The organism is Actinomadura sp. ATCC 39365, from assembly GCF_054392275.1.
The window spans coordinates 3,264,901-3,360,000 of record NZ_CP184335.1 but is presented as its reverse complement, the minus strand read 5'-3'; the positions used below and the strand labels follow the sequence as shown (position 1 = coordinate 3,360,000).

The 95,100-nt window shown below is 71.4% G+C and carries 95 protein-coding genes, 2 tRNA genes, 1 pseudogene and 1 riboswitch (2 of these 99 cut by a window edge); of the genes and pseudogenes, 44 read left to right on the top strand and 54 right to left on the bottom strand.

Going from position 1 to position 95,100, the window contains the following annotated elements; genetic code table 11:
* The 6 genes from ACNF49_RS16760 to ACNF49_RS16735 form a co-directional block, all read right to left on the bottom strand.
* Positions 1-2,412 carry the 5' portion of a valine--tRNA ligase gene (locus ACNF49_RS16760; protein WP_482944274.1) on the bottom strand. Its footprint begins 162 nt before the window's first position, so only the first 2,412 of its 2,574 coding nucleotides appear in the window; its start codon is at positions 2,410-2,412; its stop codon lies beyond the left edge, outside the window.
* Positions 2,413-2,475: 63 nt separating this feature from the next.
* Entirely contained in the window at positions 2,476-3,759 is a 1,284-nt protein-coding gene (gene clpX, locus ACNF49_RS16755; RefSeq protein ID WP_185067261.1) for an ATP-dependent Clp protease ATP-binding subunit ClpX, read from the bottom strand.
* Between the two features lie 184 nt (positions 3,760-3,943).
* A complete protein-coding gene (locus tag ACNF49_RS16750) occupies positions 3,944-4,567 on the bottom strand; it encodes an ATP-dependent Clp protease proteolytic subunit (RefSeq protein WP_352323604.1) in 624 nt (207 codons plus the stop codon).
* Positions 4,568-4,578: 11 nt separating this feature from the next.
* Positions 4,579-5,211: a ClpP family protease gene (locus ACNF49_RS16745; RefSeq protein WP_352323605.1), complete on the bottom strand. Its 633-nt coding sequence runs from the start codon at positions 5,209-5,211 to the stop codon at positions 4,579-4,581.
* Between the two features lie 476 nt (positions 5,212-5,687).
* The gene (gene tig, locus ACNF49_RS16740; protein ID WP_357980449.1) at positions 5,688-7,073 is read right to left on the bottom strand and encodes a trigger factor; all 1,386 of its coding nucleotides are present in this window, start codon (positions 7,071-7,073) and stop codon (positions 5,688-5,690) included.
* A 166-nt stretch (positions 7,074-7,239) separates the two neighbouring features.
* Positions 7,240-8,106: a Sco1979 family transcriptional regulator gene (locus ACNF49_RS16735; RefSeq protein WP_352360394.1), complete on the bottom strand. Its 867-nt coding sequence runs from the start codon at positions 8,104-8,106 to the stop codon at positions 7,240-7,242.
* A gap of 232 nt (positions 8,107-8,338) precedes the next feature.
* Between ACNF49_RS16735 and ACNF49_RS16730 the strand changes: the two genes are divergently transcribed.
* Positions 8,339-8,830 carry an ATP-binding protein gene (locus ACNF49_RS16730; protein ID WP_357980452.1) on the top strand — a complete coding sequence of 164 codons (492 nt, stop codon included), beginning with the start codon at positions 8,339-8,341 and terminating at the stop codon, positions 8,828-8,830.
* A gap of 14 nt (positions 8,831-8,844) precedes the next feature.
* On the opposite strand, the gene ACNF49_RS16725 is transcribed toward ACNF49_RS16730, so the two are convergent.
* Both ACNF49_RS16725 and ACNF49_RS16720 read right to left on the bottom strand, forming a co-directional pair.
* The gene (locus tag ACNF49_RS16725; protein WP_357980455.1) at positions 8,845-9,345 is read right to left on the bottom strand and encodes a DinB family protein; all 501 of its coding nucleotides are present in this window, start codon (positions 9,343-9,345) and stop codon (positions 8,845-8,847) included.
* A gap of 90 nt (positions 9,346-9,435) precedes the next feature.
* Positions 9,436-9,512, bottom strand: a tRNA-Pro gene (locus ACNF49_RS16720).
* An 89-nt stretch (positions 9,513-9,601) separates the two neighbouring features.
* On the opposite strand from ACNF49_RS16720, the gene ACNF49_RS16715 reads away from it, so the two are divergent.
* A tRNA-Gly gene (locus ACNF49_RS16715) sits at positions 9,602-9,675 on the top strand.
* A 142-nt stretch (positions 9,676-9,817) separates the two neighbouring features.
* On the opposite strand, the gene ACNF49_RS16710 is transcribed toward ACNF49_RS16715, so the two are convergent.
* Complete coding sequence (locus ACNF49_RS16710; protein ID WP_482944273.1) at positions 9,818-10,201, bottom strand: hypothetical protein; 384 nt, start codon at positions 10,199-10,201, stop codon at positions 9,818-9,820.
* Between the two features lie 293 nt (positions 10,202-10,494).
* Here ACNF49_RS16710 and ACNF49_RS16705 point away from each other — a divergent pair, with 293 nt between their 5' ends.
* Positions 10,495-11,124, top strand: a complete 630-nt coding sequence (locus ACNF49_RS16705; protein ID WP_482944272.1) for a nucleoside/nucleotide kinase family protein — start codon at positions 10,495-10,497, stop codon at positions 11,122-11,124.
* On the opposite strand, the gene ACNF49_RS16700 is transcribed toward ACNF49_RS16705, so the two are convergent.
* The gene (locus tag ACNF49_RS16700) at positions 11,078-11,716 is read right to left on the bottom strand and encodes an HAD family hydrolase (RefSeq protein WP_482944271.1); all 639 of its coding nucleotides are present in this window, start codon (positions 11,714-11,716) and stop codon (positions 11,078-11,080) included. The two genes, ACNF49_RS16705 and ACNF49_RS16700, sit on opposite strands and share 47 nt — an antisense overlap.
* Positions 11,717-11,811: 95 nt before the next feature.
* Here ACNF49_RS16700 and ACNF49_RS16695 point away from each other — a divergent pair, with 95 nt between their 5' ends.
* Positions 11,812-13,122, top strand: a complete 1,311-nt coding sequence (locus ACNF49_RS16695; protein ID WP_357980464.1) for a TrpB-like pyridoxal phosphate-dependent enzyme — start codon at positions 11,812-11,814, stop codon at positions 13,120-13,122.
* 39 nt (positions 13,123-13,161) lie between these two features.
* On the opposite strand, the gene ACNF49_RS16690 is transcribed toward ACNF49_RS16695, so the two are convergent.
* On the bottom strand, positions 13,162-13,239 hold the full coding sequence (locus ACNF49_RS16690) for a 50S ribosomal protein bL37 (RefSeq protein WP_482945536.1): 78 nt from the start codon (positions 13,237-13,239) through the stop codon (positions 13,162-13,164).
* 137 nt (positions 13,240-13,376) lie between these two features.
* Here ACNF49_RS16690 and ACNF49_RS16685 point away from each other — a divergent pair, with 137 nt between their 5' ends.
* The 3 genes from ACNF49_RS16685 (at position 13,377) to ACNF49_RS16675 (ending at position 16,401) form a co-directional block, all read left to right on the top strand.
* Positions 13,377-14,156 (top strand): DeoR/GlpR family DNA-binding transcription regulator, encoded by a 780-nt coding sequence (locus ACNF49_RS16685; protein ID WP_357980467.1) that lies wholly within the window; start codon positions 13,377-13,379, stop codon positions 14,154-14,156.
* On the top strand, positions 14,153-15,223 hold the full coding sequence (galT, locus tag ACNF49_RS16680) for a galactose-1-phosphate uridylyltransferase (protein ID WP_482944270.1): 1,071 nt from the start codon (positions 14,153-14,155) through the stop codon (positions 15,221-15,223). The genes ACNF49_RS16685 and galT overlap by 4 nt, the downstream gene beginning before the upstream one ends.
* A gap of 68 nt (positions 15,224-15,291) precedes the next feature.
* A riboswitch (cyclic di-AMP (ydaO/yuaA leader) is annotated at positions 15,292-15,430 on the top strand.
* 5 nt (positions 15,431-15,435) lie between these two features.
* Positions 15,436-16,401 carry a coiled-coil domain-containing protein gene (locus tag ACNF49_RS16675; protein ID WP_358009124.1) on the top strand — a complete coding sequence of 322 codons (966 nt, stop codon included), beginning with the start codon at positions 15,436-15,438 and terminating at the stop codon, positions 16,399-16,401.
* Between the two features lie 14 nt (positions 16,402-16,415).
* On the opposite strand, the gene sigJ is transcribed toward ACNF49_RS16675, so the two are convergent.
* Positions 16,416-17,324, bottom strand: coding sequence for an RNA polymerase sigma factor SigJ (sigJ, locus tag ACNF49_RS16670; protein WP_482944269.1), 909 nt, complete (start codon positions 17,322-17,324; stop codon positions 16,416-16,418).
* 150 nt (positions 17,325-17,474) lie between these two features.
* Between sigJ and ACNF49_RS16665 the strand changes: the two genes are divergently transcribed.
* Positions 17,475-18,620 carry an amidohydrolase family protein gene (locus ACNF49_RS16665; RefSeq protein WP_482944268.1) on the top strand — a complete coding sequence of 382 codons (1,146 nt, stop codon included), beginning with the start codon at positions 17,475-17,477 and terminating at the stop codon, positions 18,618-18,620.
* Between the two features lie 19 nt (positions 18,621-18,639).
* On the opposite strand, the gene ACNF49_RS16660 is transcribed toward ACNF49_RS16665, so the two are convergent.
* Complete coding sequence (locus tag ACNF49_RS16660; RefSeq protein WP_357980480.1) at positions 18,640-19,941, bottom strand: M50 family metallopeptidase; 1,302 nt, start codon at positions 19,939-19,941, stop codon at positions 18,640-18,642.
* Positions 19,942-20,096: 155 nt separating this feature from the next.
* Here ACNF49_RS16660 and ACNF49_RS16655 point away from each other — a divergent pair, with 155 nt between their 5' ends.
* Complete coding sequence (locus tag ACNF49_RS16655; RefSeq protein WP_357980482.1) at positions 20,097-20,693, top strand: response regulator transcription factor; 597 nt, start codon at positions 20,097-20,099, stop codon at positions 20,691-20,693.
* Between the two features lie 129 nt (positions 20,694-20,822).
* Here the strand turns inward: ACNF49_RS16655 and ACNF49_RS16650 are convergent, their stop codons facing one another.
* Entirely contained in the window at positions 20,823-21,938 is a 1,116-nt protein-coding gene (locus ACNF49_RS16650) for a PP2C family protein-serine/threonine phosphatase (RefSeq protein ID WP_352323620.1), read from the bottom strand.
* A 118-nt stretch (positions 21,939-22,056) separates the two neighbouring features.
* Here ACNF49_RS16650 and ACNF49_RS16645 point away from each other — a divergent pair, with 118 nt between their 5' ends.
* On the top strand, positions 22,057-23,289 hold the full coding sequence (locus ACNF49_RS16645) for a GNAT family N-acetyltransferase (protein ID WP_357980485.1): 1,233 nt from the start codon (positions 22,057-22,059) through the stop codon (positions 23,287-23,289).
* Between the two features lie 23 nt (positions 23,290-23,312).
* Positions 23,313-23,459: a hypothetical protein gene (locus ACNF49_RS16640; protein ID WP_352323622.1), complete on the top strand. Its 147-nt coding sequence runs from the start codon at positions 23,313-23,315 to the stop codon at positions 23,457-23,459.
* Here the strand turns inward: ACNF49_RS16640 and ACNF49_RS16635 are convergent.
* On the bottom strand, positions 23,456-23,923 hold the full coding sequence (locus ACNF49_RS16635) for a ribose-5-phosphate isomerase (protein WP_352360446.1): 468 nt from the start codon (positions 23,921-23,923) through the stop codon (positions 23,456-23,458). The two genes, ACNF49_RS16640 and ACNF49_RS16635, sit on opposite strands and share 4 nt — an antisense overlap.
* A 90-nt stretch (positions 23,924-24,013) precedes the next feature.
* Here ACNF49_RS16635 and def point away from each other — a divergent pair, with 90 nt between their 5' ends.
* Positions 24,014-24,499 carry a peptide deformylase gene (gene def, locus ACNF49_RS16630; RefSeq protein WP_357980488.1) on the top strand — a complete coding sequence of 162 codons (486 nt, stop codon included), beginning with the start codon at positions 24,014-24,016 and terminating at the stop codon, positions 24,497-24,499.
* Positions 24,500-24,518: 19 nt separating this feature from the next.
* On the opposite strand, the gene ACNF49_RS16625 is transcribed toward def, so the two are convergent.
* Together ACNF49_RS16625 and ACNF49_RS16620 are read right to left on the bottom strand one after the other, a co-directional pair.
* On the bottom strand, positions 24,519-25,922 hold the full coding sequence (locus ACNF49_RS16625) for an aldehyde dehydrogenase family protein (RefSeq protein ID WP_357980491.1): 1,404 nt from the start codon (positions 25,920-25,922) through the stop codon (positions 24,519-24,521).
* A 130-nt stretch (positions 25,923-26,052) separates the two neighbouring features.
* Complete coding sequence (locus tag ACNF49_RS16620; RefSeq protein ID WP_357980494.1) at positions 26,053-26,673, bottom strand: mycothiol-dependent nitroreductase Rv2466c family protein; 621 nt, start codon at positions 26,671-26,673, stop codon at positions 26,053-26,055.
* 90 nt (positions 26,674-26,763) lie between these two features.
* Between ACNF49_RS16620 and pepN the strand changes: the two genes are divergently transcribed.
* From pepN to ACNF49_RS16605, 3 genes are all read left to right on the top strand, one after another.
* On the top strand, positions 26,764-29,328 hold the full coding sequence (pepN, locus tag ACNF49_RS16615; protein ID WP_482944267.1) for an aminopeptidase N: 2,565 nt from the start codon (positions 26,764-26,766) through the stop codon (positions 29,326-29,328).
* A gap of 94 nt (positions 29,329-29,422) precedes the next feature.
* Positions 29,423-30,877: a serine/threonine-protein kinase gene (locus tag ACNF49_RS16610; protein WP_482944266.1), complete on the top strand. Its 1,455-nt coding sequence runs from the start codon at positions 29,423-29,425 to the stop codon at positions 30,875-30,877.
* Positions 30,878-31,032: 155 nt separating this feature from the next.
* Positions 31,033-31,983, top strand: a complete 951-nt coding sequence (locus tag ACNF49_RS16605; RefSeq protein ID WP_357980504.1) for a hypothetical protein — start codon at positions 31,033-31,035, stop codon at positions 31,981-31,983.
* A gap of 594 nt (positions 31,984-32,577) precedes the next feature.
* On the opposite strand, the gene ACNF49_RS16600 is transcribed toward ACNF49_RS16605, so the two are convergent.
* From ACNF49_RS16600 to ACNF49_RS16590, 3 genes are all read right to left on the bottom strand, one after another.
* Positions 32,578-32,946, bottom strand: a complete 369-nt coding sequence (locus tag ACNF49_RS16600; RefSeq protein WP_482944265.1) for a DUF5130 family protein — start codon at positions 32,944-32,946, stop codon at positions 32,578-32,580.
* 217 nt (positions 32,947-33,163) lie between these two features.
* A complete protein-coding gene (locus tag ACNF49_RS16595) occupies positions 33,164-33,454 on the bottom strand; it encodes a hypothetical protein (RefSeq protein WP_482944264.1) in 291 nt (96 codons plus the stop codon).
* 54 nt (positions 33,455-33,508) lie between these two features.
* Complete coding sequence (locus ACNF49_RS16590; RefSeq protein ID WP_482944263.1) at positions 33,509-34,915, bottom strand: amidase; 1,407 nt, start codon at positions 34,913-34,915, stop codon at positions 33,509-33,511.
* Positions 34,916-35,054: 139 nt separating this feature from the next.
* On the opposite strand from ACNF49_RS16590, the gene ACNF49_RS16585 reads away from it, so the two are divergent.
* Complete coding sequence (locus tag ACNF49_RS16585) at positions 35,055-35,882, top strand: nuclease-related domain-containing protein (protein WP_357980516.1); 828 nt, start codon at positions 35,055-35,057, stop codon at positions 35,880-35,882.
* A 23-nt stretch (positions 35,883-35,905) separates the two neighbouring features.
* Here ACNF49_RS16585 and ACNF49_RS16580 read toward each other — a convergent pair whose 3' ends face one another.
* Positions 35,906-36,619: a TetR/AcrR family transcriptional regulator gene (locus tag ACNF49_RS16580; protein ID WP_482944262.1), complete on the bottom strand. Its 714-nt coding sequence runs from the start codon at positions 36,617-36,619 to the stop codon at positions 35,906-35,908.
* Positions 36,620-36,688: 69 nt separating this feature from the next.
* Here ACNF49_RS16580 and ACNF49_RS16575 point away from each other — a divergent pair, with 69 nt between their 5' ends.
* The 4 genes and pseudogenes from ACNF49_RS16575 to ACNF49_RS16560 all read left to right on the top strand — a co-directional run.
* Complete coding sequence (locus ACNF49_RS16575; RefSeq protein ID WP_482944261.1) at positions 36,689-37,498, top strand: thioesterase family protein; 810 nt, start codon at positions 36,689-36,691, stop codon at positions 37,496-37,498.
* An 85-nt stretch (positions 37,499-37,583) separates the two neighbouring features.
* The gene (gene ilvD / locus ACNF49_RS16570) at positions 37,584-39,422 is read left to right on the top strand and encodes a dihydroxy-acid dehydratase (protein ID WP_482944260.1); all 1,839 of its coding nucleotides are present in this window, start codon (positions 37,584-37,586) and stop codon (positions 39,420-39,422) included.
* Positions 39,423-39,496: 74 nt separating this feature from the next.
* A complete protein-coding gene (locus tag ACNF49_RS16565; protein ID WP_357980526.1) occupies positions 39,497-39,994 on the top strand; it encodes a helix-turn-helix transcriptional regulator in 498 nt (165 codons plus the stop codon).
* 115 nt (positions 39,995-40,109) lie between these two features.
* Positions 40,110-40,940: pseudogene (locus ACNF49_RS16560) on the top strand (serine hydrolase); the annotation flags it as partial.
* Between the two features lie 27 nt (positions 40,941-40,967).
* On the opposite strand, the gene ACNF49_RS16555 reads toward ACNF49_RS16560, so the two are convergent.
* The 4 genes from ACNF49_RS16555 to ACNF49_RS16540 are packed head-to-tail and all read right to left on the bottom strand — an operon-like array spanning position 40,968 to position 42,575.
* Positions 40,968-41,183, bottom strand: coding sequence for an FmdB family zinc ribbon protein (locus ACNF49_RS16555; RefSeq protein ID WP_357705207.1), 216 nt, complete (start codon positions 41,181-41,183; stop codon positions 40,968-40,970).
* Between the two features lie 9 nt (positions 41,184-41,192).
* The gene (locus ACNF49_RS16550) at positions 41,193-41,804 is read right to left on the bottom strand and encodes a GNAT family N-acetyltransferase (protein ID WP_482944259.1); all 612 of its coding nucleotides are present in this window, start codon (positions 41,802-41,804) and stop codon (positions 41,193-41,195) included.
* Positions 41,805-41,815: 11 nt separating this feature from the next.
* The gene (locus ACNF49_RS16545; RefSeq protein WP_482944258.1) at positions 41,816-42,019 is read right to left on the bottom strand and encodes a hypothetical protein; all 204 of its coding nucleotides are present in this window, start codon (positions 42,017-42,019) and stop codon (positions 41,816-41,818) included.
* Positions 42,020-42,065: 46 nt separating this feature from the next.
* A complete protein-coding gene (locus tag ACNF49_RS16540) occupies positions 42,066-42,575 on the bottom strand; it encodes an HNH endonuclease (RefSeq protein WP_352322827.1) in 510 nt (169 codons plus the stop codon).
* 280 nt (positions 42,576-42,855) lie between these two features.
* On the opposite strand from ACNF49_RS16540, the gene ACNF49_RS16535 reads away from it, so the two are divergent.
* From ACNF49_RS16535 to ACNF49_RS16525, 3 genes are read left to right on the top strand one after another with little or no spacing between them, the layout of a single operon-like run.
* Entirely contained in the window at positions 42,856-44,913 is a 2,058-nt protein-coding gene (locus ACNF49_RS16535; RefSeq protein ID WP_357980534.1) for a prolyl oligopeptidase family serine peptidase, read from the top strand.
* Positions 44,914-44,923: 10 nt separating this feature from the next.
* On the top strand, positions 44,924-45,724 hold the full coding sequence (locus ACNF49_RS16530; RefSeq protein WP_482944257.1) for a helix-turn-helix domain-containing protein: 801 nt from the start codon (positions 44,924-44,926) through the stop codon (positions 45,722-45,724).
* Complete coding sequence (locus ACNF49_RS16525; RefSeq protein ID WP_357980540.1) at positions 45,721-46,071, top strand: VOC family protein; 351 nt, start codon at positions 45,721-45,723, stop codon at positions 46,069-46,071. Before ACNF49_RS16530 ends, ACNF49_RS16525 begins: the two co-directional genes overlap by 4 nt.
* A 15-nt stretch (positions 46,072-46,086) precedes the next feature.
* Here the strand turns inward: ACNF49_RS16525 and purU are convergent, their stop codons facing one another.
* The 4 genes from purU to ACNF49_RS16505 are packed head-to-tail and all read right to left on the bottom strand — an operon-like array spanning position 46,087 to position 51,329.
* Positions 46,087-46,941 carry a formyltetrahydrofolate deformylase gene (gene purU / locus ACNF49_RS16520; protein WP_482944256.1) on the bottom strand — a complete coding sequence of 285 codons (855 nt, stop codon included), beginning with the start codon at positions 46,939-46,941 and terminating at the stop codon, positions 46,087-46,089.
* Positions 46,938-49,325: a GcvT family protein gene (locus ACNF49_RS16515; RefSeq protein ID WP_482944255.1), complete on the bottom strand. Its 2,388-nt coding sequence runs from the start codon at positions 49,323-49,325 to the stop codon at positions 46,938-46,940. The genes purU and ACNF49_RS16515 overlap by 4 nt, the downstream gene beginning before the upstream one ends.
* On the bottom strand, positions 49,322-50,245 hold the full coding sequence (locus ACNF49_RS16510) for a LysR family transcriptional regulator (RefSeq protein ID WP_357980549.1): 924 nt from the start codon (positions 50,243-50,245) through the stop codon (positions 49,322-49,324). Before ACNF49_RS16510 ends, ACNF49_RS16515 begins: the two co-directional genes overlap by 4 nt.
* 7 nt (positions 50,246-50,252) lie before the next feature.
* Entirely contained in the window at positions 50,253-51,329 is a 1,077-nt protein-coding gene (locus ACNF49_RS16505) for a pyridoxal-phosphate-dependent aminotransferase family protein (protein ID WP_498702525.1), read from the bottom strand.
* A gap of 164 nt (positions 51,330-51,493) precedes the next feature.
* Between ACNF49_RS16505 and ACNF49_RS16500 the strand changes: the two genes are divergently transcribed.
* Both ACNF49_RS16500 and ACNF49_RS16495 read left to right on the top strand, forming a co-directional pair.
* Complete coding sequence (locus ACNF49_RS16500) at positions 51,494-52,444, top strand: inorganic phosphate transporter (protein WP_357980555.1); 951 nt, start codon at positions 51,494-51,496, stop codon at positions 52,442-52,444.
* Positions 52,441-53,073 (top strand): DUF47 domain-containing protein, encoded by a 633-nt coding sequence (locus ACNF49_RS16495; protein ID WP_357980558.1) that lies wholly within the window; start codon positions 52,441-52,443, stop codon positions 53,071-53,073. The genes ACNF49_RS16500 and ACNF49_RS16495 overlap by 4 nt, the downstream gene beginning before the upstream one ends.
* 3 nt (positions 53,074-53,076) lie before the next feature.
* On the opposite strand, the gene ACNF49_RS16490 is transcribed toward ACNF49_RS16495, so the two are convergent.
* Both ACNF49_RS16490 and ACNF49_RS16485 read right to left on the bottom strand, forming a co-directional pair.
* A complete protein-coding gene (locus ACNF49_RS16490; RefSeq protein ID WP_357980561.1) occupies positions 53,077-54,039 on the bottom strand; it encodes an SDR family NAD(P)-dependent oxidoreductase in 963 nt (320 codons plus the stop codon).
* 66 nt (positions 54,040-54,105) lie between these two features.
* On the bottom strand, positions 54,106-54,987 hold the full coding sequence (locus ACNF49_RS16485; protein ID WP_482944253.1) for a TIGR03620 family F420-dependent LLM class oxidoreductase: 882 nt from the start codon (positions 54,985-54,987) through the stop codon (positions 54,106-54,108).
* A gap of 32 nt (positions 54,988-55,019) precedes the next feature.
* Here ACNF49_RS16485 and ACNF49_RS16480 point away from each other — a divergent pair, with 32 nt between their 5' ends.
* Together ACNF49_RS16480 and ACNF49_RS16475 are read left to right on the top strand one after the other, a co-directional pair.
* Positions 55,020-55,376 (top strand): ArsR/SmtB family transcription factor, encoded by a 357-nt coding sequence (locus ACNF49_RS16480; protein ID WP_357980568.1) that lies wholly within the window; start codon positions 55,020-55,022, stop codon positions 55,374-55,376.
* Positions 55,377-55,411: 35 nt separating this feature from the next.
* The gene (locus ACNF49_RS16475; protein WP_357980571.1) at positions 55,412-55,882 is read left to right on the top strand and encodes a TspO/MBR family protein; all 471 of its coding nucleotides are present in this window, start codon (positions 55,412-55,414) and stop codon (positions 55,880-55,882) included.
* A 40-nt stretch (positions 55,883-55,922) separates the two neighbouring features.
* Here the strand turns inward: ACNF49_RS16475 and ACNF49_RS16470 are convergent, their stop codons facing one another.
* Complete coding sequence (locus tag ACNF49_RS16470; protein WP_482944252.1) at positions 55,923-57,500, bottom strand: alkaline phosphatase family protein; 1,578 nt, start codon at positions 57,498-57,500, stop codon at positions 55,923-55,925.
* A 113-nt stretch (positions 57,501-57,613) separates the two neighbouring features.
* Here ACNF49_RS16470 and ACNF49_RS16465 point away from each other — a divergent pair, with 113 nt between their 5' ends.
* The gene (locus ACNF49_RS16465) at positions 57,614-58,051 is read left to right on the top strand and encodes an NUDIX domain-containing protein (protein ID WP_482944251.1); all 438 of its coding nucleotides are present in this window, start codon (positions 57,614-57,616) and stop codon (positions 58,049-58,051) included.
* Between the two features lie 42 nt (positions 58,052-58,093).
* On the opposite strand, the gene ACNF49_RS16460 is transcribed toward ACNF49_RS16465, so the two are convergent.
* Together ACNF49_RS16460 and ACNF49_RS16455 are read right to left on the bottom strand one after the other, a co-directional pair.
* Positions 58,094-58,873: a hypothetical protein gene (locus ACNF49_RS16460; RefSeq protein ID WP_482944250.1), complete on the bottom strand. Its 780-nt coding sequence runs from the start codon at positions 58,871-58,873 to the stop codon at positions 58,094-58,096.
* Between the two features lie 15 nt (positions 58,874-58,888).
* A complete protein-coding gene (locus ACNF49_RS16455) occupies positions 58,889-59,515 on the bottom strand; it encodes a TetR/AcrR family transcriptional regulator (protein WP_357980587.1) in 627 nt (208 codons plus the stop codon).
* Positions 59,516-59,596: 81 nt separating this feature from the next.
* On the opposite strand from ACNF49_RS16455, the gene ACNF49_RS16450 reads away from it, so the two are divergent.
* Together ACNF49_RS16450 and ACNF49_RS16445 are read left to right on the top strand one after the other, a co-directional pair.
* On the top strand, positions 59,597-60,343 hold the full coding sequence (locus ACNF49_RS16450; protein ID WP_482944249.1) for a zinc-binding dehydrogenase: 747 nt from the start codon (positions 59,597-59,599) through the stop codon (positions 60,341-60,343).
* A complete protein-coding gene (locus ACNF49_RS16445) occupies positions 60,340-61,341 on the top strand; it encodes an NmrA/HSCARG family protein (protein WP_482944248.1) in 1,002 nt (333 codons plus the stop codon). Before ACNF49_RS16450 ends, ACNF49_RS16445 begins: the two co-directional genes overlap by 4 nt.
* 16 nt (positions 61,342-61,357) lie before the next feature.
* Here ACNF49_RS16445 and ACNF49_RS16440 read toward each other — a convergent pair whose 3' ends face one another.
* From ACNF49_RS16440 to ACNF49_RS16420, 5 genes are all read right to left on the bottom strand, one after another.
* The gene (locus tag ACNF49_RS16440; RefSeq protein ID WP_482944247.1) at positions 61,358-62,509 is read right to left on the bottom strand and encodes a pyridoxal phosphate-dependent aminotransferase; all 1,152 of its coding nucleotides are present in this window, start codon (positions 62,507-62,509) and stop codon (positions 61,358-61,360) included.
* A gap of 115 nt (positions 62,510-62,624) precedes the next feature.
* On the bottom strand, positions 62,625-63,443 hold the full coding sequence (locus tag ACNF49_RS16435) for a citrate/2-methylcitrate synthase (protein WP_358009053.1): 819 nt from the start codon (positions 63,441-63,443) through the stop codon (positions 62,625-62,627).
* Positions 63,440-64,225, bottom strand: coding sequence for a CoA-transferase subunit beta (locus tag ACNF49_RS16430; RefSeq protein WP_357980599.1), 786 nt, complete (start codon positions 64,223-64,225; stop codon positions 63,440-63,442). The genes ACNF49_RS16435 and ACNF49_RS16430 overlap by 4 nt, the downstream gene beginning before the upstream one ends.
* The gene (locus ACNF49_RS16425; protein WP_482944246.1) at positions 64,222-65,118 is read right to left on the bottom strand and encodes a CoA transferase subunit A; all 897 of its coding nucleotides are present in this window, start codon (positions 65,116-65,118) and stop codon (positions 64,222-64,224) included. Before ACNF49_RS16425 ends, ACNF49_RS16430 begins: the two co-directional genes overlap by 4 nt.
* Positions 65,103-66,560 carry an aldehyde dehydrogenase family protein gene (locus tag ACNF49_RS16420; protein WP_357980605.1) on the bottom strand — a complete coding sequence of 486 codons (1,458 nt, stop codon included), beginning with the start codon at positions 66,558-66,560 and terminating at the stop codon, positions 65,103-65,105. The genes ACNF49_RS16425 and ACNF49_RS16420 overlap by 16 nt, the downstream gene beginning before the upstream one ends.
* A gap of 230 nt (positions 66,561-66,790) precedes the next feature.
* Between ACNF49_RS16420 and ACNF49_RS16415 the strand changes: the two genes are divergently transcribed.
* From ACNF49_RS16415 to ACNF49_RS16395, 5 genes are read left to right on the top strand one after another with little or no spacing between them, the layout of a single operon-like run.
* The gene (locus ACNF49_RS16415; RefSeq protein WP_482944245.1) at positions 66,791-67,876 is read left to right on the top strand and encodes an ABC transporter substrate-binding protein; all 1,086 of its coding nucleotides are present in this window, start codon (positions 66,791-66,793) and stop codon (positions 67,874-67,876) included.
* A complete protein-coding gene (locus tag ACNF49_RS16410; protein WP_357980611.1) occupies positions 67,873-68,775 on the top strand; it encodes an ABC transporter permease in 903 nt (300 codons plus the stop codon). Before ACNF49_RS16415 ends, ACNF49_RS16410 begins: the two co-directional genes overlap by 4 nt.
* Positions 68,772-69,596: an ABC transporter permease gene (locus tag ACNF49_RS16405; RefSeq protein ID WP_482944244.1), complete on the top strand. Its 825-nt coding sequence runs from the start codon at positions 68,772-68,774 to the stop codon at positions 69,594-69,596. The genes ACNF49_RS16410 and ACNF49_RS16405 overlap by 4 nt, the downstream gene beginning before the upstream one ends.
* Before the next feature lie 59 nt (positions 69,597-69,655).
* Entirely contained in the window at positions 69,656-70,210 is a 555-nt protein-coding gene (locus tag ACNF49_RS16400) for an ABC transporter ATP-binding protein (RefSeq protein ID WP_482944243.1), read from the top strand.
* Complete coding sequence (locus ACNF49_RS16395; protein WP_482944242.1) at positions 70,117-70,611, top strand: TOBE domain-containing protein; 495 nt, start codon at positions 70,117-70,119, stop codon at positions 70,609-70,611. Before ACNF49_RS16400 ends, ACNF49_RS16395 begins: the two co-directional genes overlap by 94 nt.
* 35 nt (positions 70,612-70,646) lie before the next feature.
* On the opposite strand, the gene ACNF49_RS16390 is transcribed toward ACNF49_RS16395, so the two are convergent.
* From ACNF49_RS16390 to ACNF49_RS16370, 5 genes are all read right to left on the bottom strand, one after another.
* Entirely contained in the window at positions 70,647-71,099 is a 453-nt protein-coding gene (locus ACNF49_RS16390; RefSeq protein WP_482944241.1) for a hypothetical protein, read from the bottom strand.
* A gap of 18 nt (positions 71,100-71,117) precedes the next feature.
* The gene (locus ACNF49_RS16385) at positions 71,118-72,746 is read right to left on the bottom strand and encodes a tetratricopeptide repeat protein (protein WP_482944240.1); all 1,629 of its coding nucleotides are present in this window, start codon (positions 72,744-72,746) and stop codon (positions 71,118-71,120) included.
* Between the two features lie 267 nt (positions 72,747-73,013).
* Positions 73,014-74,273: a DMT family transporter gene (locus tag ACNF49_RS16380; protein WP_498702520.1), complete on the bottom strand. Its 1,260-nt coding sequence runs from the start codon at positions 74,271-74,273 to the stop codon at positions 73,014-73,016.
* A 398-nt stretch (positions 74,274-74,671) separates the two neighbouring features.
* Positions 74,672-75,160: a GNAT family N-acetyltransferase gene (locus ACNF49_RS16375; RefSeq protein ID WP_357980628.1), complete on the bottom strand. Its 489-nt coding sequence runs from the start codon at positions 75,158-75,160 to the stop codon at positions 74,672-74,674.
* Entirely contained in the window at positions 75,157-76,719 is a 1,563-nt protein-coding gene (locus ACNF49_RS16370) for an NsdA family TPR-like regulatory protein (RefSeq protein ID WP_357980631.1), read from the bottom strand. Before ACNF49_RS16370 ends, ACNF49_RS16375 begins: the two co-directional genes overlap by 4 nt.
* 272 nt (positions 76,720-76,991) lie before the next feature.
* Here ACNF49_RS16370 and ACNF49_RS16365 point away from each other — a divergent pair, with 272 nt between their 5' ends.
* From ACNF49_RS16365 to ACNF49_RS16350, 4 genes are all read left to right on the top strand, one after another.
* Positions 76,992-77,276, top strand: a complete 285-nt coding sequence (locus tag ACNF49_RS16365) for a hypothetical protein (protein WP_352360547.1) — start codon at positions 76,992-76,994, stop codon at positions 77,274-77,276.
* Between the two features lie 543 nt (positions 77,277-77,819).
* Positions 77,820-78,707: a mechanosensitive ion channel family protein gene (locus tag ACNF49_RS16360; RefSeq protein WP_482944238.1), complete on the top strand. Its 888-nt coding sequence runs from the start codon at positions 77,820-77,822 to the stop codon at positions 78,705-78,707.
* Positions 78,708-78,716: 9 nt separating this feature from the next.
* A complete protein-coding gene (locus tag ACNF49_RS16355; RefSeq protein ID WP_357980637.1) occupies positions 78,717-79,097 on the top strand; it encodes a globin in 381 nt (126 codons plus the stop codon).
* Positions 79,098-79,113: 16 nt separating this feature from the next.
* Positions 79,114-80,622, top strand: a complete 1,509-nt coding sequence (locus tag ACNF49_RS16350) for a glycoside hydrolase family 13 protein (protein ID WP_482944237.1) — start codon at positions 79,114-79,116, stop codon at positions 80,620-80,622.
* Here ACNF49_RS16350 and ACNF49_RS16345 read toward each other — a convergent pair.
* The 3 genes from ACNF49_RS16345 to ACNF49_RS16335 form a co-directional block, all read right to left on the bottom strand.
* Positions 80,617-81,771: an MFS transporter gene (locus ACNF49_RS16345; RefSeq protein ID WP_357980642.1), complete on the bottom strand. Its 1,155-nt coding sequence runs from the start codon at positions 81,769-81,771 to the stop codon at positions 80,617-80,619. The two genes, ACNF49_RS16350 and ACNF49_RS16345, sit on opposite strands and share 6 nt — an antisense overlap.
* Before the next feature lie 50 nt (positions 81,772-81,821).
* Positions 81,822-82,205, bottom strand: a complete 384-nt coding sequence (locus tag ACNF49_RS16340; RefSeq protein ID WP_357980858.1) for an acyl-CoA thioesterase — start codon at positions 82,203-82,205, stop codon at positions 81,822-81,824.
* Between the two features lie 77 nt (positions 82,206-82,282).
* Positions 82,283-83,713: an MFS transporter gene (locus tag ACNF49_RS16335; protein WP_482944235.1), complete on the bottom strand. Its 1,431-nt coding sequence runs from the start codon at positions 83,711-83,713 to the stop codon at positions 82,283-82,285.
* Between the two features lie 76 nt (positions 83,714-83,789).
* Between ACNF49_RS16335 and ACNF49_RS16330 the strand changes: the two genes are divergently transcribed.
* Together ACNF49_RS16330 and ACNF49_RS16325 are read left to right on the top strand one after the other, a co-directional pair.
* Positions 83,790-84,689 (top strand): SDR family oxidoreductase, encoded by a 900-nt coding sequence (locus ACNF49_RS16330; RefSeq protein ID WP_482944234.1) that lies wholly within the window; start codon positions 83,790-83,792, stop codon positions 84,687-84,689.
* A gap of 1 nt (position 84,690) precedes the next feature.
* The gene (locus ACNF49_RS16325; RefSeq protein ID WP_357980651.1) at positions 84,691-85,515 is read left to right on the top strand and encodes a MaoC/PaaZ C-terminal domain-containing protein; all 825 of its coding nucleotides are present in this window, start codon (positions 84,691-84,693) and stop codon (positions 85,513-85,515) included.
* Here the strand turns inward: ACNF49_RS16325 and ACNF49_RS16320 are convergent.
* A complete protein-coding gene (locus ACNF49_RS16320) occupies positions 85,502-86,113 on the bottom strand; it encodes a TetR/AcrR family transcriptional regulator (protein WP_352322431.1) in 612 nt (203 codons plus the stop codon). The genes ACNF49_RS16325 and ACNF49_RS16320 overlap by 14 nt on opposite strands.
* A gap of 80 nt (positions 86,114-86,193) precedes the next feature.
* Here ACNF49_RS16320 and ACNF49_RS16315 point away from each other — a divergent pair, with 80 nt between their 5' ends.
* Positions 86,194-87,375: an acyl-CoA dehydrogenase family protein gene (locus ACNF49_RS16315; RefSeq protein WP_482944233.1), complete on the top strand. Its 1,182-nt coding sequence runs from the start codon at positions 86,194-86,196 to the stop codon at positions 87,373-87,375.
* A gap of 3 nt (positions 87,376-87,378) precedes the next feature.
* Positions 87,379-89,487 carry an acetate--CoA ligase family protein gene (locus tag ACNF49_RS16310; protein WP_482944232.1) on the top strand — a complete coding sequence of 703 codons (2,109 nt, stop codon included), beginning with the start codon at positions 87,379-87,381 and terminating at the stop codon, positions 89,485-89,487.
* Between the two features lie 27 nt (positions 89,488-89,514).
* Here the strand turns inward: ACNF49_RS16310 and ACNF49_RS16305 are convergent, their stop codons facing one another.
* The 5 genes from ACNF49_RS16305 to ACNF49_RS16285 form a co-directional block, all read right to left on the bottom strand.
* The gene (locus ACNF49_RS16305) at positions 89,515-89,994 is read right to left on the bottom strand and encodes a hypothetical protein (RefSeq protein WP_357980660.1); all 480 of its coding nucleotides are present in this window, start codon (positions 89,992-89,994) and stop codon (positions 89,515-89,517) included.
* 163 nt (positions 89,995-90,157) lie between these two features.
* Positions 90,158-90,409 (bottom strand): SCO4226 family nickel-binding protein, encoded by a 252-nt coding sequence (locus ACNF49_RS16300; protein ID WP_357980663.1) that lies wholly within the window; start codon positions 90,407-90,409, stop codon positions 90,158-90,160.
* 185 nt (positions 90,410-90,594) lie between these two features.
* Positions 90,595-91,650 carry a thiolase C-terminal domain-containing protein gene (locus ACNF49_RS16295; protein ID WP_482944231.1) on the bottom strand — a complete coding sequence of 352 codons (1,056 nt, stop codon included), beginning with the start codon at positions 91,648-91,650 and terminating at the stop codon, positions 90,595-90,597.
* Positions 91,647-92,054 (bottom strand): Zn-ribbon domain-containing OB-fold protein, encoded by a 408-nt coding sequence (locus ACNF49_RS16290; protein ID WP_482944230.1) that lies wholly within the window; start codon positions 92,052-92,054, stop codon positions 91,647-91,649. The genes ACNF49_RS16295 and ACNF49_RS16290 overlap by 4 nt, the downstream gene beginning before the upstream one ends.
* A gap of 69 nt (positions 92,055-92,123) precedes the next feature.
* Positions 92,124-92,636, bottom strand: a complete 513-nt coding sequence (locus ACNF49_RS16285; protein WP_357980672.1) for a VOC family protein — start codon at positions 92,634-92,636, stop codon at positions 92,124-92,126.
* A gap of 167 nt (positions 92,637-92,803) precedes the next feature.
* Between ACNF49_RS16285 and ACNF49_RS16280 the strand changes: the two genes are divergently transcribed.
* A complete protein-coding gene (locus tag ACNF49_RS16280; protein WP_482944229.1) occupies positions 92,804-94,120 on the top strand; it encodes an MFS transporter in 1,317 nt (438 codons plus the stop codon).
* 286 nt (positions 94,121-94,406) lie between these two features.
* Here ACNF49_RS16280 and ettA read toward each other — a convergent pair whose 3' ends face one another.
* On the bottom strand, positions 94,407-95,100 hold the final stretch of the coding sequence (gene ettA, locus ACNF49_RS16275) for an energy-dependent translational throttle protein EttA (protein ID WP_357980678.1). It continues 971 nt past the right edge of the window; the window shows 694 of its 1,665 coding nt (coding positions 972-1,665); its start codon lies off the right edge, out of view — the gene reads right to left on this strand; it ends in the stop codon at positions 94,407-94,409.

Below are 95,100 nucleotides of genomic sequence, written 5' to 3'. Positions count from 1 at the left end.
GGCCAGATCCTTCTCCAGACGCTTGCGCTCGGCCACGACGTCGATGGCGCCCGCAGTGTCGATCTCCACGGTCACCGCGCCCACGCTGAAGCGCGCTGTGGCGTTGAACGTCTCAGCCGGCTCCGTCAGCCGCAGCAACGCGCGGATCGCCCTCTCCTGGGCCTCCAGCGGCGTGCCGGACAACCCCAGACGGGCGGCCACCTTCTGGCCGGGCTTGAGCCCCTGATCGGAACGGAACCTGCGGACCTCGGTGACGAGCTCCTGCAGAGCGTCGATCTCGGCCTCGGCCGCCGGATCCGTGTAGCGGGCGTCGCTCTGCGGCCAGGGGGCGACGACGATCGACTCGCCACCCGTCACCGCCCGCCACAACTCCTCGGTGACGAACGGCACCAGCGGATGCATCAACCGCAGCAGCGCGTCGAGCACGTGCCCGAGCACGAGCCGGGTGTGTTCGAGCCCCTCCCCGAGCTGAATCTTGGCCAGCTCCAGGTACCAGTCGCAGACCTCGTCCCAGGCGAAGTGGTAGAGCAGGTCGGAGGCCTTGGCGAACTCGTACTCGTCGAAGGCCGCGTCGGCGGCGCTCACCACGGTCTGCAGGCGCGAGAGGATCCAGCGGTCGGCCGCGGTGAGCTCGAGCCCGTCGAGCGAGCCCACCGCCGCGCCGTTCATCAGCGCGAACCTGGTGGCGTTCCAGATCTTGTTGCAGAAGTTGCGCGAACCGGCCGCCCATTCCTCGCTCACCGCCACGTCGGCGCCGGGGTTGGCGCCGCGCAGCAGCGTGAAGCGGGTGGCGTCGGCGCCGAAACGCTCGACCCAGTCGAGCGGGTCGACCACGTTGCCGAACGACTTCGACATCTTCTTGCCGTACTGGTCGCGGACCATGCCGTGCAAGGCCACGGTCTGGAACGGCGGACGGCCGTCCATGGCGTAGAGGCCGAACATCATCATCCTGGCCACCCAGAAGAACAGGATGTCGTAGCCGGTGACGAGCACGGAGGTCGGATAGAACTTCTCCAGCTCCGGGGTGGAGTCGGGCCAGCCGAGCGTGGAGAACGGCCACAGCCCGGAGGAGAACCAGGTGTCGAGGACGTCGGAGTCCTGGGTGTAGCCGGCCGGCGGCTCCTCGTCGGGGCCGACGCAGACGACCTCGCCGCCCGGGCCGTACCAGACCGGGATGCGGTGGCCCCACCACAGCTGGCGGGAGATGCACCAGTCGTGCATGTCGTCGACCCAGTCGAAGTAGCGCTTGGCCAGCTCCGGCGGGTGGATGCGGGTGCGGCCGTCGCGCACGGCGTCGCCGGCGGCCTTGGCCAGCGGCGAGACGTTGACGAACCACTGCAGCGACAGCCGCGGCTCCACCACGGTCTTGCAGCGCGAGCAGTGGCCGACCGAGTGCAGGTAGGGGCGCTTCTCGGCGACGATGCGGCCCTCGGCGCGCAACGCGGCGACCACGGCCGGGCGCGCCTCGAAGCGGTCGAGCCCCAGGAAGGGGCCGTGGGCGGTGATGACGCCGCGTTCGTCCATGACGGTGAGGGACGGCAGCGAGTGACGGCGGCCGATCTCGAAGTCGTTGGGGTCGTGGGCCGGGGTGACCTTGACCGCGCCGGTGCCGAAGGCGGGATCGACGTGCTCGTCGGCGACCACGGGGATCATGCGGCCGGTCAGCGGCACCTCGACCATCGTGCCGATCAGGTGGGCGTAGCGCTCGTCGGAGGGATGGACGGCCACGGCGGTGTCGCCGAGCATGGTCTCGGCGCGGGTGGTGGCCACGACGATCTCGTCGGAGTAGCGGATCGAGACCAGCTCGCCCTCGTCCTCGCTGTGCTCGACCTCGATGTCGGACAGCGCGGTCAGGCAGCGCGGGCACCAGTTGATGATGCGCTCGGCGCGGTAGATGAGCCCGTCGTCGAAGAGCTTCTTGAAGATGGTCTGGACGGCCCGCGACAGCCCCGGGTCCATGGTGAAGCGCTCGCGCTCCCAGTCGACGCCGTCGCCCAGCTTGCGCATCTGGCCGAGGATCCTGCCGCCGGACTCCTCCTTCCACTCCCACACGCGCTCCACGAACGCCTCGCGGCCCAGGTCGTGGCGGGACAGGCCCTGCTTGGCCAGCTCGCGCTCCACGACGTTCTGGGTGGCGATGCCGGCGTGGTCCATGCCGGGCAGCCACAACGTCTCGCGGCCCTGCATGCGGGCGCGGCGGGTCAGCGCGTCTTGGACGGAGTGGTCGAGCGCGTGGCCGATGTGCAGGACGCCCGTCACGTTGGGCGGAGGGAGGACGATGCTGTACGGCACGCGCGAGCTGCTCGGGTCGGCGTGGAAGTAGCCTTCGGACACCCAGCGCTCGTAGCTACGGGTCTCGACGTCGGCCGGCGTGTATTGGGTGGGCAGCTCTTGCGTGGTCACAGTGACCAATTCTAGGGAGCCGGACAAGCGAAACGCCCCCGGGTTGAATCCCGGGGGCGTTTCGTAAGACGGTCAGGCCGACTTCTCGCGCGGCGTGCGCTGCTGCTTGGCGGCGAGCTGGTCGCGCGGGACGAGCGTCGGGATCGCGTGTTCCAGCACCGACTCGCGGGTGATGACCACGCGGGCGACGTCCTGGCGGGAGGGCACCTCGTACATGACGGACTGGAGCACCTCCTCCAGGATGGCGCGCAACCCGCGGGCGCCGGTGCCGCGCAGGATGGCCTGGTCGGCGATGGCCTCCAGGGCGCCGTCGGTGAACTCCAGCTCCACGCCGTCGAGCTCCAGCAGCTTGCGGTACTGCTTGACCAGCGCGTTGCGGGGCTCGGTGAGGATCTGGATGAGGGCCTCGCGGTCGAGGTTGTGGACCGAGGTGATGACCGGCAGGCGGCCGACGAACTCGGGGATCATGCCGAACTTCAGCAGGTCTTCGGGCATCACGTCGCCGAAGATGTCGGCCGTGTCGACCTCTTCCTTCGAGCGGATGATGGCGTTGAAGCCGATGCCCTTCTTGCCGATGCGCGACTCGATGATCTTCTCGAGGCCGGCGAAGGCGCCACCGCAGATGAACAGCACGTTGGTGGTGTCGATCTGGATGAACTCCTGGTGCGGGTGCTTGCGCCCGCCCTGCGGCGGCACCGAGGCCGTCGTGCCTTCGAGGATCTTCAGCAGCGCCTGCTGCACGCCCTCGCCGGAGACGTCGCGGGTGATCGACGGGTTTTCGCTCTTGCGGGCGATCTTGTCGACCTCGTCGATGTAGATGATGCCCGTCTCGGCCTTCTTGACGTCGTAGTCGGCGGCCTGGATGAGCTTGAGCAGGATGTTCTCGACATCCTCGCCGACGTACCCGGCCTCGGTGAGGGCCGTCGCGTCGGCGATGGCGAAGGGCACGTTGAGCATCTTCGCCAGAGTCTGTGCGAGGAGAGTCTTTCCCGACCCGGTCGGCCCGAGCAGCAAGATGTTGCTCTTGGCCAGCTCAAGGCCGTCGTCTCTACCCCGGTCGCCGGACTGCACCCGCTTGTAGTGGTTGTAGACCGCCACCGAGAGCGCCTTCTTCGCCTTGTCCTGTCCGATGACGTAGGCGTCGAGGAACTCGTAGATTTCCCTCGGCTTGGGCAGGTTGTCCCACTTGAGCTCGGAGGACTCGGAGAGCTCCTCCTCGATGATCTCGTTGCAGAGATCGATGCACTCATCGCAGATGTAGACGCCTGGACCGGCAATGAGCTTTTTGACTTGCTTCTGACTCTTCCCGCAGAAAGAGCACTTCAGCAGGTCTCCCCCGTCGCCGATGCGTGCCACCCCAGATACTCCTTTGCGTGGGACCGCCCTGCTCACGCGAGCAGTGTCTCCGGACATCCTCCGGACTAGGCCGAACCGCTCAGGTTTCGACGTTACCGTCTTCTGGGCCCTCAGTGAGCCCCCTAGCGGCGAGTCGCACCGGAACGTGCCCTATTGGGCAGCGCTCCGGTGCGTCACATCTCAACTAGGAAGCGACGGCCTGAGCTCGTTTCTTCCTGGTCGGGATGATGTCGTCGATCAGACCATACGCCTTTGCCTCGTCCGCGTTGAGAATTTTGTCGCGTTCGATGTCCTTGCGGATGTCGGCGGAGGCCTTGCCCGTGTGCTTCGCCACGATGTCCTCGAGGAGGGATCGCATGCGGAGGATCTCGCGGGCCTGGATCTCGATGTCGCTTCCCTGGCCACCGCCCTCGGTGGAGGGCTGGTGGATCAGCACCCGGGCGTTGGGCAGCGCGAAGCGCTTGCCCGGGGTACCGCCGGCCAGCAGCACGGCCGCGGCGGACGCGGCCTGGCCGAGGCAGACGGTCTGGATCTCCGGCCGGACGAACTGCATCGTGTCGTAGATCGCCGTCATGGCCGTGAACGAGCCGCCGGGCGAGTTGATGTAGATGCTGATGTCACGGTCGGGGTCGAGCGACTCCAGCGTCAGCAGCTGGGCCATCACGTCGTTGGCCGACGCGTCGTCGATCTGCACTCCGAGGAAGATGATGCGGTCCTCGAAGAGCTTGTTGTACGGGTTCATCTCCTTCACGCCGTAGGACGTGCGCTCGACGAAGGAGGGGAGAACGTAACGGCTCTGGATGTTCATGTCAGCTCCCCCTAGGAGACCGGGCCCACGGAGGGCACCTGCCGCGCGCTGCGCACCACGTGATCGATGAAGCCGTAGTCCTTCGCCTCCTCGGCCGTGAACCAGCGGTCACGGTCGGAGTCGGACTCGATCTGGTCCAGCGGCTGCCCGGTGTGGAAGGCGATCCGCTCGGCGAGCGTCTTCTTCACGTAGAGCATCTGCTCCGCCTGGATGGCGATGTCGGCCGCGGTGCCGCCGATGCCGCCGGACGGCTGGTGCATCATGACGCGGGCGTGCGGCAGGCCGTAGCGCTTGCCGCGGGCGCCGGCGGTGAGCAGGAACTGCCCCATGGAGGCGGCCATGCCCATCACCACCGTGGACACGTCGTTAGGCACATATTCCATCATGTCGTAAATCGCCATACCGGCACTCACCGAGCCCCCCGGCGAGTTGATGTACAGCGTGATGTCGCGCTCGGGGTCGTCGGCCGCGAGCAGCAACAGCTCGGCGCAGATCCGGTTGGCGATCTCGTCGTTGACCTCCTGACCGAGCACGATGATGCGCTCACGCAGCAGGCGCTGGTAAAGCTGGTCCTCAAGCCGGAAGGACGAGCCGTTCTCACGGCCTCGCGACTCAGGCTGATAGAAGGTCGGCGGGCTGGTCACAGCGTCACCTTCCGATGCGTCGTAAGTGATTGGCTTTGCTTGTGACCTTAACGCGCGACGCCCACAGGTCATGCCCGGTCCCCCGTACTGTTCGCTGACGGCGCAGGTCTGGGTGACCGGTCTTCTGTCAGCCTACGCCGTTCCTCCACGTCCAGCTCGTGGTCCGGCTCTGTGGGCGTTTCGGCGGGGATGGTTCCGTGCTGATGGGGCTCGTGGAGCTTGTGGGGTTGCGTACCGGTGGACGCCGTCCCGTGGCGGGGAAGCGGTCGCGCGGGCGGTGGCGGTGAGGGGCTGTCAAGGCTTCGGAGGGCGGTCCCCGCACCTGAGGGACCGACCGCACCCCGCGGGATCGTCAGGAGCCTTCTGGGCGCGTACACGCGCTCGGTCGCCTCGAGGACGCGCGTGGCGCGCCGCCGAGGCCGGAAGACGCCGAAGCCCCCGGACCCATGGGGTGCGGGGGCTTCGGGGAAGGAAGGTCAGGCTTCGGCCTTCTCCTCGGACTCGGCGGCCTCGTCGGCCTCGTCCTCGACCGGGGCGCCGTTGATCTCGGCGTAGATGGCCTTGAGGTCGACCTCGTTGCCCTCGCCGTCGACGACCTTGGCGGCGTCGCCCAGGACGGACTTGGCCTTGTCACGGACGATCTCGACCATGGCCAGCGTGAGCTGGTCGTTGTCGGCCAGGTGCTTGGCCAGCTCGTTGGGCTGGACGCCCATCTCCATGGCGCGGCGCACCACGAAGTTGGTCAGCTCCTGCTCGTTGACGCCCAGCTCCTCGGCCTTGACGATCTTGTCAAGCACGAAGCCGACCTTGAGCGCCTTGGCGGAGTTGCTGTCGAACTCGGCGAAACGCTCCTCCTCCGTCGTCTGGTAAAGACGGAAGAAGGCGTCACGGCTGAGGCCGCTCTCGGCGATCTGGTGGTCGAGGTTGTGCTTGCGGGCGTCGACCTCGGCCTTGAGCGCGCTCTCGGGCAGCGGGATGTCGATCTTCTCGAGCAGCGCGTCGAGGGCCTTCTCGCGGGCCTGGACGACCTGGTCGATGAGCTTGTTGCGGCGGGCCTGCTCGCGGATGCTGGCCTTGAGCTCGTCGAGCGTGTCGAACTCGCTGGCGAGCTGGGCGAACTCGTCGTCGAGCTCGGGCAGCACCTTCTCCTTGACCGACTTGACGTTGATGATCACGTCGGCCTCCTCGCCGGCGTTCTCGCCGCCGACGAGCTCGGTCTTGAAGCTCTTCTCCTCGCCCGCGGACATGCCCGCGAGGGCGTCGTCGAGGCCCTGGAGCACCGAGCCGGCGCCGACCTCGTAGGAGACCTCGCTGGCCTGCTGCTCCTCGATGTTCTCGCCGTTGATCTCGGCGCGCAGGTCCATCACCACGAAGTCGCCGTTGGCGGCCGCGCGCTCGACGCCGGTCAGCGTCGCGAAGCGCTGGCGCAGCGAGTCGAGCTGGGCGTCGACGTCTTCGTCGGAGACCTCGGCGGAGTCGACGGTGATCTCGGCGCCCTGGTAGTCGGGCACCTCGAAGTTGGGCCGGATGTCGACCTCGGCGGTGAACTCGATCTGCTCACCGTCGTCGATCTTCGTGACCTCGATGTCGGGCTGGCTCACCGGGAACACGTCGACCTCGTCGACGGCCTGGCCGTAGAGCTTGGGCACCGCGTCGTTGAGGGTCTCCTCCAGCACTACCGCCCGGCCGAAGCGCTGCTCGATGATGCGGGCCGGAACCTTGCCAGGCCGGAACCCGGGGACGCGCACCTGCTGCGCGACCTTCTTGTACGCCGCATCCATGCTCGGGCGCAGCTCTTCGAACGGCACCTCGACGGTGAGCTTGACCCGGGTCGGGCTGAGCTCCTCGACAGCGGTCTTCACGGAATGGTCTCCTTGATCAAGCTACGAGTGATCGCGGGCGCGTCCATTCGGTACGGCTCACGCGCCGCGCCCACATGAGCGGCGTTGGGCATGCTCCGCCACGGCGGGATCCAACGCCGATGGCCAGTCTAGGGCAGATGCGTACCGAACAACGACGCCGTCGCCGTCAGAACTCCTCGGCGATCGTCCGCAGCAGATCGATCGTCTCATCAGGAGTGGTGCTCACGGCGCACAGCCGCTCCATGACCTCTGTGTATCGGTCCACGTCCTCACGCTTGTCCAGGTACAGCGCACTGGCCAGTTGCTCGACGTAGACGACGTCGGGCAGGTCGCGGTCGGGGAAGCGCAGGATGCTGAAGGCGCCGCCCTCGGCGCTGTGGCCGCCGAAGCTGAACGGCATGATCTGGATGGTGATGCTGGGCTGCCGCATGAGGTCGATGAGGTGTTCGAGCTGGGCGCGCATGACCTCGACGCCGCCGATGGGCCGGCGCAGCGCCGCCTCGTCGATCACGGCCCAGAAGACGGGGCCGTCCGGCCGGTCGAAGATGCGCTGGCGTTCGAGCCTGAGGTCGACCCTCCTGGCGATCTCCTCCGCCGCGATGCCCGCCGCTCCGGCGGTGACGACCGCCCTGGCGTACTCCTTGGTCTGCAGCAGTCCCGGCACGAACTGGACCTCGTAGGTCCTGATCCGGGCGGCGGCCTCCTCAAGGCCGACGTATGCCTGGAACCACGTGGGCAGGACGTCGTTGAACCGGTGCCACCAGCCGGGTTCGTTCGCGGTGGCCACCAGGTCGAGGACGGCGGCTCGCGCCTGCGGGTCCACGACGCCGTACAGGGTCAGCAGGTCGGAGACGTCACGTTCCTTGAACCCCACCCGGCCCAGTTCCATGCGGCTGATCTTGGATTCGGAGCCTCTGATGAGGTGGCCCGCCTCCTCGCGGGTGACGTTCTTCGCCTCCCTGAGCTTTCGCAGCTGGGAGCCCAGGAGGATGCGCAGCGCCGTCGGCCCGGAACCCGGCTGGTTCTGCGTCACTTTGCCTCCTATCAAGGTCCGCACACACAGTGACACCACATTGCCGGGTATGACAAGGTCTCAACCTCGTGTCCGATTAGGAGAGATTTGCCCCAAAAGGCGCATGCTGTTGCACATTGCAGCTGCACGTGCATTTGGGTCTTGCAGCCGCCGCGTTCGTGACCCATGATGGCTTAGTGCATTGTGGGCCAAACATGCACTAAACCGAGAGCTACGGGGAGGTATCGGCGGCATGGTGGAGGATCCTCTGGCCACTGCCGATTGCCTGCAGATCACCCGTGAGGTGGGATTCGACCACCTGCTCAAGGGTGGGAAGCCGAACACGACCGCGTGCCCCCTGCCCTTCCAGGCCGACTCGGTGAAGACCGCCAGGGACGTGACCCGCTCCACGCTGCGGGGATGGGGCCTGCACGAGCTGAGCGACGACGCCGCGCTCGTGGTGTCCGAGCTGGTGACGAACGCCGTCAGGTACGCGATGTACGCGGCCGGCCGGCGGGAGATCGAGCTCTTGCTGATGCGCGTGTCGCCGCACGTGCTGCTGGCGGTGGCGGACCCGAGCGACGAGGTGCCGCGCCGCAAGGAGCCGGACTTCATCTCCGAGAACGGACGCGGCCTCTACATCGTCGAGACCTACAGCCAGTGCTGGGGCTGGGACCCGCTCGACCGCGGCGGCAAGGCCGTGTGGGCGTTGTTCCGCGCCGAAGAGGGCGCCGAAGAGGGCTGAGCCCCCGCCTGCCGCTACTCGCCGGTGGCGCCGTCGATGCGCTCGCGCAGCAGGTCGGCGTGGCCGTTGTGGCGCGCGTACTCCTCGATCATGTGGACGAGGATCCAGCGATGGGTGCAGTCCTGGCCGTTACGGTCGCCCACGGCGTCGAGGGGCTTGGCGGCCGAGATGGCGCGGGCGCGCTCGATCTCGTCCTGCCAGGTGGCGAACGCCTCCTCCACCGAGGCGTCGTCCACGTCGTTGAAGTCGGCGTCGTTGTCGACGTCCTTGTTCCAGAGGCGGGGAATGTCCTCGCCGTTCAGCACGCGGCGGAACCAGACGCGCTCCACGTGCGCCAGGTGCCGGACCAGGCCGAGCAGCGACATGGTGGACGGCTCGGCGGAGCGGAGCCTGAGCTGCTCGTCGGTCAGGCCGGCGCATTTGACGGCCAACGTGCCGCGATGCCATTCGAGCCAGTTGTCGAGCATGGCCCGTTCGTCGCCGGCGAAGGGAGGGGGTACACGATTGTCTGTCACGCCTCGACCTTAGTGGGCAGTTCGTCCGGCTTCGGCGTGCGTCCTGGAAAGGCAAGAGGCCCCCTCCGTGTCGGAGAGGGCCCGCTGACCTGGTCGGGGCGACAGGATTTGAACCTGCGACTTCTTGCTCCCAAAGCAAGCGCGCTGCCAAGCTGCGCCACGCCCCGCCTCGCCGGGTGCGCATGCGCTCCGTTACTCCGGTACGCTTACGCCCTGACGACCGGATGAAGTCTAGACCAGAGTTCGACCGGTTCGCGCGGACGTAGCTCAATGGTAGAGCCCTAGTCTTCCAAACTAGCTACGCGGGTTCGATTCCCGTCGTCCGCTCCAAGCACGAAGGCCCAGGTCCGGGAGCTGATCCCGAGCCTGGGCCTCACTGTTATCCGATCTTGTCTCTCTATTCGCCTCGTCGGCGTGACCGCCGCGCCACTCACCAGGCTTCCGACGAGAGCACTTGCTCAGGGCGCAGCCTTCACCAGATCCACGTGCCGTGCCGCCCGTCGTGAGCGGCGTCCTCGCGGATGACGAGATGCGCGGCTTCGTGACCGGCACGGGAATCTTCGTCCAGCGGGATCGCGAACCGGTGCTCCCCGAAGTCAACTGCCAGGAGCCTGGCCGGCACCATCTCGTAGCCGTCGATCACGTGACCGATGTAGTGGCGCATGACCACAGGTGCGTTGCCATGCGGAAAACGCCAGCCCCAGCATCCGTACAAACCGAACGGATCGGCGAAGGCCCGAAGGATCGCACCGTCGAACTGCAGCTCAACGTAATCCCGCACAAAACAGACTGCTGACACCTCGCGACCGACGAGGAGCGAGAGGCCGTCGTCCGGTACAGGCCCCCAGTGGTCCATGTGGTCATCCTGGCACGGGCACAACTCGGGAGCTTGCAGTGCCGCCGCACCCGCGCGAGCATGCGGCCCGGGCGCCGACTGACATGCATGAGGCAGGAACCCCCATTGCGCTGGTGAGCGTGGGCTTCATGCTCGGCGCCATCGCTTTGGCGCCAGGAGACCTTCGACGGTAAGAGCAACCTCCGGTGGGACTCAACTCCGGATGATCACGGTCGCCGGCTCCGCACTGCAGGTGAAAGGCCAGGTCTGGGGGCCTGGCCTTTTGTGATCTTCGGGGGCGTAGGCTGGCGTCGATGCGTGCACGTCCGATCTCCCGGGAGGCGCTCGTCGAGGAGCTGGCCGAGCTCGTCGCCGCGCGGCCCAGGGACGCCTGGGTGCGGGTGGCGGTCGACGGGGCGCCCGCGGCGGGGCCCGGCGCGCTGGCCGACGAGCTGGTCGCGCCCCTGCGGTTGCGCGGCCGGCCCGTGCTGCGGGTGTCGGCGGGCGACTTCCTGCGGCCGGCCTCGCTGCGGCTGGAGCACGGCCGGACCGATCCCGACGTCTTCTACGAGGACTGGCTCGACGTCAAGGGCCTGCTGCGCGAGGTGCTCGAACCGCTGGAGCCGGGCGGCTCGGGGCGGGTGCTGCCGGCGTTGTGGGACAGCGGGATCGATCGCGCGTACCGGCTGCCCTACCGGGAGCTGGCGCCGGGCGGGGTGGTGCTCGTGGACGGGACGCTGCTGCTGGGGCGGGGGCTGCCGTTCGAGGTGAGCGTGCACGTGTGGCTGTCGGCGGGGGCGCTGGCGCGGCGCACCCCGCAGGACGAGCGGTGGCGGCTGCCGGCCTACGAGCGGTACGAACGGGAGGCGCGCCCCCAGCGGGCCGCCGACGTGGTGGTCAGGGCCGACCATCCGGACCGGCCGGCGGTGCTGACGGACGGCTGAGCCCGAGCAGCGCGTCCAGCTCGGCGACGGCCTGGGCGTTCGAGGTGAAGCGCACGGCGTGCAGGCCGGCCGCGCGGGCGCCCTCGACGTACGGCTCGTGGTCGTCGAGGAACACCGTGGCGGCGGGGTCGGCGCCGAGGACGTCGCAGGCCATCAGATAGATGCGCGGGTCCGGTTTGCGCATGCCCGCCTCGTGCGAGTAGACGATGTGGTCCACCAGACCGGAGTAGCCGTACGCGGCCTGTTCGCGTTCCCTGGCGCCGACGAAGCTGTTGCTCACCAGGCCCGTGCGGTAGCGCGGACGCAGGGCGCCCAGGTACGCCATGAGCTCGGTGTTGGGGGTGCCGAGGTACTCCGTCCAGACGTCGGCCATGAACGCCACGGCGTGCGCGCCCAGCAGCTCGGCCACCTCGGCGCCGGCCTGCTCCTCCGTCACCTCTCCGACCGCGCCGGCCAGCCAGGTCGGCTCCAGGTGGGCGTCGATGTGACCGGCGGGCAGGCCGAGCCGGTCCTCCCACCTGGCCGTCACGCCCAGGGACGGCGTCAGCTCCAGCACCCCGCCGATGTCGAACACGACCGCATCGATTTTCATACGCTCCTCCTGTGAACTGTTTCAACCAAGGTAAAGAAGGAACGTGTCCGCGTCCATACCCTTGACGGCTCACAGGGGCGGCTCAAACTGAAACGGTGATCCCTGGCAACTGGTACAACATCGTTCCCGATCTTCCCGTGCCGCCTCCGCCGCCCCTGCACCCCGGCACCCGCCGTCCCGTCGGGCCGGACGACCTCGCGCCGCTGTTCCCCATGGAGCTCATCGCGCAGGAGGTCAGCGGCGACCGCTACGTGCCCATCCCCAAGGAGGTCATCGACGTCTACCGGCTGTGGCGGCCCACGCCGCTGATCAGGGCGCACCGGCTGGAGAAGGCGCTCGACACGCCGGCCCGCATCTACTACAAGTACGAGGGCGTCTCACCGGCCGGGTCGCACAAGGCGAACACCGCCGTGCCGCAGGCGTACTACAACGCCAAGGAAGGCGTGCGGCTGCTGACCACGGAGACCGGCGCGGGACAGTGGGGGTCGGCCCTGGCGTTCGCCTGCGCCCAGTTCGACATCGAATGCCGGATCTGGATGGTTCGCGCGTCCTACGACCAGAAGCCGTACCGGCGCTCGCTCATGCGCGTGTACGGCGCCACCGTCCACCCCAGCCCCTCCCCCCTCACCGGCGCGGGCAGCAAGGCGCTGGCCGACGACCCCGCCTCCCCCGGCAGCCTGGGGCTGGCGATCAGCGAGGCGGTCGAGGTGGCCGCCGCGAACCCCGAGGCCCGGTACGCGCTCGGCTCGGTGCTCAACCACGTCCTCATGCACCAGACGGTGATCGGCGAGGAGGCCTTGGCGCAGCTGCCCGAGCTGCCGGACCTGGTCATCGGCTGCACCGGCGGCGGCTCCAACTTCGCCGGCCTCGCCTTCCCCTTCCTGCGCGAGAAGCTGGCCGGACGGATCGGCACTCGGTTCAGGGCCGTCGAGCCGGCCGCCTGCCCCTCGTTCACCCGCGGCGTGTACGCCTACGACTTCGGCGACACCGCCGGGCTGACTCCGCTGCTCAAGATGCACACCCTCGGGCACTCCTTCGTCCCCGACCCGATCCACGCCGGCGGGCTGCGCTACCACGGCATGGCGCCGCTGCTGTCCCACATGTACGAGCTGGGGCTGTTCGAGGCGGTGACCCGTACCCAGAGCGAGTGCTTCGAGGCGGGCGTGCGCTTCGCGCGTACCGAGGGCATCGTCCCGGCCCCCGAGCCCACGCACGCGCTGGCCGAGACCATCGCCGAGGCGCTGCGCTGCAAGGAGAGCGGCGAGGAGAAGGTGATCCTCACCGCGCTGTGCGGGCACGGCCACTTCGACCTGACCGCCTACGACCGCCACCTGGCCGGCGAACTGGAGGACTACACACTTCCGCAGGAACGCCTCGACCAGGCGCTCACCGAGCTGCCCGGCTGAGCTGACAACGGGTGGCCGCGGGATCGCGGCCACCCGTGTTCAGTTCGCGTTCGGGCGCTTCCCGTGGTTCGCCTTCTTCTTCTTGCGCCCCCTGCCCTTGCGTGCGCGTTTCGCCATGGGCTCACCTCCGACGGTCGGGATCGTGACCTACAAGGTCTCCCCTGCCCGCGCGTCGCACAAGCGATACGCCGTGACCTAACATTCCTCAACAAACTCGTGTCATAATTTGGTGGAATCTGTTGGAAGGGGTGGGCGTGCTCGCACAGCAGCGTCAGCAGACGATCCTGGAACGCGTGCGCAGCAGCGGCGGCGTCCGGGTGGCCGACCTCGTGCGCGAGCTCGGCGTCTCCGACATGACGATACGCCGTGATCTTGAGGTGCTGGCCGAGCGCGGGCTGCTGGAGAAGGTCCACGGCGGCGCGACGGCCCTCGGCCCTGGCTCGACCGAGGAGCCGGGCTTCACCGCCAAGTCCGCCCGCCAGCAGCAGGAGAAGGAAGCCATCGCGCGGCACGCGGCCACCCTCGTACGGCCGGGCACCGCCGTGGCGCTCTCCGCCGGCACCACCACGTGGGCGCTGGCCCACCACCTGGTCACGGTGCCCGAGCTGACCGTGATCACCAACTCGATCCCCGTCGCCGAGGTCTTCCACCGCAACCCGCGCGCCGACCGCACGGTCGTGCTGACCGGCGGCGTGCGCACGCCCTCCGACGCGCTCGTCGGCCCCGTGGCGGTGGCGGCGATCCGCCGCCTGCACGTGGACACGCTCTTCCTCGGGGTGCACGGCATGAGCCTGCGCGCCGGGTTCACCACGCCCAACCTGCTGGAGTCCGAGACCGACAGGGAGCTGGTGGCCGCGGCGCACCGGCTGGTGGTCCCCGCCGACCACACCAAATGGAACACGGTCGGCATCAGCACGATCGCCGAGCTGACCGAGGCCGACGTGGTCATCAGCGACGCGGGGCTGCCCGAGGAAGCACGCACCGAGCTGGCCGAACGGGCCGGAGAACTGATCATCGCGGAGGGCACGCCTTGAAGCGCACCATCACCCACCTGGCAGACGGCCGAGAGCTGATCTACTTCGACCGGCGCGACGACGCCGACCGGAGCGCGATCGACCGGCGGCCGCTCGACCCGCGGCCGGTGGCCTCCGAGCTGCGCTACGACCCGCTGACCGAGGAGTGGATCGCGATCGCCGGCCACCGGCAGACGCGGACGTTCCTGCCGCCGGCCGACGAGTGCCCGTTGTGCCCGTCGTCCGACACTCGGGCGTCGGAGATCCCGGCCCACGACTATGACGTGGTGGTGTTCGAGAACCGCTTCCCCTCTTTCTCCGGAAATTTTGGGACTTATGGGGATGTCGGCGGCCTGAGTGAGGTGCGGCCGGGTGTCGGGCGGTGTGAGGTGGTCTGTTTCACCTCCGACCACTCCTCCTCCTTCTCCAGGCTCTCCAACGCCCAGGTCAGGCTGGTCATGGAGGCGTGGGCCGACCGGACGGCCGAGCTGTCCGGCATCGAGGGCGTCGAGCAGGTGTTCTGCTTCGAGAACAGGGGTGAGGAGATCGGCATCACGCTCCCCCACCCGCACGGGCAGATCTACGCCTACCCCTACGTGACCCCGCGCACCAAGCTCCAGCTCGGGGCCGCCTCGCGGCACACGGGCGGCAACCTGTTCGCCGACGTGCTGGCCGCCGAGCGGGCCGCCGGCACCCGGGTGGTGGCCGCCAACGAGCTCTGGACGGCGTTCGTGCCGGCCGCCGCGCGCTGGCCGTTCGAGGTGCACGTGTATCCGCACCGGCAGGTGCCCGACCTGGCGGCGCTGTCGGAGGAGGAGCGGGCCGCGTTCGCATCGCTGTACACCTCGGTGCTGCGGGCGCTCGACGCGCTGTTCGGGGTGGCGATGCCGTACATCTCGGCCTGGCACCAGGCGCCGGTGCGGTACGGCCGCGAGCTGGCCTACCTGCACCTGGAGCTGTTCAGCATCAGGCGGGCGCCAGGGAAGCTGAAGTACCTGGCGGGCTCGGAGTCGGCCATGGGCGCCTTCGTCAACGACGTGCTGCCGGAGGAGGCGGCACGCATGTTGCGATCACGGATTGATCACTAATTGGTTTCTCATTAAAGTCGCATGACTCGTGATCTACCACTAATATCCCGTTAGACATCGGCCATAACGGCCGTTGTACGCCTAATCCCGGGCGTGTTGCCCGGGAGCCGGGGACCCATCGCATCCGGGGTGAATCCGCGCAAGTGGTAGGGACTGCTCCCGTGCCCGAACCCGTCAGCTAACCCGGCCGGCAGAGGGAGAGGAACAACCACGTGGCGGCTTCGTCCCCCGCGAGTCTTGCCGTCGGTCTCATCACCGCCACCGCCCTGCTCGTCCATCCGGCCGCCGCGTCAGCCGCCGTCTCGGCCGCGCCCAAGCCGTCGGAGGCGCAGCTGCGGGCCCAGCTCAAGCAGCTCAACCGCAAGGTCGACAAGCTGATCGAGACGTACAACCTCAAGCGCGTCGAGCTGGCCAAGGCCCAGCAGGCCGCCACCGCGGCCCAGCAGCGGCTCACCGCCGCCGAGCAGGCGGTGGCCACGGCCGAGCAGCGGGTCGCCGAGATCGCCCGGCTGCGCTACCAGAACGGCGACACCTCCCTGCCGGCGTTCATGATGACCCCGGACGGCGGCGGCGCGGCCGTGCTCGAACAGCTCACCGCCGAGCAGCAGGCGGTCGTCGACAGCGTGGCCAAGGCCCGCGACGACCAGAAGAAGGCCGCCACGGCCGCCGCCGCGCTCGCGACGGAGCTCAAGGCGGGCACGGCGGAGGTGGCCGAGCAGCGCGACGACGCCCAGGACGTCATCGACGACATCAAGAAGAAACTCCAGGACCTTGTCCCGTTCGGGCCGGGCAAGAAGTCCGACGGGAGCTGGGCGCCCGAGCTGCCGTCCGGCTCGGACAACATCACGCCGCGCACCCAGCTGATGCGGGCGCAGGTGCGGAAGAACTTCTCGCTGCCGTACGAGGTGGGCTGCTTCCGGTCCGGCTCCAGCGGCGAGCACCCGCTCGGCCGGGCCTGCGACTTCATGATGAGCACGGGCGGCACCATGCCGAGCGCCGTCAACAACGCCCTCGGCGACCGCCTGGCCGACTGGGCGCTGAAGAACAAGGCCAAGCTGGGCGTCAAGTACGTGATCTGGAAGCAGCGCATCAACCAGGGCTCGGGCTGGCGCTCGATGTCCGACCGCGGCAGCATCACCGAGAACCACTACGACCACGTGCACATCTCGATGAACTAGCCGCGTCCGGCGGCTCAGCGGACGCCGGTGAGCTTGTCGGGGTTGGTGACCGAGTAGACGGCGGCGATCCGGTCGCCCTCGGGCGTGAGGTCGACGACGACCACGGCCAGCGGGCCGTCACCGGAGAAGACGAGCGCGCACGGGTCGCCGGCCACCCACCGGTAGCGGAGGTCCACCGCGCCCGGGGTCAGCGTCGCGGCGACGGACATGAACAGCGCGGCCACCCGGTCCCGGCCGTGGACCGGGTGCAGGCTGGTGGCGGGTCCCTTGCCGCCGCCGTCGGTCCACAAGGTCACGTCCGGCGCCAGCACCTCCAGCAGCGCGCGCAGGTCACCGCCGAGGGCGGCCGCGGCGAACCGTTCGGTCACCTCGGCGTGGACGTCGGGTTCGGTCCGGTGACGAGGACGGCGAGCATGGACGTGGCGGCGCGCACGGGCCGCGAGCTGCCGGACCGCCGCCGGCGTACGCCCGAGGATGTCGGCCGTCTCCGGATGGCTGAAGCCGAACACCTCGTGCAGCACGAAGACCGCTCGTTCCAGCGGTGACAGGGTCTCCAGCACGACCAGCACCGCCATCGACAACGACTCCCCGCTCCCGGCGGCGCCTCCGGCGTTGTCCGAGGCCGTGACCAGCGGTTCCGGCAGCCAGGCGCCGACGTAGGTCTCCTGGCGGCGGCTCAGGTCCACCCGCCGGGCCAGCGCCTGGTTCACCGCGATCCGCACCAGATAGGCCCGGACGTTCTCCACGGTTCCGGCGTCCGGCCTGCGGTGCCTGGCCGACCAGGCCAGCCACACCTCCTGCAGCACGTCCTCGGTGTCGGCGACGCTGCCGAGCATGTTGTAGACCACGGAGAACAGCAGTTCGCGGTAGCCGAGGAACTGCTCGGTGGCGGCGTCGGCCGGGTGCCGCGGGGTCGGTGTCATGGCGTGCCTCCTCATCTGTCGCAACCGAAGAGTCCCGTCGCGCGGCGATTGTGACATGACCGCATCAAGCGTGATCTATGCCACTCATGTCACAGTTCCCGGACGGTTGCCCCTCTGTGGTGGCGTCACGACTCACAAGGGAGAGCTTCGATGCGTACATTGATCCGCGACGTCAGGGTGTTCGACGGCGAGCACACCATCGCGACCGCCGACGTGCTGATCGAGGACGGTCTCATCGCCGCTGTCGGCACCGGCGCGGACCACCCGGCCGATGCCGAGGTGGACGGCACGGGCCGGACGCTGCTGCCCGGCCTGATCGACGCGCACACCCACGTGTTCGACGGCAGCCTGGCCCAGGCCCTGCGGTACGGGGTCACCACCGAGCTCGACATGTTCTGCCTCCCGCAGCTCCTCGCCGGGCAGCGGCGCCTGGCCGCCGAGAACGACGACGTGGCCGACCTGCGCAGTGCCGGCACGCTGGCCACCGCGCCGGGCGGGCACCCGACCCAGCTGCTGGCGGCCCTGGCGGGCACCGTCCTGGACGGGCTCGACGTCACGGCGATCGACTTCGTCGCCGATCCCGCGCAGGCGCCGGCGTTCGTCCAGGCCAGGGTGGCCGAGGGGGCCGACTACCTCAAGATCGTCATCGACGACGGCGCCGTGCACGGGGCCGACCTCCCCGTCATGACGGCGGAGGTCGCCGCCGCCCTGGCCGCGGCGGCGCACGAGGCGGGCCTGCTGGTCATCGCTCATGCGATCACCGCCGCCGAGGTGGAGATCGCGCTCGACGCCGGCGTCGACGGCCTGGCGCACGTGTGGACCGACCTGGCGCCGGACGACCCGGCCTCGCCGTGCCTGGCCGACCGGGTACGCGACCAGGGGGTCTTCGTGGTGACCACGCTGGCCTACTTCGAGGCGATCACCGCCCAGCACGTCGAGACGGCCGACTGCGCCCGCCCCGGCAGCTCCGCCAACGCCGTCGGCGCGCTGCGGGCCCTGCGCCGCGCGGGTGTGCCCCTGCTCGCCGGGACCGACGCCACCCCGTTCGTACCTGCCCACGGCGCCGGCCTGCACCGCGAGCTGCAGTTGCTCACCGAGGCCGGGCTCGGCGCCGAGGAGGCGCTCGCCGCCGCGACCAGCGTGCCCGCCCGGCACTTCGGGCTGGCCGACCGGGGCCGGATCGCCCCCGGTCTCCGCGCGGACCTGGTGCTGGTCGAAGGCGACGCCACCCGGGACGTCACCGCCGTCGGCGACATCGCCGAGGTATGGCGTCGCGGGGTGCGCCAGACCCGGTAGCCGGTGGCCGCCGACCGGGTCAGCCGAGCGTGAGGGGGTTGACCAGGTCGGCGTAGACCAGCAGACCGGCCATGATGATCAACACGAACGCCATCGCGTACGTGAGCGGCAGCACCTTGGCGATGTCGACGTAGCGGGGCTCGGGGCGGCGCAGGATCTTGGCGTAGCCGCGCTTGATCCCCTCCCACAGGCCGCCCGCGATGTGGCCGCCGTCGAGGGGCAGCAGCGGGATCAGGTTGAACAGGCCGATCGCCAGGTTGAACCCGGCCAGCAGGCTGACGAAGGTGAACAGCTTGCTCTTGTTGGACATGTCGGAGGCCAGGATCTCGCCGCCGAGCCGGCCCGCGCCCACCACGCCGACCGGGCCCTCGGGGTCGCGCTTCTCGCCGGAGAAGGCGGCGTTCCAGACGCCGACCATCTTCGCCGGCAGGTTGACCATCGAGCCCACGACGCGGCCGGTCAGGTCGCTCATGTAGCCCGGCACCTGCCCGATGCTCTGCTGCTCGAAGACCTGGGAGGGCACGACGCCGAGGAACCCGACGCCCTTGTCGACCTTGCCCTCGTCGGTCAGGCTCGCCATGTCGCGGGCGATGAGGGCGACGTCGAGCGTCATCGGCCTGCCGTCGCGGACGATGCCGAGCTTGACGGGGCCGGCGCCGTGGCCGCGGATCATGCGGGTTGCGTCCTGCCAGGTCGCGATCTTCTGGCCGTCGAGGGAGACGATGCGGTCGCCGACCTTGACACCCGCCTTGGCGGCCGGGGTGCGCTCGTCGGTGGGCGCGCACGTCTTGCGCACCTCGGTGGTGGGGATCACGCACGTGTTGGTGTCGGGCGACACGATCGGGGCGGTCTTCGGCAGGCCGATGCCGACCAGCAGGACGCTGAAGAAGATGAAGGCCAGCACGAAGTTCATCGCCGGGCCGCCCGACATGATGATGATCTTCTGCCACCACTTCTTGCGGTAGAAGACGCGGTCCTCGTCGCCGGGCCGCACCTCCTCCATGGCGGCCTCGCGGGCGGTCTCGATCAGACCCTGCCACGGCCCGGTCGACGCGCTCCGCAGCCTGCCGGGGTCGTCGCCGGGACGCGGCGGCAGCATGCCGATCATGCGGATGTAGCCGCCGAGCGGCAGCCACTTGATGCCGTACTCGGTCTCGCCCCTGCGGATGGACCAGGCCGTAGAGCCGAAGCCGACCATGTACTGGGTCACCCGGACACCGAAGATCTTGGCCGGCACGAGATGGCCCACCTCGTGCAGGCCGACGGAGACCATCAACCCCACCAGGAAGAGAAGGATCCCGGCGACAAAGAGCCAGTTCATCTACGCGCGCTCCAGGCAGACAGACGGTCTCGACGTTCCCAGACTAGTCGAACTCATCACATCCCTCGGGCTTGCCCGCACTTTGGTGAATCAACGGACCGCATTGACAGTGAGCGATCAGCCGATCACCCTGGGAGACGATGGAGGGGGACGTCTTGATCCGCATACTCATCGCCGAACACCTGCCCTTGGTGCGACGCGGTCTGCAGGCCACGCTCGAAGCCGAGCCCGACCTGCGGGTGGTCGCCGAGACGGGCTGCCCCGACGGTGTGCTGCCGGCCGCGCGGTCGAGCGCGCCCGACGTCGCGATCGTCGACCTCGACCTGCCGGGCCTGCCGGTCGCCACGCATCTGACCGAGCAGGTCCCCCGCTGCTCGGTGCTGATCCTCTCCGCGCGACCGAGCCCCGGCCAGGTGCGCAGGGCGTTCAACGGGAGCGTGCTGGGGTTCATGAGCCTGCGGGTGGCGCCCGAGCGGCTGGCCGAGGGGGTGCGCCAGGTCGCCGCGGGCGGGCGGGCGGTGGAGGCCGAGCTGGCGGTGGCAGCCCTGCAGTCGGCCGCCAACCCGCTCACCCGGCGGGAGCTCGACGTGCTGCGCATCGCGGCGGGCGGGGCGAGATCGACGGAGATCGCCGACCAGTTGTTCCTGTCGGTCGGCACCGTCCGCAATCATCTGTCGCGGATCATGTGCAAGACGGGCGCCCGCAACCGGCTCGACGCCGTGCGCATCGCCAGCGACAGCGGCTGGTTGTGAGGGACCGGACGGGATGACGGGCCCGGTGGAGCCGCGCCGCTCCGCCGGGACCCGAACAGTCAGATGATCTCAGCCCGCCGAACCCGTTGCCAGTGACCGCCATCACGACCTGACCCGTGTGAAACGTCACTACGGACGCCAGATCAACACCAGCGCGCAGTCGTCGTTGTGGCCCGAGGACATCGCGTTGACCAGCGCCCTGGCGCCGTCGCGGAAGCCGGAGGGCAGCAGCCGCTCCGCCTCGCCGAGCAGCCGGTCGAGCCCGGCGTCGATGTCGCGCCCCGGCTGCTCGATCAGGCCGTCGGTGTAGAGCAGCAGCGCGTCGCCCTTGCGCAGGGTGCCGCTGTCGGGCTCGCAGTGGAGGTCGGGCACCACGCCGAGCACCACGCCCTTGGCCGAGGCGACCTGCCAGTTGCCGGTGCCGGAGTCGAGCTTCACGACCGGCGGATGGCCGGCCGAGGTGATCGTGTAGTCGCCGGTGGCGAGGTCGAGGCGGACGTGCACGGCCGTCACGAAGCCCTCGTCGCCGCGCTGGCGGTGGAGGTAGGCGTTGCACGCGGGCAGGAAGTCGTCGACCGAGCCGAGCAGCCCGCCGAACGTGCCCGACAGCAGCAGCGCGCGGGTGCCGGCGTCGACGCCCTTGCCGGAGACGTCGACGAGGGCGATCTCCACGGAGTCGCCGTCGCGCATGGAGACCAGGAAGTCGCCGCCGAACGACGAGCCTCCGGCCTGCTTGAGCACCACCTTGCCGCCCCAGTCCTTCGGCAGCGGGGGCAGCTCGCCCTGGCTCCTGAGCCGGTCGCGCAGCTCCAGCAGCATCGCGTCGCCGCGCAGGCCCTGCACGCCGAGCTTGCCCCTGGTACGGGCCATGAGCACGGCGAGCACGGTGGTGAACACGATCGTCACCGTGAGCCCCAGCCCCACCCGCGCCACCCCGAGCGTGGCCGCGACGTAAGTCAGCGCGACGCCCACCGCCACCAGCAGCTTGACCAGGCTGCGCAGCCGCAGCTGCAGCCCGCCGATCAGGGTGACCAGGATGAGCAGCGACGGCGAGAACCACTCGGTGGACACCTTCGCCGCCAGCAGCCCGATGACGAGCGAGAGCACGGTCAGCGTGATGAGCAGGTTGCGGTCACGGGCCAGCGGCCCTCTCCGGACGAACCGGACGGCGGACACCAGGAACGGCACCCGCACCAGGACCGCGCGGACCCGTGGCGGAATCAACGGCGCCGGACGGGAACTCATGATGCGTGTGACTGTATCGGTCTGACCCCTGTTTGGGCAGCCCACTTGACCAACGCCTTGATCATTAAGCACGGATATTGGGTGGCCGTCCCCCTTTGCCCGCTCCTACCGTGGACGGATGACCTATCCGATCCGTCCCATTGACGAATCCGAGTGGCCGGGCTTCGCCGGCGTGCTCGCAGAGGGGTTCGGCTGGACGCCGCATCCCACCCAGGACGAGCGGTTCAAGGCGGCCACGGAGTTCGACCGCACCCTGGTCGCCTTCGACGGCAGCACCATGGCGGGCGTCACGTCCGTCTTCAGCCTCACGATGACGGTCCCCGGCGGACGTCAGATCCCCGTGGGCGGCGTGACCGCGGTCAGCGTGCTTCCCTCGCACCGCCGCCGCGGCGTGCTGTCCGCGCTGATGCGCCGACAGCTCTCCGACATCCGCGACCGCGGCGAGACGGTGGCCGCCCTCTACGCCTCCGAGTCGCTGATCTACGGCAGGTACGGGTACGGAAGGGCGGCCAGCGAGCTGTCCTACAAGATCGACAAGCACCGCTCGGCCTTCGTGCGGGACGCCCCCACCGACCCGGCGCTCCGGCTCAGGGTGGTCTCCCCCACCGAGGCCAGGGCCGACTTCGAGAAGCTGTTCGCCACCGTCGTGACCCGGCGTCCGGGCCGGTACGAGCGCAACCGGCACGTCTGGGACGCCTTCCTGGCCGACGAGGAGCACGACAGGGGCGGCTGGGGCTCGCTGCGCTCGGTGCTCGCCGAGGACGACGAGGGGGTGCGCGGTTACGCGCTGTTCCGCACCAAGTCGGCGTGGGACCCCAACGGCGTGCCCAGCGGCGAACTGCGGGTGTTCGAGCTGGAGGCGACCGACCCGGCGGCCTACGCCCTGCTGTGGCGCAACATGCTGGACCGCGACCTGATCACCAAGCTGGAGGCGTACCCCCGGCCGGTGGACGACGCCCTGATCGCGCTGTTCGCCGACTCCCGCCAGCTGCGCGCGACCTGGTCCGACGAGCTGTGGGTACGCCTGGTCGACGTCGACAAGGCCCTGACCGCCCGCGCCTACGCGGCCCCCGTGGACCTGGTGATCGAGATCGAGGACGACGTGTGCCCGTGGAACGCCGGCCGCCGGCGGCTCACCGCCGACACCACCGGCGCGGAGTGCAAGCCGGTGGAGGACGAGCCGCACCTGACGGTGCCGGTGTCCGCGCTCGGCTCGGCGTACTTGGGCGACGGCCTGCTCGGCGCTCAGCTCGACGCGGGCCTGCTGCGCGAGCACACGCCGGGCGCGGTGCGGGCGCTGGCCGCGGCCATGGCGTGGAGCCCCAAGCCGCTGGCCGGTCTGGTGTTCTGAGACACAGGACGTAGGCTCGGAGCATGGCCCTGCAAAGTCTGCAGATAACCGCGACCATCGCCATGCGGGCCCGCGACGTGTCCAGGCCGTCGAAGGAGCAGCAGGAGGCCGCCGACCGGCGGCCCCTGCGCGACGAGATGCCACGGCGCGAGGCCAGACGCAAGACCTAGGGCAGCGAGGGCAGCTGGCCGATCGTCTCGTAGGTGGTCAGCTGCGCGATGCGCCTGCTGTGGCGCTCGCTGCCGGAGAAGGAGGTGGTCAGGAAGACCTCGACGAACCTGGTCGCCTCCTCGGTCGTGTGCATGCGCGCGCCGATGCTGACGACGTTGGCGTTGTTGTGCTCGCGGGCCAGCGAGGCGGTCTCCTCGCTCCAGGCCAGGGCCGCGCGGATGCCGCGCACCTTGTTGGCCGCGATCTGCTCGCCGTTGCCCGAGCCGCCGATCACCACCCCCAGGCTGCCGGGGTCGCCGGCGACGCCCTCGGCGGCGCGCAGCACGAACGCCGGATAGTCGTCCTCGGCGTCGTAGACGAAGGGACCGCAGTCGGTCACCTCGTGGCCGTGGTCCTTGAGCCAGGACACGAGGTGGTTCTTGAGCTCATAGCCGGCATGGTCGGCACCGATGTAGACACGCACCCGTCCAGTCTTCCACAGCCCCGCCGATCCCACTCGCTGGCTAGAGTAAGGACCCCTACCGTTCCCCAGTCCTTACGAAAGTGGAGACGCATGCGTGAGATCCGCGTCATCGGCGATCCGGTGCTGCGCACGCCCGCCGAGCCCGTCACCGACTTCGACCGCGAGCTGCGCCGCCTGATCGAGGAGATGTTCCAGGCGATGTACGCGGTCAACGGCGTGGGCCTGGCCGGTCCGCAGATCGGCGTGTCGCGGCGGCTGTTCGTCTACGACATCGCCGGGCGCAAGGGCCATGTCGCCAACCCGGTGCTCACCGTCGACGACGCCGAGGAGGTCTCCGACGAGGAGGGCTGCCTGTCGGTGCCCGACCGCCGCACCCGCACGCCGATCTACGCCCCCGTCGCGCGGGCCGCGGGCGTCACCGTCGAGGGCATCGACCGGCTGCAGCGGCCCGTGCGCATCAAGGCCCGCGGCTCGCTGGCGCGCTGCTTCCAGCACGAGACCGAACACCTCGACGGCAAGCTGTACGTGGACCGCCTGCCGAAGGACGAGGCGCGCAGGATCATGCTGCGCGCCTGAGGCCGCGGCGGGCGGTGGCCTACAGCTGCAGCGACTTGATCTCCAGGTACTCCTCCAGGCCGAACTCGCCCAGCTCGCGGCCCACGCCCGACTGCTTGTAGCCGCCGAAGGGGGCCAGCGGGTTGAACTGGCCGCCGTTGACGACGACCTGGCCGGTGCGCAGCTTGCGGGCGACGGCGACCGCGCGCTCCTGGCTGCCCGACCAGACCGCGCCGGCCAGGCCGTACCTGGTGTCGTTGGCGATCTCCACGGCCTGGCCCTCGCTCGTGTACGGGATCAGCGCGAGCACGGGCCCGAAGATCTCCTCCTGCTCGATCGTCATGCCGGGCTCGACCCCGGCGAAGACCGTGGGCTCGACGTAGAAGCCGCGCTCGCGGGGGCGCTCGGTGCCGCCGGCGACGAGCCTGGCGCCCTCCTCCTGGCCCCGGTTGATGTAGCGGACCACCCGGTCGCGCTGGGCCGCCGACACCAGGGGCCCGACCCTGGTGGCCTCGTCGAAGGGGTCGCCGACGGTGTACTTGCGGGTCGCCTCGACGGCCAGGCGGACGGCGTCGTCGTACTGGTCACGGTGGACGATCATGCGGGACCAGGCCGAGCAGGTCTGGCCGGCGTTGATGAAGCAGTTGGCCACGCCGACCTTGACGGCCGTGGCCAGGTCGGCGTCGGGCAGGACGATGTTGGCCGACTTGCCGCCGAGCTCCAGCGCCACCCGCTTGACGGTCTCGGCGGCGAGCGCGGCGACCCGGCGGCCGGCCGCGGTGGAGCCGGTGAAGGAGACCATGTCCACCTCGGGATGGGCGGCCATCGCCTCGCCGACGACCGGGCCGCGCCCGCTGACCAGGTTGAACACCCCGGGCGGCAGACCCACCTCGTCGAGGATCTCGGCCAGCGCGTACGCCGCCAGCGGCGCCACCTCGCTGGGCTTGAGCACCACCGTGCAGCCGGCGGCCAGCGCCGGGCCGACCTTGCAGATGATCTGGTGCAGCGGGTAGTTCCAGGGCGTGATCGCCGCGACGACCCCGATCGGCTCCTTGACCAGCAGGGAGTTGCCGATACGGGACTCGCGGGGGTAGCTCTCGGCCAGCTGCGCGTAGGAGGACAGGACGGCCGCGGGCATCAGCGTCTGCACCTTGAGCGCGAAGCCGAGGGGCGCGCCCATGTCGGTGGCGATCGTCGCCGCGACGCTCTCGGCGCGCTGTTTGAGCAGCTCGGCCGCGTCGCCGAGGAGCTTCCCTCGCTGGGCCGCCGAGGTGTCGGACCAGGCGGGGAACGCCTCGCGCGCCGCCGACACCGCCGCCTCGACGTCGTCGGGGGTGCCCGCCGGCACCCGGTCGATGATCTCCTCCGTGGCCGGGTTGGCGACCTCGACGGACTCGTCTGACGTAGAGGCGTTCCAGGAACCGCCGATATACAGCTGGCGCATGGGTCCATCCTCGCGTGCACGTCGTGGGCTGGCGAGAGCGCGGAGCGGGCAGAGGGAGATTCCTCATCCTCGGCGCGCCCGAGAACCTACCGCCGGGGTATGAGTCTTACCCCGGCGGTGGACGACATATCTAGTCGAAGGTGGGCTGTCTGGTACGAGTCCGCTTGAGCTCGAAGAAGTCCTCGAACTCGGTGACGAGAAGCACGCCGTCCCACAGCCTGCCCGCGTCCTCGCCCTTCGGGATGGACGTGATCACGGGGCCGAAGAAGGCGTTGGCGCCCACGCGGATGACCGGGGTGCCGACGTCCTGGCCGACCAGCGTGATGCCCTCCTGGTGAGAGGCGCGTACGGCGTCGTCCCACTCGGTGGAGTGGGCGGCGGCGGCGAGGTCGCGGCTGAGGCCGATCGCCACCAGGGAGTCCTCGATCAGCTCGCCGAGGCGGCTGAGGTCCTTCATCCCGCGCTCGTTGTGCAGGCGGGTGCCGAGCTCGGTGTAGAGCGGGCCGACGACCTCGTCGCCGTGCGCGGCCCGCGCGGCGGCCACCACGCGGACGGGTTCGATGGCCCTGGCGATGGCCTCACGGTAGGAGTCGGGCACGTCGTTGCCCTCGTTGAGGACGTTGAGGCTCATGACGTGCCAGCGCGGCTCGATGGCGCGTACCTTCTCCACTTCGAGAAGCCATCGTGACGTCGCCCAGGCAAATGGGCAGAAAGGATCGAACCACAGGTCCACGGGAATCTTCTCAGTCACGTGGGGCCATAACCTGAGGGTGTCGAGGTCCTATTCCCGGCGTGGCAGGATACCGACAAACTACAACGAAGTGGTGAAAAGGAGCGCAACTTGGCAGGCAACCTGACCCGGGACGAGGCTCGCGAGCGCGCCCGGCTGTTGAAGGTCGAGTCGTACGAGGTCGCACTCGACCTGACGGAGGGGGACGAGCGCTTCGAGAGCGTCACGACGGTGCGCTTCACCAGCACCAGCCCGGGCGCCTCCACCTTCATCGACCTCCATGGCGCCAACGTGCGCAAGGTCACCCTCAACGGCACCGACCTCGACGTCTCCTCCTACGACGCCGACAAGGGCCGCTTCCCCCTCCCCTCGCTGGCGGAGTCCAACGAGCTGCTGGTCGACGCCGACTGCAGCTACATGCGCACGGGCGAGGGTCTCCACCGCTTCGTGGACCCGGTCGACCAGAAGGTCTACCTGCACAGCCAGTTCGAGACGGCCGACGCCCACCGCATGTACGCCTGTTTCGACCAGCCCGACCTCAAGGCCGTCTTCCAGCTCACCGTGCTGGCCCCCGCCGACTGGGAGGTCGTCTCCAACGGCGCCGCGGCCAAGGTCGAGGACCTCGAAGGGCAGTCCGGCCGCCACGGCGGCGTCCAGGCGGCCAGGCGCTGGGAGTTCGAGCCGACGCCGGTGATCTCGACGTACATCACCGCGCTGGTGGCCGGGCCGTACTACAAGGTCACCTCCGAGCACGACGGCATCCCCCTCGGGCTCTACTGCCGCGCCTCGCTCGGCGAGCACCTCGACGCCGACAACCTCTTCGAGGTCACCAGGCAGGGCTTCGACTTCTTCCACCGGGTGTTCGGCGTCCGCTACCCCTTCACCAAGTACGACCAGCTCTTCGTGCCCGAGTTCAACGCCGGCGCGATGGAGAACGCCGGTTGCGTGACGTTCCTGGAGGACTACGTCTTCCGGTCCCGGGTGACCGACGCGGTCGTCGAGCGGCGCGCCGAGACGATCCTGCACGAGATGGCCCACATGTGGTTCGGCGACCTGGTCACCATGCGCTGGTGGGACGACCTGTGGCTGAACGAATCCTTCGCCACGTACGTGTCCGTGCTGGCCCAGGCCGAGGCCACCCGCTGGGGCAACGGCGCGTGGACCACGTTCGCCAACGTGGAGAAGTCCTGGGCCTACCGCCAGGACCAGCTTCCCTCCACCCACCCGATCGCCGCCGACATCCCCGACATGCAGGCGGTCGAGGTCAACTTCGACGGCATCACGTACGCCAAGGGCGCCTCGGTGCTCAAGCAGCTCGTCGCCTACGTCGGCCTGGACAACTTCCTGGCCGGGGTGCGCGACTACTTCGCCGAGCACGCCTGGGGCAACACCGAGCTGAAGGACCTGCTCGCCGCCCTCGAGCGCACCTCGGGCCGCGACCTGTCGTCGTGGTCGAAGGAGTGGCTGGAGACCGCGTGGGTCAACACGCTGCGGCCCTCCTTCGAGGTGTCCGACGGCCGCTTCACCTCCTTCGAGGTGCTGCAGGAGGCCCCGGCCGACTACCCGACGCTGCGCTCGCACCGCATCGCCATCGGCCTGTACTCGCTGGCCGACGGCGTGCTCACCCGGACCAAGCGGGTCGAGCTCGACGTGGTGGGCGCCCGTACCAGTGTGGCCGAGCTGATCGGCGCCGAGCAGCCCGACCTCGTGCTGCTCAACGACGACGACCTGACCTACGCCAAGATCAGGCTGGACGAGCGTTCCCTGCGCACGCTCGTCGAGGGCGGCATCGCGGCCTTCACCGAGTCGCTGCCGCGCGCCCTGTGCTGGTCGGCGGCCTGGGACATGACCCGCGACGGCGAGATGTCCACCCGCGACTACGTCCGGCTGGTCATCTCCGGCGCGGGCACGGTCTCCGACATCACGGTCCTGCAGGCGGTGCTGCGCCAGGCGCGCCAGGCCGTCCAGCAGTACGCCGCCCCGGCCTGGCGGGCCGAGGGCGAGGCGCTGCTGGCCGCCGAGCTGCGCTCGCTGATCGGCTCGGCCGCGCCCGGCTCCGACCACCAGCTCGCCTTCCTCCAGGCGTTCGCCCCGGTGGCGGTCTCCGGCGCCGACCTCGACCTGCTGCAGGCCATCCTCGACGGCACCGGCGTGCCCGAGGGGCTGACCGTCGACGCCGACCTGCGCTGGACGCTGGTGGCCGCGCTGGTCTCCGGCGGCCGGCTGGGCGAGCCCGACATCGCCGCCGAGCTGGAGCGCGACCCTACGGCGACGGGTGAGCGGTCGGCCGCGCTGTGCCGGGCCGCGATCCCGACGGCCGAGGCCAAGGCGGCGGCCTGGGAGCGGATCGTGGGCGGCGACCTGGCCAACCACATCGCCCGCAACACCATCGTCGGCTTCCAGGACGCCCACCACGCCGAGCTGCTGGAGCCGTACCGGGAGAAGTACTTCGCCGAGGTCGGGCGCGTCTACCGCGAGTGGACGTTCGAGAAGGCATCGACGTTCGCCATGAACTGCTTCCCCGCGCTGCTCATCGAGCCCGCCACGGTCCAGGCCGCCCAGGACTTCCTGGCCGCCGAGCAGCCGCCGCAGGCCCTGCGCAGGCTGATCCTGGAGGGCGCCGACGGCGTCAGCCGGGCTCTGCGCAACCGCGAGACCGACGCCGCGTCGGCCTGATCCGCACGGGTCCCCGCCACGCCCGGCGGGGACCCGGCTTCGCGCTGCGGCGAATACGGCCTGAGCACGGAGACCGGGTGTTAGCCTCAAGTACGTGCTAGGCGCCGGTACCACGCTCAACGACCGCTACGTGCTGGCCGACCGCCTCGGCGGCGGCGGCATGGGCGAGGTCTGGCGTGCCGACGACCTGGTGCTGGGCCGGGCCGTCGCGGTCAAGGTGATGATGCCCGCCCTGTCGGAGAACCCCACCTTCACCCAGCGCTTCCAGAACGAGGCCAGGGCCATGGCCACGCTCAGGCACCGCGGCGTGGTCGGCGTCTACGACTACGGCGTCCACGAGGCCGACGGGCGCCGGGTCAGCTACCTGGTGATGGAATACGTCCGGGGCGAGTCGCTCGACCGGGTCCTGCGGCGCGGCCCGCTCGGCGCGCACGAGGCCATGCGCCTGGTCGCCGAGGTGGGTGACGCGCTGGCCGCGGCCCACGCCCAGGGCATCGTCCACCGCGACGTCAAGCCGGCCAACCTCATGGTCCGGCCCGACGGGCAGGTGGCGCTGACCGACTTCGGGGTCGCCCACTCCGGCTCGGCCGGTCACCTCACGGCCACGGGCACCATGCTCGGCTCGGCCGCCTACTGCGCGCCGGAGATGGCCGCGGGCAACGAGGTCACCCCGGCGGTCGACGTCTACGCGCTGGGCGTGGTGGCCTACGAATGCCTGACCGGGCGGCTGCCGTACCAGGGGGACACCCCTGTGCAGATCATCTTCAAGCATCTCAACGCGCCCGTGCCCGAGCCGCCCGCCGACCTGCCTCCGGCCGTGCGCCAGGTGGTGACGCGGGCGCTGCAGAAGGACCCGGCGCAACGCTGGTCGTCGGCGTCCGACATGGCGCGGGCGGCCCGCGCGTCGGTCACCGCCGCGGCCCTGCCCGTCCCGCCGCTTTCCGCGTCCCCGGCGGCCGCGCCCACGACGGGCTCCCACGCAGGTTTTTCCACGGACCCTCACACGGGTCTTCCCACGGGCTCCTACCCGGGCCTCCAGCCGACGGGCGTCATGCCCGTGGCCGACACCGGCTCGTCGCTCACCATGCCCTCGGCCCCCGACGGCGGCAGGTCCCGCCGGCGTCGCACGCTGACGGCCGTGGGCACGATGGCCGCCGCCGTCGTGGTCTCGGCCGCGGTGGCGGGGTCGGTGTGGCTGCGTCCGGCCGAGCCCGCCAGCACGGGCCAGGTGCTGCCGCCCGCCGACGAGACCACGCAGATCCACAGCCCGAGCAGCCCCGAGCACACCACCAAGGAGCCGGCGCCGCCGACCAAGGCCGTACCGACCGTGAAGCCGAGCGGCACCACCAGCGCGACCCCCGGCCCGACCGTGGCCCCCACCACCCCGAGCGCCACGCCCACCGTCTCGCCGAAGCCCACACCGACCGTGACCACCGCCGAGCCCGAGCCGACTCAGGAGCCCACCCAGCCTCCTGAGGAGCCCACGGACGAGCCCACGGTCACCAGCCCGCCCGAAGACGTCCAGTGCGTACGCGCCCCGTGCCCGTAACCACCCCCGGACGTCCGGTGTGTGCACGTGCAGTGCCCGTGGTCACTCCAGAACGTCCGACGCCTGCACGCCCCAAGCCCGTGGCCACACCAGGACGTCCGGTGCGTGCGTGCCCAATGTCCGTGACTGCTGAAAGATCGTGAGAAAGTCTTCGCGTGGATTCGACTCGTGAGCTGCTGATCGCCCTCGCCCGCCGGTACGCCTTCGCCGATCTGGGGGCGCTCGCCCCCACGGCCGAGATCTCCGACGTGTGCGAGTTCGGGCAGCGGCTGCTCTCGCTCGACGCCGAGGACTTCGCCGCCGAGGCCAGGTCCGTACCGGCCGACCTGCGCCGGCTCGCCCGCGCCTGCCACATGCCGCAGACGCCGCGGGAGCAGCCGCGCGGGGCCCTGGAGTCGCTCAAGCCCGCCTACGGCCTGCTGCTCGAGGCGATCGCCGTCCGCTGGCACCGGCGGGAGCTGAGCCCCATGATCGCGGCCGTGCACATCGCCAGCGAATACCTGCCGCTGCTGGCCTTCGAGCCGCAGCTCGGCCACGCCGGCGACCCGGCCCGCTGGCCCGCCGGGCTGAGCGCGCCCGGGAGCAGGTTCGGCGTGATCGGCGACCGCGAGTGCGACCACACCAAGTCCGAGCAGTCGGCCACCAACCGCACGCTGCGGGTGTCGGTCGAGCCCGGCGAGGGCTGGCGGGCCTACTTCGACCGGCAGCACAGCCAGCTCGCGGGCGCGCTCGCGGTCTGCGTCGCGACCTGCCGCAACCCCTGCACGGCCATGGACTGGATCGAGCCCGAGCCGCGCGCCGACCTTCAGGTACGCGCCCGTACCGCGCTGACCTTCGCCGAGACGCCGCTCGTCCGGCTGCGGCACGCCGCGCCCGTCGGGCACGGGTTCGGGGTGCCGTCACCGGAGGAGGTGCTCGACGCCTGGGAGCGCAGCCGGACGGCACTGGACAAGAACGCGGTGGGCGCCGCGGCCGCCAAAGACGACGGTTTCCCGCTGCCGGGGCTGCCCGCGCTGTTCTCGGCCGTGGCCGGGGCGCCGATCGAACCGTCCGGCCTGCTCGCCGGCGTCAGCGACCACGTCGTCACCCTGCTGCAACGCACCTGACCAGGCAGGCCCGAGCCGACGGAAGCGTTCCCCTCAGCCCCAAGGGGGCGTCGCGCCCAACCGCCGCAGAGCACAGCGCACCTGAGCCGAAGATGCAGCACGCCCGGGCCCGCACCCCTGAGCCTGCCCCAGGTACAGCATCCCTGAGCCGACGGCTGCGGCAGCGCGGGATTTGAGGGGACGAGTCCGAGGGGCGGCACCCACGCGTTCGAGGGGACGGAACGCCTGACCGCCGCCAGGCACGGCGCAACTGAGCCGAAGATGCAGAGCACCCGGACCCGCAAGGGCCGTACCCCTGAGGCCGCAGCATGGCACAGCGCATTTGGGACGACGGGTGCGGCGTGCCCGGGGCAGCAGGGTGCCGGACGACAGCGTGTCTGCCCCGAAGGATGCGGTGCCCCGGCCCCGAAGGGCGGTGGGCGACAGCTCGGCGAGCCGAAGGGGCGGCGCCGCGTGCCGGAGGGTGCCGGGCGACAGTTCGGCCGAGCCAAAAGGGCGGTGCCCTGGGCCGCAGGGTGCCGCGCGTCTGAGCATGTAGGGCACCTGCGGGGCCGAGCCGGCAAGGGCGGCGCGCCCGGGTTCGGAGGGGGCGGGTCAGTGCTGACGGGTGGCCTGGTCGCCGAGGGCGGTGATGCCGTACAGCAGGCCGCCGATCAGGTCGCCCGCGCTGAAGGCGGTGGCCATCGACAGGGCGGTGAGCCGGCAGGCGCCGTCGCTCAGCCTCCGCCTCGCGTTCGCGCCGGTCACGATTTCCAGGGCGTGCCCCGCCGGATCGACGTACACCACCACGGCGTCGGCCGACTCGGCGCCCAGGGCGGCATGCAGGCGCTCGGCGAAGTGCCGTCGCGCGCCGACCGGCTCGCCCAGAAACACGCCGAAGCGCAACCCGCTGCGCCGCTCGGCTCTCTGGACGGCCCTCCTGAGATCGTCGACCTGAGCCGTCGTCAGCGCCCGCCTCGGCACCCGAGTCAGCGCCCGCTTCGGTGCCTGCGCCGGAGTCCCCTCCGAGGGCCGCTCTGGCGCCTGCGCCGGTGCCCCTTCTGAGGGCTGTTCCGAGGACCGCTCCGATGCCTGCGCTGGTGTCCCCTCCGAGGGCTGTTCCGAGGGTTGTGTCGGTGGCTGCTCGGAGGGCTGATCTGTGGGCTGGTTCGAGGGGCGCTTCATGGAGGGCATCGCAACGTCACCAGCCCGCCGAAGCGCCGCCGAGGCGTCCGTCCGGGTCGGCGGTCGCGGCTGCGGCTGCCCAGTCGGGTTCGGGTGTCCGGGCCCAGGGTGCGACGCCGTCGGCCAGCACCCGTGCCGAGGTGCTCGCGCCGTGCTCGCTCCCGGACGGCCCGCCCAGCCACACCGGGCCCGGCTCCACCACCCGGGACGAGCCCCGCCCCGCCACCATGACCACCAGGCTGATCAGTACGAACAGCCCCAAGGACACCCCGGTGAGAAAGAGCAGACTTTCCGCCGCGCTGTTCACACGACGAACGTAATCCTCAGGCGGGTGCCCGGCCAGACCCGTACGGCGGCCCTTCTACCAGACGGACGGCCGGCGCTCGCCCCAGAACCCGCCCACGGCCGCCTCGACCTGGGCCGACAGCGAGATCAGGGTGCCCTCGCCGCCGATCCGCCCGGCAAGCATGACGCCGATCGGCAGGCCCTCGGCGCTCCAGTGCAGCGGCAGGTTGACCGCGGGCTGGCCGCTGACGTTGTAGATCGCCGGGAAGGCGGCGAAGCGCTTCATGCGTTCGAACGTCTCCTCGACCTCGTCCACGTCCTCGAACCAGCCGACCGGCCTGGGCGGCTGGGTGAGGGTCGGGGTGAGCACCGCGTCGTAGGCGTTCGTGATCGTGAGCGCGCCCCGGGTGGCGAGCTGGAGGGCGGCCTGGGCCTGGAGGAACGCGGGGGCGGTGGTGGCCAGGCCGCGCTCGCGCAGCCACCGGGTGAGCGGCCTGAGCAGGTGCCGCTGGTCGTCGGCTACCGGGTGCATGCAGGCGAAGGTGTACCAGAGGGTGACGAACTGCGGCACGAGGTCCGTGCCGAACGGCCTGGAAATCTCCACGACCTCGTGCCCGAGGCCGGCGAGGGTCTCGGCGGCGCCCTCGTACGCGGCCAGCACCTCGGGATCGACCTCGGCCCCCGGCACGACGGGGTCGGCGTAGCGGGCGATGCGCAGCCGTCCGGGGTCGCGGCCGGCGCAGGCGAGGTACGTGCCCTCGTGCCGGGGCGCGAGGTAGAGGTCGCCGGGCTCGTTGTGCGCCATGACGTCGAGCAGGGCCGCCGCGTCGGCCACGGTACGGGCGATCGGGCCGTTCGTGGACATGCCGGCCAGGTCGGGGATGATCGGGGCGAAGCTGATCCGGCCGCGGGTGGGCTTGATGCCGTACAGGCCGCACGCCGAGGCCGGGATGCGGATCGAGCCCGCGCCGTCGCTGCCCTGGGCGGCCGGCGCCAGCCCGGCGGCCACGGCGGCGGCCGCTCCCCCGCTGGACCCGCCGGCCGACGTGCCGAGGTCCCAGGGCGAGCGGGCGGGCGGCGAGACGTCGGTCTCGGTGTAGCAGGGCAGCCCGAACTCGGGGGTGGCGGTCTTGCCCAGCATGACCGTGCCGGCCTCGCGCAGCCGCGTCACGACCGTGTCGTCCACCGGCGCGACGAAGCCCCGGTAGGCCGCCGACCCGAAGGTGATCGGCACGTCCTTGACCAGATTGAGGTCCTTGACCGGGATCGGCACCCCGGCCAGCGGGCCGTCAGGCAGGTCCTTCTCCAGGCGGCGCGCCTGGTCGAGCGCCTGCTCGGCGGTCACGGTGACGTACGCGCCGACCGAGGGGTCGATCCGCTCGATCCGGTCGAGATAGTGCTGGGCGAGCTCGACCGGCGAGACGTCACGGTCGCGGACGGCCCGGGCCTGCTCGAGCGCGGAAAGCTCATGAATTTCTCGCACGATCGGCACACTAGGCATCTCTAGAGAAGAACGTAAGACATACCCCGAAAACATGAGTGGAACACGATGAGCTGGGCCATAAAACTATGGACAGGTCAACACTAGGAATCATTCCGATCTCCGAGCTACGGTGAGTTACGTGGACTCCGACAACCAGCGAGAAGACGGTCACAACGCGTCACCCATCTGGGTGAGCGACCGGCCAGAGGGCGAGCGCACCGCCGCCGCGACACCATCGGCGCCCACCACCACCTACGCGCCCGTGGAACGCGCGTCCGTGCGTGACCTGCTCCAGGAGCCGCGGTTCCGCCGCCTGCGCAACCGCGCGCTCGTGGCGATCGGCGTGGCGATCGTGGTGGGTTTCCTGCTGCGCGACTGGCGTCTGGGAGTGACCGCCGGGGTGATCGCGGCCGTACTCGAAACGGTCTACCGCGCGCGGTCGCACTCCACGGTGCCGGCGTGGCGGCGCGCGTCCGTGGCCGAGCGGCGTACCGAGGGGCAGCTCCGCAGGCTGGAGCGCAGCGGCTACCGCACCCTGCACGCCAGGGCGATCCCCGGCAGCGAGGCCCAGATCGACCACCTTGTGGTGGGGCCGACCGGCGTCTACGCCGTGGACTCCGAGAAGTGGGACAAACGGCTTCCTGTCCGCGTCCAGTCGGGCAAGAAGCTCTTCCACGGCCCCTTCGACATGAAGCCGCGGCTGACCGAGGCCAAGTGGGAGGCGTCCCAGGCCAGCGAGCTGATCAGCAAGGCGTTCGGCCGGGAGGTCGTCGTCGTGCCCTCCCTGGCCATCTACGGTCCGCCCGTGCCGTGGAAGATCATGACGATCCGCGGCGTCGACGTCTACCAGGGCGACCGGGCCCGCAAGTGGATCACCAAGCGCGAGCGGGCGCTGACCCCGGCCGAGATCGACCGGCTCTACGACATCGCCGCCCAGGTCCTGCCCGCCCGGTACGGCGAGGGCTAGGACGGCCGGCCGACCCCGCGGAGTCACGCTCCGCGGGGTTTTTTCACGCCCGCCGACGTGCTTGCCGACAGGCGGACGCCGAAGTCGTCCAGTTCGGCGGCCAGCACGCCGCTGGGCGGCAGCGCGTCCGGCAGGCGGGACAGCAGGGCCGTGCCCACCCCGGCGATGCGGACGATGTGGTCGATCAGCGCCTCCCGGTCCTCGGGCCAGGGGAAGGACGGCTGGGCGATGAGCAGCGAGACGCAGCCGTGCACCGCCGACCAGAGGCCGAGCGCCAGTTCCTCGGGGTCGCCTTCGAGCACGCGGGCCGCCACGCAGGCGGCGACGGCGTCCACCATGTGGCGGAAACAGGCGGCGGCGGCCGGCGGCACGCCCTGCACGGCCGAGGGCCGCATCATCAGCACGCGGTACTGCACGGGATGGTCGAGGGCGAAGCGCGCGTAGGCCCGTCCGCAGCGGCCGAGCGCGAGGAACGGGTCGCCCGTCAGGTTCTCGCTGAACATGCGGCCGAACTCGTCCCACACCCGCAGGCAGACGGCCTCCAGCAGCGCTTCCCGGTCGGCGAAGTGCAGGTAGACCGAGGGCGTGGACACCCCGGCGCGCTGGGCGACGGCGCGCAGGGTGAGGGCGTCCTCGCTGCCGGACTCGGTCAGCAGGTCCTCGGCCGCGCGCAGGATCTCCTCCCGTAGCAGGCCGCCTTCTCCGCGCCGGGCGCGTACACGTCTCGCAGCGGTCATGGATCTCACATTGACGCCGTCAGGTTGACGGTGTCAATCTGACCTTCTGCGGAAGGGATATCGCGAAAAATGGGGACTTTCGGGGAGGCGACCGCGCTGGTCGCCCGCGGCGCGGACGAGTTCGGCGCCACGCTGGACGCCCAGTGGAGCGTGGGCACCAAGCTGCACGGCGGCTACCTGCTGGCGGTGCTGGCCCGCGCCGCCTGCCAGAGCGGCGCCGGCGAGCGGCACCCGCACGTGACCGCCGTGAGCGGCGCCTTCGTCGAGCCGCCCGTGCCCGGCCCGGCCGACGTGCGCGTGGAGCCGCTGCGGATCGGCCGGAGCGTGGCCCAGGTCCGGGTCTCGCTGGCCCAGGAGGGCAGGGTGCGCGTCGAGTCGCACGTCACGCTCGGCGTGCTGGACGACGGCGACCCTTGGTGGACCTCGCTCCCGCCGGTCGAGCTGCCGGCCGAGGAGGACTGCTTCCTCGCGCCCACCGACCCGCCCGGCGCGGACTTCCCCGTCCCGCTGATGGCCGTGGTCGAGGAGCGCGTCGATCCGGCCCATCTGGCGTTCGCGTTCGGCGCGCCGACCAGGAGGGGCGAGATCGCGAGCTGGCAGCGTCTGGCCGACGGCTCCGACTGGGACCCGCTGAGCCTGCTGGTGGCGCTCGACCCGGTGCCGCCGGTCTCGTTCGACCTCGGGCTGTCCGGCTGGGTGCCGACGATTCAGCTCTCGGCCTACATCCGCCGGCTGCCCGCCCCCGGCCCGATCAGGGTCCGCCTGTCGGCCACGGATGTCGGCGGCGACCGGATGGACGAGGTGGCCCACGTATGGGACTCCAAGGGGCGCCTGGTGGCCCAGGCGACCCAGCTCGCGGCCGTACGGTTGCCGGACTGAGCTGTCCGGTGAGTGGACATGCGTCTCAGGTGCCGGGCGGGTGGCCGTAACATGTGAAGACTCGCCTCATGATGGGAGAAGCACAATGCCGGCCCTCAGGTCACGTACGGTCACCCACGGCAGGAACATGGTCGGCGCCCGGGCCCTGCTCCGGGCGACCGGCGTAGCCGGGAGCGACTTCGGCAAACCCATCATCGCGGTCGCCAACAGCTTCACCCAGTTCGTCCCGGGCCACGTGCACCTGCGCGAGGTCGGCGACGTGGTCTCGGCCGCGATCCGCGAGGCGGGGGCGATCCCGCGCGAGTTCAACACGATCGCCGTCGACGACGGCATCGCGATGGGCCACGGCGGCATGCTCTACTCGCTGCCGTCCCGCGAGCTGATCGCCGACGCCGTCGAGTACATGGTCAACGCCCACTGTGCCGACGCGATGATCTGCGTCTCCAACTGCGACAAGATCACGCCGGGCATGCTGCTGGCCGCGTTCCGGCTGAACATCCCCACGATCTTCGTCTCCGGCGGCCCCATGGAGGCCGGCAAGACGCCGGGCCGCAAGCTCGACCTCGTCGACCCGATGGTCGCCGCCGCCGACGCCTCGGTGTCCGACGACGAGCTGCTGGAGATGGAGGAGAACGCCTGCCCGACCTGCGGGTCCTGCTCGGGCATGTTCACCGCCAACTCCATGAACTGCCTGACCGAGGCCATGGGCCCGGCCCTGCCTGGCAACGGCACGATCCTGGCCACCCACAAGCGGCGCAAGCAGCTCTTCGAGGACGCCGGCCGCCAGCTCGTCGAGATCACCCGCCGCTACTACGAGGACGGCGACGAGTCGGTCCTGCCGCGCTCGGTCGCCACCCGCGCGGCGTTCGAGAACGCCATGACGCTCGACGTGGCGATGGGCGGCTCGACCAACACGATCCTGCACATCCTGGCCGCGGCCCGCGAGGCCGAGGTCGACTTCGGCCTCAAGGAGATCAACGAGATCTCGCTGCGGGTGCCGTGCCTGTGCAAGGTCGCCCCGGCCACCAACAAGTACCACGTCGAGGACGTCCACCGCGCCGGCGGCATCCCGGCCATCCTGGGCGAGCTCGACCGGGCCGGGCTGCTGCACCGCGACGTGCCCACGGTCAACGGGGGCACGCTGGCCGACACGCTGGCCGCCTGGGACGTCAAGTCGCCGACCGTGCTGCCCGAGGCCGTCGAGCTGTGGCACGCGGCGCCGGGCAACGTGCGCACGGTGAAGGCGTACTCGCAGGACAACCGCTGGGACTCCCTCGACCTCGACCGGGCGCAGGGGTGCATCCGCGACCTCGAGCACGCCTACAGCGCCGACGGCGGCCTGGCCGTGCTCTACGGCAACATCTCGCGCGACGGCGCGGTGGTGAAGACCGCGGGGGTCGACGAGTCGATCTGGAAGTTCAGCGGGCCCGCGGTGGTGTTCGAGTCGCAGGAGCAGGCCGTCGAGGGCATCCTCGGCGGGCAGGTCAAGGAGGGCGACGTGGTGGTCATCCGCTACGAGGGCCCCAAGGGCGGCCCCGGCATGCAGGAGATGCTCTACCCGACCTCGTTCCTCAAGGGCAAGGGCCTGGGCAAGGCGTGCGCGCTGGTCACCGACGGCCGCTTCTCCGGCGGCACGTCCGGGCTGTCGATCGGGCACGCCTCGCCGGAGGCGGCCGAGGGCGGCACGATCGCGCTGGTCGAGGACGGCGACATCATCGACATCGACATCCCCGGCCGGTCGATGGAGCTGCGCGTGCCGGAGGCCGAACTGGCCGCGCGGCGCGAGCGGCTGCTGGCCGACCTGGGCGGCTACCGGCCGCGCGACCGCAACCGTCCGGTGAGCGTGGCGCTGCAGGCGTACGCGGCGATGACCACGTCCGCCTCTACCGGTGCCTCGCGCGATCTGTCGCAGCTGTCCCGATAGTTAGTGTGCGGTGGACCCCCGGTCCACCGCACAGATTTTCGAAAATTGTCGGTGGTCGTCCCTATTCTTGGGGTATGACGACAGTCGTGAAGGACGAGACTCGCCCGCTGACGACCGCCGAGATCGCCGCCATCGCCCTCTCCCTCGCTCACCTCGGAGCGGGCCCGCAGGCCGTCGCCGCACGGCGCGGCCTGCAACACGCGCTCGAGCACCTGGAGCTCGACGACGACGTCATCGCGACCACGCTCGCGACCTTGACCGAGCCGCTGCCCGTGGAGACCGCCTCCCGGGCCAGGCTCATCGCCGACGCCATCACCAGCCGCCTCATGATCCGCCTCCACTACCGCGACGCCTCGGGGGCCGTCACCTCCCGCGACGTCGAGCCGGTGACCTGCCTGGTCCACCGCGAATACTGGTACCTGGTCGGCGTGTGCCGGATGCGGCGGGCCATCAGGGCGTTCCGGTTCGACCGCATCATCGCGGTCGAACCCACCCTGACCCCGTCGCGGCCGCACCTGGCCGACCGGTTCCTGCCCTTCCAGCGCCGCCGCCGGCGCACCACCGCGGCATGAGCCGCAAAGAGACGCCTGCGGCGTGAGCCGCGGGCGAAGCACTGCGGCGTAACCTGCCGCAAGCTTGACCCTCGGGCCCCCGGGCGTTGGTGCGGGGCGTGACAGGCTCGCGCACATGCGCGTCCGGGGGATCTCGCTCATCGCCGCCCTGCTGCCCGTCGTGGTGTCCGCCTGCTCGGCGGCCCCGCGTCCGGCCCCGCTCCCGATCGTGGCGCACCGCCAGGCGGTGACCGTGGAACGCCTGCTGCCGCCGGCCACACGGCGGGCGCTCGACCGGGCGCTGGAACGTCAGCTGCGGGGCCGTCCTGGGCGGGTGGCGCTCTCGGTGTACGACCGCGCGACGGGCGTGCGGTACTCCTACGCCGAGGGCAGACCGTTCGTGCTGGCCAGCGTGGCCAAGGTGGACATCCTGCTCGCCCTGCTGCTGCTCAGGCAGAGCGAGCACCGGCGGCTCGGCGCGTACGAACGCAGGCTCGCCTCCCGGATGATCCGCCAGAGCCACAACGAGAGCGCGCACGAGCTGTACATGACCGTCGGCGGCCAGGAGGGGCTCAGCCGGGTCCTGCGCGCGCTGGAGGTGCGCGACACCAGGCCGGGCGCGGGCCTGTCGTGGGGCATGACCCTCAGCCACCCGTCGGACCAGGTGCGGGTGCTGGAGCAGCTCACCGACCCGGCCGGGCCGGTGCCGGCCGCGAGCCGCCGCTGGGCGCTGGGGCTCATGTCGTCGGTGGACGGATCGCAGGCGTGGGGCGTCAGCGCCGCCGGCGGCGAGGTGGCGCTCAAGAACGGCTGGCTGCCGGTCGAGGCGCACGGCGGCCGGTGGACGGTCAACAGCGTGGGCAGGATCGTGCTGAACGGGCACGAACTGCTCATCGCCGTGTTGTCGGAGCGCAGCCCGGACATGGCGACGGGCGTGGCGACCGTGGAACGGGCGGCCCGGCTCGCCGTGGAGGCGTTCACCCGGGCCCGCCGGTCAGGAGCAGCAACCTCCGCCGCAGCAGCCGCCACCACCACCGCCGCCGGCCGGGCGGGGAGCGGCGGCGCCACCGGTCATGGAGACGGTGGACAGCAGCTTGACCGTGTCGCCGTGGCCCTCCGGGCAGGTCGCCGGCTCGTCTGAGGCCGACATGGGACGGGAGACCTCGAACGTGGAGCCGCAGGCGCGGCAGCGGAAGTCGTAACGCGGCATGCGGTAAGCCTAACCCGCTGTGGCCGGTGAGCGGGAGCCGGTGTAGGTCAGGTGCGCATGGTCGGAGACGGGTTCGTAGCCGATCGACCGGTAGATGGCGTTGCTGGTCGGGTTGTCCAGGTCGGTGAAGAGCACGACCTGCGCGCACCGCTCGGCCAGCGCCACCTCGCTGGCGTACGCGGTGACCGCGGCCCCGTAGCCCTTCCTGCGGCACGACGGCGGCGTGTAGACCGGTCCGACGCGGCACACGCCGCCGGCCGCCCGGCCGAGCCCGGCCACCGAGACCGGCGCGCCCTCGGCCTCCCACACGAACAGCTCGCGCCCGGCCACCCGCTGGGCGACCCGCTCGGCGACGTCGTGCGCCTCACCGAGCCCGACCTCGGTCCCGAACGCCTGGTACCAGCTCACCATCAGCGGGAAGTCACCGGGGCCGGCGAGCCGGCCGCGACCGGGCACGGACGGGACGGCGAGCGCGCCGAGACGGTAGAGCCGTTCGGACACCGTCCGGTCGGGCTCGCCGAGCAGCCGGACGACTTCGGACGTCACCTCGACCGGCCCCACGACCATGGGCAGGTCGCCGCCGAGCGCCTCGACCAGCGGGGCGACGGCCTCGGCGGGCATGCGCGTGAGGCTCAGGGGGCGGGCGGCGTGCGGAAGGCGGCGGCGCGCACCTGGCCCTCGACGGTCCACCAGGCGAAGAAGGGGTCTTGGGCGGGATGGCCGGCACGCAGGTTGGCGAGGACGGTCAGCGGAACCGTGTTGCCGACCGGGTCGCCGAGCAGAAACGGCTCGGCGACCGCGGCGAATTCCTCCGGATCGGAGGTGAAGGTCCACATACCCGTCATGGTGGCAGGCGGTGGCCTCCGGCTTCAAAAGGGATTCCTAGGCCGCCGCCTCCAGGTAGGGCGCCCATTGGGGATCGCCGACGAGCGAGGCGCCGATGAGCCGCCAGTGGGCGCCCCTCGGCACCGCCGGGAGGACGCGCAGCGTCCATCCCAGCTCCTCCAGGTATTTGTCGGCCTTCCTGTGGTTGCAGGTCGTGCACGAGGCGACGCAGTTCTCCCACGTGTGGGTGCCGCCGCGCGATCTCGGGATGACGTGGTCGATGGTCTCGGCCCGCTGCCCGCAGTAGGCGCAGCGGTAGTCGTCGCGCCGCATGAGGGCGGCCCTGGTCAGCGGGATTCGGGACCGGTAGGGGATGCGGACGTATCTGCGGAGCCTGATCACCGAAGGCACGTCGAGGGTGCAACTCGCCGAGCGGAGCTGGGCGCCCCGCCCGTCGCGGTGCACGACGTCGGCCTTCTCCCGCAGCACCAGCACGATGGCCCGGTGGAGCGAGAGCGTGGTGAGCGGCTCGTAGGTGGCGTTGAGCAGCAGGACCTGGCGCGTCATCGGGCCTCTCCCTGCCGCGCGCGTATCAAAGGGGACATGCCGTGGCATGTCCCGCCTGTCGGCCCCTCCTGGGGCACTGGTGCTTCCGTCACATGGACCTCCGCCGGACGGTCCAGCGGATGGTCACCACGGCACCGTCCTGTCACCAAGTCTGGCGTTAGCCGTAGCGTCCCCGCCACCCCATAATCTTCAAGCCGGAATGACCAGAGGGACACACGTTACGTTTTATGCCCGCTTCACCAGCGCTTTACGCCCCCACCTTGGCAGTAGGGTTCCTGGCATGACGCGAGAGCCTTATCCGACGGCACGCCGCGAAGACGTCGTCGACATCCTGCACGAAACGCCCGTCCCCGACCCCTATCGGTGGCTGGAGGACCCTGACAGCCCGGACACCAAGGAGTGGCTGCTCGCGCAGGCCGAGCTGTTCAACGCCAGTCGTGGCGAGCAGCGGTTCAAGGACCGCATCGCCGAGCTGCTGCGGTCCGGCTCGGTGGGGGCTCCGGCCTGGCGCGGGGAGCGCCGGTTCTTCTCCCGCCGCACGCCCGACCAGGAGCACGCGGTCTACTACGTGGTCGAGGCCGACGGCACCGAGCGGGCGCTGATCGACCCGATGGAGATCGACTCGTCCGGTCTCACCACGCTCGACGCCGTTCAGCCCGACAAGGAGGGGCGGCTGCTGGCGTACCAGATCTCGGTGGGCGGCGACGAGGAGTCGATCCTCTACGTCATGGACGTCGCGACCGGGATGCGCGTCGAGGGCCCGATCGACCGCTGCCGCTACTCCCCCATCGCCTGGCTGCCCGGCGGCGAGGCGTTCTACTACGTGCGCAGGCTGCCGCGCACCGAGGTGCCGGAGAACGAGGCGCAGTTCCACCGCCGCGTCTACCTCCACCGCGTCGGCACCTCGACCGAGGACGACGTGATGATCTTCGGCCAGGGGCTGAAGATGACCAACTACTACGGCGTCTCCGTCTCGCGCGACGGCCACTGGCTCCAGGTCTCGGCGCACGAGGGCACCGCGCCGCGCAACGACCTGTGGGTGGCCGACCTGACCGCCTCGCCCGCCGACTCCCCCGACCTGAAGGTCGTGCAGGAGGGCGTCGACGCGCAGACCGCCCTGGTGTTCGGCCGCGACGGCCGGCTCTACGTCCACACCGACAGGGACGCCTCCCGCGGCCGGGTGTGCGTGACCGACCCGGCCGAGCCCGGCTACGAGACCTGGCGCGACCTGATCCCCGAGGACCCCGAGGCGGTGCTGTCCGACTTCGCGATCCTCGACGACCTGGAGCGTCCGGTCATGCTGGTGGGCTGGACCCGCCACGCGATCAGCGAGATCACCGTCCACGACCTGGCGACCGGCGAGCGCGTCGGCTCGGTGCCGACGCCGGGGCTGGGCACGATCGGCGGCATCTCCGAGCGTCCCGAGGGCGGCTTCGAGGCGTGGTTCGGCTACACCGACAACACCACGCCGCCGACGATCCAGCGCTACGACGCCCGCACGGGCGAGACCACGCTGTGGGCCGCCTCGCCGGGCGCGGTCGAGGTGCCGCCGGTGCGCACGTCGCAGGTGGTGTACCGGTCCAAGGACGGCACCGACGTCCGGATGCTGATCATCTCCCCCGCCGACGAGCGGCCCGGCCCCCGGCCCACGATCCTCTACGGCTACGGCGGCTTCGGCCTGTCCATGACCCCCGGCTACTCGGCCTCGATCCTGGCCTGGGTCGAGGCGGGCGGCGTCTACGCCATCGCCAACCTGCGCGGCGGCGGCGAGGAGGGCGAGGACTGGCACCGCGCGGGCATGCTGGCCAACAAGCAGAACGTGTTCGACGACTTCCACGCCGCCGCCGAGCACCTCATCGAGACCGGCGTCACCACCCGAGAGCAGCTCGGCATCTCCGGCGGCTCCAACGGCGGCCTGCTGGTCGGCGCCGCGCTGACGCAGCGCCCCGACCTGTACGCGGCCGTGGTCTGCTCGGCGCCGCTGCTCGACATGATCAGGTACGAGAAGTTCGGCCTCGGCGCGACCTGGAACGTCGAGTACGGCAGCGCCGACGACCCCGAGCAGTTCGGCTGGTTGTGGGGGTATTCGCCCTACCACCGGGTCGAGGAGTCGGTGGCCTACCCGGCGACGTTGTTCACCGTCTTCCAGTCCGACACGCGGGTGCACCCGCTGCACGCCTGGAAGATGTGCGCGGCGTTGCAGCACGCCTCGGCGGCCGGGCGGCCGGTGCTGCTGCGCAACGAGGCCGAGGTGGGCCACGGCGCCCGCTCGGTGAGCCGGACGGTCGACCTGTCGGCCGACACGCTGACCTTCCTCGCCGAGCACACCGGTCTGTAGTGTCGGGAGCATGAGCAGCCCGGGGCCGGCCATCGTCGAGGCCGTCCCCAGCGCTGCGCTGCGGCCGTACGTCATCAAGTTGTGCGCCTACAGCGAGCACTATCCCGCGCCCGTCACGCGCGCCGAGGCCGCCCTTCCCGGGGCGGTGCTCATCCTGGGCGTCGGCGCGCCGATGGAGGCGTACGGGGAGCGGGTCGGCGCGTTCGCGGGCGGGCTCGCCGACCGGTTCGCGGTCACCCGCGTCAAGGGGCTCTGCGAGGGCGTGGAGGTGGTGCTCACCCCGTTCGGGGCGCGGCGGCTGTACGGGCTGCCGATGCGCCAGCTGACGAGCCGGGTGGTTCCGGTGGAGGCCGTGCTCGGGCCGTGGGCCGGGGAGCTGCTCGACCGGCTGGCCGCGACGCCGTCGTGGCGGGAGCGGCTGGCCCTGACCGACCGGCTGCTGACCGAGCGCATCCTGGCCGGGCCGCAGGTGGGCCCCGAGCTGCCGTGGGCGTGGGCGCGGCTGCTGGAGTCGGGCGGGCGGCTCGGCGTGTCGTCGCTGGCCGCGTCGCTGGGCTGGAGCCACCGGCATCTGGTGGCCCGCTTCCACGACCAGGTCGGGCTGGCCCCCAAGACTGCGGCCCGGGTGATCAGGTTCGGCCGGGCGGCGCGGCTGCTGCGCTCCGGCAGGCCGATCTCCGCGGTCGCGGCCGAGTGCGGTTTCTACGACCAGGCCCATCTCAACCGCGAGTTCCGGGCGCTCGGCGGCACCACGCCCGGTCAGATTCGTCCAAGACCCGCGGGCGGGCCGCCGCGCATGCTGGAGTCATGAAACGCACTGTCTACGCACTGGCCCGCTACGAGCACCCGCAGGCGGCGCTCGACTTCCTGACCGGGGCGTTCGGGTTCCGGGTGCACGAGTCGTCGAAGGACGAGTCCGGAGCCGTCGACCACGCCGAGCTGTTCGTCGAGGACGACCTGATCATGATCGGCCGGGGGAAGCCGGGCGGGCCCGGCGTCTACATCGCGGTCGACGACGTCGACGCCCATCACGACCACGCCAGGGCCGCGGGGGCCGTGATCACCATGGAGCTCACCGACCAGCCGTACGGCTCGCGCGAGTACGGCTGCAAGGACCCCGAAGGCAACTCCTGGTTCTTCGGGACGTACCGCCCGTAACCCCTCGGGAAGAGGTCAGCGGGGGAAGACGACGGTCTTGTGGCCGTCGAGCAGGACGCGCTGCTCGGCGTGCCACTGGACCGCGCGGGCCAGCGCCACGCACTCCACGTCGCGCCCGATGCGCACGAGGTCGTCCGGCGAGTGGCTGTGGTTGACCCGGGCGACCTCCTGCTCGATGATCGGGCCCTCGTCGAGGTCGGAGGTCACGTAGTGGGCCGTCGCGCCGATGAGCTTGACGCCCCGGTTGTGGGCCTGGTGGTAGGGCTTGGCGCCCTTGAACGACGGCAGGAACGAGTGGTGGATGTTGATCGCCCGCCCGGCCAGCTTCTCGCACAGGTCCTCCGACAGCACCTGCATGTAGCGGGCCAGCACCACCAGGTCGACCTGGTAGTGCTCGACCAGCGCCAGCACCTCGGCCTCCTGCCTCGGCTTGGTCTCGGGCGTGATCGGCAGGTGGTGGTAGTCGATGCCGTACGACTGGGTGAGCGGGCGCAGGTCGGGGTGGTTGGAGGCGACCGCGACCACCTCGATGTCGAGCGTCTTCGACCTGACCCGGTAGAGCAGGTCGTTGAGGCAGTGGTCGAACCGGCTGACCATGATCAGCACGCGCGGCTTCCTGGCCACGTCGCGCAGCCTGAACTCCATGGCGAAGTCGGGGGCCAGGGCGGCGAAGGCGGCGCCCAGCTCGTCCTCGCCGAGCGGGCCGGAGAACTGCACGCGCATGAAGAACCGCTGAGCGACCCGGTCGCCGAACTGCTGGCTCTCGATGATGTTGCACCCGTGCACCGCCAGCAGGCCGGAGACGGCGGCCACCACGCCGGGGCGGTCGGGGCAGGACAGGGTCAGGATGTACTCGGCGTGGCTGCTCATGCCTTCACTCTCGCGGACGTGGGATCGTAGGGCGCCTTGAGGCTGATCTGGGCAGAGTACAGGTCACCGGCCACGTCGACCGCCACCTTCTCCAGCGTGACGCCGCCTTCGTGCGAGACCTCGGTGACGAAGCCCAGCGCCACGGACCTGCCGAGCGTGGGGCTGTGGGCCGCCGAGGTGACGTAGCCCACCAGGACGCCGTCGGACAGCAGGGACTCGCCGCCCCACAGGTGTGCGGCGGGGTCGTCCAGCACGATCGAGACTACCCTGCGCGACGGCGTCTCCAATGCGTGCCGCGCTCCCCGGTAGCCGCCGCTCTTCTTGCAGGTGAAACGTAGTCCGGCGGCCGCGGGGGTGACCTCGGGGCCCAGCTCGCGGCCCCAGGCGCGGTAGCCCTTCTCGATGCGCATGGCCTCGATGGCGTAGTGGCCGGCCTGGGTCAGCCCGCCGGCGCCCATGAGGGTCTCGTGCACGGTGACGGCGAACTCGGCGGGCACGTACAACTCCCAGCCCAGCTCGCCCACGTACGTGACGCGGGTGGCGCGTACGGTGGCGTGGCCGAGGTCGACCAGGCGGGACGTGCCGAAGTCGAAGGCGGAGAAGTCGGACTTCGACATCGACTGCAGGATCGTCCTGGACGAGGGGCCCATCACGCCGAAGACCGCGTACGCGCCGGTGACGTCCACCAGGACCGCCCGCCGGTCGCCGAGGCCCTTGGAGATGTGGTCGAAGTCCCTGGTGGTCTGGGCCGAGCCGGTCACGATCAGGTACTCGTCGCGGGCCACGCGCGTCACCGTCAGGTCCGACTCGTAGCCGCCCCGGTCGTTGAGCAGGCCGGTGTAGACGACCCGGCCGGGCTCGACGTCCACGTCGGCGGTGCACAGCCACTGCAACGCCTCCATGGCCTCGGGCCCCTTGAGGACGAACTTGGAGAAGGCGGTCTGGTCGAACAGCGCCGCCGCGTTCCGGCACGCCGCCACCTCGGCGTCCACGTACGGCTGCCATCCCGGCCGCCCGAACGTGGACGGCGTGGCGGGCCCGAAGTAGTTGACCCGCTCCCAGCCCATCTTCGATCCGAAGCACGCCCCCGCCTCGGCAAGCAGGTGGTGCACCGGCGAGCGGCGCAGCGGCCGGGCGGTCCGCGGCTCCCGGTCCGGCCAGGGCATCGCGTAGTGCAGCCCCAGCGTCTCGGTGACCCGGTCGCGCAGCCAGGTGTCGTTGCCGGCCCAGCGGGCGAAACGCCGGATGTCGGCGGGCCACAGGTCGCCGGTCGGCTCGCCGTGCACGATCCACTCGGCCAGCGCGCGGCCGGCGCCGCCCGCCGAGGCGATGCCGGCCGAGTTGAACCCGGCGCCGACGAACAGGCCGCGCACCTCGGGGGTCTCGCCCAGCAGGAACATGTTGTCGGGCGTGAAGCTCTCCGGCCCGTTGTAGAACATCCTGACCCCGGCGCTCTCCAACGCCGGGACGCGCTGGATCGCGTTCTCCATGATGATCGCGAACTGGTCCCAGTCCTCCTCCAGGAGCTGGAACTCGAAGGGGTGGGGGATGCCGTCCATGCCCCAGGGCTTGGCGTCCGGCTCGAAGCCGCCCACGACCAGGCCGCCGACCTCCTCCTTGAGGTAGGCGTACCCGTCGGGGTCGCGCAGCACGGGCAGGTCGGGGCGCACGCCGGGGATGCGTTCGGTCACCACGTAGTAGTGCTCGGCCGAGTGCAGCGGGACGGTCGCGCCGGCCATCCTGCCGACCTCCTTGGCCCACTGTCCGGCGCAGTTGACCAGCACCTCCGTCTCGATGTGGCCCTCGGAGGTGTGCACGCCGCGCACGGCGCCGTCGCGCACGGTGACGCCGGTGACGCGGACCCGCTCGATCACCTGGACGCCGTGCCGCTGGGCGCCCCTGGCCAGCGCCTGCGTGAGGTCCGACGGGTTGGCCTTGCCGTCGCCGGGCAGCCAGACGCCGCCCACCAGGTCGTCGGTGCGCATGACCGGCCACAGCTCGCCGGCCTCGCGCGGGCTGACGACCTCGGCCTGGATGCCGTAGTTCCGGGCGGCGGCCGCGGTGCGCCGCAGCTGGGTCATGCGCTCGGGGGTGCGGGCCACGCTGACGCTGCCGCACTGCCTCCAGCCGGTGCCGAAGCCGGTCTCGGCCTCCAGGCGGGCGTACAGGTCGGTGCTGTACTTGATCAGCCTGGTCATGCTCTCGGTGTTGCGGAGCTGGCCGACGAGCCCGGCGGCGTGCCAGGTGGTGCCGCAGGAGAGCTGTCCCTGTTCGAGCAGCACGACGTCGGTCCAGCCCAGCTCGGCCAGGTGGTAGGCCACGCTGCAGCCCGCGATGCCGCCACCGATGATCACGACCTGTGCCCGGGAGGGCAGGGATGTCAAGAGATGCTCCTCAAGCGATTGATCCCCGGCCAGCTGCGGACGTTGCGCAGCATGGCGATGAACGCCTGCTCGGCGGGCCCCAGCAGCCGGTCGCGGCGGTGGGCCAGCACGATGGGGCGGGGCTGGGGCGCGGGCAGCACCTCCAGGGCCGCCAGCCGCCCGTCGGCGAGCTCCTGCTCGACGCAGTGCTCGGACACCAGCGAGACGCCGAGCCCCGCGGCGACCGCCTGTTTGATCGTCTCCGGGCCCCAGATCTCGCTGCGGCCGGCCTCTTCGAGCCCCCACGTCTCCAGCGCCTGCTCCTGCAGCTCGCGGGTGGAGGAGCCGGGCTCGCGGATGAGGAAGAACTCGCCCGTCAGGTCGGCGGGCTCGGCGCGGCCTCTGCTGGACAGCCGGTGGCCCGGCTGGGTGATGACGACGAGCCGGTCCTCCAGGATCGGCTCGCTGACGAGCTGCGCCGCGCCGGGCTCGCCGGCCAGCACCGCGACGCCGATCTCGCCGTCCACCAGGCCGCGCTCGACCCGCTGGCCGTTGCCGACCTGGATGCCGAGCTCGATGCCCGGATGACGGTCGCGGAAGGCGGCCAGCAACGGCGGCAGGAGGTACGTGCCGACGGTGGTGGTGCCTCCCGCGACCAGCTTGCCGGTCTGCAGCCCGGAGACCTGCCGGATGGCGGCCACGGCCTCGTCGGCCAGCAGGAACACCCGCTTGGCGTACTCCAGCATCACCTCGCCCTCGGGGGTGAGCCTGATGCGGGCGCCGCTGCGGTCGATCAGCGTGGCGCGCAGCGCCTGCTCAAGCTGCCTGACCTGGTGTGACACGGACGGTTGGCTGAGGTAGAGCTTCTGCGCCGCGGCCGAGAAGCCGCCGCACTCCACGACCGTCATGAAGATCCAGAGCCGGTGCAGGTTGAGCTGCATGTCGTCGTTAACCCCTAGCTGCCTCGATCGACTCTCGGAGCGCGTCCTCGAGCTGTTCCAGCCGGTGCCAGGGGATCTCGCCCATCGTGCAGATCCTGAAGAAGTCCGCGGAAAGTTGCCCCTGACCGGCGTAGATAACGTAACCGCGCTTTTTGAGCTCATCGTGAAGCGCCGCATAAGTTACGTTTTCGGGGAGATGAAGCATTGTTACGGTGTTTGACCTGAATTGTTCATCAACGAGGATTTTCAGGCCGAGACGGGCGAACTGGCCGCGGACGAGGGCCGCCCGCTCGCGGTACAGCCGGGTCCGCGCCGCGAAGCCGCCCGCCTCCTCGTACTCCTTGATCGCCTCGTCGAGGGAGTAGCAGACCTGCACGGCCGGGGTGAACGGCACGTCGCCCTTGCGCTGACCGGCCAGGTAGCTGGCGGCGTTGAGGTAGAGGCTGCGCGCGGGCGCCTCCTGGATCCGCTCGATCGCCGCCTCGCTGCACAGGATGAACGACATGCCGGGCAGCCCGTGCAGGCCCTTGTTGGCGGTGCCGCAGACGACGTCCGCCCTGACCTCTGCCAGGTCCTGGTCCTCGATCGCGGTGCCGCTGATCGCGTCGATCACGAACAGCGCGCCGTGCTCGGCCACCACCTCGCCGATCTCCTTGATCGGGTTGATCAGGCCGGTCGTGGTCTCGTGGTGCACGCAGACCACGGCGTCCACGTCGTCGCGCCCGGCCAGCGCCGCCCGGACGGCCTCGGGGTCGGCCGGGACCGTCCAGTCGCTCCCGACCTCGTGGAACGGGATGCCGTGCGCCTTCGCGATCTTGATCATCCGGTCGCCGTAGACGCCGTTGTTCACGACGAGCACGCCACGTCCCGCGCGGACGGAGCTGATGACCGCCATCTCCATGGCCGCGGTACCCGACCCGGTGACCAGCAGCGCCTCGTGCGTGCCGGCCAGGTTCAGGCACCGGGGCAGGGCCTCGCGGATCCTGAACAGCAACTCCGTGAACTCGGGCTCGCGGTGGCAGAGGTCGCCGCGAAGCAGGGCGTCCTTGACCCGCTTCGACGTACATGCGGGCCCGGGATTCAACAGAATGAGTTCTTCGTCCATCAATCCACTCGATCTTGGGTAGTTATCGGGCATTACGGACGCTATCCGGGGTGGCGCCGCATGGGACAGCCGCCTTTCCCCTATGAGGGCCATAAGGGAATCGGGCTTGTCCGTGCTGAGCAGCGCCGACTGGGATGGGGCACGTGCCGTTGGAGACCGTCGTACTGATCGGGGTCGCGGGGCTGTTCGCCGTCGTGTCCGGGATCAACGACGGCGGGGCGCTGCTGGCGACCGGGCTCAAGCTGCCGGTGATCAGGCCGGCCGTCGGCATCCTCTCGCTGGTGCTGTTCGTCACGGTGGTCCCGCTGGTCACCCACCAGGTGGCGCTGACGTTCGTGAACCGGCTGGCGGGCTTCCACGCCCCCGGTGGCCAGGCCGCGATGACGGTGGCCGTGCTCTGCGCACTGGCGGTGGTGTTCACGCTCAGCGCGAAGGGCCGGCCGACCAGCCTCACGCTGGCCGTGGTGGGCGGGCTCACCGGGGCCGGGCTGGGGTGGGGGCTGCCGGTGTCGGCCGGCTCGGTGGCGCTCGTGCTGGCCTTCGGGCTGGCCGCGCCGTTCGTGGGGGCGCTGCTGTCGTGGCTGCTCATCCGGCTGCTCGTACGGGTGACCGACGCGCCCGGCCTGGCCCGCTGGCACTGGGCCGGGTTCCTGCTCCAGACGCTCGCCTACGCGGCCAACGACGGGCAGAAGATGCTGGCCGTCTTCATGATCGCGCTCGGCTTCCAGGGCGCGCCCCTGGCCTGCACCTCGCTGGTGGCGGTGCTGTTCGGGCTCGGCGCGCTCTACGGGCTGCCCAGGGCGGGCCGTACGCTGAGCCGCGAGATCATCGTCTCCCGGCCCGCGCACGGCGTCGCCGCCGAACTGGCCGCGGGCACCGCCGTGCTCGCCTGCGCCGCGCTGGGTATGCCCGTGAGCATGACCCAGGCCGTGGCCGGCGGGCTGGTCGGCGCCGGGGTCGCGCAGGGCGGCGGCCGGGTCCGCTGGTACGCCGCCGTCAGGATCGTCGTGGCCTGGCTGCTGACGCTCCCGCTGAGCGCGCTGCTGGCCGCGACGGCGGCGTTCGTCCTGAAGGGGCTGAGGGGGACGTGGTGAAGCGATGGCGCCGGATCCGGGACCTCATGACCGGCCGCATGGACGGCGCGCTCACCGGCGCCCTGCTCGGCCAGCTCAAGGCCACCAAGCAGGGCGCCTGGCTGGCGATGGCCATGATCGGCGGCGAGGTCGGCAGGACCGGCGCGCACGAGCGGATGCGCGCGATCGAGCACCTCGGCGACGAGGAGCGCGCCCGCCTGGTCGAGGAGCTCAAGACCGCGCTGGTCACGCCCATCGACCCCGAGGACCTGTTCCGCCTGTCGCGCTCGATCGACGACGTGCTGGACTCGCTCCGGGACTTCGTGCGCGAGTCGCACCTGTACCGGGTGCCCGACCAGATCCGCTTCACGCCGCTGCTCGACCAGGTCATCGTGGGCATCGACGCCCTGGAGAGCGCCGTGCGCGGCCTGGCCGCCCGGCCCTCGGCGGTGGTGCAGGACGCCTTGGAGGCCAAGAAGGCCGGCGGCGCGATCCGGCGCATGTACCAGTACGAGATCTCCCGGATCTTCTCCGGCGAGGTCACCTCGAACGCGCTCAAGCAGCGCGAGCTGGTACGCCGCCTGGAGATCGTGGGCATGGCCATCGGCGAGGCGGCGGACGCCATCGCCGACGGCGCCATGAAACGCTGACCGTCAGGCCGTCCGCCCGGCGAAGGCGTCGACGCCGGTCAGCTCGGCCGACAACCGCCACAGGCGGGCGGCCTGCTCGGGGTCGGTGGCGTAGGGATGCACCCCGCCGCCGGAGCCGTCGGCCCGCTCGGCGATGTCGCAGTCTTCGCAGTAGACGCCGCCCATGCCGTCGAGCTGCGGGGAGGTGGCCGCCCACAGCTGGGTGGCCGCGCCCTGCTCAGGGCTCTTGAAGCCGGGATTGAGCAGGTTGCCCTGCTCGTCGATCCAGCCCGCCTCGACCATCTCCTGCTTGGTCAGGTGGCGCTGGAGCGGGGTGAGGATGCCGCCGGGGTGCACCGCGAACGCCCGCACCCCCGCGTCCTTGGCCAGGGCGTCGAGGTGCACGGCGAACAGCACGTTGGCCGTCTTCGCCTGGCCGTACGCCTGCCACTTGTCGTAGCCGTGCTCGAACATCACGTCGTCCCAGCGCATGCCGGAGCGCCGGTGGCCGCCGGAGGAGACGGCCACGACCCGGCCGCCGCCGCGCTCGACGGCCGGCCACAGGCGGTTGACCAGCGCGTAGTGGCCGAGGTGGTTGGTGGCGAACTGGGCCTCCCAGCCGGGGCCGACCCGCGTCTCGGGGCAGGCCATGATGCCCGCGTTGTTGATCACGAGGTGCAGGTCGCGGCCGGAGGCCAGGAACTCCTCGGCGAAGCGGCGCACGCTGTCGAGGTCGCCCAGGTCGAGCTCGCCCACCTCGACGCCGTCGATGCCGGCCAGGGCCTCCTCGGCCGCGCCGCGGCGCCGGGCCGGGACGACGACATGGGCGCCGGCCCCGCTGAGCGCGCGCGTGGTCTGCAGGCCGAGGCCGGAGTAGCCGCCGGTGACGAGCGCGACCCTGCCGGTGAGGTCGATGCCCTTGAGCACCTCGTCCGCGGTGCTGCGCGCGCCGAAACCCGAACCGATCCTGTGCTGAGGCGTTGTCATGGGACCGACGTTACGAAGTGAAGTGCGCTCTAAGTCAAACCGACCCGCCGGACCCGCCTGCCCCGATCAGAGGCCGAGGGCCGGGGCCAGGCGCTGGAGCCGGCTCAGGGCGTCGTCGAGGTCGGGGCCGCCCGGTGACAGCGGCTGGACGGCCACATGGTCGGCCCCGGCGTCGAGGTGGGCCCGCAGCCGCGCGGCGACCTGCCCTTCGTCGCCCCAGGCCACGATGGCGTCGGCCAGCCGGTCGCTGCCGCCGCCGGCGAAGTCGTCGTCGGTGAAGCCCAGGGCGCGCAGGTTGCCCAGGTAGTTGGGCAGGGTCAGGTAGTAGGCCAGGTGGGCGCGGGCGATCTCGCGGGCCCTTGCCGGGTCGGTCTCCAGCACCACGGCCTGCTCGGGCACCAGCAGCCGGCTCGCGCCGAGGACGCGGCGGGCCTGCTCGGTGTGCTCGGGCGGCACGAAGTAGGTGTGGGCGCCGTCGGCCCGGTCTCTGGACAGCTCCAGCATCCGGGGCCGCAGCGCCGCCAGCAGCCGGGGCGCCCTCGCCTCGGGCAGGCCCTCCTCGGCGGCGTCCATGCCGTCGAGGTAGGCGCGCATCGCGCTCAGCGGCTTGTCGTAGGCGTGGCCGCGGCTGCCGACCAGCGGGCCGTGGCTGACCCCGATGCCCAGCACGAAACGGCCCGGGAAGGCGTCGGCCAGCGTCTTCGCGCCCGCCGTCATGCCCGTCGCGTCGCGGCCCCAGATGCTGGCGATGCCGGTCGCGACCGCGACGCGGGTGGTGGCGGCCAGCAGGACGGCCGCGGTGGTGAGCGGCTCCTTGCTCTGCCGGCCCTCGTTGATCCACACGGAGCCGTAGCCCAGCCGCTCGATCTCGGCCGCCGCGCGCCGCGCCTGCTCGGCGGGGGCCTTGCCGAACAGCGGATGCCACACCCCGAAGTGCCCGGTCTCCATGACCGCTCCCTCGACTAGAATGTTCGATCGAGATGGAACACTACACCAATGTTCGACCGCCATCGAACAGAACGCGCGGCCTGACCCACACCTCTCCCGTCGAGGTGTCGCTGCAGGCCGCCCTCGACGCGCTCGGCGACCCGGTCCGCCGCCGCATCGTCCGCGAGCTGGCCGAGGAGCCCGACTGGGCCCGCGCCTGCGGCACGTTCGCCCACCTGCCGGTGGCCAAGTCCACGCTCAGCCACCACTTCGGGGTGCTGCGCCAGGTCGGCCTGCTGGAGCAGCGCGACGAAGGCACCCGCCGGCTCAACCGGCTGCGCCGCGCGGAGTTCGACGAACGTTTCCCCGGCCTGCTCGCCCTCGTCGTCGAGGAGCCGGAGGGCGCCTAGGGCATGCGGCGGCCCTGGCGGGTAGGGGCAGGCCCATGCAGATGCGCCCGTTCGCCCGTAACCTCCTCGCCACGACGGCCGCGGTCACCGCCACGGCCACGCTCGGCAGCCTGGCCACCTCCTCGGGCTCGGCCTGGTACCGCCGGCTGCGCAAGCCCCGCTGGCAGCCGCCCAAGCAGGCGTTCGGCCTGGTCTGGACGCCGGTCTACGCCCTGATCGCCTACGCCGGCGCGCGCGCCCTGACCTCGGGCGACGACCGCGCCGGCCTGGCCCGCGCCCTGGGCGCCAACCTGGCGCTCAACGCCGCCTGGACCCCGCTGTTCTTCGGCGCCCGCTCCCCGCGCCTGGCGCTGGCCGACATCGTGGCGCTCGACGCGGCCAACCTCGTGCTGCTGCGCCGCTTCCTGCGCGCCGACCGCCGCGCCGGGCTGGCCCTGCTGCCCTACGTCGGCTGGACGGCCTTCGCCACCGCGCTCAACGCCTCCATCGCCGCCCGCAACCCCTGACCGGGAACCCCGCCCGAAGGCGGGGCCCCCGCCCGCGCGGTCAGGAGACGCGCAGGTCGTCCACCGCCCAGTACCAGTTGTTGGTCGCGTCGAAGTAGTGGAACCTGACCCTCATCGACCTGGCCCCGGCCGGCACGGTCACCTTCAGCGACTCGTTCCTGGCGACCGCGTCGGCCGTGTAGTTCTTCACCAGCGTGTCCGCGCCGCCGTCGAACGACACGAGCACCTGTGCCTTCTGCGCGCCGTCCACGCGGTAGTGGGTGGCGTAGGCGAGGGTGACGGACGCCCGGCCGGTCACGGTGTAGGCGGGCGAGACGAGCGTCGAGTCGAACGTCCCGGTGCCGTGCGACTTGTCGTCCCATTCGTCGGAGTCGGCCACCGCGAAGGTGCCCCTGGATCGGACGTTCAGCTCCCGCTGCTGGTCACGGGCCGCCCGCGACCAGAACTCGTCCGTGCTGAACGCCCAGCCGCGCCACTCCTGAACGCCTCCCGACGGCATCCTGGACGCGTCCACCGCCCAGCCCGCGGGCGGCGTGTGCGAGTAGCCGAGCACGCCGACCGGGATGCCGGTCTCGTCGGTCCTGCCGGACAGCGCGACGCCCTCGAACGCGTCGCCGGTCCTGGTGTCGACGCGCCGGCCGTCGATCCCGCCCGGCACGGCCAGCCGCAGCCCGGTGAAGACCGCGGCCGTCACGTCCACCAGGCGCGTGTCGGCCGGCCGCGCCCCGGCGGCGATGCCCGGCCCGGAGGCCAGGACGAACGTGCGGCGCTCCTCGATCGAGGACCCGCCGTGGCCGCCCGCGTCGGTGTGCCCGTGGTCGGTGGCCACGATCACCGTCCAGCGCTCGGCCCCGTACGTCGGCCTGGCCCTGACCGCGGCCAGCAGCCGGCCGATCCGGGCGTCGGCGTCGTGGACGGCGGCCAGGTAGGCGGCCGAGGCGGCGCCGCTGTCGTGCCCGGCGATGTCGATGGCGCCCAGGTAGACGAAGGAGGCGTCCGGGTTCTTCGTGCGCAGGACGGTCTCGCTGACCTGGGTGAGGCGCTCGTCCTCGGCCGGGTAGCCGTCGGCGTCGCCGTCCAGGACCACCCTGGCGTCGATCCGGGGGCCGAACGTGCCCTGGTCGGCGAGCGGCTTCCAGTCGAGGGCGGCGTAGGTGGAGTAGCCGGTGCCGGTGTTCTCCAGCCTGGTCAGGAAGTCGGGGTACCGGTCGTAGTGCTTGCCGGCGAAGGTGTTGTCCTTGACGCCGTGCAGGTCGGGCCAGACGCCGGTGGCGATCGTGGACCAGCCGGGGCCGCTGGAGGTGGCGGCCATCGGGCTGGTGTAGAGCAGGCTGGTCCCGAACGTGCCGCCGCCGATCAGGGCGTCGAGGTTGGGGGCGTCGGCGGGGGCGATGCGGTCGTGGCGCAGGCCGTCGAGGCCGATGACCAGGACCTTGTCAGCGCTGATGCCGTTCGGGACGTCGGGGACGGGCACGGGCGCGGCCAGGGCGGTCGCGCCGTTGAGCACCTTGCCCTCGGGAGCGGGTGCGGGATCGGCCGCCTGGTTCGCCAGGGCCGCCGGCGCGGGGACCGACACGGCCGCGGCCACGAGAGCGGGCAGGATGCGCCATCGTTGCATGGACGTACTCCTCGCTGAGTGCTGGGGTGATCCGGCTGAAGGATCTCCAGCGTCAGGCGGGTGCGTGAATAGCGTCTTTCCGATGGACGCCATAGAGGGAAAAGGGGGCCCAAATGGGCAGCAGCCAACGTCCTGCCGCCCGCGTCGTCTGCCTCGACCGCGACGGGCGCGTCCTGCTCATGCACTGGTACGACCCGGTCAGCGGCGCCGACGTGTGGGAACCGCCGGGCGGCGGCCTCGACCCGGGCGAGACGGCGCTGGAGGCCGCCCGGCGCGAGCTGGCCGAGGAGACCGGGCTGCCCGGCTCGGCCGTCGGCGAGCACTGGGTGGACGTCGAGCGCGACTTCTCCTGGCTGGGCGTGCGCTACGTGAAGACCGAGCCGTTCTTCCTGGCCACGTTCGACGAGGCGCGCCCGCGGGTGACCCCCGCCGCGCTCACGGAGGAGGAGCTCGGCGTCTACCGCGGTCACACCTGGGCCGAGGAGATGCCGTACGGCGTCGAGCCGCCGGAGCTGGCCGACGTGGTGGCCGCCCTGCGCGCCGCCGGCTAGGCCCCGCATCCGCCCAGCACTGTGATCAGCACGATCACGACCTTATCGGGGCTTGTGTCCCAGCTCGGCCAGCGTGGTGGACATCAGACCCCGCAGCAACGGCCCGGCCAGGCCCTCGTGCACGGACTCGACCGGCAGGCCCTGGGCGATGCGGGCGTGGTAGGACTCGCGGTCGCGCTCGCCGGTGTAGGGCAGCGCGGTCATCGCCACGACCACGGTGGCCCGGGTGCCGCCGCGCGGCAGGACGGCGACGGCGTGGGTGCGCAGGCAGGTCTCGTCGGGGGCGCCGTACCAGCCGCACTTGACCCCGGCGTCGGGCGAGCCGAGCGCCTCGCGGGCGCCGAACGTCTGCTCGCCCGCCACCTGCCGCATCCACGCCAGGACGGTGGCCGCCACCGGGTCGCCCGCCGCCGCGGCCTGCGCGAACACGGTGTAGGCGGCGGCGACCTCCTCGGCCGACACCTCCACCGAGCCGAAGCGCGACGGGTCGCCGCCCGGCTGCGCCCACCGGACGCCGGTGCGCCGGTAGAGGTCGTCCAGCAGCACGCGGGGGCCGATGGACAGCCAGAGGCTGAGCGTGTCGGCGTTGGAGGAGACGACCACGGCCGGCTCGGCGTGGCGGCGCCAGCGGTCGGTGTCGTCGATGTGGTCGGCGGCCACCCAGGCGTAGAGCGGCTTGAGCAGCGAGGCGCAGCGCAGCCGGGCCGGGCCCGAGCGCACGCTCATCGTCCGGGCGGGCGGGCCGCCGTAGCCGCGCCTGATGCCCGCGGCCTGTGCTCCGGCGCTGTCTTGGAGGTCTTTCAGCAGGTCATTGAAGGCCACCGTCCCACCGTAGACCTACGGGGCGGTCCGCCAGCGCCCTTCGTACCACTCCGCGCTCGGTGGCTCGCCGGGCAGCGGGGTCGCGCCGGGGGCGCGCAGGCCGTCGAGCGCGATGGCCAGCAGGCGCTCCTTGACCCGCTGGTGCTCCTCGCTCGGCGGGCCGGGGGCGGGCCTGCTGAACTGCTCGATGAGCAGGGAGACGTCGAGCGTGGTCGCGTCGGGCCGCAGCGCGCCGGCCTCGCGGGCCCTGGCGACGAGCGTGCCGGCCAGCTCGGTGGCCCGGCGGGAGGTGCGCCACATCTCGTCGGTGACCTCGATCGTGCCCGCCACCGGGGCCAGCGCGCCGGAGCGGCCGGCGACGCAGGCGCGCACGTACGCCTCCAGCCCGGTCCACGGGTCGGGCTCGGCCAGGGCCGACTCAAGGTTGTCGACCACGCGTTCCATGGCGATCAGGCACAGCCGCTGGAGCAGCTCCTCCTTGGTGCGGTAGCGCCGGTAGAGGCTGCCCATGCCGACGCCCGCCTGCCTGGCGATGGCCGAGACCGGCGCGTCGAACCCCTGGGTCGTGAACACCTCGTGGGCCGCCTGGAGCAGCCGCAGATCGTTCCGCGCCGCCTCGGCCTGCCTGCCGCGTCCTGCCATGCCGTACAGGATATTGCGGAGCGCTGTGCTCCGATATACGGTTCTTTTCGGAGCGAAGCGCTCCGATATAGGAGGTCTGTCATGCGTGCGGTGGTTCTGCGGGAGATCGGCGGCCCGGGGTCGCTCGTGGTGGAGGAGGTGCCCGACCCCGTTCCGGGGCCGGGTCAGGTGCTGGTCGAGGTGGCGGTCGCGGGCGTCACGTTCGTGGAGACGCAGGTGCGCGCCGGACGTGGGCCGCGCGCGGCCGAGCTGCCCGCGGTGCTGGGCAACGGGGTGGCGGGCACCGTCCTGGCGGTGGGCGAGGGTGTGGACGCGGCGCTGACGGGCTCCCTGGTGGTCACCACGCTCGGCGGGTACGGCGGCTACGCCGAGCTGGCGGTGGCCGCCGCCGAGGACCTGATCCCGGTGCCCGCCGGGCTGTCGCCGCGCGAGGCCGTGGCGCTGCTGGCCGACGGGCGCACCGCCGTGGGGCTCGTCCGTGCCGCCGCGCCGCGGCCCGGCGAGTGGGTGCTGGTGGAGGCGGCCGGCGGCGGGGTGGGCAGCCTGCTGGTGCAGCTCGCCCGCGCCGCGGGCGCGCGCGTGGTCGGCGCGGCCGGCAGCGCCGACAAGCGCGACCTGGCCGCGCGCCTCGGCGCCGAGCTGACGGTCGACTACACCGCCCCGGGCTGGGCCGACGAGGTGCGCGCCGCGACCGGCGGCCTCGACGTCGTCTTCGACGGCGTGGGCGGCGAGATCGGCGCCCAGGCACAGGACCTGCTGAAGGACGGCGGCCGGCTCAGCGCGTACGGCATGGCCGGCGGCCCGATGACCACCCCCGCCCCCGCGTGACCGCCGTCGCCTGGCCCGCGGCCGACCCGCGCGAGCTGGCCAGTGAGGCTCTGGAGCTGGCCGCCGCCGGCCGCCTGCGTCCCACGGTCGGCAACGTGCTGCCCCTGGAGTCGGCGGCCGAGGCGCACGCCGCCGTCGAGGCTCGCGCGATCACCGGGAAGTCCCTGCTGCTGCCCGCGCGGGCCAGGACGATCCTGGTCACCGGCGCCACCGGCAACCAGGGCGGCGCGGTGGCCCGGACGCTGCTGGCGCGCGGCTGGACGGTCCGCGCCCTGGTCAGGGACCCGGCCTCGGACGCCGCCCAGGCCCTGGCCGCGCTCGGCGCCACCCTGGCCAAGGGCGACCTGGACGACCCCGCCTCGCTCCGGGCGGCCATGACCGGCGTGCACGGCGTGTTCAGCGTGCAGGCCCTGGCCGTGACGGCGGAGGAGCTGGCCCGCGAGGTGCGCCAGGGCGTCGCCGTCGCCGACCTGGCCGCCGGGCTGGGCCTGGCGCACCTGGTCCACAGCTCGGTCGGCGGCGCCGAACGCGACACCGGCATCGAGCACTTCGCCGGCAAGTGGGCGATCGAGCGGCACATCGCCGAGCTGGGCCTGCGGGCCACGGTGCTGCGCCCGACGTTCTTCATGACGAACCTGCTGTACTACGCCGAGCCCGCCGGGGACGAGCGGGTCATCGCGCTGCCGTTCCGGCGCATGCAGCTCGTCGCGCCCGAGGACATCGCCCACTTCGCCGCGGAGGCGTTCGAGCGTCCCGAGGAGTACGCGGGCCGGGCGCTGGAGATCGCGAGCGAGGAGCTCACCGGCGCGGAGATCGCCGCGGTCTACCAGCGGGTCACCGGCACGCCCACCCGGTTCGAGCAGACCGCGCCCGGCGGGGAGCGCATGTACGAGTGGTTCCTGGAGAGCGGCTACCAGGCCGACATCGCCGCGCTCCGCGCCCGCCACCCCGGCCTGCGCACGTTCGAGTCCTTCCTGCGCGACCGGCTGGCCCGCTGACCCACGCCGTCCCGGGTCAGGACAGCGCCGCGTCGAAGCGGGCCCGCAGCTCCGACAGGCGGCCGACCGGCTCGGCGCTGTAGACCAGGCGGACGTACCGGGGCGCCACGCTCTCGCCCCAGGCCGTCATGGGGGTGGCCGCCACGCGTCCGCGTTCCAGCAGGCGGGCCGACAGGTCCTCGGCGGTCAGCCCCATGGCTTCGGCGTCCACCAGGACGGACCAGCCGCCGCCCGCCCGGACCACCGGCAGCCCGTCGAGCTGCGCGAGCACGGTGTCGTGGCGGGCCTGGTACTCGGCCGCCGCCTCCGCCACCCCCGCGCCGGCCGGGTCGGTGAGCGCGGCGGCGGCGCCGTACTGGTGGTATCCGCTGGCCACGGTGGTGTTGTAGATGGTCGCGACCATGATCCGGGACATGATGTCGGCCGGGCCGGCGACCCAGCCGATCCGCCAGCCGATCATCCGGTACTCCTTGGACATCGATCCGATGATGATCGTGCGCTCGGCCAGGCCGTCCACCTGGCAGGGGTTGATCCGCGGCCGGCCGTCGAAGACGATGCGCTCCATGGCGGCGTCGTAGATCAGGTACGCGCCCGTACGCTCGCACACCCGCGCGACCGCCTGCCAGTCCTCCCGGTCGAAGACCACGCCCGACGGCATCGACGGGCTCATCAGCAGCAACGCCGCCGCGGCGGGCACCCGGGCGAGCGCCTCGCGGTCCAGCCGCCAGCGCCCGTCCTGCACCAGCAGCGGCACCAGGTGCGGGCGCGCGCCCGACAGCCGCACCCGCTGCAGCAGGCCGGCGTAGGTGGGGTCGGTGAGCAGCACGGGCTCGCCCGGCTCGGTCGTGGCCAGCAGCACGGGCATCACCGCCGACGTCCCACCGGAGGTGATGCACACCTGCCGCAAGGGGTCGTAGTCGAGCCCGGTACGCGTCCGCAGCTCGGCGGCGACCGCCTGGCACAACACCGGCAGCCCGGTGAACGGCAGCCAGCTGTTGCCCGTCCCCTCCTCCAGCGACCGCCTGGTCGCGGCCACGGCGGACGGCGGGGGCGGGACGTCGGTGTCGAGGTTCTCCAGGCGCAGGACGTCGGCGTCCGCCCCGGCGGCCGCGGCCACCTTGTCGATGTCGAACGGCTGCACCTGCGCGAACCGGGAATTGGGCCGCATGACCGCACCTCCGTGCCTCGTTCCGTATACGGAACACCCTTGGGACACCCACGCTCCTCCAGTGGGGACGCGGGTGTCAAGGGGCGGCGCGGAGGCGCGGTCAGGCCAGGCGCGGTCAGGCCAGGGTGCGGTCGGCCGGGCCGTCGTAGTGGTCCGGCCCCTGCATCGACAGGTCCAGCGGCTGGACCATGTCGGAGTTGGCGGAGGCCCGCCAGCCCTTCTCCCTGGTCATCTCCTCGATCGAGTGCGCGCACAGCGACAACGACCTGCACACGATGAACATGGCCTTGAGCTGCAGCGGCTCGTACCCCATGTCGAGGCCGACACAGCCCATCGAGCCGGGGCCGTTGAGCCAGATGCGGCGGCCGAAGACGCCCTCGGTGGCGTCCTCCATCGCGCGGGCGATGCGGACGTACCGGCCGGTGACGCCCAGCTCGTCCGACAACTCCAGCAGGCGGACGGTACGCGGGTCGCGGATGTGCTGGGCGTGGTGGAACCCGGGCATGCGCTCGCGGCGTTCGCGCATCTCGGCGACGACCTTGGCGGCGGCCTCCTCGTCGCTCAGCCCGTCGCGCTCGGCCCGCTCCCCGACCGCGAGGAACATCTCGGCGGGCCGGTCGGCGGTGCCGTGCAGGCGGCCGATGCCGGCGACGCCCGCCGCGACGGCCGCGTTCAGCTCGGCGCCGCCGGAGGTGGCGAAGCGCACGGTGGCCGAGGACGGCGACATGGCGTGCTCGGCCATGTTCACCAGGATCGCCTCGGTCATCCGGCCCACCTCGGGCGTCGGCAGCTCGCCGCGCAGCACCAGGTGGAAGTGCTCGGCGAAGGAGATGTTGCCGGTCAGCTCGTTCACGTCGTACCCGCGCACGACGATCCGGTCCTTGTTCTTCCAGGCGATCGCCGTCTCCCAGGCGAACGGCTTCTTGTCGGTCAACGGCCTTTCCTTTCAGGGAAGTACACGCACGCCGGATCGATCTCCTCGCGCAGCAGGCGGAGGTCCTCGGGGTCCGGCGGCACCACAATTTCCAACGAGTCCCGAAATTTCGGGGTAAAGCCGGTGTTGTCTAGGACGTCCGTGACGCTCGCCCCCGGCATGAGCGCCGTCACGGTCAGCGCCGAGTCCTCGGCCTCCATCACGCACAGGTCGGTGACGACCTTGACGCGCAACGGCCCGAGCCCGGCCTTGGCCCGCTCCCCCGGCCCGCCCAGGAACCCCGGGCTGGTGACGTAGTCGCAGCGGGCGGGGAAACGCCGCTTCTCGTGGTCGGTCAGGATCACCACCTGCCGGCAGTGGCTGGCGATGTCGTTGGCGCCGCCGCTGCCGGGCAGCCGCACCCGCGAGCCGTCCGGTCTCGGGACCCAGGTGGAGTTGATGTTGGCGTACTCGTCCACCTGGGCCCCGCCGAGGAAGCCCGTACGGACCAGCCCGCGCTGCACCAGCCCGCCCAGCGCCTCGAACAGCGACCCGTGCCGCGCGGCGCCGCGCATCAGCCGCGGATCGACCACGGACACCGGCGTCGGCACGACCTTCGGGAACATCACCCCCGACTCGATGACGAGCTTGGCCTCCGGCGCGTGGGTGCGCTGGGCGAGCGTGGCGGCCAGCAATGGCAGGCCGGTGCCGACGATCACCAGGTCGCCGTCGCGGATCTGCCGGGCGCCCTCGACGACCAGCAACTCCCTCGGCAGGGCGGTCCACTCCCCGGACGCGCTCACACCAGCCTCCCCATCTGCTCGGTCAGCCCGGCCCTGAGCGTGCCCGCCGGGTCGCGGGCCCTGAGGTGGTCGTCGAAGGACGCGCCCAGGTTGGCCCTGATCCACTCGCGCAGCTCGGCGTCCCCGGCCCGGCCCAGCGCCTGGTACTCCTTGATCTCCGGCTCGGCGAAGTCGTACGCGCGGTAGACGGAGGTCGGGAAGGCGCCGAAGGGCTGGTGGACGACCGCCGTCACGTACGCCTCCGGGATGGTGACCCGCTCGGGCCGGTCGGCGAACGCCCCGGCGGGCAGCACCTCCTCGGCCGACACGATCGTGGCGCGGGCGGCCCTGACCATGTCCACCTCGTGGGAGGTGACCCCCTCGATCACGACGTTCCCGGCCAGGTCGGCGCGGTTGGCGTGGATGATCGCCACGTCCGGTGTCATCGCCCGCAGCAGCACGACCGGCTGCCCCGTCCACGGATCGGCCGACTCCACCGCCACCCCGTCCGACACCAGGTCGGCCAGCAGGTCGGTGCCGAGCAGGCTGCGCGTCGGCAGGAAGGGCACGCCGACGGCCCCCGCCGCGAAGCGGGTGGCCATCGCCAGGTGCGAGTGGTCGCCGACGCCGACCTCGCCGCGCTCGACGGCCCGGCGCCAGGCGAACAGCGTGCCGTAACGTTCCAGGTTGCCGGTGCCCTGCTCGGTGCGGACCACCAGGCCCGCGGCCACCAGCATGTCGAGCGGCAGCGACAGGTTGCAGCCGACCACGGTCAGCCCGCCGATCCCCTGCCTGATCACCTCGTGCACCAGCGCCATCGGGCAGCGGTTGATGTTCTGGCCGCCCATCCCGACGACGGCCCCGGCGGGGACGTGCCGGGCGACGGCCTCGGCGGCCGTCAGTAACTTATGCACGCCGACCGCCACTCGGTGTAGAAGTCCCAGACCTGCGGCGAGCACTCGGGCGGGCCGAACTGCGACAACTTGGCGCCCATGTGGGGCAGGTGCGCGTACGCGCCGACGCCGGGCCGGTTGACGTGCAGCATGCCCGCCTCGAAGCGGTCCAGGGCCTCGAAGATGGTCGCCGGGTCCTGGGTGAAGATCGTGCCGCTCATGCCGTACCTGACCGAGTTGGAGATGCGCATGGCGTCGTCGAAGCCGTCGCAGTCCACCACGGACAACACCGGGCCGAAGATCTCCTCCTGGGCGATCTCGCTGTCCCAGGGCACGTCGCGCAGCACGGTCGGCTGGACGTAGCAGCCGTCGGGCACGCCCTCGGTGTGCCGTTCGCCGCCGACGGCGACCTTGGCCCCGGCCTCCTGTGCGGCCTTGACCGCGTCCAGGCAGGCGCGCATGCGGGTCTCGTTCACGACCGGGCCGATCGTGGCCTCCTCCGACAGGCCCGGCCCCACCTTGAGCCGGGCCACCTCGGCGACCAGCCGCGACAGGAACTCCTCCTTGACGGCACGGTCGACGATGACCCGGGAGGTGGCGCTGCACCGCTGCCCCGACTGCCCGAACGCGCCGAACACGGTGGCCTTGACCGCCTTGTCCAGGTCCGCGTCCGCGAGCACCAGGACCGCGTTCTTGCCGCCCAGTTCGAGCTGGGTGCGCAGCAGCCGCGGCGCGCCGGCCTGGTGGATGGCCAGGCCCACGGGCAGCGAGCCGGTGAAGCTGATCCCGGCCACGCGCGGGTGCGTCACCAGCGCCTCGCCCGCCGCGATGTCGCCCTGCACGAGGTTGAGCACCCCGGCCGGGACGCCCGCGTCCACGAACGCCTCCACCAGCAGCGCGGAGGTCAGCGGCGTGAACGGCGACGGCTTGAGCACCGCCCCGCACCCGGCCAGCAGCGCGGGGGCGACCTTCCACATGGGGATGGCGAGCGGGAAGTTCCACGGCGTCACCAGGCCGACCACGCCGATGGGCGCGCGGAAGGTGTAGGAGAACGTGCGCGGCTCCTCGGCGGGCAGCGTCTCGCCCTTCAGCCTGCGCCCCTCGCCCGCGGTGAAGTCGAGGATGGCCAGGGCCCGCCTGACCTCGCCGCGCGCCTCCTTGATGAGCTTGCCCTGCTCACGCGTGATCGCCTGGGCGAAGTCCTCGGCCCGCTCCTCGATCAGGCGCTCGGCGGCGCGCAGGTACTCGGCGCGCTTGATCGGCCCGAGTCCCTTCCACTCCGGCATCGCCGCCGCGGCGGCCTCCACGGCCAGCTCGACGTCCGCGCCACCGGACTCGGCGAAGTCCCCGATGTGGTCGGAGAGGTCGCCGGGGTTGATGTTCGGCCGGGTCTGCCCGCTCTCGGGGGCACGCCATTCGCCGCCGATGTGGTTGAGCAGGTAGCGACTCGGGATCGTCGCCATCGGGTTCCTTTCCGGTCAACTTCTGATACGGCAAAGCCTCACGGCCTGGGATGTTCCGGACAAGGGGGATTAGACCGATGCCCCCGATAGGCAGCCGTTATATGGCTCCGCCTATAGCGGCGATAGGCAAATCACGCATTGGCCGGACCGTTCCGCTGCACTAGACATGCCGGGGAAAAGACCTGCTCACGGCACTTGTCGAATTCACCCGGAATTAACCGAGGGTCCATATGAAGCATCGCACATGGGCGGTAATTGCCGCCTCATCCCTTTTCGCCCTCACCGCGTGCGGCAGTTCGGCCGGCGCCGGTGAATACGACTGGTCCGCCGCCCCGGACACCGGCAAGATCGCCGCCCAGGGCAAGGACCTGCCGACCTACGGCCTGGCCCCCGACTGGGCCAACTACGGCGAGGTCGTCAAGACGTTCTGCGCCAAGTACCAGGGCACCTGCGCCCACAAGGACACCGACATGTCCTCCTCGGAGGAGATCGTCAAGTTCGACGCCGAGAAGGACAACCCGATCGGCACGGCCAGCGACATCGGCCTGATGTGGGGGCCGGTGGCCGAGGCCAAGGGCGTGGTGCCGGCGTACCTGCCGCCGTCGGCGGGCAAGCTGAAGGACTGGCAGAAGGGCAAGGGCGGCTGGGTCGCCACGTTCGTCGGCGCGCCCGCGTTCGTGGTCAACACCGACAAGGTGAGCAACCCGCCCAAGAGCTGGCAGGACCTGCTCAAGCCCGAGTACAAGGGCCAGATCGCCATCAAGAACCCGGCCTCCTCCGGCACCGGCCAGGCCATGGTCGTCGCCGCCGCGGTCGCGGGCGGCGGCTCGGTGGACGACCTGACCCCCGCCTACACCTACTTCAAGAAGCTCAAGGACGCCGGCAACCTCAGCGACGTCAAGATGAGCGAGGAGACCCTGGAGAAGGGCGAGGCCCCCATCCAGATCAACTACGACTTCAACGGCCTGGCCCAGAAGGCCGCGCTGAAGGCCAAGAACGTCAACGTGGAGGTGATCATCCCCTCCGACGGCTCGGTCTGGTCGCCGTCCGGAATGATGATCAACAAGTACAACACGGCCAAGGGCGACTTCCTCAAGGGCCTGCTCGACTACGTGCTCTCCGACGAGGCCCAGACGCTGTTCGCCAAGTTCGGCGCCCGGCCCGTCCGCGCGCTCAACGGCGACCTGCAGCTGCCGGCCGACGCCAAGGCCAACTGGCTGCCCGAGGAGTCGTACGCGCCGGTCAAGGAGATCGAGATCACGAAGGTCAATCCCGAGCAGATCGTCGCCGACTGGGAGGCGAAGGTCCTCGCGTGACGTCCCACATCACGGAGTCCGTGGCGGCTCCACCGGCCGCCGCGCGCCGCAGGGCCCCGGGCAGGCTGTTCACCGCCTGGGGCCCGGCCCTGCCGCTGCTGCTGTTCACGCTGGCCACGCTCGTGCTGCCGGCGCTGCGGCTGCTGCACGACACCTTCGCCCTGCCGGACGGCGGCTACGGCTTCGACCACATCGTCAAGGTGGCGCGGAACCCGGTGGACCGCCAGGCCATCGGCGGCTCGCTGGCGCTCGGCCTGACCCAGGCCACGCTGGCCACCGCGCTCGGCGCGCCCGCCGCCTGGCTGATCACCCGGATGCGCCTCGGCGGCCGGGCCTTCTGGCTGTCGCTGATGAACGTCGCCTCGAACTTCGCCGGCATCGGCCTGGCCTTCGGCTTCGTCGCGCTGATCGGCTCGACCGGCATGCTGACGCTCGTGCTCAAGGGCCTGTTCGGGATCGAGGACAACCCGTTCCCCTCGCTCGGCTCCTTCAACGGCATGAACGTCGTCTACCTGTACTTCAACGTCCCGATGTTCGTGCTGCTCACGCTGCCCGCGCTCAGCGTGCTCAAGGACGACTGGCAGGAGGCCGCCGCGGTCTGCCACGCCACCCGATGGCAGTTCTGGCGGTACGTCGGCCTGCCGGTGCTCGCGCCGTTCGTGATCGCGGGCTGGCTGCTGGTCTTCACCTGGACGATCGGCGTCTACGCCGTCGCGTACGCCATCGGCTCCTCCCCCAGCGCGACCAAGCTCATCACCCTGCAGATCGGCAGCACGCTGGAGTCCTCGGTGTTCGGCCTCGGCCGGGCCGCCGTGCTGTCGGTGCTGCTCATGATCCTGGCCATCGGGGCGACCCTGCTCTACCGGCTCTCGCTCAGGCGCGCTGCGAGGTGGCTGTGAGACGGCGCGTCTTCCTCGGCCTGCTGGCGGTCTACTTCGGGCTGCCGCTGCTGGCCGCCCTGCTGTACTCGGTGGCCACCCGCTGGACCGACACGCCGCTGCCCGACGGCTACACCCTGGCCCACTGGGCCGGCGTGTTCGCCGAGCCGGACGTCATGGCCGCGCTCGACCGCTCGCTCGTGCTCTCGGCGGTCGTCGTGGTGATCGAGATCGTGCTGGTCGTGCCGGCCGCGTACTGGTCGGTCGTGCACAACCCGCGCATCGGGTCGATCGTCCAGACGATCGCGGTGATCCCGTTCGCCGTCCCGTGGGTGGTCGTCGGGGCGGGGCTCCAGCTCGTCACCAAGTCGGTCGCGCCCGAGCTGTTCGGCACGTTCTGGCTGCTGGCCGCGGCCACCGCGGCGATCGCGTTCCCGTTCATGTACCGGGCGGTGGAGAGCTCGCTGCTGGCGGCGGGGGCCGTCCAGCTCAGCGAGGCCGCCGCCACGTGCGGCGCCGGGCCCGCCCGCACGCTGGTCAGCGTGATCCTCCCGGCGATCCGCGGCGGCGTCGTCTCCGGCGCGCTGCTGGTCATCGCGACCGCCATGAACGAGTTCGCGCTCGCCAAGATCCTCACCGGCGTCAGCTACGAGACCCTGCCGCTCTGGTCGGCCAGGCAGTTCGTCTCCCGGACGCTCGGCGACCCCAACGCGCTGGCCGTCGTCACCATCTTCACCTTCGGCCTGCTGTTCGCGCTGTCCGCGCTGGTCGTCTGGCTCGGCCGCGGCCGGGTGAGCGCGTCCATGGCCACCGCTCCGGTCCAGAAGGGCACCACTCCATGAGCCACGTCGTACTCGACCGCATCACCAAGCGCTACGCCGGCCACACCGCGCTGAACGGCGTGAGCGTCAGCGTCGAGCAGGGTGAGATGCTGGCCCTGCTCGGCCCGTCGGGCTGCGGCAAGACCACGCTGCTGCGCTGCATCGCGGGCCTGACCGGGTTCGACGGCGGGCGGCTGACGATCGGCGGCGCCGACATGGCCGGCGTGCCGGTGCGCAAGCGGCCCATCGGCATGGTCTTCCAGTCCTACGCGCTGTTCCCGAACCTCACCGTGGGCGGCAACGTCGCCTTCCCCCTGACCGTCAGGAAGCGGCCGAAGGAGGAGGTCAGGGACCGCGTGGCCGAGATGCTCGACCTCGTCGGCCTCGACCACCTCGCCGACCGCCTGCCGAACCAGCTCTCCGGCGGCCAGCAGCAGCGCGTCGCCCTGGCCCGCGCGCTCTCCCCCGTCCCGAGGTGCTGCTGCTGGACGAGCCCCTGTCCGCCCTGGACGCCCAGGTACGCCACCGCCTGCGCGACGAGGTGCGCCGCATCCAGCACCAGGTCGGCATCACCACCGTCTTCGTCACCCACGACCAGGCCGAGGCCCTGGCCATCTCCGACCGGGTCGCGGTGATGAACGCCGGCGACATCGAGCAGTGCGGGCCGCCCGCGGAGATCTACACCGCGCCCTCCACCCGCTTCGCCGCCGGCTTCGTCGGCAACCGCAACACCCTCGAACTCGACGCGGTGGACGGCCGGGTCACCGCGGGCGGCGCGTTCGACGTCGAGGCGCCCGCGCCGCGCGTCCTGTGCATGTTCCGCCCCGAGGACGTCGAGCTGGCCGCGGACGGCCCCGGCGCGCGGGCGGTCGTCGACGTGACGGTGTTCCTGGGCGCCACCACCCGCGTGTACGCCCAGGCGGGGCCCTCGGTGATCTTCGCCGACGTGCCGTCCAGGGCCGCCGCCGGCCTGTCGCCGGGAGACGAGGTGCGCCTGCGGGTCGCCGCCGACCACGTCCAGGTGTTCCCCGCCTGACCCGCCCCGGGACCGCCGGTCCCGGGGCCGGGGCGCTAGCCGCCGAGCCCGAACCAGAGCACGGCGAACACCCCGCACGGCACGCCGGCCAGCACCAGCGCGACCAGCACCCGCCAGCGCAACGCGAGCCCCGGCCCGGTCACGAACGCCGCGACGGCCCCCGCCCCGGCGAACACGACCGCCGCGCCCACGGCCTGCGCGGCGGTGTACGGCACCGACGGCAGCAGCTTCCCGGCCGCCCAGAACGCCACCGCCGCCCCCGCGGCCACCAGGGCGGCGCGCCGCGCGGGCCGCACGTCCACGCGCTCCAGCACGTACGCGGCCCCGGCGAGCATGATCAGGCTGATCGCCAGGAGGGCGCCGAGGGCCGGGGCCAGGCAGTCCCAGTCGGCGCAGCCGACGCCCGCCCACGCCAGCCGGGCGGTGGCCCACCACAACACCCCGAGTGCCCCGCACACCCCCGCGGCTCGCCCTATACGCCCCGTCATGCATTAATCGTCCCACTGTCAGGCGGAGGCGGTCGCGCGGAGCTCGTCGGCCTCCGCCTCGGCGGTCCTGCCCAGGGCGCGCAGGGCGACGGCGCGGTTGGCGTACAGGTCGGGCTGCCGGTCCAGCTCGATGGCCCGGGTCAGGTCGGCGAGCGCGCCTTCGGCGTCGCCCGCGGCGTAACGCAGCACGCCCCGGTTGCCCCAGGCGGCGGCCAGCTCGGGGGCGTGCTCCAGGGCCAGGTCGAGGGCCGCCGCGGCCTCTTGCAAGCGGCCCGCCGCCGTCTCCAGCTGGCCGAGCACGGTGAGCAGGTGCGGGTTCTCCGGTGCGCGGGCGAGCCCGGCCGTGACGTCGGCCCTGGCCTCCTCGTCCCGCTCCGCCGCCGCCAGCAGGCCGGCGCGGTTGACGTAGGCGTCCAGGTAGGCGGGGTCCAGCTCGATCACCGTGCCGAGGTCGGCGAGCGCCCCCTCGATGTCGCCCCGCACGGTACGCAGCTCCGCCCGGTTGTAGTACGCCTCCGGCAGCGGCGGCCCGGCCCGCATGGCCCGTTCGTAGTCGGCCAGCGCCTGCTCGGCCTCCCCCAGCCGGAGCAGCAGGTTGCCGCGTTCCAGGTAGGTGTCGGGAAAGTCCGGGTCGAGGGCGATGGCGGCGGTGTAGTCCTCCAGGGCCTCCTTGGCGTGGCCGAGCGCGCCGAGGAGCTGGGCCCGGTTGGTCAGCAGCACCATCCGGTGCAGCGGGTGCCGGTCGCCCAGCTCACCGGCCAGCTCGACGGCCGACTCCACCAGCGACAGCGCGGCTTCCAGCCGTCCGTGCCGCAGCTCGACCAGCGCCAGGCCGTTGCGGTCGAAGCCGAGTTTGAAGGCCCTCTCCAGGGGGTCGGGCAGCAGGCTGGAGATGGCGATGGCCTCGTTGAGCCAGCGGCGGGCCCTGCCCAGGTCGCGCCGCGCCGGGTCGGGGTGGCGGGCGTCGAGCATGGCCGTCCCGTACGCGGCGGCGGCGTGCACGACCGGGTCCTGGCTGGCCGCGCGTACCCGGTCCCACAGCGCCCGCGCCTCCTGGACGCGGCCGAGCCCGCCGAGCGCGGTGGCGGTGCGCTGGGCGAAGCGCCACCACCGTGCCTCCCCCGGCTCCGTCCGAGCCAGGCCGAGCTCACCCAGCTCGGCCGCGGCGTGCAGGAAGCCCTCGCGCATGCAACGGTCCACCAGGGGCCACAGCTCGTCGGCGCCGCGCTCGTCGGGCGGCGGCTCGGGGCCCTCGGCGTAGACCGTGACGGCCAGCGTGCCGGCCGGGACCCGCCGGGTCAGGACGTCGAGAAGCTCGGTGTCGGTCGGGTCGGCGTGCGCGCCGTTGCACACCGCGAGCGTCGCGCCCGGCCGCACGGCCGCCCGGACGAACTCGGCGACCCCGTTGGCCAGCCGGAGCGTCCGGCGGGGCGCCGGCACCAGGATGCGCTCCTCGTCCGGCAGCCCGGCGTCGATGGTCGTCCGCCGGGCGGGCACCTGCCCGGCCAGCTCGGGCGCGACCGCCCGGACCTCGATGTCGTAGGCCGCGACCAGCTCGCGCGGGGCGTCCGGCACCAGGCGCCGCAGCAGCGCGGCGCCCACGGTGTAGGGGCCGCGCGGCCGGCGATGCGCGTCTATCAGCGGCATCAGCGGCCGCACGGCCCCCGTCGGGCGGGCGACCCGCCCTGGACGCTGAGGTGGGGCCCGTTCTCGGTCACCCCTTGTGAATGACGCCTGCGGTCCCTGCGAGCCTCGCGGTGCCTGGCTTACGGACGACGATGCGCTTCATGACGTGCCTCTCCGATGGGTGTGATTATCCATTATTCGGACACCCAACCGGATATCAAGATTTATGGTGAGGAAGTGGCGGTTTAACGAATAAGAAGCACCTGGCATTTGTGCGCGTCCCGCAGCCTATTGAGACCGAAACCAATGATCGACCGCCGCGACCCGCGTCTGTTCCGATTCCTCCATCAACGTGCACAGGCACCGCCCGACCAGCGTGACGGACTGGCAGCAGCCGGGCCCCGGCAGCTTCTTGGCGCGCACGATCGCGGTCGCCCGCTCGATCAGCCGCTCCAGGCTCGGCTCCCCGCCGCCCTTGAGCGCGTGCGCGTTCCACGGGCACGCCTCGACGTCCTTGCACGCGCTCTTGGCGATGAACGGCGCCGGCCCCGGCTCGAAACGCAGCCGGTCCTCACGCTTGATCCGCAGGTCGGCCAGCACCAGGGCGGCGCGGCGGGAGACCTCCAGCAGGTCGCGCCTGCCCGGCCGGCTCTCTTTTCCCGCGGCCGGCCGCTCGGGCAGGGCCAGCAGCATCGCCGCGGCCATCAGCCCGCCGCCCAGCACCATGCTCCAGCCCACCTGCTCGTGGAACCAGATCACCGCGATGGCGGCCACCCAGAGGGGCTGCGAGGACATCATGATCGCGCTGGGCACGGCCGGCACGTGCTTCTGCCCGTACGAGCGGGCCAGGAACCCCAGCGCGCACGACACCACGGCCAGGTGCGCCAGGATCGCCCAGTCGGGCAGGCTGGACGGCAGCGTGATCCCGCCGCGCAGCGCGAAGCCCCCGGTGAGGATGCCGATCGTGAAGAGCTGGATCGTGGTCAGCGCGTACGCGTGGAAGCGCTCGCCCTTCCTGGACAGCTCGGCGAGCATGAGCGTGTGGGCGGAGTAGAGCGCCGCGGCCGTGAGCGTGACGCCGAGCGCGAGCAGCGAGACCTCGTGGTCCTCGACCCCGCGCAGCAGCGTGAACACGGTCATCCCCGCCATGGCGAGCACCACCCCGGCCCACACCCGCCGCGGCGCCCGGCTCCTGCACATCACCAGGGCCAGGACGGGAGTGATCACCACGCTGCACCCGACGGCGAACCCCGACACCGCAGAGGGCAGGCTGTGCAGCGCGAGCGCCTGGGCGGTCTGCCCGACGCCGAACAGCAGACCCAGCACGAGCCCGTTGACCCACGTCCGGCGCGACAGCCCCCGCAGCGAGCGCGGCCGGATGACCAGCAGCGTCACCGCGGCGATGAGATACCGCTCGGCCAGCAGGTCCTCCACCGGTAACCGGAGGATGAGATCCTTCATCAGCGGAAACGCCGACCCCCAAGCGGCGCTGACGAACAACAGAAGCACGGCTCCCAGGAGGGGTCGGGAAGCGGGCACGACTGCCATGGAGCAGAGCATGCCACTACTAAATGCATTCGCCAGAGCACGCGGAGAAGGCGGTGAGGTTCCTCTTCCACTTGGAGTTAAGACCCTCACTCCAGGCCCGAAACATCCATACCGGCGGCGGCGAAAACTGCTCTTTCCTGCGGTTACTGCCTGGTACGGCCGAGCTCTCCACATTCGCACCGGGTACGGACGCGTGCGCGTACCGTGCGAACGGACGGAGGCGGCGCCCCGAGGATCGTCACTCTCCGCGATCAGCCCGAGGCGGTGTGGTCACGCCTGAGCGTAGAGGTCGCAGCAGCCCCGCGGGGGCGGAAAGGGAAAACAAGCCAAGGCCCCAGGAGGGGATGGGGCGTGGCCGCCGGATCCGGAAGCGTCGGACCGCGGCGTCGTCGTCGGAGCTAGAGCTCCATGGCCGGCGCGGGCGCCAGCCGTTTCTCGCCGTAGATGACGACGAGGTCGCCCACCTGGGAGCGCGACAGCTCACGCCAGCCCTGGCGGGCGTACAGCGCGAGGGCCGCGCCCTGGTTGAGCGTGGTGTCGCCGCGCAGGCTGCTGAAGCCGAGCTCCAGGGCGCGGTCTTCGAGGGCCGAGAGCATGGCGCCGCCGTAGCCGCGCCGCTGGAACTCGGGATGGACCCTGAGCCTGCACACCTCGGCGGTCTCCCGGTCGACGGGCTTCAGGCCGCCCATGGCGACCACCCGCGAGCCGGCCTCGCCCACGATGAAGTCACCTCCGCAGGCCAGGTAGATCTCCTGGATGCGGGGGAAGTCGTCGTCGTAGTAGACGCCGTCGCCGGGTTGGAGACCCACCTCGGCGAGGCAGATCCGGTGCAGCGCGAGGATGGTGTCGAGATCGGACCAGCGGTACCGCCGGATCTTCAACGTCATCCACCGCTCCCTTCCTTCTGGGCCAACTTCCGACGCCGCAGTTGGGCGCTGAATTCAGCCAGCATGTGATGTTTGTCGTCCTTCTTCATGATCGCCTGCTCCAGAGCGAGCGCCGGGCGGATGATGAGGTCCGTAAGATATTCATCCCCCAGATTGCGCAAGGCGTTCGTACCAATTTGTAGGGCTTCGTCGATGTCACCCTCCAGGAGGCGGCACTGGGCCTGGTCGAGCCTGATCAGGGTCTGGTCGAGGACGTGGTCCTCGTACTTGCCGAGCGCCTGGTCGAGCACCACCTCGGCCTCGATGGTCTGGCCGAGCTTGGTGAGCACGTCGCCCTGGTAGAAGTAGAGCTGCTTCTCGGTGTAGCCGAAGGCCATGTCCTCCTGCTCCTCGCTCTTCATGTGCGAGAAGGCGCTCCTGGCCCGGGCCAGCGCGCGCTTGGCCTGGTCGACGACCTCCTTCTTGCTGTCGGTGCCCGAGAGCATGGCCAGGGCCCGCGCCTCGACGACCGGCGCCATGGCCTGGGCCACGCACGGCGTGGCGCCCGCCAGGTCGCGGCTCTTCTTGGCGAGGTTGAGCGCCTCGCGGGCGTCGCCGTAGTAGAGGGGGACGAGCGACTCCCTGGCCGTGATCCAGGCCCGCAGCGCGCGGTCGCCGGTCTCGTCGGCGGCGAGGCGGCCGGTGCGGAAGAACGACCGGGCCAGCCGGTGGTCGCCCAGGTTGATCATCACCATGCCGCTCAGGCCGGCCAGCTGCGCGGCCATGCGGCACAGCCGGTCCTGGAGGTCGATCGGCTGGCGCCGGGACAACGCCGTGCGGACCGCGCTCAGCTCCAGCAGCACGTCGCACAGCAACCGCAGCGGGGGCGTCGTCGTGTACTGGCGGCCGAAGGCCAGCGTCGCCTCCTCCCACTGGTCGAGCATGCCGCCGGACACGGTGGCCGAGACCAGCGTCTCGTCCATCCGCCGCCGGATGCCCTCGCACGCCCCCAGCACCGGCCCGTCGAACTGCTGCTTGAACGAGACGTCGGTGTCGAGCAGATTTAACAACGTGCGCCGCAGGATGTTCTCGTCCTCCTGGGCGTCGGCCTCGACGGTCATCGGATGGATCACCAGGTCGCGGGGGATCGACGCCGACGCCGCCGCCACCAGGCGACTGCCGGCGTCGCCGAGCACGCCGGGCATCCGGTGGCCGTGGCCGCAGATGCAGGGCCCGTCGAAGCCGAGCTCGATGGGCTCGACCCGGTAGACCGAGCACAGGTAGTGGAGGTATTCGGGGCCCGGCCGCTTGAGGCCGCTCTCGTACGCCGACAGCAACGTCTCGCCGATGCCCGGCGGCGCCTTGGCGTCGCGCTCGAACAACGCGCGCACCTGCTCGATCACGTCCGCGAGCGCGATGCCGTAGGACAGGCGGTGCGCTTTGATGCGGGTCGTGCTGAACTGCGGCGAGCACGCCTCGTGGATCTCTTCAGCTATCTGGGCGGAGGTGCGCCCGGTGGCAAGGCCCTTGGCCCTGATCCGCCGGGCGATCTCCGTTTCCCTGTGCTGCCTGCCGGACATCCCGGCCCCTCTCCCGATGTCTCGACCCGTCAAGACTGGTGACTCAGCGTAGCCCTCAGGTAGCTCTTCGCCTAGAGACGACTATGAAGCAGCGAGGGCCGTTTGGAAACGTGCTCATCAAGCCTACGGTTAAGGATCGTCCTCCGAGGGACTGTTTCTTACAACCCATGAGGGAATAGCCACTCCCTGTGATCAGCAGGGTGGCGTTGCGTGTGCTGTTGACTTGAGCCATGTTTGGCCCACCAGCAACGATTCCCAGGGAGGACGAGAAGGTGACGGACGACAAGATCGGACATCTGCAGCGCCTCGTATCCGAGCTCGGCGCTCGCGGTCTGCTCGCACGAGTGGTCCAGACCCAGAGCGGCCGGCAGTTCGTACGCGTCATCAACCCGAAGGCGACGAGCCTGTCCGAGAACGTCACCTGCCGGCCGGCGAACGCCTCGGACCTTCCCGACTGGTGGTACTGCTGGTCCTGGGGCGAACCCATGCACACGGCCGACGACCCGGCCGGTGCCGCGACCAAGGTCGCACGCGTGCTCGCCGCGGTGGGAGAGTGACCACGCGGTGATCCGGGTGGAGCGCAGCCACCACGGCTCACCGCCCCCACGGCGGCCCCGCGGGGCCGGCGGGACGATCGGTGCGGAGGGCGTCCGGGTTCCCGGGCCCCTGATCGTCCCGCCGGTTCCGGCCCCTTCGCGCGGGCGCACGCCCGTGCGCGCAGATCAGCCCGGCGGGTGCGCCCGCCGGGTGCCGGGGGGATCACCTCCCCCTTGGAACCGGAACGGGCCATGCTTCCGGGTGTGTGGCCCGTCCGAGCCGTCCGTCATCGGAGCGTCCGGTCTCTCCCTCCGCGGCCCAGAGACCGGGCGACCCCGTCTTCCCCGGCGTGATGTGACGGCGGCCGGTTCGGTCAGCGGTATTTTTAGATCCAATTGGACTGATTTGCCGCTGACCGAACCGCTTCCTGAGGGGGAATCCACCCAGTGTTCCTGTTGGTGACACGAGGGCCATCGCCTACGCCCACGCCGGCAGATTCGTCGCTCGTGCAGGACTTGGACAAAGTGAGCTCGCAGATGGCGCAAGCCTGTCAAGGTGACACGGTGTTCTGTGGTCCCCTGGTCGACTGGCTCGACAACGCCTCCTGGGCGCCGTTGCTGGCCAGTTTCATCACCATCGTCCTGATCCTGGTGCTCGGGTTCGTCGTGCGGAACATCTCGCACCGGGTGATCACCAAGGTGGTGAACCGGGCGGCCACCGGCGGCTCGCTCGCCAACAGGTTCCGCCGCAACGCGGCCACCGACGGCATCGACGCGCTGCTGCACGAGCGCCGCAAGCAGCGGGCCGAGACCATGGGCTCGGTGCTCAAGCACATCGCCTCCATCGTCGTCCTCGGCACCGCCATCCTGACCGTGCTCGACCGGCTGACGATCCCCATCGCTCCCCTGCTGACCAGCGTCGGCATCCTGGGCGTCGCGATCGGCTTCGGCGCGCAGGAGCTGGTGAAGGACTTCATCGCCGGCATGTTCATGCTGCTGGAGGACCAGTACGGCGTGGGCGACGTGATCGACGCGGGCGCCGCCATCGGCACGGTCGAGGCGGTCACCCTGCGGGTCACCCGGCTGCGCGACGCCGACGGCCGCGTCTGGTACGTCCGCAACGGCACGATCACCCGCGTCGGCAACGAGTCGCAGGGCTGGTCGCGGGCCTACTTCGACGTCCCGGTGGCCTACGACGCCGACATCACCGCCGTACGCGCGGCGCTGGAGATCGTGGCCGAGGAGATCTGGGCCGACCCCGAGTTCCGCGAGAGCGTGATCGTGGAGGAGCCCCAGGTGTACGGCGTGGAGCAGCTCTCCGACAGCGCGCTGGTGTTCCGCATCACCGCCAAGACGCTGCCCTCGCGCCAGGCCGAGGTCGCCCGGGAGATCCGGCTCAGGGTGAAGGCCGCCCTGGACTCCGCCGGAATCCCCATGGTCGCCATTGCATAAGGTGAGAACGTGACAGAGACCTCCTTCTACGACGCCGTAGGCGGCGAGGAGACCTTCCGCCGCCTCGTCCACCGTTTCTACGAAGGTGTCGCGGAAGACCCCCTGCTGCGGCCGCTCTACCCCGAGCCCGACCTGACGGGTGCCGAGGACCGGCTGCGCGGATTCCTGATCCAGTACTGGGGCGGCCCCAACACCTACAGCCAGGAGCGCGGCCATCCCCGGCTGCGCATGCGGCACGTGCCGTTCGTGATCGGGGAGGCCGAGCGCGACGCCTGGCTGCGGCACATGCGTGACGCGGTCGACTCGCTCGGCCTGCCCGAGGACCAGGCGACCAGACTCTGGGACTATCTGGTCTACGCGGCCCAAAGCTTGGTGAACTCGCCGACATAACGGGCATGACGCCCACATGGATATCCCCTGGTGGCGTGATGCCGTCGTCTACGAGATCTACGTTCGCAGCTTCGCCGACGCCTCCGGAGACGGCGTCGGCGACCTGGCCGGGGTGCGGGAGCGGATTCCGTACCTGAGGAGGCTGGGGGTCGACGCCATCTGGCTGACGCCGTTCTACCCCTCTCCGATGGCCGACGGCGGTTACGACGTGGCGGACTACCGCGGCGTCGACCCGCTGTTCGGCACGCTGGCCGACTTCGACGCGGTGGTGGCCGAGGCCCACGGGCACGGGCTGAAGGTGCTGGTGGACATCGTCCCCAACCACAGCTCCTCCGAGCACCCCTGGTTCCAGGCCGCGCTGCGGGGCGAGGGACGCGACCGGTACATCTTCCGCGACACGATCAACAACTGGCAGTCCACGTTCAGCGGCCCGGCGTGGACCCGGGTCCCCGACGGGCAGTGGTACCTGCACCTGTTCGCCCCCGGCCAGCCCGACTTCAACTGGCGCAACCCCGAGGTGCACGCGGAGTTCCTCGACGTCCTGCGGTTCTGGCTGGACAAGGGCGTGGACGGGTTCCGCATCGACGTGGCGATGGGCCTGTACAAGGCCGAGGGCCTGCCCGACGTCGGCGACCAGTCGTTCAAGTCGGTCTCGCCGGTCTGGGGGCAGCCGGAGGTGCACGGCGTCTACCGCGACTGGCGCAAGGTGCTGGACGGCTACCCGGGTGAGCGCATGGCCGTCGGCGAGGTCTGGACCGACAGCGCCGAGGACCTCGCCCTCTACGTGCGCCCCGACGAGCTGCACCAGAGCTTCAACTTCGCCTGGCTGCAGGCGCCGTGGTCGCCGACCGCGTTCAAGAAGGTGATCGACGACACCCTGGCCTCGGTCCCGTACGCCACCTGGGTGCTGTCCAACCACGACGTCGTACGCCATCGCACCCGCTACGAGACCGCCGATCCCGGCACGGGCCTGGCGCGGGCCAGGGCGGCGCTGCTCACGATGCTGGCGCTGCCCGGCTCTGCCTACCTCTACCAGGGCGAGGAGCTGGGCCTGCCGGAGGTGACCGACCTGCCCGCCGAGGCCAGGCAGGACCCGGTGTTCTTCCAGTCGGAGGGCAAACTGCCGGGCCGCGACGGATGCCGGGTGCCGCTGCCGTGGTCGGCCGAGTCGCCCTCCTACGGGTTCTCGCCGCCCGGCGTGCGGCCGTGGCTGCCGCAGCCGGCCGCCTTCGCCGAGCTGACCGCCGAGAAGCAGGAGGGCGACGCGGACTCGACGCTGGAGTTCTACCGTCGTGCCCTGGCCTGCCGCCGCGAGCTGGCGGGTGTGATTCCTTACACCCTGGAGTGGCTGGACTCCCCCGAGGGAGCGCTTTTCTTCTCCAGGGGCCCGCTGATCTGCGCCATCAACTGCGGGATGGAGCCCGTACGGCTGCCGGCGCACGACGCGGTGCTGCTGTCCAGCGGCCCGGTCCAGGCCGGGACGCTGCCGCCGGACACCGCCGTGTGGCTGCGCGGGGAGTCATGACCGAAGGCCGGCCCGCTGCTCGCCGCGGACGGGGATGACGGGCAGCGAGACCAGCGCGCAGGCCAGGCCGACCGCGTACGCCGCCCAGTACCCCGTCCCGGTGATCAGCGCCCCGGCCAGCGGCGTCACCCCCAGGGCGACGACGTTCTGGACGGTGTTGTGGGTGCCGAGCACCTTGCCCGCCCAGGCGGGCCCGGCCAGCTCGCCCGCCCTCAGGTAGGCCAGCCCGTTGCCGGACACGGTGAGCACCGAGGCCGTCGCGAGCGCCACCGGGCCGAGCAGGCTGTCCGTCGCCGTGCCCACGACCAGCAGGGCGAGCACGGCCAGGCAGGCGCAGGCGAGCAGCAGCAGGGGACGCATCCGCAGGCCGACCCGGTCGGACCAGCGGCCGACGGCCACGCGGACCACGGCTCCGGCGACGGCCGACAGGCCGAAGAGCTGGCCGGCGGCCACGGCGTCCCAGCCGTACAGGCCGACCAGGCAGGTGACGCCGTACGTGCTGACCACGATCTGCGGCACCGCGTGCAGCCCGCTGGTCGCGTGCACCCGCCACAGCGCCGGCTGCCGGTACGGCGACCGCGCCGGCCCCGCGCTCCCCCCAGCGATCGAGTGCGGCGGCTCGGCCAGGAACAGCGCGGCCAGGACGGCGGCCAGCAGGCTCACGGCGGAGCAGACGAGCAGCACGCCGGGCAGCCCGTGCGCCCGCGCGACCGGCGGCAGCACGAACGCCGCGACGGCCATGCCGAGGGTGTAGGACACCTGGCGCAGGCCCATGGCGACCCCACGCTCGGGCGGCTGGAACCAGCGCAGGACGATCCGGCCGCCGCCGACCATGGCCGCCGAGCCGGCCGCGCCCGCCAGCGCGAGCAGCGCGATCACGGCCCAGGCCGGCCCGGCGAAGGCGACGGCGGCGAGCAGCACGGCCGCCAGGCTCACGCCGATGCCGAGCACCAGGCGCTCGCCGTGCCGGTCGGCCAGCGCGCCCCAGGCGACGAGTGCCACCAGAACGCCGATTCCCGGGGCGTTCCCGATGACTCCGGCCACTGCCAGCGGAACACCGAAATGTCGCTCAATCTCCGGCATGACGAGAGGAAGGCCGAACAGTCCTAAGGTGACGCTCGCATGGGCGTTGACGCCCAGCGCGAGCATCAGCCAGCGTTTCCTGCCGGGACCGGCGGGCGGCTGCGGTTCCAGGGCGGTCAGCCCTGGGCCGAGTAACGCTTGAGCAGGACGAGCTCGTCCTCGCTGAGCCGGCGCGGCGCGGCCCGCTCGACGTCGTAGGCCACGATCACCGAGGTGGCGGTCGCGTAGACCTCGTCATCGTCGCGGATCTCGTAGGCCAGGGTGAAGCGGACCGGCCTGATCTGCGTGACCCAGGTCTCGACCCTGACCGGCTCGGGTCGCAGGCCCAGCGGGCGGCGGTAGTCGATCTCGTGGCGGGTGACCACGAGCCCTCCGAAGGGCGCCTCGCCCGCCTTGACCGGATCGATCGCGAACATGCCGAAGCGGGCGTCCTCCAGGTAGTCGAGGAAGCGCACGTTGTTCACATGCCCTTGGGAGTCGATGTCGGCGAATCTGACCATGCGGGGGAAGACGTGCCGGTGCGCCGGGGAGGGTTCTGCCACGTCCGCCACGGTACCCGTACCGTCCGGCCCGCTGGTCACCGGGCCTTGCGGCGGGCCAGGCAGGCCAGCACGGTGAGCACCGAGATCGCGGCCATGCAGGTGAGCGCCCAGCGGTAACCGGTCACGAGCAGGCCGACCGCGTCGCCGGAGAGCTGCGACAGCGTCCCGGCGAAGACGCGCCGGTGCAGCCCGGCGGGCAGCGGCGCGGTGATGATCGACAGCACCAGGCCGGTGCCGACCACGTTGCCGGTGTTCTGGAGCATCAGGCGCATGGCGTTGACGATGCCGAGGCGTTCTGAGGGCAGGCCGTCCAGGATGGCGGTGGTGTTGGAGGGCAGGAAGACGCCGGAGCCGAGGCCGATGAGCACGAGCCCGGCGGCCACCGCCGGGTACGGCGTGCTCGCCGACATCGTGCCGAGCAGCGCCAGCAGCCCGCAGGTCGTGGTGGCGGCCCCGGCCACCGCCAGGGTGCGCGCGCTGGTCAGCCGCTGGAGGAAGCCCGACGTCACCGACTCGACCATGGCCGCCACCGCCAGCGGCAGCACCTTCAACCCGGCCTGTACGGGATCGTCCCCCCGCACGGCCTGGAAGTAGAGCGCGACGAGGAAGACCATGCCCATCCGCGCGACGGCGTTCAGGAAGGAGGCGAGCGTGCCGAAGGCGAACGCCCGGTCGTGGAACAGCCGCAGGTCCACGACGGGATGGGCGGCCCGCCGCTCCCTGGCCACGAACAGCGGCAACCCCACGGCGAACGCGGCGAGCCCGGCGGCCACCACCGGATGCCCCCACCCCAGCCTGCCGAACTCCGACAGCGCCAGCAGCAGCCCGCCGAGCGTGACCAGCACGAGCACGCTGCCCGGCAGGTCGAGCCCGCGCTCGCGCCCGGCCGGTTCGGCCCGCCGCAGCGTGATCGCGCCCCACACCAGGCAGATCACGCCGATGGGCACGTTGAACCAGAACACCCAGCGCCAGCCCAGGTTCGCGGCGAGCACGCCGCCGAGCGTCGGGCCGATCAGCCCGGCGACGGAGAAGGAGGCGACGTAGACGCCCATGCCCTCGCCCAGCCGCTCGCGCGGGAAGGCGTCGCTGACCAGGGCGGCGCTGTTGGTGAGCAACATCGCGGCGCCGGCGGCCTGCACGACCCGCATGGCCACGATCACCCACGCGCCGGGCGCCAGCCCGGCGAGCAGGGCGGCTCCGGTGTAGACGGCCAGCCCGAGCAGGTACATCCTGCGCCTGCCGAACATGTCGGCTAAGCGACCGAATACCACCATGAGGACGGTCGTGGTCAACTGGAAGCCCAGCAGGATCCAGCCCGCGGCCGTGGCGTCGGCCCCAGTGTGCCGGGCGATCTCGGGCAGCGCGACGTTGATCGAGCTGCCGCCCAGCCCGGTCAGCACGCCGGCCAGGCTCACGACCGACAGCGTGCGCCAGGCGTGGCCGACGGGGGCGGTGGTCGTCGTCACCAAGGGCCTGTCCTTTCTAGATTTTGATACTAGAATCCAGTTCAAATCGTCGGCCGGTCAAGGATCGAGGTGTCGGATGAGCGGGATCGTCGAAGGTCGCGTGGTGATCGTCACGGGTGCGGCCAGGGGCATCGGGCGCGGGCACGCCCTGGAGTTCGCCAGGCAGGGCGCGAAGGTGGTGGTCAACGACCTGGGCGCCGAGGTGGACGGCACCGGCTCGTCCGGGGCCGCCGCCGAGGTGGTGGCCGAGATCGAGGCCATGGGCGGCCAGGCGATCGTCAACGGCGAGGACGTCTCCGACTTCGACGGCGCCGAGCGCCTGATCAGGTCGGCCGTCGAGCATTTCGGCGACCTGCACGTGCTGGTCAACAACGCCGGGATCCTGCGCGACCGCATGCTGGTCAACATGACCATCGACGAGTGGGACGCGGTGATCAGGGTGCACCTGCGCGGCACGTTCGCGCCCCTGCGGCACGCCGCCGCCTACTGGCGGGCCAAGGCCAAGTCCGGCGAGCGGCTCGACGCCCGGATCATCAACACGACGTCGTCCTCCGGCATCTACGGCAACCCGGGCCAGGGGAACTACGGCGCGGCCAAGGCGGGCATCGCCGGGCTGACCGTGATCGCCGCCAGGGAGCTGGAGCGCTACGGCGTGACCGTCAACGCCATCGCCCCCGCCGCCCTCACCCGCATGACGGAGAACCTGATCCCGGCCGGGGCGACCGGCGCCGACCCCGACGACATCGCGCCGCTGGTGGTCTGGCTGGCCAGTGCCGAGGCGCGCGGCGTCACCGGGCGGGTGTTCAACGTGCGCGGCGGCATGATCAGCGTGGCCGAGGGCTGGCACGCCGGCCCCGGGGTGGACAAGGGCGCCCGCTGGGACCCGGCCGAGCTGGGCGAGGTCATCCCCGCCCTGGTGGACAAGGCCGCCCCCAACGCCCTGACCAACGGCCGCGTCCCCGGACGGGAGGACTGACATGCCGCTCGACCACTCGCTGATCGGCGTCGAGGGCCCGGCCCACGAGCGCACCTGGACCGCCGAGGACACCATGCTGTACGCGCTCGGCGTCGGCTCGGGCCTCGACGAGCTGGAGTTCGCCACCGAGAAGGGGCAGCGGGTGCTGCCGACGTTCGCGGTGCTGGCGGCGCAGTCGCCGGGGCGGCGGCTGGGCGACTACGACCCGGCCCTGCTGGTCCACGCCGAACAGGGCTTCGAGCTGCGCCGCGAGCTGCCGGCCGCGGGCGGCGTACGGACGACGTCGAAGGTGACCGGCATCTACGACAAGGGCTCGGGCGCGCTGGTGACCACCGAGGCCAGGGCCGTCGACCTGGAGACCGGCGAGCTGCTGATCGCCTCGCGCAGCTCGGTGTTCATCCGGGGCGAGGGCGGCTTCGGCGGCGACCGGGGGCCGCGGGAGGAGTGGGCGGTCCCGGACCGGGCGCCCGACCACAAGGTGACCTACCCGACCCGGCCGGACCAGGCGCTGCTCTACCGGCTGTCCGGCGACCGCAACCCGCTGCACAGCGATCCCGAGTTCGCCGCCAGGGCCGGGTTCGACCGGCCGATCCTGCACGGGTTGTGCACGTACGGCGTGACCGGGCGGGCGTTGCTGCACACGCTCGCCGGGTCGGACCCGTCGCGGTTCAGGGCGATGTCGGGCCGGTTCAGCAGCCCGGTGTTCCCCGGCGAGCCGCTGACCGTCTCCATCTGGGCCGACGGCGACGACGTGCTGTTCCGGACCGCCAAGGACGACGGGACGGTGGTGATCGACCGCGGCCGGGCGACGATCAGTCGTCGCTGAGCCCCCTGAGGGGATCGAGGCGGTGGATGAGCTTCATCGCCGCCTCGATGATCTCCCTGGCCTCCTCCTCGGTGTCGGAGGTGGCCACCTCGCGGGCGGCCTCGCCGATGATGCTGGTCAGCACCGCGACCGTGAACCGGTCGAGGGGGTCTCCCCCGGCGCCGAGCAGGACGGCGTTCTGGCGCACCCACTCGCGCCCGCGGGTGCGGCGGATCAGCTCGAAGCCGGGCGGGCCGTCGCCGTCGATGAAGAGCCTGACCAGGTCGCGCCGGTCCCAGGCGCCGTCGAGGTAGGCGCGGGCCCCGGCGATCAGCAGCTCGACGGGGTCGCTGACCCCCTCCTTCTTGGCCTTGGCGACGCTGGCGGCCGACGCCTGCTCGTGGGCCGCCTGGTGGTCCTCGTAGAGGGCGAGGAACAGCTCGGTCTTGCCGCCGAAGTGGTGGTAGAGGCTGCCGACGCTGGAGCCGGCGCGAGCCACGACCTCCGAGACGTTGGAGTCGGCGAAGCCGTGCTCGCTGAAGACCTCACGGGCCGCCTGCAACATGCTCTTGCGCGTCTGAGCCGTACGGCTCCACTCCCACGAGGACTTGCGTGCCATGCCAGGCATTCTATCCCGGCGAATTCTAGAATCTGATTCTTGACCAGTGCGACGCGGCGGCTAGAATCACGTACTAGAGAATGATTCTAGAAATTCAGGAGGCGGCCGTGGACTTCTCGCTCAGCCCCGAGGAACGGCAGATCCGCGACACCGTGCGTGCCTTCATCGAGAAGGAGATCATGCCGCTGGAGCCGGAGGTCCTGCGCAACGAGCGGGAAGGGCGTCCGGGGCTCGATCCCGAGGTCGTGCGCGACCTGCGCGCCAAGGCCAGGAAGTCGGGCTTCTGGGGCATCAACACCCCCGAGGAGTACGGCGGCGCGGCGCTCGGCCCGATCATGTCCGCGATCATCGCCATGGAGATGGGCCGCACGTTCGTGCCCTTCTCCTTCGGCGGCAGCGCCGACAACATCCTCTACGCCGGCACCGACGAGCAGAAGCGGCGCTACCTCGTCCCCACCATCGAGGGCGAACGGCGGTCCTGCTTCGCGATCACCGAGCCGGGCGCCGGCTCCGACGCCCGCAACATCCGCACCCGCGCCACCCGCGACGGCTCCGAGTGGGTGATCAACGGCGAGAAGACGTTCATCACCGGCGGCAGCGAGGCCGACTTCGTCATGGTGTTCGCGGTGGCCGAGGGCCACGGCGTGACGTGTTTCCTGGTCGACCGGGACATGGGCTGGACGTCCGAGCCCATCCCGACCATGGGCGAGTGGGGGCCGGCCGCACTGGTGTTCCAGGACGTGCGGGTGCCCGAGGAGAACATCCTGGGCGAGCTCGGCAGGGGCTTCGAGCTTGCCATGCAGTGGATCGGGCAAGGGCGGTACATGATCCCGGCCCGTGCCATCGGCTCCGCCGAGCGCATGCTCCAGATGGCCATCGACTACGCCAAGATCCGCAAGTCGATGGGCCAGGCCATCTCGGAGTACCAGGCCATCCAATGGATGATCGCCGACTCCCAGGTGGAGATCGAGGCGGCCAAGTGGCTCACCCTCCACGCCGCCTGGCAGGTGCAGCAGGGCATGGACGCCCGGCACGCCTCCTCCATCGCCAAGCTCAACGGCGCCGTGATGGCCAACCAGGTCGTGGACCGGGTGCTGCAGATCCACGGCGGCATGGGATACACCAAGGAGCTGCCGGTCGAGCGGTGGTACCGGGAGCTGCGCCTGCTGCGCATCTTCGAGGGCACCGACGAGATCCAGCGCCGCACGATCGCCCGCAACCTCATCAAGGGCCACGCCAGGCTCGGCCTGATCGGAGAGTAGTCCATGTCGGTCGAGGCACTGTTCAACCCGCGCTCGATCGCCCTGGTGGGGGCCACGGACAAGTCGGGCTGGTCGGTCAGCACGCTGCTGAACCTGCGCACCCACGGCTTCGCCGGGCCCGTCCACCTGGTCAACCCCAGGGGCGGGGTGGTGCACGGGTCGCCGGCCTTCCGCAGCCTGACCGAGCTCCCCTCCCCCGTCGACCTGGCCTACGTCATGGTGCCGACGGCCGCCGTGCTCGGCGTGCTGGAGGAGGGCGCCAAGCTGGGCATCGGCTGTTACGTGATCCTCACGGCGGGGTTCGGGGAGGCGGGCGCGGAGGGGACGCGGCTGGAGGCGGAGATCGCCGGGTTCGCCCGTGAGAACGGCCTGACGATCCTCGGGCCGAACGGCAACGGCTACATCAACGCCGCCGCCGACGTGACCCCGTACGGGCTGCCCATCCCCGAGCCGCTGCTGCGCGGGTCGGTCGGCGTGGTGCTGCAGAGCGGCGCGCTGGCCAGCTCGGTGCTCGGCTTCGCCCAGGCCCGCAACGTCGGCATCAGCCTGCTGACCTCGATGGGCAACGAGTCGGTCGTCACGGTCACCGACGTCGTCGACCACCTCGTGGACGACCCGGCGACCAGGGTCATCGCCCTGTTCCTGGAGACCATCAGGAACCCGGCCGAGTTCTCCCGGGTCGCCCGCCGGGCACTGGTGGCGGGCAAGCCGATCGTCGCGCTCAAGATCGGCCGCAGCAGGCTCGCCTCGCACACCGCGCAGGCCCACACGGGCGCGCTCGTGGGCGACGACGACGTCATCGATGCCGCGATGCGCCAGCTCGGCGTGATCAGGGTGCGCTCGCTGGAGGACCTCATCATCACCTCCGGGCTGCTGGCCGCCACCGGCCCGCTGCCCGGCCGCCGGGTGGGCGTCGTCACCCCGTCCGGCGGCGCGTCCGAGATCATCGCGGACCGGGCCGAGGACGAGGGCCTGGAGCTGCCGCCCTTCTCCGCGGCGACGGTCGAGCGGCTGGCCGGGATCGTGCCGTCGTTCGGCACCGTGCAGAACCCGCTCGACGTCACCGGCTACGTCCTCGTCGACCGCACCCTGCTCGGCCGCGCCCTGGAGACGGTGGCCGCCGATCCCGGCATCGACCTGGTCATGCTGCTGTCCGAACCGCCCAGGATCGCCCCTGCGGACCCCGCGCCCGTCCTCGCCATGTACGAGACCAGCTCGCGGCGCATCGCCGAGTCGCCGGTGCCGGTCGTGGTGGTGAGCAACGTGCTGACCGACGTCACGGAGTTCGGGCGGCAGGTGCAGCGGGAGACCGGGTTCCCATACGTCATGGGCGGGATCGAGCACGGTCTGACCGCCCTCGGCGCGGCGGTGCGCTGGTCGGAGGCCCACCGCAGGGCCCTGGCCGGCGGCGGCCCGGCCGGGCGGGCGGCGGTCACCGGCGTACCCGAGGGTGCGCACGGCGTGTGGGCCGAGCACCGGGCCGCCGCCCTGCTCGCCGCCGCGGGGCTGCCCGTGGTGCCCTCCGAGACGGCGGCGGACGAGGCGGCGGCGGTGGCCGCGGCCGAACGGTTCGGCTACCCGGTGGTGCTCAAGGCCGCCGCCGAAGGGCTCGGGCACAAGAGCGACATCGGCGGGGTGCGGCTCGGGCTGTCCGGTCCCGAGGCGGTGCGGCAGGCGTACCGGGAGGTGGTGGCCGCGGCGCGGGCGCACGCCCCCGACGCGGGCGTCCTGATCCAGCCGCAACGCGGCGGCGGGATCGAGCTGCTGGCGGGCGTGGTGCGCGACCCGGCCTGGGGGCTCACCCTGGCGGTCGGGCTCGGCGGCGTCTGGGTGGAGGTGCTGCGGGACGCGGCCCTGCGCGTGCTGCCGGTGGACGCCGGCGAGGTACGCCGGGCCCTGTCCGAGCTGCGCGGCGCTGCCCTGCTGGACGGCGCCAGGGGCACCGAGCCCGCCGACCTGGACGCGGTGGCCGACGTGGTGGCCAGGATCGCCGCGTTCGCCGAGAGCCTGGGCGACGACCTGGAGTCCCTGGAGATCAACCCGCTCCTGGTCACCGGCTCCCGCGTCGAGGCCCTGGACGCCCTCATCACCTGGCGCCCGCCGCCCTCCTGACCCGCCCCGGCGCCCGGCGGGGGCCGCTCAGTGATCGAGGCTCTTCAGCAGGATCATCACGGCTCCCAGGGCGCCCGAGCCGGCTCCGCAGACCAGCCGGATCCAGAGCCGGTCGGTCTTGGGCGCCGCCGCGAAGAAGCCGAGCACGGTGAGCAGGACGACCGACACGGCGATCTCCAGGTACACCGACGCGTCCAGGGACATCACGCCGGTCATCGCCACGCACAGGATCACCGTGAGCGGGACCAGTCCCCACAACATGCCGGTGGACCGCGTCACCGCGCCCCGCACCGCCTTGCGCACGTCCGGCGACCGGTCGCCGACGATCTCCGCGAACGCGTGCGCGATCCAGAACACGATGACCGTGCCGATCGCGGTGGCCAGCAGCTCGGCGGGGTCGGCGATCCAGTGCGAGAGCCCGGAGACGACGCCGGCCGTCAGGATGGTCCCGTAGACCGACTCGCCGTTGACGAACCGCCCCACCCCGCGCGCGGCTCCCGTGCTCACCCGACGAATCTAGTACGGCCCTCGCGCGCGGCCCGGCGCCCGACGCGCCCGCCTGGACAACCTTTGGCGCCCCGCCCGGCCGTGGCGCGGGGGGCGTCGGTGGCGGCCGCCCGCGTCCGCAGCAGCGCGGGCGGCCGTCACCGGTCCGGTGGCCGAGCTGTGGCTACTCGACCTCGATGGGCAGCTCGTAGACCTCGGTCGTGGGATGGCCGGCCTTCTCGTGCACCCGCATCACCGCCTCCTTCGACGGCCCCGACGACAGGCAGAACACCTTGCCCGAGTCCGGATCGAGCCAGGCCCGCTCGAAGTGCACACCCTCGGCCCCCTCGACCGCAAGGTCCCGCTCGTGGGCCTCGCGCAACTGGTCCTCGGTGACACCGACGAAACCACTGTGCACGTCCATGAACTTCGGCATCGCCGTCTCCTCTTCTCAGGATCTTCCGCTTCCGATGGAGAGGCGTTCCATTCCGTTCCATCCTGTTCCATCGGCCCGTCCGGGCTCGCCTGCCCGGAGGGCCGTGCGCGGAACCTAGGGCAACCGGGAGGCCAGGACGAGGGTGGCGGCGGAGGCGAACATGCCGCCGTTGCCCAGCACCACGCTCACCTCCACGTCCGGCACCTGCGCCGCGGCCTCCCCCGGAGCTGCCGCACCGACTCCTGGATGGCGAACATGCCGTACATGCCGGTGTGCGTGTAGGACAGGCCGCCGCCGTTGGTGTTCATCGGCAGCCGGCCGCCGGGCGAGGTGTGCCCCTCGGCGATGAACGCCCCCGCCTCGCCGCGGCCGACGAAGCCCAGGTCCTCCAGGCCGTAGACGGGCACGTGGGCGAAGGCGTCGTACACCATCAGGTGGTCGACGTCGTCGTGGGAGATCCCGGCCTCGGCGAAGGCGGCCCGGCCGGACAGGCGGAAGCCCTTGGAGGTGGTGAAGTCCTCCATCTGCGAGACCATCGGCGCGTCCATGGCCTCGCCGGAGCCGAGCAGGTAGACCGGCGGGCGGCGCGACAGCTCCTCGGCGGTGACGACCAGCGCGCCGCCGCCGTCCGTCACCAGGCAGCACTCCAGCAGGTGGAAGGGGTAGGCGACGAGCTTGGACGCGAGCACGTCCTCGACCGTGACGAGGTCGCGGTACATGGCCCGCGGGTTCCGGGAGGCCCAGCGGCGCTGCGCGACCGCCACCTCGGCCAGCTGCTCGTGGGTGAGGCCGGTCTCCTTCATGTAGCGCAGCGCCGTGACGGTGAACGACGTCGGCGGCCCGACCACCCCGTACGGCAGCTCGAACTGCCCGAGCAGCGAGTCCGCGCCCAGCCCCCACCGGCCGGCGCCGACGCGCGACCGTCCCGACTCGCCGTGCGTGATCAGCACGGTACGGCACAGCCCGGCCCGGATGGCGGCGGCGGCGTGCCGCACGTGGAACAGGAACGACGACCCGCCCACGCCCGTGCCGTCGAGCCAGGAGGGCGTGATGCCGAGGGCGTGGGCGACCTGGATCGGGCCGGGCGTGCCGACCGTGGCGATGCCGTCGATGTCATGTTTCGTCATGCCCGCGTCGGCGAGGGCGTTGCGCGCGGCCTCCAGGTGGAGCTGGAAGGTGGAGCGGTCCGGCAGGCGGCCGATCTCGTCGGTCTCGGCCGCCCCGGCGATCACGATGTTCATCGGGCGTCCCCCGCGGGCTCGAAGAGCGGCACGTGCACGTCGCCGCGCCGTTCGAACACCACCCGCAGCTCCATGTCCAGCGGCAGGTTCTCGGGGGTGTTGGGCACGCCGACGATGTTGCTCATCATCCGCACGCCCTCCTCCAGCTCCACGACGGCGATGGCGTAAGGCCCGCCGGCCTCGAAACCGGGCGCGGGGCGGTGGTTGATCACGTACGAGTAGAGGGTCGCGCGGCCCGTCGCGCGCACCCACTCCACGTCGCCGCCGCCGCAGTGGGGACAGCTCGGCCGGGGGTAGAAGTAGTGCCGCGCGCACGTCTGGCAGCGCTGGATCCTGAGCTCTCCCGCGGCCGTGCCGTCCCAGAACGGCTGGGTCTCGGGCGTTGGCTTCGGTGCCGGTTTCATGGGCCTCCCCACTCTGGTTCTAGAATTGCACTCTAGAGCTGAGTTCGGTGCCGGGGAAGCCTCCGCGGTTCAGGGGCTGGGGATGCCGTCGCCGTTGCGGCCGCGTCCCGCCAGCACCTCCGCCAGCGTCGGACGGGCCTCGTCGGGGTCACGGAACCCCGGGCAGGCGAGCTGGATGAGCACGCCGTGCGCCTCCTTGGGGTGCAGGAACACCTCCTGCCAGCGCACGTCGGCCCTGTTGAGCCCGTGCAGCCGGTAGCCGCGCCCGGTGAGCCGGGCGACGGCCGCGTCCATGTCGCCGACGTGGAAGTTCAGATGATGGACGCCGCCGCGCCCCCGCGTCAGCTCGAAGAAGCTGTCGAAGAACGTGGACCCGGTCAGCGGCTCCATGAGCTCGACCTTGCTCCCGTTGGAGTACGTGAGCTGCAGCGTGCGGTACCCGCTGACCCGGTTGTCCCCACCGCCTCCCAGATGGCGACCGCCGAGCAGGTCTCGGTAGATCGGCAGCAGATCCCTGATCCGGGGAGCGGCCACGGCCGTGTGGTCGAAGGTCACGTCGAGGCCGTCAAGTTCCAGGTCCACGCCCGGCTCCTCACTACGAACGAATCCTAGAATTTGATTCTAATCATCTGATACCGGGTACGCACTCTTGACGCCGGCCGATGCGAGGAGCAGCATCTCAGAAATGGATTCTAGAGCTAGCTTCTAGAACTTATGGCGGGGGCCCAGGCTCGGCAGAAAGGCTTGTCATGAGGCTGTCCTACGTCCGCGAGCTCGACGAATACCCGACCGGCGCCCGCCGGATGAAGATCCTCACCATGGCCGTCCTGGCCATCCTCATCGGCTCCTACGAAGGGCAGATCGCGCCCGTCGTACCCCTGCTGCTCAAAGACCTCGACATGTCCCTGGCCACGTACGGCGCGGTGTCGGGGACGACGGCGGTGGCCGGGGCCGTGGCCTCCATCCTGGGCGGCCGGCTCACCGACCGGGTCGGCCGGGTCCGCCTGCTCATCCCGCTCATGGCCCTCACCGCCGTGTGCTGCTTCGCCATGACCCTCGTGCACAGCCCGCGCGACCTGCTGATCGCCCGCATCCTGCTGGCCTTCGTGGACGGCGTCGCCATGGCCTCCACCGCGCCGCTGATCCGCGACTTCTCGCCGCGGCTCGGACGGGCGCAGGCGTTCGGGTTCTGGACGTGGGGCCCGGTGGGCGCGAACTTCCTGGCCGCCGCCGTCGCCGGCTGGACGCTGCCGATCTTCGACGAGTCGTGGCGGTCGCAGTTCGTCATCATGGGCTGCTTCTCGCTGGTGATCTCGGCGGTCATCGCGTTCAACATCGCCGACCTGTCCCCCGAGCTGCGGGCCAGGATCCAGCACACCGAACGGGCCGCCGAGGAGGTCGTCGACCTGGAGCGCCCGCCCACCGTCCGGTCGTTGTTCGCCCGGCGCAACATCTGGGCCCACGTCCTCGGCATCTCGCTCTGGCTCGTCCTCTACATCACGCTGTCGTTGTTCGGCCAGACGATGCTGGTGGGCGCGCTCGGCATCAGCAGCGCGCAGGCGTCCACGATCATGGCCGCGTTCTGGAGTCTGAACCTCGTCACGCTGATCGTCACCGGCCGCCTGTCGGACCGCCTGCAACTGCGCAAGCCGTTCTCGCTCGCCGGGACGATCGCCGCGGTGCTGGTCACCGCCTACCTAGCCGTCGCCCTCGGTCAGGAAGGCGTCTCCACCGGCACGCTCATGGTGGTCGGCGCCCTGCTCGGCGGCTCACTCGGCGTCGCCTATGCCCCCTGGATGGCCAACTACTCCGAGGACGCCGAGGACGCCGACCCGCGCCTGCAGGGCACGGCCTGGGGTTTGTTCGGCTTCCTGAGCAAGGCGATCGCGGTGGTCGGGCTGCTGGTCATCCCGCACGTCGTGGCGGCCACGAGCTGGCAGACCTGGCTGTTCGTGGCGCTGGGCTGCCTCGTGCTGTTCGTCCCCGCGATCCTGCTGTTCAACGGGCCATGGCGGCGCACCGCCCCTGCTCCCGTACAGGTCGCCCTCACCGAGGCCGAGGGCTGATCCATCCTGCCGGAACACGCGAAGAGCGGCGCACCCCGGGGGGCGCGCCGCTCGTCGCAGGAATGAGCTGTGAGTCCCGGCACCGGAACGAGCCGTGTCAGTCCCGGCTCCAGGACGAGACGCGTCAGCCCCGCTGCCGCGACGAGACGCGTGGGTCCCGCTGCCAGCGACGCGACGTGTCGACCCTGACGCCGAGACGAGAGGTGTCAGTCCCGATGCCGCGATGATACGTGTCAGCCCTGGCGCCGGGGATGAGACGTGTCGTTCCCGGCGTCAGGGTGAGACGTCAGTCCCGGTGCAGCTTCCGGTACGTCACCCGGTGGGGACGGGCCGCGTCGGCGCCGAGACGCTCGATCTTGTTCTTCTCGTAGTCGGCGAAGTTGCCCTCGAACCAGTACCAGTTCGAGCCTTCCTCCCACGCGAGGATGTGGGTGGCGATGCGGTCGAGGAACCACCGGTCGTGCGAGGTGATCACGGCGCAGCCCGGGAAGTCGAGCAGCGCGTTCTCCAGCGACGACAGCGTCTCGGTGTCGAGGTCGTTGGTCGGCTCGTCGAGCAGCAGCACGTTGCCGCCCTGCTTGAGGGTGAGCGCCAGGTTGAGCCGGTTACGCTCGCCGCCCGACAGCACCCCCGCCTTCTTCTGCTGGTCGGGCCCCTTGAACCCGAACGCCGCGATGTAGGCCCGCGACGGCATCTCGACGTTGCCGACCTTGATGTGGTCGAGCCCGTCGGAGACGACCTCCCAGACGTTCTTGTTCGGGTCGATGCCGCCCCGGCTCTGGTCGGCGTAGGAGATCTTCACGGTCTCGCCGATCGTGATCGACCCCGTGTCCGGCGTCTCCCCACCCGTGATCATGCGGAACAGCGTGGTCTTGCCGACGCCGTTGGGGCCGATGACGCCGACGATGCCGTTACGCGGCAGGTCGAACGTCAGGCTCTCCATCAGCAGGCGGTCGCCGAAGCCCTTGGTGAGCTGCTCC

Bases quoted from the DNA above. Each gene is read 5' to 3' on its own strand.
- def (WP_357980488.1), top strand. From the start codon at position 24,014: ATGCGTGAGATCCGCGTCATCGGCGATCCGGTGCTGCGCACGCCCGCC.
- ACNF49_RS16480 (WP_357980568.1), top strand. From the start codon at position 55,020: ATGGAACACTACACCAATGTTCGACCGCCATCGAACAGAACGCGCGGC.
- ACNF49_RS16330 (WP_482944234.1), top strand. From the start codon at position 83,790: ATGAGCGGGATCGTCGAAGGTCGCGTGGTGATCGTCACGGGTGCGGCC.
- ACNF49_RS16300 (WP_357980663.1), bottom strand. From the start codon at position 90,409: ATGCCGAAGTTCATGGACGTGCACAGTGGTTTCGTCGGTGTCACCGAG.
- ACNF49_RS16550 (WP_482944259.1), bottom strand. From the start codon at position 41,804: ATGCCCGCCGAGGCCGTCGCCCCGCTGGTCGAGGCGCTCGGCGGCGAC.
- ACNF49_RS16750 (WP_352323604.1), bottom strand. From the start codon at position 4,567: ATGAACATCCAGAGCCGTTACGTTCTCCCCTCCTTCGTCGAGCGCACG.
- ACNF49_RS16340 (WP_357980858.1), bottom strand. From the start codon at position 82,205: ATGGTCAGATTCGCCGACATCGACTCCCAAGGGCATGTGAACAACGTG.
- ACNF49_RS16295 (WP_482944231.1), bottom strand. From the start codon at position 91,650: ATGAACATCGTGATCGCCGGGGCGGCCGAGACCGACGAGATCGGCCGC.
- ACNF49_RS16545 (WP_482944258.1), bottom strand. From the start codon at position 42,019: ATGTGGACCTTCACCTCCGATCCGGAGGAATTCGCCGCGGTCGCCGAG.
- ACNF49_RS16710 (WP_482944273.1), bottom strand. From the start codon at position 10,201: ATGGACCACTGGGGGCCTGTACCGGACGACGGCCTCTCGCTCCTCGTC.
- ACNF49_RS16385 (WP_482944240.1), bottom strand. From the start codon at position 72,746: ATGCCGCTGATAGACGCGCATCGCCGGCCGCGCGGCCCCTACACCGTG.
- ilvD (WP_482944260.1), top strand. From the start codon at position 37,584: ATGCCGGCCCTCAGGTCACGTACGGTCACCCACGGCAGGAACATGGTC.
- ACNF49_RS16535 (WP_357980534.1), top strand. From the start codon at position 42,856: ATGACGCGAGAGCCTTATCCGACGGCACGCCGCGAAGACGTCGTCGAC.
- ACNF49_RS16370 (WP_357980631.1), bottom strand. From the start codon at position 76,719: ATGTCCGGCAGGCAGCACAGGGAAACGGAGATCGCCCGGCGGATCAGG.
- ACNF49_RS16510 (WP_357980549.1), bottom strand. From the start codon at position 50,245: ATGCAGCTCAACCTGCACCGGCTCTGGATCTTCATGACGGTCGTGGAG.
- ACNF49_RS16415 (WP_482944245.1), top strand. From the start codon at position 66,791: ATGAAGCATCGCACATGGGCGGTAATTGCCGCCTCATCCCTTTTCGCC.
- purU (WP_482944256.1), bottom strand. From the start codon at position 46,941: ATGAGCAGCCACGCCGAGTACATCCTGACCCTGTCCTGCCCCGACCGC.
- ACNF49_RS16650 (WP_352323620.1), bottom strand. From the start codon at position 21,938: ATGAGTTCCCGTCCGGCGCCGTTGATTCCGCCACGGGTCCGCGCGGTC.
- ACNF49_RS16475 (WP_357980571.1), top strand. From the start codon at position 55,412: ATGCAGATGCGCCCGTTCGCCCGTAACCTCCTCGCCACGACGGCCGCG.
- ACNF49_RS16665 (WP_482944268.1), top strand. From the start codon at position 17,475: ATGCGTACATTGATCCGCGACGTCAGGGTGTTCGACGGCGAGCACACC.
- ACNF49_RS16440 (WP_482944247.1), bottom strand. From the start codon at position 62,509: ATGCGGCCCAATTCCCGGTTCGCGCAGGTGCAGCCGTTCGACATCGAC.
- ACNF49_RS16690 (WP_482945536.1), bottom strand. From the start codon at position 13,239: ATGGCGAAACGCGCACGCAAGGGCAGGGGGCGCAAGAAGAAGAAGGCG.
- ACNF49_RS16290 (WP_482944230.1), bottom strand. From the start codon at position 92,054: ATGAAACCGGCACCGAAGCCAACGCCCGAGACCCAGCCGTTCTGGGAC.
- ACNF49_RS16350 (WP_482944237.1), top strand. From the start codon at position 79,114: ATGGATATCCCCTGGTGGCGTGATGCCGTCGTCTACGAGATCTACGTT.
- ACNF49_RS16555 (WP_357705207.1), bottom strand. From the start codon at position 41,183: ATGCCGCGTTACGACTTCCGCTGCCGCGCCTGCGGCTCCACGTTCGAG.
- ACNF49_RS16345 (WP_357980642.1), bottom strand. From the start codon at position 81,771: ATGCTCGCGCTGGGCGTCAACGCCCATGCGAGCGTCACCTTAGGACTG.
- ACNF49_RS16640 (WP_352323622.1), top strand. From the start codon at position 23,313: ATGGCCCTGCAAAGTCTGCAGATAACCGCGACCATCGCCATGCGGGCC.
- ACNF49_RS16325 (WP_357980651.1), top strand. From the start codon at position 84,691: ATGCCGCTCGACCACTCGCTGATCGGCGTCGAGGGCCCGGCCCACGAG.
- ACNF49_RS16280 (WP_482944229.1), top strand. From the start codon at position 92,804: ATGAGGCTGTCCTACGTCCGCGAGCTCGACGAATACCCGACCGGCGCC.
- ACNF49_RS16390 (WP_482944241.1), bottom strand. From the start codon at position 71,099: ATGACGGGGCGTATAGGGCGAGCCGCGGGGGTGTGCGGGGCACTCGGG.
- ACNF49_RS16645 (WP_357980485.1), top strand. From the start codon at position 22,057: ATGACCTATCCGATCCGTCCCATTGACGAATCCGAGTGGCCGGGCTTC.
- ACNF49_RS16490 (WP_357980561.1), bottom strand. From the start codon at position 54,039: ATGACAACGCCTCAGCACAGGATCGGTTCGGGTTTCGGCGCGCGCAGC.
- ACNF49_RS16380 (WP_498702520.1), bottom strand. From the start codon at position 74,273: ATGGCAGTCGTGCCCGCTTCCCGACCCCTCCTGGGAGCCGTGCTTCTG.
- ACNF49_RS16450 (WP_482944249.1), top strand. From the start codon at position 59,597: ATGCGTGCGGTGGTTCTGCGGGAGATCGGCGGCCCGGGGTCGCTCGTG.
- ACNF49_RS16310 (WP_482944232.1), top strand. From the start codon at position 87,379: ATGTCGGTCGAGGCACTGTTCAACCCGCGCTCGATCGCCCTGGTGGGG.
- ACNF49_RS16575 (WP_482944261.1), top strand. From the start codon at position 36,689: ATGGGGACTTTCGGGGAGGCGACCGCGCTGGTCGCCCGCGGCGCGGAC.
- ACNF49_RS16565 (WP_357980526.1), top strand. From the start codon at position 39,497: ATGACGACAGTCGTGAAGGACGAGACTCGCCCGCTGACGACCGCCGAG.
- ACNF49_RS16540 (WP_352322827.1), bottom strand. From the start codon at position 42,575: ATGACGCGCCAGGTCCTGCTGCTCAACGCCACCTACGAGCCGCTCACC.
- ACNF49_RS16455 (WP_357980587.1), bottom strand. From the start codon at position 59,515: ATGGCAGGACGCGGCAGGCAGGCCGAGGCGGCGCGGAACGATCTGCGG.
- ACNF49_RS16315 (WP_482944233.1), top strand. From the start codon at position 86,194: ATGATTCTAGAAATTCAGGAGGCGGCCGTGGACTTCTCGCTCAGCCCC.
- ACNF49_RS16705 (WP_482944272.1), top strand. From the start codon at position 10,495: ATGCGTGCACGTCCGATCTCCCGGGAGGCGCTCGTCGAGGAGCTGGCC.
- ACNF49_RS16320 (WP_352322431.1), bottom strand. From the start codon at position 86,113: ATGGCACGCAAGTCCTCGTGGGAGTGGAGCCGTACGGCTCAGACGCGC.
- ACNF49_RS16530 (WP_482944257.1), top strand. From the start codon at position 44,924: ATGAGCAGCCCGGGGCCGGCCATCGTCGAGGCCGTCCCCAGCGCTGCG.
- ACNF49_RS16660 (WP_357980480.1), bottom strand. From the start codon at position 19,941: ATGAACTGGCTCTTTGTCGCCGGGATCCTTCTCTTCCTGGTGGGGTTG.
- ACNF49_RS16470 (WP_482944252.1), bottom strand. From the start codon at position 57,500: ATGCAACGATGGCGCATCCTGCCCGCTCTCGTGGCCGCGGCCGTGTCG.
- sigJ (WP_482944269.1), bottom strand. From the start codon at position 17,324: ATGACACCGACCCCGCGGCACCCGGCCGACGCCGCCACCGAGCAGTTC.
- ACNF49_RS16625 (WP_357980491.1), bottom strand. From the start codon at position 25,922: ATGCGCCAGCTGTATATCGGCGGTTCCTGGAACGCCTCTACGTCAGAC.
- ACNF49_RS16375 (WP_357980628.1), bottom strand. From the start codon at position 75,160: ATGACGTTGAAGATCCGGCGGTACCGCTGGTCCGATCTCGACACCATC.
- ACNF49_RS16420 (WP_357980605.1), bottom strand. From the start codon at position 66,560: ATGGCGACGATCCCGAGTCGCTACCTGCTCAACCACATCGGCGGCGAA.
- ACNF49_RS16730 (WP_357980452.1), top strand. From the start codon at position 8,339: ATGGTGGAGGATCCTCTGGCCACTGCCGATTGCCTGCAGATCACCCGT.
- ACNF49_RS16580 (WP_482944262.1), bottom strand. From the start codon at position 36,619: ATGACCGCTGCGAGACGTGTACGCGCCCGGCGCGGAGAAGGCGGCCTG.
- ACNF49_RS16465 (WP_482944251.1), top strand. From the start codon at position 57,614: ATGGGCAGCAGCCAACGTCCTGCCGCCCGCGTCGTCTGCCTCGACCGC.
- ACNF49_RS16700 (WP_482944271.1), bottom strand. From the start codon at position 11,716: ATGAAAATCGATGCGGTCGTGTTCGACATCGGCGGGGTGCTGGAGCTG.
- ACNF49_RS16525 (WP_357980540.1), top strand. From the start codon at position 45,721: ATGAAACGCACTGTCTACGCACTGGCCCGCTACGAGCACCCGCAGGCG.
- ACNF49_RS16485 (WP_482944253.1), bottom strand. From the start codon at position 54,987: ATGGAGACCGGGCACTTCGGGGTGTGGCATCCGCTGTTCGGCAAGGCC.